Here is a 115,343-nt window from a genome sequence, read left to right on the forward strand (position 1 = left end):
AAGGCGCAATATTCTAAAGTACATAATTCCTAAGGAACCGCCGTATACCGAACGGTACGTACGGTGGTGTGAGAGGTCGGAGAAATTATTTTATTTCTCCTCCTACTCGATTTTCCGTAATTTGCGAAGTGAAATTTAGGCGAAAGTAATTAGGTTTGATGTCTATTTTATCTTTAGTACTATGATTTATGATTAAAGTTGAATTTTTTTAGGGATTGCAGGAATTTTATATTTGATTTATTACTTATTATATTATTTACCAGGCTACTCAAAATGGTGAATAATTTTAAAACCAATAGCTATAAAATGTAGAAGGTGTGAAGAAGGTGAGGGAGCAAAATAGGCTAAGAAAACAAAGGGAGAAAGAAAATTCGATATTAAGCGAATATGAGTTAAAATTTATTTGTTTTTTAGAAGAGCCCGTCAGCAGTTCTGCTGTTGCATTAATACAATAACAGCCTATTGACTCTTATAAAAAGGCAGTCATATGAATTGAAAATATAATTCACTAACTGCCTTTTTCTTATACATTACTTATTATGAATATTATTCCATTAAATTTATATAGACTAATTCTACATTAAACGAAAGCAAAATTTTCAATTTTGCGAGTACTAGCCTGTTTTAAAATATTCGATAAAATACTCATCATAAGCTTCAAGTAAATTAGAACGGATTATTCGAGTTAGCATAAGCATTGAGTACTTTACTTCAGTATTTCTAGCTTTACAGCTTAGATAAATTAACATATAAGTTATTAATGCTGAGAATATTTGAATCTTTATCGCATTTTCGTTGTATCCTATAAATTTCTTTATTCTAAGATTTTGTTTTATCCATTTAAAAAAAACTTCTATTTCCCAACGGTTCTTGTAGATTGCAATTATATCTTCTTTCGATAAATTGAAAATATTAGTTATAAATGTTACTGGCTCATCATTTTCATCAAATGTCATTATCTCCCTATAGCTATTAAACGTTAAATTTCCGCTAGATGTAGAACCCATGATAACTTCTGTATCATATACATTATTAGTGGGCTCCGCGTCGATAATCCTTTCTTCCATTACCGCTGCATTTTTTAATCCTCGAGTAACAAACTTTATACCTGCTTCATTTAGTTTATCGTACCATCTATATTTTTATGTGTCTAACAAATCTAGTATAGTCTAAAGTAAGTACTCAATTAATTTTACGAAAATTGGTTCTTATGATGAATTTATAAAGGAGAATTCATAAGTGTTAAAAATAAACCTTTAAGGTCTGTTTTTTTATAAAGTTTCCGTAGTGCGCGCAAAAACATTATCAAGCTCAATCGTAGACTCTCTCGCAAGGGTGTCAGGCAGTGCACCAAGATAGGTAGGAATAAGTTTTATTTGCAATATAGTATATTTTAAAATTAATTGACTATACTATATAACATGTAAAAAATTACAAAAAGTTCAAGTGAGTAATAATGATCAAGGAGGCAGGCAATTGGTAGAAAAACAAACAGTATGGGTACGAAATCCTGAATATACTTTGCATTATTGGGATAAGGAAACCTATTTAGGTCTTATTAGAAACAAAAATAGCGGTGAAACGATGATTTTATCACCACTGTCATTGATTATATATACATTCAGTGATGGCAAGTTTACCATCGATGATGCCTATGCACTGATTGAGTCTTATAAATCCTCGAATCCCATAATCAATAGTATGGATACAGATATCAAATGGTCTTTCAAAAACCTTATTGAGAAAGGGGCTATTTTGCCGTCAGACGAAGAGGGGAATCGGGTATCTGATAGAGTGGTCGGATCCAGGAAGAAAGTTCCTGAATTGAGCAGCATTTACCTCTATGTTACTCAGGCATGCAATCTAAGATGTGCCCACTGCTATCAAAGAACAGACTTTACCAATAAGGGTAGAAGTCATGATTTCAATCAGGATGTTTCAATGGATGACATATTTAGTGTTATTGATGAAGCTATCCCTTTGGGGCTCAGCATAGTAAAAATAACAGGTGGAGAGCCTCTTCTCCGTCCAAACATAAAGGAACTGATTACAGGTCTGGTGGCACGGAACGTGGAGGTTGCTATTGAGACGAACGGAACAATGATTGACAGCAAGATGGCAGCTTTTCTTGCAAAAAACATGGTTAATATATCTATAAGCCTTGACGGTTCGACGGCGGAGAGGCATGACAAGATAAGGAGGGTTAAAGGCGCATACGACCTAGCTATACAGGCGATAAAACACCTTGCTCCTATTACATCCACCCTAAAAGTCATTACCGCAGTATCAAAAGACAATATAGATGATATTGAGAATATAAGTCGCCTTATTGCAGGCATGGGAGTAAAAGAGCATAAGATAAACCCTGTCAATGAGCTTGGAATTACCGGAGAGCGTGAAATAAGAAAGATAATGCTCAATCCTATCGAAGTGCACGAATTGTTTAAAAACTTACAGAAAAAAGACTTTGAAAAGAAATATGGGCTTCATCTTTTCATGGAAGGACCTCCATCATTCTTTAAATTAAAGGAAATAGCACTTGGACAGTGTGGGAGCTGCCCATTCCTCAATATTCTCGGTGTGCTCAGCAATGGGGAACTGTCATTCTGTGGCATAGGCTATACGGAAGGCGAACTGAAGTTTGGCAGTGCGGGTATGTCGTCTGTAAAGAATATCTGGGAGAACAATGAAATTCTAAAAGAGGCAAGAGAATGCATGCCGAACGGTATAACGGGCGTTTGCAACAAATGTGTTTTATTGGATAGATGCCATGGGAGTTGCAGAGCGTTAGCGTATCAAGGTAAGAGGGTTTTCTCAGAGCCTCATCCGTGGTGCCAGTATTTGTATGAAAGGGGCGTATTCCCAGCGGAATACCTTGTCCAATAATAATTTTTTGTAGGTTGCAGCCTGACATAAAATACTAAATAAAAAGATTTCGGAGGTAGGAAAATGAGTGAAAACTATAAAGCTGTTGTTGAACTGAGGTCTAAGTATGAAGCTTTGTTGAAGAAGGCTGCAAAACTCGGAGCATGTAATCTGCGTATTGACAAGGATAGCAATATTATGGGCTGTGGTAGTGGCATGAAGTGCTCTACAGGCGATGAGTTTTCTGATGAAAGAAGAAAGTAAAGGAGGGTTAGAAATGGCAACAAGTAATGAAGCAAATTTAAATGAAAACTTTCTGGAGATAAGGAAGAAATATACTGTCATTCTAAAAGAAATATTGGATAAATATGATACACTTCCAGACTGGGTTTTTAGTAGCGAAGCTAGAGGAGAAGCTGGAGGATGCTCTGTTGGCGAAAAATGCTCGGTGGGAGATGTAAAGAAGTAATTTATAATCAAAAAAGGAGGAATAGTGCATGAGTACCATAAATTCTGATAAACTGATTGAAATTAGGTCGCAGTACAACAATATGGTGGAAAGGTTTGCTGAGATGGAACCGTTGATAAGGAAAAGATTGGACCTTGTTGCTACAACTTGCCATGGCGGGCAGTACTGCCACGGTGGCACAGCCAAAACACCTGATTTTGATAATCCTATTAACAAAGCTCTATGATTAAATAATTTGGTTAGAGTCAAACTGTTAAATTATGTATTCTCTATTCATATAGAAAATGATATCACTCGAGAGAGACTTTAGGATCATTTAACTGTCTATGCCAATATAATTATAATTACTATTAAGAAAATGGTGCTTTATATGATTAATAATTCTTACATAAATATATTTCATATATCCGGTGACACTATACCTTATGAGCTGCTGTTTCTAACAGGACATCTTGATTATCACGAAATCCAATATAAAATATATGAAATCAATTGGAAAGACCCCGTTTTGCCGGAGGTTCAGGGCGAAAATTTCATATCAATCATATTTGCAAGCAAGTATGATGAGAAATTTATAATATTAAATAGATTGAGGGCCTTTCTAGAAGATTTTGGAAAAGTTATAATAATAGGGTGGTTAGCTTCATACAAAAGGGATGAATTGGTTGACGGTCTTTCAGAGAACGAGATACTTATATACGGTGATTACCAAAAAACCCTTTCAGAGCTGCTGAAAACTCTAATTGCTGCTAATGGTGCAGATGGCTGGCTTGTTTTTGGTGGTAGCCCTATTCGTGGTGAATTGTGGAACCCGGATGAATATCTTATGACTGAATGTGATAGCTACATAAAGGGAAAAACCGGGTATGTCCTTTACAGCACAGGTTGCAACAGGATCTGCGCTTACTGTTCTTGCGGGGCGAATTATAAAAGCGTTTATAACGAGGCAGACCTAATAAGGAAAAGAAAAACGGTTGATGTTTTTAATGACATTGAAAGGCTTTATAAAAAGGATATAAAAAGGATCAGGCTTGTAGCCGAACAGGTGCTTCATGAGGATTTTGAAAAAAATCATGATTTTTTTCAGTTGTGCGAAATGCTGAACAGTTCAGGGCTTAGCGACATCAGGCTTGAATTCACCACATCAACGTTTGATGTGGTTCAAAACATTGGTATATTGGAGCGGGCCGCAAAAAAAGTTAACCTGGCGCTATACCTGAATATTGACTTTGTGTCGCAGGATGTACTGGACAAATTCAAGCTACCTTCAAGTCTTTCCAGCCATAGGGAGGCCCTCAAATTTTGCAGTAAGGAAAAAATACCCTTTAATATTAATTACATATTTTATCACCCATGGCTGAATGAAAAAGGGATAAATGATTTGATAGGATTCCTTAAGGAGACATCGGGTTATTTTTCACATAATCCCACGCCTTTTGGCTACTTGGTCATAACTCAGATGCTTCTTACCTCTTTCAGGCCATCTTCTTATGAACCGTCCGACCCGGTGTTGAAGGCCGAGGAACTGACTGTTACTCCTACGCCTAAGGTGTCAAATTTTTCCAATATACTGTTCAAAGTGTTGAGTGAGCATAAGGAATGGTTTGCACCGATAGTAATATCATACGAAAAAGAGGAGGTTAGCAGGTTTATAGATATACTGGAGCGACTTTTCCAAATCATTCCCTCACATCAGATGGATGAGTATGAAGAGAATGACGCTGTAAGCAGCATTTTGGGGGAGTTTGATGTATAAAAAAAGAAATCCTGGTTAGTAATCTATACTGAATTAATCCAAAATAAGCGGAAAACAGATGGCCTTCACTTCCTATTTATTTAAAAGGCTCTGTTAAAAGAAAATGTTGATATTGGTATAGTAATTATGAACTGACCCCATTTTGTTAGACATATTTATTTAAGCAACTGATAGGGATTGAATCCTGTATTCTACAGGACTCAGTCCTTTTAGTTTGCATTTAATTCTCTTATTATTATAATAATTTATATAATCTTCCAATTCCTTAACGAAATGTTCCATACTTTCAAACTTCTGTAGGTATAATAACTCTGATTTTAGATGTCCAAAGAAGTTTTCCATTACAGAATTATCTAGACAGTTTCCTTTTCTAGACATACTTTGAGTTATATTATTTTCTTTTAATAGCTGCTGATATTTCTGCATTTGATAATCGACTAAAGAAAAGGGAGTACTCCCTTTTCTTTAGTCGATTATACTAGCGAAGCATTTATAGCACAACTACTGGAGTTATTCAGGTACATCGAAGGATGGTACAACAGAGAACGAATACACAGCTCTATTGGATACCTTACACCACAAGCAAAAGAAGATTTAGCAAGAGCAGCTGATTTTTAAAAAAATAATTGTGTCCAAAATATTGACCTAGGTCCACTTCTTTTGTTTTTAACAACATAAAAATATTACAATATTTGTTTTTATCTTAAAAAAACATGAGATATGCATATATCATTAAAGCTTTATCAATATGCACGATAACTTTGCGATGGTTATCGTGCATATTTTTTATAAAATCTCTTGACTTGGAGTCCACTCCAGATGATAGCCTATTATTAGGCAGTGAATCTGTTAAGTGAAAGAGAAGTGTGTTGCAAACGAAAGAATATATCGTCAGAAATTTTTTTCAAAAAGAAACTTCTTGACTTGGAGTTAACTCTAACTGATAGGGTATTAGTATAGAAAGGTTATTAATAGTTTAAAAAGATAAAACATAATTAAGAAGATGGAGGATGATAGAGATGAATAAAAAAGTATTAGTGCTGTCCGCAAGCCCAAGAAAAGGTGGAAATTCAGAAATGTTATGTGACCAGTTCATGCTAGGAGCAAAAGAGTCAGGAAATCAGGTAGAGAAAATTTTTGTAGGAGATAAAAAGATCAACTATTGTGTGGCTTGCGATGGCTGTAAAAGAAATAACGGCAATTGTGTTTATAAAGATGACATGGCTGAAGTTTTGGAAAAAATGATTGCAGCTGACGTAATTGTTATGGCAACCCCTGTTTATTTTTATACAATGGATGGACAGATGAAAACATTAATTGACAGAACGGTTGCAAGGTATACCGAGATTAGAAATAAAGAATTTTATTTTATTGCGACTGCAGCGGATGACAGAAAGCAGGCAATGGAAAGAACGTTGGAAGGCTTCCGTGGATTTACCTGCTGCCTGAGTGGAGCAAAAGAAAAAGGTATTATTTATGGAACAGGAGCCTGGAATAAGGGAGACATTAAAGGAAGCCAGGCTATAAAACAGGCTTATGAAATGGGCAAAAATGTATAAATAGGAGGACTAAGATTGGAGCAGACATCTTTAGCAACAAAAAAGTTATTTACGAAAGAGTTATTTACTAATGGGGATTTATTTAAATTATTTCTACCAATTATCATAGAGCAGTTTTTAGAATATCTGGTGGGATTGGCAGATTCAATTATGGTAGCATACGTGGGGGAATCTGCGGTGTCTGGTGTATCTTTGGTAGATTTCGTCATGGCATTGATTATTAGTTTGTTCGCAGCACTATCTACTGGAGGTGCGGTCATTGCAGGACAGTATATGGGTAAGAAGCAGATAAAAGAAGCAAGAGAAGCAGCGAATCAACTAGTATGGTTTGCCGGTGTTAGTTCCGTGATAATCATGGTTATAATCTATCTAGTGAAACCACTTATTTTAAATGGTTTGTTCGGACAGATTACTGATGAAGTGCGTAGGCATGCGAATATCTACCTGATGATTACAGCAGTATCTATTCCGTTCCTTGCGCTATATAATGCAGGAGCTGCAATTTTCCGTACTATGGGAAATTCAAAATTGCCAATGAAAATAATGCTGGCTATGAATATAGCCCACGCAATAGGAAATGCAATACTTATTTACGGCTTCAACTTTGGAACTGCAGGTGTTGCTATACCTACATTGATATCACGTATTGCTGCTGCAGTTATTATTATCACATTAGCTTTAAACAAAAATCAAACAATATATATAAAGAGAAGTTTAAAACACAAATTTAACTGGCCAATGATTAAAAGAATCTTAAGTATTGGTGTTCCGTATGGATTAGAAAATGGCTTATTCTTTTTTGGAAGAATTATTGTATTAAGCCTAGTTGCTACCTTTGGTACTGCAGCAATTGCAGCAAATGCGGTGTCAGGCACCATTGTAATGTTTCAAGTGCTGCCAGGTATGGCAATTGGTCTTGGATTAACTGTGGTTATATCAAGATGTGTCGGTGCCGGGGATTATGAACAGGCTAAATATTATACTAAAAAGATTATGGGGATTGTGTATGCGGCTCAGGTGGTGAGCTGTATATTGGTACTTGCTTTACTGCCTTTCATAATGGATGTTTATGGATTATCTGAGATTGCAACGACCTTGACTATGCAGAATGTTTGGTGGCATGCAGGATTTATGGTTGTAATTTGGCCACTTGCTTACACCTTACCAGTAACCTTCCGTGCATCTGGAGATGCCAAATTCCCGATGATGGTTGGAATTTTGTCCATGTTTTTCTGCCGTATTGCCTTAGCCTATCTACTAAGCATTTATTTCAACATGGGAATGTTCGGCACATGGGTGGCTATGTTTATTGACTGGATTGTGAAGGCAATCATTTCTGTATACCGATATATCAGTGGAAAATGGACGAATTTCTACGCAATTTAATTGATATACTTCGTTATCAATTATTATTAGAATTATCTACTCATCAGTTGTATTGATGGTGTTTGTAAAATCAACAATGGAATTGATGTGAATATATGCGCTGATAAAAGTTAGAATAAATGGAAAAAACTATTGAGTTTGAGTTCACTCCAAGTGGTAGAGTTTAGATAGCAGGAGGAAATAATTTAAAATCAAACAAAAATAATAAATAAGTAAAAATCAAGGAGGAAATACAGAGATGGAAAAGAAAAAATTAGGTTTTGGATTCATGCGTTTACCAGTAAAGAGCCAGAATGATCTAGGAAGTATTGATATGGATACATTAAATCAAATGGTGGATACTTTTTTGGAAAGAGGCTTTACCTATTTTGATACAGCTTATATGTATCATATGGGTAAGAGTGAGATAGCTGTGAGAGAAGCTTTAGTAAAGCGTCATAAAAGAGACAGCTTCACTTTAGCAACAAAATTACCAACGATGTTTTTGAAAACAAGGGAAGATCAAGAAAGAATTTTTAACGAACAGTTAGAAAAATGTGGTGTAGATTATTTTGACTACTATCTTCTTCATAACCTGGGTGTAGCAAATTATGAGATAGCCAAAAAATTAGATAGTTTTGCATTTATTCAAGAAAAGAAAAAGGAAGGAAAAATAAGATATATTGGGTTTTCTTTCCATGATACTGCTGATTTATTGGACGAAATTCTGACAGCACATCCTGAAGTGGATTTTGTCCAATTACAAATTAATTATATGGATTGGGAAAATGAGAGCATTCAGTCAAGGAAATGCTACGAAGTAGCAAGAAAACATAATAAACCGGTTATTGTTATGGAACCTGTCAAAGGTGGTACGCTTGCGAAAGTACCTGAAAAAGTAGAAAAGTTATTTAAAAAATATCATCCTGACATGTCCATTCCGTCATGGGCTATCCGCTTCGTGGCAAGTCATGAGGGAATTATGATGGTATTAAGTGGAATGTCTGATATGGAGCAGTTACTGGATAATACAGGTTATATGCAGGAGTTTAAGCAATTTGTGCAGGAAGAATATGATATTGTTAAAAAGGCGGTGGGGATTATTAACGAATCTATTGCGATTCCGTGTACAGCCTGCCAGTACTGTGTAGAGGATTGTCCAAAAAACATAGCTATTCCAAAGTATTTTGCATTATACAATGCGGAAAAGCAATTCCTGAATTCCGGTTTTTCCTTACAAAGAGTATATTATGGTAATTATACAAAAACACATGGAAAAGCATCAGACTGTATTGGATGCAAACAGTGTGAAAGACATTGTCCACAGCATATTGAGATTACAAAATGTTTAAAAGATGTAGCTGATACCTTTGAAGTATAACTTCCTTTAGCTGAGGGTATTTTACAAACATTGATTGAAATAGGTGAAACTACAGTTGCTGAACCGGAAAGTTATGATGCACGTGCGAATCATGTTTGGTGTGCTACTCTTGCATTGAATGGGGTAGTCGGTGGGGGTGTTCCACAGGATTGGGCGACTCATATGATCGGACATGAAATTACCGCATTATTTCGTATTGATTACAAGAAAGTAGTATCATGAAAAATTTTAAAGGAGAATAAAAATGGATAAATCAAATAATTTAAGTGGAAGTGTAATCTTCCCTAAAGGTAAAAAAATTACAAATGACTATTTTATAGGGGCAACATGGCTTGAAATGCTGGTTTTTAATGACAGCACTTTTAATTGCCCGATAGGTAATGTGACTTTTGAACCAGGAGCAAGAAATAACTGGCACAAGCATCCAGGTGGCCAGATTCTGCTTGTTACCGGCGGAAAAGGATATTATCAGGAAGAAGGCAAGCCGGTACAGGTGCTTCAGGAAGGGGACGTAGTAAAAATCCATCCAGATGTGAAACATTGGCATGGTGCTACACCGGATAGCTGGTTTGCACATATCGCGATAAGTACTAATGCCCAAAAGGGAGATGCAGAATGGCTGGAACCTGTAACGGATGAAGAATATAACAATTTAAAATAACATAATTTTATCTTGGGGTGTGGCTGAAAGTTCTTGTTTTTTTAACAGGCAAGATTCAAAGCGATTTTATCGATAATACCCGTCGCAAGTTAAGGATATCTGTTTCAAAGAAAAAGCTGGATGACTCGCAGGGTGACTTGTCATTCAGCTTTTCTTTCATATAATTGTAGGAATAAATATGATTCTGATCACTTTATGTAAATATATCTATAATTATTAACTATTAAAAGGAGAGAGATTCACATGAAACTAATTGCACTTGATTTAGACGGTACTACACTAAATTCCAATAATGAAATTAGTGAAGAAAATATCCGAATGATTAAAAAAGCTCAACAACTAGGTCATATCATCATGGTATTATCTGGACGAGCTCCCGAATCCATTAATGCACAATTGGCTAAATACGGTTTAGATTGCCCTCTTGGTGCCAATAATGGAACAGCAGTGTTCGACGATGGAAATTTGTTAGAGTTAACCTCTTTGACTCTATTTCAAAATCAAAAAATTGCCTTAGAACTTGATAAGGAATTTATGCCCTATAAAATCTCTACCAACAAAGGCGTTTTTGCTCCTAGAAATTGGAGTGAACGATTAGAAAGAGTTCTATCATCAGGACGTGTACCAGACGAATACTACGAAAATGAAAACTACCCAAAGTACACTAAATCTCCTAGCGAATTGGGACAAGCGGTTTTTGATGAAATTGAGGAAGTAATCAATAATAAAGAATTAACAGTACAAAAATTTCTAATTTTGGGGTTTGATCCAGAGCAGAAAAGACGTTTGCAGCTGTATTTGGAATCTATTGAAGAAATCTATGTTACCGCTTCTACTCCTTTTAATCTTGAAGTAACGAATATTAATGGGAATAAAGGGAATGGTTTAAAAGTAATGGCTCGCCATTTTCATATTCCATTAGAAGATACGGTTGCTATTGGAGATGAACACAATGATATTTCGATGTTTAAAGTAGCTGGATTGCCCATTGCAATGGGAAATGCAAAAGAAGAAGCGAAAAAACATAGTGATATTGTTACTTTAACCAATGATGAAAATGGAGTTGCTTACGCTATTGAAAAATACATTTTAAAAGTTTAATTGGTGTGGCAGCTTAATTTTACCAAAAGAAAGGGTGTTGTTCAGCAACAATATTTGTGAGATTTAAGGAGGACTAAAAGTTGTATACACGGTTAATAAAGTAGAAAGAAGAGAAATTTTTGAATGGAAATATGTTAATCAAGCTGGTCATTGACGTTGTCATGACAGTTCTTATGCTAGTGAAAATGTCTTACGGTTTTACGGGAATATGTTACATGAACTAGTTGGACTTTCCTTATTTGTATTGTTTACTGTCCACAATATTTTAAATAGACGATGGGATCAGACAAGTTTTAGAGGAAAGATGAATGTACGTCATATTCTGAACATAACAGTCAATCTGCTTCTCCTTGTAACGATGGTAGTAGTGATGATAAGTGCTATACTCACATTGATATATGGATTAATGAAAAAGAGAGTATAGAGTAAGTTAAAAGAAAATATTAAAAAGCAGAGCCTTTGTAGAAATGGTAATTCATCTTTGCAAAGTCGTTTTTATTTGCTGCAATTTCACAAAGTGAAATTTGCTCAAATTTAGTAGGCTCGATGCCTACTAAATTTTATTTTTCCGAGGTGAGTAACTTGAAAATCCTATAAACTTACTCTTGACTTGAAATTAGCTTTCAGTGTTATAATATCGGATATTAGGAGGTGAAATTCCATGAACATTGCAGAAGTAAGTAAAAAATATGAAATTTCAGCGGATACACTTCGTTATTATGAACGTATTGGACTGATACCTGAAGTAAACCGTAATAAAAGTGGAATCAGGGACTATACGGAAGAAGACTGTAGGTGGGTTGAATTTATCAAATGTATGAGAAGTGCAGGGCTTCCCATTGAAATATTAATTGAGTATGTTACTCTATTTCAACAAGGTAATGAAACTATTGAGGCAAGAAAAGATCTATTAATTGAACAACGTAAACAGTTAATAGAAAAAATGGAAAATGTGAAAAAAACAATAGAACGCCTGGATTATAAAATAGAAAGATATGAACAATCAGTAGTTACGAAAGAAAATGAACTGAAAAGAACGGATGATTAATATTTCTGCATCCAAAATAGGAATTTATAAATTAAGTCCTCTTTACACTTGGTTTGGAATTAAAAAAGTGTAAAGAGGTTTTTTTATTTGCTGACATTTCACAAAGTGAAATTGTCTCAAATTAAATAGGCTCGATGCCTATTTAATTTTATTTATACAGAGAAAAACATCTTGACTTGGAGTTAACTCTAAGTGTTAGACTTAATTTTGAGGAGGCAGGCTTACGCTTAAGAGATTTCGCGAATAGATTAAATATTAGAGGTGATTAAAAATGAAGAAGATTAAAATAGTGATTTTTACAATTATAATAATTTTTGTAAGTGTAATGTCATCTATATATATTAGCAAACCTAGACCTATTGCTAAAACTACAGCAACAGTAAAATCAAATGCAGATCTTGCTTTTGCTGTAATAGGTGATGTTCATGAAAATATCGATAACTTTCAGGAGACTATCAATGATTTATATACAATAAACCCTAGTATGGATGCATTAGTATTAAATGGAGACACAATGGATCAAGGTTTAGATAAGCAATACGATTCAGTAAAAAATACTTTAAGCAAAAATAAGGATTTGTTACCTAAAACAACTATCAAGAATATAGGTAATCATGAATTTTTTGACTATGATATAGAGGTGAATTCTTCTGAGCAAGTTCAAGCCTTTATAAATAGATATCTTGAGTTTTCTGGAGAAGAAAAAGTGTATCATGATACATGGGTGAATAATTATCATTTTATATCATTGGGGTCTGAAGATGGTAATTCTGAGACATTAGATTCAATAACAGCTTTTATATCTGATGAACAATTAAATTGGTTTAAGGAAAAATTAGCTGAAAATTACCAAAAGGGAAAACCAATATTTGTTTTTCTTCATCAACCTTTAGATTATGGGAATAGAAATATGCCTGCTGTTAAACAAAGTAAACAAATTAGAGAAATATTATCTAAGTATCCAGAAGCAGTATTATTTTCATCTCATACTCATAGAGATTTAGCTGAAAGTAGTGTAGTGGTAGATCAACCATTCACAATGATTCATACTGGAACTATTCATTATACTCTTATACCTGATGCAAATAGCAAAGGTGGCAGAAGAAGAGAATCTTATATTAAAGGACTGTATATTGAAATAAATGGTAATAATGTTGTTGTTAAGGGTAGGAATATTAAAGAAAAACAATGGATATTTACAAAAGAAATTTCTAAAGAATGATGTGATTATATCTAATATTAAAGGATTTAGAAATATTTATATTATATTGAAGGGAAAATTATGAAGAAATTATTAGCATTAACTCTTACAATGATAATGGCTTTTACGCTAACTGCATGCGGTAATAATAACAGAAGCACCACAAACAGCGGTGAAAGCACTCAGATAGAAAAAAAAGAAACTGGTTCATCTGATATAGAAAACAAAAGCGATAATCAAACACAGTCTAATACTGCAACAAGAAAAATTTTGGTAGCATATTTTTCACATTCTGGCAATACTCAGGTAATTGCCAATCAAATTCACGAAAGGGTGGGTGGTGATATTTTCGAAATTAAGACGGTAGATCCATATCCTACCGATTATAATACATTGGTGGATCAAGCAAAGCAGGAACAGCAAGATAACTACAGACCGAAACTTACAACAAAGGTTGAGAACATGGACTCCTACGATGTGATTTTCGTTGGTTATCCCAACTGGTGGGGAACAATGCCAATGGCAGTATTTACTTTCTTGGAGCAGTATAACTTTTCAGGAAAAACAATTATTCCCTTTTGCACACACGAGGGTAGTGGTTTAGGTCGAAGCGTTACGGATATCAAAAAACTTTGCCCGCAATCAACCATTCTGGATGGTCTTGCAATCCGAGGCAGAAACGTAAAAAGTGCGAAGGAAGATGTGTCAGCGTGGCTACGTAAACTTGGAATGATAAAGTAAAAGCTGTAATAAAGCAGATATAATCGAGATAGGTGATGCAACATAGTGCACTAAAAAATTAGAGGCAAGTAATTAAAGCAGAAAGAGGAGAAACTTTTGAATCGAAATATGTTAATCAAGCTGGTCATTGACTTTGTCATGACTGTTCTTATGCTAGTGGAAATGGCTTACCGTTTTACTGGGAACATGCTACATGAACTGGTTGGAGTTTCCTTATTTGTATTGTTTATTGTCCACAATATTTTAAATAGACGATGGTATCAGACAATTTTTAGAGGAAAGATGAATGTACGTCGTATTTTGAACATAACAGTCAATCTGCTTCTCCTTGTAATGATGGTAGTACTGATGATAAGTGCTATACCGATATCTCGTACCATATTTGTATTTATACCTATACACAATGGGTTAATTGCACGGCAGATACATACGCTGGTCGCGCACTGGGGACTGATTCTTATGGCTGTACATCTGGGAATGCACTGGGGAATGATTATAGGTGGAGTAGGAAAGATGACAGGAATAACTGGTATGAACCATATCCACACAATTGTTTTGCGTGTTTTTGTGGTGCTGATTGTTGTCCATGGAGTGCAGGCTTCCTTCGACAGAAATGTGGGTTCCAAGTTAATCTTATATTATACATTTGACTATTGGAACCCTGATGAATCCGTTATAAAACTTTTTTTAGATTATCTGTCTATCATGGGAATCTATATCTGTGGAATGTACTATGTTCTGAAAATAGCCCCAAAAAAAGAAAAGACTAAGGCTGTTGAAGAGTAGAATTAAAGATCTGATACGGAAATCCTTTGCAGAAATTGCTTTATTTAACTATAAAATCTGGCGGTGCATAGGAAAAAATGCTTGACTTAGAGTTAACTCCAAGAATTATACTAACAATATAAAAAATAATGATTGACAATGAATAACAAAAAGAAAGTGAGGAACATGAAATTATGAATTTAAAAGATAAAAAATGTTTGATAGCCTATTTTTCACGTAAGGGAACTAATTATGTCAGTAGAAGGATTGTAGATTTACCAATTGGTAATACAGAAGTAGTAGCAAAAATGATTCAGGAAGTGACTGGAAGTGATATGCTTCATATAGAAGCAGTTAAATCTTATCCTAAGGATTATACAGAAACTACGGAGGTTGCACAAGATGAACTGCGTGCCAATGTCAGACCTGAACTTACGAATCATGTGGAAAACATGGATTCTTACGATGTGATATTTTTAGGATATCCAAATTGGTGGGGAACGATGCCGATGCCAGTGTTTACGTTCTTAGAAGAATATAATTTTTCTGGAAAAACAATTGTTCCGTTTTGTACTCATGAAGGAAGCGGGTTAGGTCACAGCGAAAAAGATATTGCAAAACTATGCCCGGAAGCTACCGTTTTGAAAGGGCTTGCTATCCATGGAACTAGTGCAGCCTCTGCGAAAACAAATGTATCTAATTGGTTAGATAAAATGGGTATTTCCTAATTTTGAAAAGGATTATTAAAGGAGGTTTTATTATGTTTAATTTTGATTTTTACAATCCAACACATATTATATTTGGTAAGGATAGGCTTGAGAGTATTGATAAGCATGTTCCAGCCAATGCAACAGTTCTAATAACCTATGGAGGCGGAAGTGCTAAAAGAAGTGGACTTATCGACAAAGTTAAAACTGTACTTGGAAACAGAAAAGTTTATGAATTCGGAGGTATAGAGCCAAACCCTCGTTACGAAACATTAGTAAAAGCCGTAGAAATTGTACGCAGTGAGAAAATAGATTTTTTACTTGCTGTTGGCGGTGGATCTGTTATCGACGGAACTAAATTCATAACACTTGCTTCTTCTTACAAAGGAGATTCCCGTGATCTTTTGAAGTACGGATTTACGCCTATTACTTCAGAGATAGTAGGTAACGTACTTCCAATTGGTACGGTGCTTACTTTGCCAGCAACTGGGTCTGAAATGAATAGTGGAGCGGTAATAAGTTATGAGCACGGGAAATTTGCGGTTATGAGTCCGTTAACTTTTCCTAAATTCTCAATATTAGATCCGACCATTACTTTTACACTTCCAAAGATTCAAGTTGCCAACGGAGTTATTGATGCATTTGTGCATACTACTGAGCAATATATCACATATCCTGTGGATGTAAGGGTACAAGATAGAATAGCTGAGGGTATTTTACAAACGTTGATTGAAATAGGTGAAACTACAGTTGCTGAACCTGAAAATTATGATGCACGTGCAAATCATGTTTGGAGTGCTACCCTTGCATTGAATGGAGTAGTTGGTGCGGGGGTTCCACAGGATTGGGCGGTTCATATGATTGGACATGAACTTACCGCATTATTTGGTATTGATCATGGACAGACTTTAGCCATTGTATTGCCAGCATTACTAGATGTAAGACGTGAACAAAAACGTGCTAAACTTCTGCAATACGCAGAGCGTGTATGGCATATAGAGAGCGACAGCGAAGAGGAAAAGATAGACTTGGCAATTCAGAAAACTAGAGAATTTTTTGAAAGCCTTGGTGTAAAAACTCGTCTGTCCCAATATGGCGTTGGAGCTGATAAAATACCAGTTGTTATTGAACAGTTAAAGGCTCATGGGATGACAGCGCTCTCAGAAACTCAGGATCTCACATTGGATATAAGCCAAAAGATTCTTGAAAGAGCATTATAATTTTCCACCATAACCTATGCACTGTCTGCCAGTAAGGCAATTTAAAGCTATAAGTTATGCGTTTATTGTGTGGACAATTCTAAACAGTATGTTTTCTCTTATGATTAGATCACGTATTTTAGAATTCCATAAAAAGATATAAAGCTTTACAAATATTTTATTGACTAATAAGACTATAATCAACTCTATCTCACTATGATAGTACAAATATGCACGATAACTTTGCGAATGATATCGTGCATATTTTTTATATAGTAGCATAGATTAGTGCTCCTATTTAAAAACTCTTGGCTTGGAGTTAACTCCAAATACTATAATACTAAATAAAGGAGGTGAAATCGTATGATGATTGCAGAAGTAAGTGAAAAACTTGGTATTTCACAGGATACACTTCGCTATTATGAACGTATTGGACTGATTCCTCCTGTGAATCGTAAAAAAAACGGAATTAGAGATTTTACGGAAGAAGACTGCAGGTGGGTGAACTTTATCAAATGTATGCGAAGTGCAGGTCTTCCAATTGAAGCATTGATTGAGTATGGTACACTGTTCCAACAGGGAGATGAAACTATTGAGGCAAGAAAAGAAATCTTAATCGAGCAGCGTAAGGAGCTCATAACAAAAATGGAAGATATGAAGAAAACACTAGAACGTCTGGATTATAAAATTCGGAGATATGAACAGTTAGTAGCTGAAAAAGAAAAAACACTAAGAAGACCTGAGGATTAGTAATGAAAAAATTAGGATTCTGTTTGATGCGTCTACTATTAGAGGTATCCAGGGTCTTTGATATGTAAAGACGTGGTAGATAGAATTAAACAATATAACTATTTAATGAGATTGTGAGCATTAGTTGGGCTCAGATCATCAAGTTTAGTGGTCTGGGCTATATTTATGTTTTTCTGAAGTTAATGAAAAATAAGACGATTTTAGTTGATCCAATGCTTGATGAAATAGCTTCTCTTTCATTATTGGGATTATTTGCTCATCAGTTGTATTTATACACCAATTATTTTTCTAATTATATAAATAACTAAAAAGATTAAAGAATCCTATTTGTTAAGGCTCTTTATTTTTTGACCAGGTGCTAGGTATATAGAGTTTGGAAAAACTTAAGAATTCTTAAGAAATTTCAAAAGAGAATTTTAATATTTGGTATTTATACTAGAGCCATAAGATAATTTTCAATGAGCGAACATTAGTAAATGTTCGCAATTAAGAATAAGAGGAGGTTTTAGTATGAAGCTTATGAAATTTTTAATAGAGTATTTTAAATCCCCAAGAACTGTAGGAGCTATAGCACCAAGTTCAGAAAGGCTTGCGGAGAAAATGGTTGATAATATAGATTTTAACAATGCAAAGTGCATAGTTGAATATGGGCCTGGTACAGGCGTTTTTACTGATAAACTTATTAAAAGAAAAAAACAAGATACGTTATTAATATTACTAGAATACAATAAAGAGTTTTGCAAGCAACTAGAAGATAGATATGATGGATACGACAATGTTGTAATAATAAACGATTCTGCTGAAAATGTAGATAAATATTTAGAACAGTATGATATTAAAAAGATAGACTATGTAGTTTCAGGATTACCTTTTGCAAGTTTGCCAAAGGGTATTTCCAACAAAATATTAAAGAAAACAAGAACCATATTAAAAAGGGATGGATTGTTTATAACGTTTCAGTACACTCTTATTAAAAAAGAATTTATATCCAGCTATTTTAATGAGATAAAACTAGAGAGAGTTGTACATAATATGCCACCTGCCTATGTTTTAAAATGTCAAAATTCTTAGTAGGGGGAGATTATTTATGGCAAATAGAATTTTAATAGTTGATGATGACGCTGAAATAAGAAAGGTTATGGGGATATATTTAGAGAACGAAGGGTATGAGATATTAAAAGCAGAAGATGGAAGAAACGCACTAAAACTTATATCTGAAAATGAGATCGACCTGATACTATTAGATATTATGATGCCTGGGATAAACGGTATAGAAACCTGTATGAAAATCAGGGAAACAAACATAATGCCTATAATTTTCCTATCAGCAAAATCGGAGGATCTAGATAAGATTCAAGGTCTAGCCTCTGGTGCTGATGACTATATTACAAAGCCATTTAATGCAATGGAGTTAATTGCGAGGGTTAAATCTCAGCTTAGAAGGTACACTAGATACTCCACTGTGCAAAATACACCTAAAAATATAATTGAAATTGGAAATTTAACTATAAACACTGATACAAGACAAGTGTTTATAGGAGAGAGAGAAACTAGGCTCACTCCAAAGGAATTTGATATACTAGAACTTCTTGCAAACAACAAGGGAATAGTCTTTAGTATAGAAAAGATTTATGAAAGAGTGTGGGGAGAAGACTTCTACAAATCAGATAATACAGTAATGGTTCATATAACTAAAATAAGAGAAAAAATAGAAGAAGATCCAAAGCAACCTGTTTATATCAAAACTATATGGGGAGTAGGTTATAAAATATGAAAAACCTAATTATAACAAAAAGTCTAGGTGTTAATTTATTAATTAAGATAACTCTTAGTTTTTTTATTTCAATAGGTATATATTTAACAACTAGTCATACTTTTTGTGTAATATTTATTAATAATTTAAAGAACATAAGTATTTGGGTTCTTAATTTAATATGTTTTGGGATATTTATTGCAGCTATTATAGTATTTATTATAACTTTCTTATTGTTAGTTAGGAGAGAAATAAAATATATAAATTACATAGAAAAGCAAGTGAAGTTTATTGCTAATAGAAATTTAGGAACAACTCTTGAAATAAGAGGTAGGGATGAATTGGCTGAGCTTTGCAAGAGTATAAATTATATGTCTTTAGAATTGAAAAGAAGCTTTGAAAAGGAAAGAGAGCTAGAAAATACTAAAAATGAACTAATAACTAATATATCACATGATTTAAGAACGCCTCTAACAGCTATTATTGGATATTTAGATATTTTAAAAAATGAAAAATTTAGTAACAAGGAATCGGAAAAAGAATATTTAAATTCTACATATAATCTTGCAATAAAATTAAAAAAACTTATAGATGAGTTATTTGAATATACAAGGTTATCAAATAGCGAGATAAAATTGAATCTTGAAAGTGTAGATATAAATGTTGTGTTAAACCAATTATTGGGGGAATACACTCCTGTTTTTGAGAGAAAGGGACTTAAAATTATCAAGGACTTTTCAGATAAAGAACTGATTGCAGAAGTAGATATTGAAAAAATCATTAGGGTTTTTGATAATATTTTAAGCAATGCAGAGAAGTATAGCTATAAATCATCAGATATATCAATAATAATAGAAAAGAATAATGAATATATTTTATTTTCTTTTTCTAATAAGTGTGATCCTATTTCACAGGAAAGTCTCGCTAAAATATTTGATAGATTTTATAGAGTAGATGTTTCAAGAGCAAGTAAAATACCAGGTTCAGGTCTTGGTTTGGCTATTTCAAAAAGAATAGTGGAACTACATCATGGGCAGATTTGGGTTGAATGCGATGGAGATACAATAAAAATAAATATTAGATTACCTATTAATGGGAATACGAAATGAACTAATGATTTAGAATTTAAAATTAATTTTAAAATTTTATATGGAATGTTCATAACTTACTTTATCTGCTACATCTCACATATCCTGTTGATGCTAAGGTACAGGATCGAATAGCTGAGGGTATTTTACAAACATTGATTGAAATAGGTGAAACTACAGTTGCCTTTTATAACTTATACTATGTCTACCAGTAAGGTATTTTAAAGCTATAAGTTATATGTTTATTGTACGGATCATTTTAAATTGTATGCTTTCTAATTAAGAGTAGATCACGTATTTTAGAATTCCATAAAAAATATAGAGTTTTACAAATATGCATGATAACTTTGACAGGGTTATTGTGCATATTTTTTTATATAGTTGGTAGTGATAAATAGCGGGAATTGCTAGATATATAGAGTTTTGGAAAAATTAAGAATTCTTAAGATATTTCATAAGAAAATTTTAATATTTGGTATTTATACTATATCCATAAGATAATTTTCAATGAGCAAACATTATTAAATGTCCGCAATTAGGAATAAGAGGAGGTTTTAGGAGGTAGATAAAAACTCTATAGATATACCCGTAGGATTATCTGAAGCAAAGTACAAATTAGAATTTATTTCAAGTGAATATTAAAGAAAACATTAAATTGTTGAAGTAGGGGGGGAAGTATGAAATGAAAACCAAAAGATTGATTACTATGATATTAACCACCAGTTTGTTGCTTTCTTTCGTTACAGGATGCAGCAACACTCAAAGAAGCATATCAGATAATGCTTCTGAATCATCTAAAGTGGTTAACAGTTCGAATGAGGAGTCTCCTCAAACAAAGGCTTCTTCAGACAAAGCAGCGGATGGAGTACCAAAAGTTTTTATGACAACCGATATCAGTTCTAAGGGGTTGATGGATGTTTATAAAACGCTAGGTCGTGAGGCGACTGGCAAGGTGGCCGTGAAACTCAGCACGGGCGAGGCAGGCGATACTTACTACCTTAATCCAAATCTCATAAAAGACCTTGTCCAGTCTGTGAACGGAACAATTGTCGAAAATAACACAGCTTACGGCGGCTCCCGCGCCAATACGGCAATGCATCTGCAAGTTGCTAAAGATCATGGGTTTACCGCTATTGCCGATGTAGACATTATGGACGCGGATGGTTCCATCAGCCTGCCTGTCAAAAATGGAAGCCATCTGAAGGAAGATCTAGTGGGCTCCCATTTTAAAAACTATGATTTCTTTATAATCCTCTCCCATTTCAAAGGCCACGCCATGGGCGGCTTCGGAGGGGCAATCAAGAATATGTCCATCGGTATTGGATCTTCTAACGGCAAAAGCCTGATTCACAGTGCAGGAAAATCAACCACCGGTTTTGCCATGAACACCCCGCAGAACGATTTCCTGGAGTCTATGGCAGAAGCTGCAAAAGCTGTTGAGGACAACAAAGGCAAAAATATTTTGTATATCAGCGTGATGAACAATCTCTCTGTTGATTGCGACTGCGACTCAAGCCCCGCCGCCCCTACAATGAAAGATATTGGCATTCTTGCGTCTTTAGACCCGGTGGCGCTGGACAAGGCCTGCGTGGATCTCGTTTATGCGGCATCCGACGGGAAGGATCTGGTAGAGCGCATTGAATCCAGAAACGGCACACACACGCTGGACCATGCTGAGGAGATTGGCCTTGGCAGCCAAAAATATGAGCTGGTGAAGTTGAATGATTGATATTATCAGGCGAGAACTCATATATTTCTGGTTCTATTTTAGCGTTCAATTTGACCAAATTGCATCATATTGGGCGTTTGGTATTTTCTTGGGCTCGGTGATTTCAGTATTTGGTAAGAATAAAATCCACACGCTGTTTACCGCAATGCAAAACAAACATCTTGGAGTTTTTGGAGTGGTTCCGGCAAGTCTGCTTGGGATTGCTTCTCCTCTTTGCATGTATGGAACCATACCCATCGCCGCCTCATTTTCTAGAAAGGGAATGAGAGATGATTGGCTCGCTGCGTTTATGATGAGCTCCATTTTGCTAAATCCTCAACTTATCATTTACAGCGCTGCTCTCGGTAGGACAGCGCTAGTCATACGTTTTGCTTCATGTTTTATTTGTGGTATCGTGGCAGGACTTTGTGTTCGGTTCTTTTACCAGAATAAGAACTTTTTCAATTTTTCTGGTTTTGCAGAACCAACAAATCGCGATACCGACCCTAATTTGTTGTTACGACTACTAAAAAACATTTGGAGGAATGTCAAGGCAACAGGGGGATATTTTCTGGTTGGTATTACTCTCTCGGCACTGTTTCAACGTTATGTACCTTCTGAGGCAGTTATTGGCCTTTTTGGTAGTCAACGGGGGCTTGGTGTATTAATGGCGGCAACAATAGGAGTACCCCTATATGTGTGCGGCGGGGGAACGATTCCTTTGCTACAAGGATGGTTGCAAAAGGGTATGAGCATGGGGTCTGCCGCAGCGTTTATGATTACTGGGCCTGCAACAAAAATTACAAACCTTGGAGCTGTCAAAATCGTTCTTGGTGTTAGGTGCTTTATACTCTACTTGTTATTTACTATGCTGTTTGCATTTACAACAGGGGTTATTATAGATTGTTTTTTTAAAATGATTTAGTATCTAATGATAATAAAAATAAAAATGGAGATGTATTTAAAGAAATAGTTGATTATTATGATTAGTCATTCTGCCAAATTCAATATAATTATCTAGATGAAAATCACAAAGCTGGAATAGGATGATTAAAATATGCATTTGATAATATCGAACCACTTAAAGGTGGAAAAATAGATCACGTATTTTAGAATTCCACAAAAAGATATAGAGTTTTAAAAATATGCATGATAATTTTACCAGCGTTATTGTGCATATTTTTTTATATATTGGTAGTTATGAATAGCGGAACTGCTGTTTTGCACTTTGAAAAGGCAGTCATTTTTTAATGGACGAGAAAAAGATACTAATTTAAAGTAGCATGGATTAGTGATCTTATATAAAAACTGTTGACTTGGAGTTAACTCTAAGTACTATAATATTAAAAAAGGGGGTAAAATCGTATGACAATTGCAGAAGTAAGTAAAAAATTTGACCTTTCGCAGGATACACTCCGCTATTATGAACGAATCGGGTTGATTCCCAGTGTGAAACGCAATAAAAGCGGAATCAGGGAGTATACGGAAGAAGACTGCATGTGGGTGAACTTTATCAAATGTATGAGAAGTGCAGGTCTTCCAATTGAAGTCTTGATTGAGTATGTTACGCTGGTTCAACAGGGGGATGAAACTATTGAGACTAGAAAAGAAATCTTAATCGAGCAGCGTAAGGATCTTATAGCAAGAATGGAAGATATGAAAAAAACACTAGGACGTCTGGATTATAAAATTGTAAGATATGAACAGTTAATAGTTGAAAAAGAAAAAACACTAAGAAGACCGGAGGATTAGTTTGTATAGTAAAACAGTATAGATATTATCTTCAAGTCCGAGGAAAGGTGGAAACTACGATCTGTTGTGCGACCAGTTAATGTATAGATTACGGTAAAATTATAGTTAAATATTTAGTTGTTTAGAGGCTTCTAAGGAGGAATAACTTTATGCATATACCTGATAATTATTTAAGTCCTTCAACTTGCGCTACTTTTGGAGTTGCTATGCTACCTATATGGAGAAGAGCAAGTTTAAAGGTAAAAGCTGAAATAACAAGACAGAAAATGCCTCTTCTTGGAGTGGCAGCAGCTTTTTCATTTTTAATTATGATGTTTAATATACCTCTCCCAGGAGGAACTACAGGACATGCTGTTGGTGGTGCTCTTGTCGCTATTTTGCTTGGACCTTATTCTGCTGTTTTTGCAGTTACTATAGCTCTTGCAATTCAAGCATTGTTTTTTGGAGATGGAGGAATTTTAGCATTAGGAGTAAATTGTTTTAATATGGCTTTTATAATGCCATTTACAGCATTTTATTTATTCAAACTTACAAAAAAATTATTTAGAAATGAAAAAGGAGAATATATTGGAGCATTTCTAGGAGGATATATTTCTGTTAATATGGCAGCTTTATTTACTGCAGTTGAGTTTGGTATTCAGCCATTACTTTTTAAAGATTTTTTAGGATTACCACTATATAGTCCCTATGGTTTAGCTATATCTATTCCAGCTATGATGATACCTCATTTATTAGTAGTTGGAATTTTGGAAGGAATAGTAACTATGGGGGCGTATAGCTATATAAAAAAGGCATCACCAGATGTAATATACAGAGAAAAAGTAAGCAAAATAAAATTTTTATACATTATAATAGGAATTCTCATTTTATCTACTCCTTTAGGGCTTTTAGCAAATGGAACTGCCTGGGGAGAATGGGGCTCAAAAGAAATCAAGAATCTTATAGGATTTGTACCTAAGGGAATGGAAGAAGGAGTTCAATTTAATTCTCCAATTCCAGATTATGGTTTGAAATTTTTAAATGAATATTTTGGATATATTCTATCAGCATTAATTGGCGTAATAATAATTTTAAGTACTTTTAAGGTTTTAGGGAAAATAAATTTGAAGAGAAATAAGGCACAATCAAAAAATAATAGACCAGTATGTTAGTCTATTTTGCGTCATACTGCGTCAACATAATCTGCACATAGTTCTACTATGAGCTGATTATGTTTCCTTGTCTGACACAAAATATACGTCGCATCTTTGGTCTATTATTTTTTTCATGTGCCTAAAAGGAGATTAAATGGTTCCAGAATGGCTTTCAGTAAAAGATAATTACATTCCAAAGGAAGAAAAAAACGTATACATTCAAAAAAGTATTTTTTCTTTAATTAAGATAATTTCGATAATTAGACAAAATAAAAATCAGGATAGATTAGTTTATTCAATAAATCCAATCTTAAAGGTTGCAAGCATTATAATAATGATACTGTGTGTATCTATTTCAAGAAGTTTTATATACCTATTGATAATAGATATATATGTGTTAATTAATCTTTTTCTTATGGAAACCAAATTAATGAAAAGGATACTGTTTAAAAGTTTTATGTTCCCTTTAATAACTTTAATAGCATTAATACCATCTATGCTTTATGGAAACATATATAATAGTTTATTGCTTTTTCAAAAATTAATAATAACTATACTGCTTATGAATTTGTTATCTCATAATACTAAATGGAGTGAAATTAGTAAATCATTAAAATTACTATTTATACCAGATATATTTATATGGATTATGGATATAACCATAAAATATATTGTTCTTCTAGGCGAACATTCTATTAACCTGTTATATGCATTAAAACTTAGATCAGTTGGTATAACTCCTAATAAATATAATTCTCTCACAGGAATTATGGGAAATTTATTCGTAAAGTCTTATAAAATGAGTGAAGAGATGTTCCATGCTATGGAATGTAGGGGCTTTGTAGGAGAATATACTACAAAAGTAAATTTAAAATTAAAGAAAGTGGACTATGTATATTTGGCAATAAATATATTCTTGGTTAGTTTGTTTACATACTTATAATCAAGTATATTCTAAAAAACAATATGCCTTACTAAACAAATTAAGGAGAATTATTGATGATAAAATTAGAGAATATTTCATTTACATACAAGAATAAAATAGCTCTTGATAATGTAAATGTCCGTATAGCAGAAGGAGAATCTGTAGCCATTATAGGTCCAAATGGAAGCGGAAAGTCAACCTTTTTAAAACTATTAAACGCAATTATTTTTCCAAGCAAGGGCAAGTATATATTTGATAATACTGAAATAAATGAACATACATTAAAGGATATTAAGTTCTTAAAGTTATTTCATAAAAGATTAGGATTTGTATTTCAAAATTCTGATGCCCAGCTATTTTGTTCTACTGTCTTTGAAGAACTGGCATTTGGACTTATGCAAATGGAACTACCAGAGGAAGAAGTAAATAAAAGAGTAAATGATTGCCTTAATCTTCTTAATATAGATAAGTTAAAAGATGAACATCCGTATAGTTTAAGCGGAGGAGAAAAGAAAAGAGTTGCAATTGCTAGTGTTTTAGCTATGAATCCGGAAGTAATAACTTTAGATGAACCAATGAATGGAATAGATCCAAAAGGAAAAAGATTTTTAAAAGAACTGTTAATAGATCTGAATAAAAGCGGCAAAACTATAATTTGTGCAACTCATGATTTTGAATATATAGAAGGTGTTTTTAATAGAGCTATTGTATTTTCAGAAGATCATAAAATAATAAGAGACGATAAATATAAAAATATTATAAATAATCAAGATTTTCTAAGAAAATATAACATCATATAACTTAACAGTATTAAATGTTGGACAAGATAGCATTTAAAATTCAAACGGTGAGAAGGAGTGATAAACATGAAGATTTTATACTACGATTGTTTCTGTGGAATAAGTGGTGATATGAATTTAGCGGCACTAATAGATTTAGGAGTTCCTAAAGAATATTTAATGCAAGAACTTTCAAAAATTAACTTAAATTCTGAATATGAAATAAAAATTGAAAGGTCTGGGAAGCTTGGAATAACAGGAACTAGGGTAGACGTTATATTAAAAGACAAATTAAATGATAAGACACATATTTCAGAGCAGGCTTTACATGAGCATAATCATGAATATACTCATGAGCATAACCATGAATACTCTCATCAAAATAGTAATGAAGAGAAGCATCATGCTGAAGATAATAATAGTCATAAATGTAGTCACGAAGGGCATGTTCACAACCACGAGCATCATCATAGAAACTTGAAGGATATAGAGGAAATAATAAACTCAAGTGATTTAAGTGATAAAGTTAAAAAACTTAGTTTAAATATGTTTATGAAGGTTGCAGAAGCAGAAGCAAGGGTTCATGGAAAAACCTTATATGAAGTACATTTTCACGAGGTAGGAGCTATTGATTCAATTGTAGATATGGTGGGAGCAGCTATTTGTTTAGACTATTTAAAAGTAGATAAAATTATTGCATCTCCAGTTCAAGTTGGAGGAGGATTTGTTAAATGCGCTCATGGTCTTATGCCAGTACCAGCTCCTGCAACAGCAGAAATTTTAAAGAATATTCCTATAAATGCTGGAATCGTACAATTTGAAACGACCACTCCTACTGGGGCAGCAATACTCGCGGCAAACGTTGAAGAATTTACTCAAAAGGTTGATTTCTCAATTAAGAAGATAGCATATGGAATAGGTCATAGAGATCTAGAAATTCCAAATGCCTTAAGAGTATATTTAGGTGAGAAGGAAAGTTCTGAAAAAGTAGGAGAGCAGTATATACTTGAAACTAACATAGATGATATGAATCCAGAAATTTATGGATATGTAGAAGAAAAACTTTTTGAAATAGGAGCCTTAGACGTATTTAAAACACCTATATTTATGAAAAAGGGAAGGCCAGGGATAAAATTAAGTGTGTTAACTAATGAAAAAGTTGAAAAGGATGTTTTAGAAGTTATTTTTGAAGAAACTACGTCAATAGGTGTTAGAAAGTACAAGGTTGAAAAAATAATGCTAAGTAGAGAATTTTCAAAAGTAAAAACAGAGTATGGAGATATTACAATAAAGAAATCTTATTATAAAGGGAAGCTAGTAAAATATAAACCAGAATATGAAGAATGCAAGACTATAGCAAAAGAAAAAAATATATCTATAGATAAGGTATATAAGGCTGTTTATAAACAAGATTTAAATTAATGTTATGGGTGAGGGGTGCAAAGATAAGTGATAAGCAATGAAAAGTATAATGAATTAATAAAATATCTCAAAGGTTTAGGAAAAGTAGTTTTAGCATTTTCAGGTGGAGTAGACAGTACTTTTTTACTTAGAGTAGCAAAAGAAGCTCTTGGAGATAATGTAAAAGCAGTGACAGTCTTATCACCATATATTCCAAAGTGGGAAATAGCAGAAGCAGAGGAATTAGTTAAAGAATTAGGAGTGAAGCATGAAATTATAGAAGCTCCAATTATTGAATCAATTAAATATAATCCAGAAGACAGATGTTACCTTTGTAAGACAGCAGTATTTAATATGATATTAGATTTATCTAGGAGACAAGGGTATGATTGCGTAATTGATGGAACTAACTTTGATGATATAAGTGATTATAGACCAGGTCTTAAAGCATTAAAGGAATTAGAAGTAAAAAGTCCACTTTTAGAATGCAAATTAACTAAAGCAGAGATAAGAGCTTTTTCTAAAGAATTAGGACTTAATACTTGGGACAAGCCACCATATGCTTGTCTTTTGACAAGAATACCTTATGGAAATGAATTAAAAGTAGAAGATTTTGAGAAGATTGAAAATGCAGAAAAATATATGATGAGTATAGGGTTTAGAGCTGTTAGAGTAAGATGTCATGGAGATTTAGCAAGAGTTGAAGTAAGCAGAAATGACAGAAGTAAATTGTTTGATGAAGAGCTTTTAGATACTATTGCTAAAAATATAAAAGAATGCGGATTTAAGTATGTAACATTAGACTTACAAGGATATAGAGTAGGGAGCTTCAATGAAACTATAATGAAAAATTTAGATGAGCAAAATAAATAAAAAGATTGCTAAGATTAAATTTAAAGGGTGTAATAAATAGTTAATAAGAATCTTAGGAGGATAAAGCTAGTGAATAAAGAAGAAATTAAAGTTTTATTAGAAGGTGTTAAAGATAATAAAATAAACGTACAGCAAGCTCTTGAAAGATTAGAAGATTTACCTTTTAAAGATTTAGGTTTCGCTAAAATAGATAATCATAGAGAAATTAGAGTTGGTTATCCAGAAGTAATATATTGTGAAGGAAAGACAGTAGATCAAGTTAGAGATATTATTAAATTTATGCTTACAAAAAATAATAATATATTAGGAACTAGGGCTAATGAAGAAATGTATAATGCAGTAAAGGAAATATGTGAAGAAGCAGAATATAATAAACTTGGACGAACAATAATTATTAAGAAAAAGGAACAGCCTCTTACAGAGAGTTATATAGCGATAGTTGCAGCAGGTACTTCTGATTTACCTGTTGTAGAAGAAGCATTTGAAACTGCTAAAATATTAGGAAATAGAGTTGAAAAAATAACTGATGTTGGTGTTGCTGGTATACACAGACTTTTTTCAAGATTAGATGTTATTAGAGGAGCAAAAGTTGTTATAGCGATTGCGGGAATGGAAGGAGCTTTAGCTAGTGTTATAGGCGGCCTTGTGGACAAACCTGTGATAGCAGTTCCAACAAGTGTTGGCTATGGAGCAAACTTTGGAGGAATTGCAGCTTTATTGTCAATGTTAAATAGTTGTGCAAGTGGTGTTAGTGTAGTAAATATAGATAATGGATTTGGTGCAGCGTATAATGCTAGTATAATTAATAAGCTATAAGTCAAATACGACTATAAAATTAAAGTCTACGAAAATGCAATTTTAAAAAAGAACTTATTTAACTGTGGATATGTGACTAAGTTGCTATCTTAAGTAGTTTAGTCAAGCTTCGTATATATTTAGGATTATTCTCAAGATCATTTAATGACTTGCATGTCAGAAAAAAATCTAATAAAAGAAATAATTCAAATAAGAAAAGAAAGACAAGCTTAAAATTAAAAACAACATAAAAAAAATAAATTATAAAATTTTGAGAGGTATCAATTATGGTGAAAATTAGATTATTTTGTGCAACTGGAATGTCAACAAGTATGTTAGTACCAAGAATGAAGAAAGCAGCAGAAGTAAAAGGGATAGAAGTAGATATTGAAGCATTTCCAGAACATCAAATGTTAGACCATTTAGATAAATTAGATTTAGCATTGCTTGCACCACAAGTAGGATATACTCTTCCAAATTCTAAGAAAATTTGTGGACAAGCAGAAGTACCAATAGAAGTAATACCAACTGTAGATTTCGGTATGATGAATGGAGAAAAAGTTTTAGATTTTGCTTTAAAGCTAATTGGAAACAAATAAGAGATTTTTGAATAAAGCTTTTAGGGACAAAGTTGTCAGAATGAAATTGTAGAAACTTTACTAGCTGTTTGGAATCCAAGTAAAGGTTTATTTCTGTTTGGTTGCTGTACGTCAATCGTGAGAAACTCGCAGAGCGTGTTTTGGGGGTTTACTCTTAACTTAGAGTCAACTCCAAGTATTATAATGTTGGATATAAGGAGGTGAAAGCGCATGACGATTGCAGAAGTAAGTGAAAATTTGATATTTCATCAGAGGGGCATCCCATAAAGAAAAGGGATGCCCTTTACTTAAGGATTATACAGAGGACTGGATCCTGTATTGAACAGGATCCAGTCTTTTTAACTTTTTCTTAGTTCTTTTCATTCTTTTTTAACGGGAAAACCAGTTTGATTCCATCAGATATAATATCAAAAGCCGCTTCTGTTGTCCTGAAAATTTCGCCATCAATGTTCAAAAGGAAGCTTTCCTGAGAATTTATTTTAACTTTTTTTGATTTAGAATAGGTAACCTCTTTTATTGACTCATGTGTACCTTTAATTAACTTGGGGAACAAGAAAATAATTCTGAATGGATTAGCTTTATCAATGTGGTAAATATCAAGATATCCGTCATTGAGCTCAGCTAATGGAGCAATCTTCATTCCTCCACCGTAATACTTGCCATTAGCAACAGCCAATAACAAGGTTTCCTTATGATAGTCCCCCTTGTCAGTACTTATTTTGCATTTAAAGCTTTTATATTTGAATAGAGTATAAAAAACTCCCGCCACATAAGTTGACATGCCATTAAAAAGAGGTAGCTTCTTGAATCTGTCCGAATTAAAGACAACCTCAGCATCGATTCCCGCAGATGCAACACTTAAAAAATAACGGCCATTTACTTTTCCAATATCTATGTATTTTTCTTTTCCTTTTATAGTTCTGTACAGCAGGCTTTCGTCAGAGCTGGCATCAATATTTCTGAAAAAGTCGTTTCCGGTTCCTGAAGGAATTACAGCAAGACTGCTTGAACTGTTGACTATACCATTCAAAACTTCATTTAAAGTTCCATCACCGCCAATTGAATACACCCTGTAATTATTAGTGGTCACATATTCTCTTGCTATCCTTTCGGCATCACCTGGTCCTTTTGTAAATTCTATATAATAAGGATCTTCCTTATGCCTGAAATATTCTCTTACAACTTCAGCATATTTAATTCCTTTTCCTTTACCGGCAGCTGGATTAATAATAAATAAATGGTTCATCTTTAGCCTCTTTTCAAAATTTTATAAAGTAAATAATACAGATTCTTTAATATAATAGTCTAAAAGTTTAGCAGCGGTTTTAAAGTCTACTCCGCATGATTTCATTTAAAATCTAGTCTATACACTAAAAAACTCTGACGAGGATCATTATCATATAAATAAGGTAATTTTATTTCATCCAAAAGTACAAATGAGGTATTGTTTTCTAGGAAGTATATATAATCATCTGATGGATAATATAATATAACATCTACTGTTCTTTCATATTCTTCCACAGAAATTAAAATATTTCTTATTACCTTTATAAATATTTGTATAGAAAAAGGGTTAAAGAAGTAAAATTTATTATCTGACGGATTTATATTATATTCTTCTGCAAAGCAATTTAAAAAATTAATACTATTTGTTTTCTTTTTATGTTTTTTTAAATAATCTATTTTGTTATCAACAGCTTTCTTATAGAAAAAGGTATTCATTTCTATACCTGTAACAGTGGAGTGAAAAAAGTGATTTATGTAAAAGTTAAGCCTTCCTTTGCCACACCCAAAATCAACTATACAATCTTCTGCTGTAAATATATATTTTTTAGATAATATTTCTAATGCAGAGTATGAGGTTGGTTCATATCGATTATAATGCATTGATTCATTAAAGATTTTTTGTTCCCCTGAGGTTTTTATATTAAATAATTTTTCATAATATTGTTCGTCCATTATAGTTTTCCTCTAACTTTAAATTTTACGTAAGTTTAAATAACTACCTTAAATTATATAATTATAAAAAACATAGAACAAGTAAGAAATTTAGCAAGTTTAGTCATAATACTCTTATATTACGTTTTAGTAACTTGAATAATTTTCAGCTTTTTGTGTCATCTTTTAAATAAAGGTGGTGATTATGTTGCATCATAACGATGTAAAGGGTAAAAGATTAAACTTGCTTCTTTTCAGTGGAGAATATGATAAAGCATTAGCAGTGCTAACTATTGCAAATGCTGCAAGAGAACTTGGTGTTGAGGTAACTATATTTTGTGCTTTTTGGGGGCTGTTCATTTTAAGAGACCCTGAAAAAATGACGTTAGAAGATAAGACAGCGTATGAGAAAATGTTTAGTACAATGACTCCTAAAGGACCAGAGGAACTTCCTTTATCAAAAATGAACATAGCTGGTATAGGTAAGGCAATGCTTGAGGAAATGATGGAAGATGCAGAAGCTCCAAGACTTATAGACTTTTTAAAAGGAGCAAGAAAAAAAGGAGTTAAATTCTATGGATGTAAAATGTCTGTAGAAGTTATGGGGTTTAAACAAGAAGAGTTTATCCCAGAATTTGAAGTTATAACTGCCGCAGACTATTTAGAGGATGCTTTAAATTCAGATATGCAGCTCTTTGTGTAAAGAAAACTAGAAGGATTTTACTTAGTAAAGTTCTTCTAGTTAAATTAGGAGTAAAAACGCCGTAAGGCTTGCTTTAGGAATGCCGCTTTTGATATTACCAAGATCTATTGTTATAGGTGACTTAATGCTTATGTAAATGAAAAGGCTGCTGCTAGAGAAGGAAGAATGAACAGATATACTTTCACAGGGGCAGAGTACTTTAAGAGAATGAAGGAAGTAGGTTTATATACTACTAATGTTAATGAAATAGAAATAAGAATTAGGAAGCTAAATCTTGATAGAGTTTTCAATACTAGGTTAATATGAAAGTAGAATTCAGAAGGGCATCTCATAAGAAAAAGGGATGCCTTTTACGGCTGTAGGTGTAATGGAGTAAGGATACAGTAGTAAGATATTTGTTCATTAGATTAATTATAAAAACTATTATTTAGGTAAAAATAAGACCGCAATATTCAATAGGAAATGTTGTTACATGTATCCAAAGTAAAAACAAGTCAGTATGAGGGAGTAAAGTCTTTTATGACTTATAGAATAAGGGAGTGAGTTTGTGTCGTTAATAACATTTGAGGACATAAAAAATAATAAAGAAATTAAAACTTATGTAGAAGCAGGTGATGAACATCTACGTATAAAAGGATATACTAAGCATGATTTTGATCATGTAACAAAGGTGGGAGAAACGGCAAGTGGGATATTAGAAAGCTTAGGTTTTAGTGAAAGAGAAGTTGAACTTGCTAAAATTTCAGCATATATTCATGACATTGGCAATATGGTAAATAGACAAGAACATGCACAAACTGGAGCGTGCATTTGCTTTAATATTTTAACTAGACTTGGTATGGAGCCAGAAGAAATAGCTATTATAGTATCTTCTATTGGAAATCATGATGAAGAGGTAGGACTTCCTGTAAATCCAGTTGCAGCAGCATTAATATTAGGTGATAAAACTGATGTAAGAAGATCAAGAGTAAGAAATAATGATTTTGCAACTTTTGACATACATGATAGAGTAAATTACGCTGTAGAAGAAGCAAATGTAAAGGTAGATGGAGTAAATAGAAGCATCGAGTTAGTGCTAACAATAGATACTTCTATATGTCCTTTAATGGACTATTTTGAAATATTCCTTAGTCGTATGCTACTTTGCAGAAAAGCAGCAGATTTTTTAAATAGTAAATTTAATCTAATAATTAATAGAACAAAAATGTTATAACATTGTATATATTATCGCGGGTTTTTATATCATAAAGTAAATGTAGAGTTTCTTCTGAATAAAGAAATCTTTCATTGTTAATTATATTATTGATATTTCTATTTACATATTTATCAATATCATAAATAGAGGTATCAAGTTCAAAATAATAAAGGTTACTAAACTAATGTTTTATTAAGCAGAGGTTTGAATCAAATTAACGAATACATATGAGAATATAGAGGTGCAATATCTAAAAGTTCTAAATATTCATCATAAAAATATTTAGTTTCAGGATTAAATACTCTTATTTAAAAATTTTAAGATTATTATTTATATATTAAGTTTTAAGATCAAAAATACAGACATATTATAAATTAGTTACTATGCTTAAATAAAATGTATTTTTGATGAAGGATATAAATCGATATGAAGAATATTAATGTAACAAAGCTTTTTAAAAGTGAGGCTACAGGAAATATTATTATTTTAATAGCTTCAATTGTACTAATATATTTGCTTATTTCATTATACTTTGCTAATCATTTCTTTTTTAATACAGTAATAAATGGAGTAGATGTTTCATTAAAAGCACATGATGATGTAGATGATATAATTAGAAGTTATATTAAAGATTATAAGTTACAGTTAATTGAAAGAAATGGAGAAATAGAAGAAATAATAGGACAAGATATAGGAATGCAATACAACGAAAAAAGTAATATTTCTAAAATTTATGAAATTCAAAATTCATTTAAATGGATAGGTTCATTATTAAAGGAGCAAAAATATTATGTAGATGATTTATTTGTTTATAATAAAGATAATTTAGAAAATAAAATAAATGAATTAAATTGTTTAAATAAAGGTATTATAGAACCGCAAAATGTAAGTTTTAGGTATTCAAATGGTTCATATGAAGTAATTGAAGAAGTATATGGAAATAAGATATATAAAGATAAATTAAATGAAGCTATAGAAATGAGTATATTAAAAGGAGAAACAAAATTAGATTTAAATGAAAATCTTTGTTACGAAAATCCAAAGTACACTTTAAGTTCTGGTAAGACTATTGAAACTAAGAATTTACTAAATAAGTATGTATCAACAAAAATCACTTATATATTTGGAAGTGAAAATGAAATATTAGATGAAAATATAATAAATCAATGGCTTAGTGTTGATGAAAATTTAGAAGTAGTAATAAATGAAAAAGCAGTTACGGAATATGTGCAAGGACTGAGTAAAAAATATGATACAGTTGGCATAGCAAGAAAAATTAAAACATCTACAAATAGAATAGTAGAAGTTAAGGGCGGATTTTATGGATGGAGAATTAATTGTGCTGCTGAAACAAAAGCATTATTAGAAAATATAAAACTTAGTGAAGTACTTGAAAAAGAACCTATATATACTCAAAAGGCTGTATCTAGGGGTGAAGATGATATAGGTAATACTTATGTAGAAATTAATATAACAAGGCAGCATTTATGGTTTTATAAAGATGGAAAGCTTATAACTCAAGGTGCCGTAGTAACAGGTAATCCTAATAAAGGAAATTCTACTAAGGTTGGAATCTATATGCTTAATTATAAAGAAAAAGGATCAACCTTAAGCGGACCAAATTATGAAGCTGAAGTAACATATTGGATGCCTTTTAACGGAAATATAGGAATACATGATGCAAGCTGGAGATATTCTTTTGGAGGCGATATATATAAGAGAAATGGAACCCATGGATGCGTAAATGCCCCATTATATTTAGCTAAAACAATTTTTGATAATATAGAAGATGGAACTCCTATTATTTGTTATGAAGAATAGAAATATAGTTAAAAAAGAGCGAGATAAAAGTTGAAATTGAAATGAAAGCAGGGTTAAAGGCAATTCTTTAACCCTGCTTTATTTTTCGATAATTATTTATTGAAAAACAATAAATAATTATTGAAAGTATTAAAAAGATGTAGTATGATGAAATTAGAAAATGTTAAATGGAGGAAATGATTTATGAAAGAGAACAAATATAATTCTATGTCCAGATTTTTGATAGTTGTATTAAATGTGCTTATTGCTTTTGGGGTATTAGCCTTTATAAGTTTAGTTATAAGTACATTAGCTCCTACTGATATTGGGGAGGTAAATAGAAAATATATAGTAAACTGTATATTGCTTTTTATTGGGACTTCTGCCTTGGTATTCATTCTTTACAGTCTTAGGAAGATTTTAAAGTCTGTTATAAAGGAAGGGCCCTTTAATATGGGTATTGTGAAAAGTCTTAAGAATATAGCGTTGAGCTGCTTCGTTATAACTATATGCTATTTAATAAATTTCTTTTACAATAATCAGTTTAAAAGCTTCAGTTTGATAAATATAGGTCCAACAGGCATACACACGGATACGGAATTCTTGATATTCTTCTTTGCAGGCTGCTTTGTTTTGATACTGGCTCAAATATACAAGCAGGCCGTTGAGGTAAAAGAAGAAAATGACTTCACTGTTTAGTCACTAAAGGAGGCTTATTATGGCTATAATCGTAAATCTTGATGTAATGATGGCAAAACGCAAAATCTCTCTTAATGAACTGGCTGAAAAGGTTGGAATAACCAATGCCAATTTATCCATATTAAAAACCGGAAAGGCAAAGGCTATAAGGTTTTCTACCCTGGAGGCTATATGCAGGGAGCTTAAATGTCAGCCGGGAGATATTTTAGAATTTAGAGAGGAATAAAAGGAGGGGTGAAAATGGAAATTAATGAAACTATGGAAATTAAAACTAAGGAAGGCTTATACTGTCTGTTATTTTCACTGCTGCTTGGGATTGCATTTGATAGATTATTTTTTGACAAGGCCTTTGGTATATCCTACTTCATATTCATAGGGCTGTGTATTGGATTCTTCTTATGGTCCACAAGAGACCGAATAAGCTTCGGAAAAAGCTTTGGGTGGTTTTTGCTTATTCCAATAGCTTTGCTGTCCTTTAGCTTTGCAGTTCATACAGTGGAAATATTTTATTTATTTAATATTTTAGCTGTTTCATTTCTTATGATTGCAAGCTCAATTTTAATAGTGAATCCAAGTTTTAAATGGGATAAAAGCAGCTTTATAGCAGAAATGCTAAGAAGAGGCATAGTAAATGTGCTTAATAATATTGGCAAGCCCTTTAAAATTTTAAAGGCTTCAATAAAAATAGGCATAGATGTGCAAATAGAGGAAGGAAAAAAGCAGATATTAATTGGCATACTTGTTTCCCTGCCTCTGCTAATTGTTATAATAATGCTTTTAAGCTCTGCAGATATGGTTTTTGGTCACTACCTAGCTAACCTGACAGAGATTTTTAATAATATAAATATAGAAAAGTTTGTACCCCATGTCGTACTGATTTTAGTTATAGCCTTTTACTTATTCGGCTATGTTTGGGGTTTCAAAAGTGAGGAAAAAACAATTGAGAGCAGCCTCTGCATCCCTGCTGTCAGCTGGGAGTTAGTTACAATAATAACTGTATTAATTGCTTTAAATATACTATATCTATTTTTCACAATGATTCAATTTTCTTATCTTTATGGTGGAGGTAATATGACGCTACCAGCTAATTTTACCTATGCTGAATATGCAAGAAAAGGCTTCTTTGAACTGGTCGCAGTTACCTTTATCAATTTTATAATAGTGCTTAGCTGCCTGAAATATAGAAAAAAAGATAATAAAAAGCTTTTAAAGGCGTCAAACCTTCTTTTAACTGTGCTTGTAGCATTCACCTTAAATATGCTTTTTTCAGCTAATTTCAAACTTACTTTATATGAGGGAACCTTTGGATACACATTTTTAAGGGTATCAGTGCATTTATTTATGCTGCTGCTTTTCATACTCTGCCTGGTTGTGGCTGCAGGCATTTGGTACAGAAAAATTCCTATAGTGAGAAGCATAATTGTGATAACAATAATTATGTATACAATAATAAATTATCTTAATATAGATGGATTTATAGCCAGAAAAAATATAGAACGCTATCGTGAGACTGGCAAGCTTGATGCTTACTATTTGACTTCCTTGTCCTTTGAAGCCGTTCCTTACTTGCTTGAAATGAGAGAAATCAACGACAGACATATAAAGAAGGTTATTGATGATAATTTAGAATACAGAAAAGAAGTGCTTGATAATGAAAATTCGTGGACTGAATTTAATTTTAGTAAAAACAGAGTTAGAAAATTATTGAACCGAGGGAATTAAGTGGCCCTCCTCAGGAGTCCCGAAATGATACCTGATCATGGTTAAAATTGGTAATAGAACTAGCATTATGGATTGTAACTATCTAAGGACTAAGCTCTCTGGAGTTTCTATGTTAGAAGATACATGTGTACGATTTGATAATGGCAATATTTGCAGGGTGGGCCAGCACCCTGTTTTTATTTGCTGACATTTCGCAAAGTGAAATTGTCTAAAATTAAATAGGCTCGATGCCTATTTAATTTTATTTTTGTCTTTTTAATTATAATAGCACTAATTGCTACCGATAATTCTATTTCACATTACGTTGTTATTGATAGGAATGGTATTTATTTTTCAGATTAAAGTATTTTAATTGTAGCAAAAAGTAAAGTGTACCCATACAATTCACTTTTTCTATCTTATATGATATTTTATTAATATTGAACAGTGGAAGAAAAGAGGAGGTATTACTAACTAATGAATAATAAATTTGTTTATGCGCCAGGGCCTACGAATGTAAGAGAAAATGTGAGATTGGAAAGGGCTAAGGCAACTACTAATCCAGATGTTGATGAAGAATTTATAGAGTTCTATAAAAATACTTGTGATAAGATAGGTAAAATAATAAAAACTGAAAATCCAACGTACATATTAAGTGGAGAAGGTATTTTAGGACTAGAAGCGGCATGCGCATCTCTTACTGAACCGGGTGATAGAGTACTTGTATTAGATAATGGGATTTATGGAAGAGGTTTTAAAGGCTTTGTTGAAATGTATGGAGGAGAAGGGATATATTTTTCAGACGATTACAACAAAGCTATAGATGAAAAGAAATTAAGTGAATTTTTAGAGAATGATCACAACTTTAAGTATGCAACAGTAGTTCATTGCGATACGCCAACAGGTGTTCTAAATGATTTATCTAAGATATGTCCAATATTGAATAAATATGGGATTTTAACTGTTGTTGATTCTGTTTCAGCAATGGCTGGAGAAGAGATAAAAGTTGATGAGTGGAAAATTGACATAGCTTTAGGTGGGTCACAGAAAGCATTTTCAGCTCCAACTGGATTAACTATGGTTAGCATTAGTGAAAAAGCTAAAGCAGCAATGAAGAATAGAAAAACTCCTATAGTAGGCTTTTATTGCAATTTAACTATTTGGGAAAATTATTATAAAGATAAGTGGTTTCCATATACAATGCCAATAAGTGATATTATGGGATTAAGTAAAGCAGCTGATAATATTTTAGATGAAGGTGTTCAAAATGTACTTAATAGACATGAAAAAATTGCAAGTGCAACAAGAAAAGCTATAAAGGAATATGGACTTGAGCTATTTTTAACTAATGGATATTCTAACACAGTTACTGCTGTTAAAATACCACAAAATATAGGTGCGTTAAAGCTCAAAGAGCATATGTTAAAGAAGTATAATACTTTAATAATAACATCATTAAAACCATATGATAATGAAATTTTAAGAATAGGACATATGGGAGAAAATGCGCGTGAAGATAAAATAGTTTACGCATTAAATGCAATAGATAATGGATTAAAAGATTTAGGTTTTAATAGTGACAAAGAATTAGTTGGACTATTTAATAAGTATTTAGATAAATAATATATCTTAATACAAAATTGATATTAGTAATAATTAAAAATCAATTTTATAAAAATACATAAAGGTGGGGCAGAAGAATGGAAATAAACAGAGGGAAAAGCAAATTTAAAACGAAGTACATGGTAGAAACAGCACTATTAACAGCATTAGTATTTGTAGCAACTGCATTTATTAATATTAGATTACCGTTTGTATCTAATGGTGGATTAGTTCACTTAGGAACTGTAATGTTATTTGTTACAGCAATTGTTTTTGGAAAAGAAAAAGGTGCTATAGCTGGGGCTGTAGGGATGGCAATCTTTGATTTATCTTCAGGATGGGCACTTTGGGCACCATTTACTTTTATTGTAAGAGGAATTATGGGATATATGGTTGGAGCTGTTACATGGAGTAAAAATAGAGATGGAAATAACCTTATGGTAAATATATTTGCAGTGATTTTATCTGGTGCTTGGATGATATTTGGATATTATATTACTGAAGGAATTCTTTATGGAAATTGGATAGCACCAGTAGCATCAATACCAGGAAATGTGACACAAATTGTTATCGGATTAATATTAGGGTTACCTATCGCTAAGGTTCTTAAAAGATATGTGAAATATATCTAAAGATATACCAGTTCCAAATGAAATCTAATTTTTTATTGGAACAATTCATATAAGGTAATTAACATAAATTAATGTTTAATTAGTAGAACTGGGATATCTTTTCCGCTAATATGTTTAATTATGGTGGGTTTTAAAGGTCGTGCATCGCCTCCACCAAGCATATCCTCGACAATACTTTTTTGTAAGTGTTGTCGGGGATTTTTTACGTTATGAGGTAGCCAGACATAGCATGACAATTATAACTACATTTTTTACTGTGAGTAATATTTAAAATTAGATATGGATTTCAAGGAGTATGTTAAAATAACATAATTTTAACATACTTTTTTTATATTTCCTTGACATTTGTAATTTACAATAAGATTAATCAGAGCAAGGAAAGAGGAGTGAGTGTCATGTCGATTAAAACTTTTAAGCGTTATGAGAAAAAATACCTAATAAGTATAGAACAATATAACAAACTTATTCCAAGACTATTGAAATATATGGAACTGGATAAACATTGCAAGCACAATGAAAACTACAGTATTTATAATATCTACTATGACACAGAAAATAGTGATGTTATAAGTCATTCTATTAGCCATCCTTATTATAAAGAAAAACTCAGGTTAAGGAGCTATGGAATTCCAGACAGTCCAAATGATAGGGTTTTTCTAGAATTAAAAAAGAAGATTGATGGAATAGTCAGTAAGAGAAGAGCTAAACTTACTTTAGAAGAAGCATACAAATTTCTGGAGTTTGGTGAAAAACCAGTTTCTGATGAATACCATAACAAACAGGTTCTCAGTGAGATAGAGTACTACTTAAGAAATAATCCAGTTCATCCAACAGTCTATATTGGCTATAAGAGAACTGCCTTATTTGGAAAAGAAAATAAGGATTTTAGAGTAACTCTCGATTCTAAAATCCTTACAAGAAGAAATATTTTACGTCTAGAGGAAGGATACTTTGGAGAAGACTTGTTGGAAAGAGATCAATATTTAATGGAGGTTAAGATAATAGGGGCAATGCCCATATGGTTCACAAAGCTTCTTTTAGAACTTTCAATCTACAGCACTCATTTTTCAAAGTACGGCACTGAATATAAGAGACATTTTTTAAAAATACAAAACAATGATATAAGGAGAGAGAAGATATGTTAGATAATATGCTGTCATCCATTGCTAGTGGTTCTAATATTACCATTACTACAGTTGTAGCTGTTACAGCAGCTGCCATAATACTTGGGTTAATAATAAGCCTAGTTTACATGAAGACCAATAATAAGAGCGGATACAGCTCTGGTTTTGCAACTACATTGATAATGCTACCTCTGATAATATCTATCATCATTTTACTAGTAGGCAATAATGTGGCAAGGGCCTTCAGTTTAGCAGGTGCATTTTCCATAATTCGTTTCAGAAGTGTACCAGGGGAACCAAGGGATATATCTTATGTACTATTCACTTTAGCAATTGGACTTGCCTGTGGAATGGGATTTATAGGATATGGAATTATATTTACCATAATACTATGTCTTTTAATGGTTGTATTAGAGAAAACAAAATTTGCAAGCAATAAAAACAAGAATATGCAACTTAAAATTATGGTTCCGGAAGATCTTAATTATGAAGATGCCTTTGATGAAATATTAAACAAGTATACAAGTTCATGGCGTATTGAAAACATAAGAACAAAGGAATTTGGAGCAACGTTTGAACTTACTTATATAATCAACTTATTAGAAGAGATAAATAAAAAGGATTTTATTGACGAGTTAAGATGTAGAAACGGAAACCTTAAGATTTCACTTACCCTTTCTAGTTTCGAAGAAAAAGCATTTGGTTAAAAATATCTAGAATTTAAAGGAGGAACAGTATGAACAAGAAAATTATAGCAGCCATGCTTATCGTATTAGGTTTAAGTGCAGGAGTAGTAGGCTGGCAGTTAAAAAAGACTAGCTCAGACAGTAGTACCAGCACTGAAAAATCAACTGCAAATGTACTTTCTAGTATAAATATATCTTCTGGAGAAAGTGAAACTGTGGGAGAAGTGAGCACTTTTATAGAATTAGGAGCTAATATAAACGTAAATGGATCCGGTGCTACTGCAGATAAAAACAAGGTAACTATCACCGCAGCAGGTACATACAGCATAAAAGGTACATTAGCTGATGGACAGATAATTGTAAACGCAGGAAATGAGGATAAGGTATATATTATTTTAAATGGCGTGAATATAAATTGCTCTAATAGTGCACCAGTTTATGTAATGAATTCTAAAAAAACAGTTATTTTATTGGCTGATAATACCCAGAATACTATTACATCTGCAGCAGCTGCAACCGAAACTGAACCTGACTCAGCCATATTCAGCAAAGCTGACCTTGTATTAACAGGAAAAGGAGCTTTGAGTGTAAAGGCAGATAATAATATGGGTATAGTAAGCAAAGATGATTTGAAAATAGAAAATGGTAATATCACTGTAAAGTCTGCAGGAGACGGTATCAAAGGAAAAGACAGTGTTGTAATAACCGACGGTAATATTACAGTTAATGCTGGTGAAGATGGAATAATATCAAATAATGATACCGATGAAGCAAAAGGTTATGTATTAATTGAAGGCGGAAAAATCAATATCACTGCAGGTCAAGATGGAATTCAGGGAGAAACAAATGTCCTTATAAAAACAGTAGATGTAACAATTAATAGTGGAGGAGGCAGCAAGAACAGCAGTACTAAAGCGGACTGGGGCCAATGGGGACAGCCAAAGGATAATCAGGCAGCAAATAATAATTCAGAAACAGAAGAAACACCTAGTGCTAAGGCTGTGAAAGCTGGTGTGAATATAGTAATAGAAGGGGGAACCTTTAATATAGATTCGTCAGATGATGCTGTCCACTCAGGTAATAATATTGTAATCAGCGGTGGAACCTTCAATATATCCTCAGGGGATGATGGTATGCATTCTGATTCTACTTTGACAATAAATAATGGAACCATAGATATTCTGAAAGCTTATGAAGGTATCGAAAGTCAGACTATAACTGTTAATAAAGGAGATATTAACGTTGTTGCAAGTGATGATGGATTTAATGCTGCTGGCGGAAATGACTCATCTTCAACTAACGGACGTCCTGGACAAAATGGGTTTGCTGGACCTAAAGGAAAATCTGGACAAAATGGTTCTTCTTCAGGCAGCGGGCTTATAAATTTCAATGGCGGCTATATTACTGTAGACACTACGGGAGATAGTATTGACGCAAATGGATCAATAAATATGACAGGTGGTACTGTTATAGTAAATGGACCTACAAGTAATGGAAATGGAGCTTTAGATTATGATGGAAGCTTTAAATTGACAGGCGGCTTATTAGTTGCAGCAGGAAGCTCAGGAATGGCACAGGCACCAAGCGACACATCAACTGAGAATTCTGTGAAAATAAATCTAGTTAGTCAATCAGCTGGTAACATTGTTCACATTGAAAGCAGTGATGGAAAAGAAATCATCACCTTTGCACCATCAAAACAATATTCGTCAGTGGTTGTTTCATCTCCGGAATTAAAGACTGGACAAATCTATAAAGTGTATGTTGGAGGAAGTTCTACTTCCAAACCTGTAGATGGAGTATACACTGCAGGAACCTATACTAAAGGACAGGAAGTGGGCAGCTTTACTATTTCAGGTGTTGTAACTGAAGTTACTCAGGATGGAGCAAGCACAAATAATATGAGAGGACCAGGACGTAAACCCGGCAAATAGTAGGTAAGTATGTTACGAAAGATACTTTATAGATACACAACTTCATAACTGAACTTATAATTCAGTAAAAAGCATTGCATGACGAGGCTATTATGCTGCAATTTCACAAAGTGAAATTTGCTCAAATTTAATAGACTCGATGCCTATTAAATTTTATTTAACCTGAATTAATTATAAGGATTGAAGTTGTTTATCTTTAATAAAAGCAAAGCAGTTTAAAGAACAGGTAGTAATCTCCCTGTTCTTTATTTACCCAGTGCTTTTTTAGTTTTTAGCAGTTTAAAATAACATAATATTAACATATTTTTTTTATATTTCCATGACAATTCTTATTTACAATACTAATTAGTGAACCACTCCTACTTTAGAAGTAGGAGCTTCCTGATTCAAAGACCTCGTAACCTACTATCTCCACAGGCTTAAAATCGGATTGTACCAACCCTACTCTTTTTATATTTATAGCTGAATTTATATCTCTATGGTGCTTAGTTTTGCAGTTTGGACATTCCCATGCTCTAATATTTAGATTTTTAACTTCTTCATTTTTAAACCCACAATTAGAGCAAAATTGACTTGAAGGATAGTAAGTATCTATTATTGATACAATCCTACCGTACCACTTAGCTTTATATTCTAGTAACTGCCTAAACTTAGACCAACTTACATCACTAATTAATTTTGATAGTGTACTGTTTTTCAACATATTTTTCACCTTAAGATTTTCAAGACAAATCACTTGGTTTTCGCTGATTAATCTTGAACTTAACTTATGGAGAAAATCGAGCCTACAGTTAGTTATTCTTTCATGAACCTTAGCTAGTTTAATTCTAGCTTTGTAAAAATTTTTACTTCCTTTAGTTTTACTTGATAACCTTCTCTGAGCCTTCAAAAGCTTTTTATAATACTTTTGAAGAAACTTAGGGTTATCAATTATTTCGCCATTTGAAGTAACGCAAAATGACTTAATTCCTACATCTATTCCAAGAGTAGTATTAAGTCTTTGGAGCTTTTCTATATTTGGAGTTTCACAACATAAGGATACATAATATTTCCCTGTATTAGTTTTACTTATAGTAACATTTAAAATTTTCCCTTTATGTGGTCTATGATATTTAAGCTTTATCCAACCTATTTTAGGGAGTTTAATTTTATTATTTTTAATTTGAATATTATCATTTACCATTTGAGTTCTATAACTATGAAAGTGATTATGTTTGCTTTTAAATTTGGGGAATCCATAACCCTTAAAAAAGTTCTTAAATGCTCTATCTAAATCTCTTAAAGTTTGCTGTAGTGATATACTATCTATTTCTTTAAGCCATTCAAAATTAGACTTTAAGTTAGTAAGTAACTTAGAACATTCATTATAAGAAGCTGTCTTAAAAAAGCTATCATTAGTTTACTATACAGTACTTTTTTTAAGCCAAATGATAAAGATAAGAATTTTTGGACAACAGAAAAGTGTAATGGCTGTGGCACATGTTCGAAGGTTTGTCCTGCAAACAATATTGATATGATTGATGGAAAACCACAGTGGAAGCATCAATGTGAATCTTGCGTTGCTTGTATGCAGTGGTGTCCACAAAAACCTATACAATATAAGAAAAATACCTTGAAAAGAGGACGATATCATCATCCTGAAATAAAAGCTAATGAATTATTCCAATAACGTTAAAAAAAGGTGGTATTTAAAAGGGTATCTCATAAGAAAAAGGGATGTCCTTACTTATTTTAAAAACATACCCTGACTCTTTCTTTTCACATAAGTTACATGGTAAGGAACATTTATAAATAGAGGACCATACATATATTATCAGGAAAACTAATATTAAAATAAGGAGTGATGGACTTTGTATTATCGTCCATATTCATCTTCCAGTCCACGGCAATATTATTATCCCTATTACTATCCTATATATCCCTACTCAATTCCAACAGAAACCAATGACTATGACGAACAATGTGTTCAAGAATTCCTAAGACTTGGAGGGGATACTGAAAGAGAATGTCGCTGGATATGTCAGATTCCAACAATATCCCCTTACCCTACTCAAAGGGAGGAAAATACTAGAGCAGCTAAAACCATTTCTATTTCTGGGCAGGTACAAGGATATGATCGGATACCTATTTTTAATATCAAAGTATCGGCATATCACGGTTTGCAGCGTGTGGGCTACGTGTATACTAATGAGGAGGGGAAGTACTGGCTTTCCATACCATCTGGTAAACCAATTACCGTGTGTTTTGATACGCATTGGTCGCTTACAAATGCAAAGGAATGGAATCCATCCGTAGTTGCAAACATAGACACCAAGCAAGACATAGTACTCAATCGTTTTCTTACGCGGGTTGGCACGAGCATCGATACGACAACTGATATTGATGCGCTCGCTGCTTACCAATTTAGTTCCTTGTGGCCTAATAACCGGATCTATGACGAGTACACCGCTTTTCGTCTATCACAAATGAAGCTACCTCGGTATGAGCTTGAGGAATGTCGTAGAAAGCTGGAAGAATTTTTCTTGAAAAGGTCTAAATCTTCCTGATTATGGCTCGAATTTAGACAATTGTCATGGGATAGATCTAGAGTGGAACAGCCGTGCTCTGGATGTAGGCTGGTCTTTAAAACCGAGTTCGAGGTTGTCTATTTTGGCACATAGGCTCAATCTTGGTCAATGTAAGCTATTATTTGTTATAGGAATAAGAAATGGATGTTCAATGTGCATATCAAGGTGCCCATCCTATGGACCAAGAATAAGTGTTAGTGAAAGAGCAGGAGTTCAAGATGTTCAAGAGAAAAGAAATGGAGATCAGTTAGATGCTTTTAATGAATCATGTAAGCTTGAAAAAGATACACTGTCTGAAAACATAGTAAAAGAACTTGATGAAAAAGGTGTTGTTATTTTAAAGATTCCAACTGGGAAGTTAGCTATGGTAAGTTAAGCAGAAAGGTGTGCCAACACGACTTTACAAAGAAAAACATCGTGAAAACGAAAAAATGAGTATTCTCAAATTATCTGAGAATACTCATTTTTGTTACAAAGATTTAGGTAAAATGTATGTAGTTTTAATAGGAAAACAAGCTGTATTCAATGAATTTAAGAGTTATACGGAAGCATATAGAATAGTAAAAGATTTTATAGATTTCTATAATATATAGAAGACTACATTCAAGTTTGGGATATAGGACTTCTAGTGAATTTTACTACCTTCATTCTGGAGAGTAGCTAATTAGCATTGAAGTAAGGGTGTAATTATAAGAAAAAGCAAGAATTAATTAAATATTATCGAAAATAAAGAAGTTAATCACTTGAAGTGGAGTAACAGTATTTTCCATATAGAATAAGATAAATTGTTATTAGGTTTTTATAATTATAAATAAGTAAGATTAAGATAAGGAGTGATTGACTTTGTGTTATCACCAACTTTCACCTTCGAGTCAACGGCAATACCATTATCCCTATTACTATCCTATATATTCCTACTCGAGAGCACCTTATACTTATGACCAATGTTTAATGGATTGCATAGCTGCGGGAGCGTATTATTATGAATGTGTTCCGCCATGTCAGATTTTTAAACCCAACTGGTACAATCCATACTCAATTCGAAAAGCATACTCTTCCATTCCAATAAATCGAGACTGTTCCAACAGGTGCCTTACAATTAATCTTAATACTATTAAGTGTGTCCGTGAAATAAATGAATCGTCCGCTTCTGAAGAACCGTATGTACTAGTAACTTCGGTGGATCTACGACGGAATATTGCAGGTGTTTCGCCTGTAAATTTAAATGTTGTTCGCTATGGCATATGGGAGGACTTTGACGAAGGAGAAACTAAGACTAATTCAGGGCCCCCATTTTGGGGAGTTAATCATAAGCCAGAAGATATAGCAAATATAGATGATGTAATATTTATTGTATCTCTACTGGAGAACGACAATGGAAATCCAGACCAGTATCGGACATTAGTGTTAACTGTAGCAACCATTTCATTGAATTCAACGCTTGGCGAACCGGACAGGTCTGTAAGAGCTAGAAGGCTGCTTCAAGACATTACTAATGCCCTCAATGGGGTGGATTTGCCTATCCCGTTCGCCCTTGATGATGACCACATTGGTACAGTAGAACTGAGATTAGACGGTTCTGATTTGATTTCTGCCGGGACTAAGCAAAAGAAATTGACTATACGAAGCGCTGAGGGACATTATGAATTAACCTTTCAAATTACCAGCAATCCATCTGTATCATCACCACTAAAATTAGCCTCCCTAGGGCAGGCCGACTGGCGGTATTGTGGGAAGTGTCACTCGCTGTTCTTCGACGGCTATCCCGATAAAGGAAAGTGTGCAGCAGGCGGCAGTCACGAAGCCATTGGATATAACTTCGTCCTTCCGCACAATGTCCCTCCCACTTCGAAAGCTCAAGGCGATTGGGAATTCTGTGTGAAGTGTCATGGGATGTTCTTCAACGGCTATCCCGACAAGGGCAAATGCCCAGCAGGTGGCGGTCATCAACACCATCCAAACGCGTATCGCTTCGTCCTTCCGCACAATGTCCCTCCTACCTCGAAAGCTCAAGGCGATTGGGAATTCTGTGTGAAGTGCTATGGAATGTTCTTCAACGGCTATCCCGACAAGGGCAAGTGCCCAGCAGGCGGCGGTCATCAACACCATCCAGACGCGTATCGCTTCGTCCTTCCGCACAATTAGCCATAAATGTCTGAGTTCTGGTGCAAAGATAAGTTATCCTGAATATGGACTGGTGGGAGCAATGGACGATAAGGATGCTCAGCAGATTTTGGAGTTGGTGCCTCATGCACAATATAAAAAGATACCTGCAAATCACGTTATTCACGCTTTCAAGCCAAAGCAATATATTGAGGCAGCTGAAGACTTGGCATCAAATTTGAAGAATTCCGTGAACATATAGGTAATACTCGAGGAACTTAGTGCACGAAATATAAAAGAGTGAATATTTTGGGAAGAGTGAAAAAACAGCATTAAGTTCCCGTATATTAATTACCAGTTTTTGTTTAATTCTTGCATTTTGGTATAGCGTGGAGAAGCTATTTATACAGGAAATTTAGCTGGTCACAACGCTGTAAGACTTGCTTTAGGAATGCCACTTTTGATATTGCCAAGATCTATTGCTATAGGTGATTTAATAGCTTATGCAAATGAAAATACAAATGAAAAGGCTACTACTAGAGAAGGAAGAATGGACAGATATACCTTTGCTGGAGCAGAGTACTTTAAGAGAATGAAGGAAGTAGGACTATATACTACTAATATTAATGAAGTAGAAATAAGAATAAAGAAGCTAAATCTTGATGGAGCTTTTAATAAGGATACACAACTTCAATCCTTAAACAATTAAATGTTAAATAAAATTTAGTAGACATCGAGCCCACTAAATTTGAGCAAATTTCACTTTGTAAAATTGCAGCAAATAGCCTCGACATGCAATGCTTTTTCATTAATTATATATTCATTTATGAAGTGGTGTATCTATAAGTTAATATGAAAATACAATTCAGAAGGGTGTCTCATGAGAAAAGGGATGCCCTTTAATTATTTGATCTATATCATAATGATTAAGTAATTTTTTCAAAATTTACTGTATAAATTAATTAAAAAAATATTTACATCTACTATATACTAATGTCTAAAAATAAGAAATAAGAATTAAAGAGAGTAAATTTATTGAAACTAAGGGGATCTTATGATAAAAAATATTTTTTATCAATTTAGAAATAATAATTTTATAAAATTTAGGATTGGAGCAGTAATAATTAGCGTTATTGTAACTATAGGTGTAATTATGTTCTTTCCCCATTTTTTTAGAAACACTTACATAGTAACCATTACAAATAAACGAATAATAAAACATGATAATGTTGATACGTATTTAATTTATTCACAAATGGAAGATGGTAATATAAAGATATTTGAAAATGTTAATAGTTTACCGGAATTAAAATTTAATTCTGAGGCTTTGTATTGGTCATTAACAATTAACAGAAAATACGAAGTTAAAGCATATGGTTTGAGCATACCTTCACTATCATATTATCAAAATATTGTAAAAGTTAAAGGAGTAGAAAAATGAAGCATTCAACTGTAAAATCGGTAAATTATATTTTGAAAGGTAGAGCATAAAAAATGACTCTACCTTTTTTATGGTACGCCCAGAATGGGCACTTGTATGTCGGTGAAGGTCTGAAGTCGGGTGAAGTGATAGTTCATGAAACAGTAAGATGATATTGGTACTGCAAATTATTCTGGCTTTCGATTATACGGCATTTGCCGAAATAAGGGCTATTATGCCAACCGATCTTTCTTCAAACATTCATAATTTAAAAACAATCCTATATATTTAAATAAAAGGATACGTCACACTTACTGCTTTGGAAAAAAGTGAAATTCTTTAAGTAGACATTAATATGGTCACACAAAACGTGAAAAGAAAAGGAGGTTATTTCATGGCTGACGATACCAAGTTGACAGATAAGGGCGTTGAGCTGGAGGCTTCCGTCCTTGATACAGTAGTAGCGGTGGTGGCGGCTTCTGGGCCCGAGGGAGCTGCCATCGCAGTAGGAATTAAAGCAGTAGCTTTTGTTGTGGAAGTTATAGGCTGGATGACGGAAGATACTACCGTTCCTAACGCACTGCGGGCCCTGCAAAAGCAAATCGATCACATCCAGTTCGAACTGAACGTAGTCAAAGAAAGGCTGGATAAGCTCACGGAAGATGTAGCGGCCGCAGAAAATCGGGATACGCTCATGCGTCTGTTGGACTATCTCGATGAAGTAAGGGTCCACAGTCTGGACTTGCAAAACACCCCATCTCAGGATGTGAACGCAGCAGTGCGGATTGCCAATGAAACAGGGATCACACTCGACAAGTTCCTCCGCAGCAACTATGATATCTGGCGATGGACGGATGTAGAGGCAAAGAACGTTGTCGACCCGCAAACCGGGAAAATGGTTAGAGCTACCTACCTAGAACGAATGAAATTCAAGAGCCAGCCGACACTTCCAGTTTATGTGATGGCAGTGCTCACCTGGCTGGCTGCACGCGAAAGGGTTGTGCGGATGGGTGAACGCAGGCGTCTGGATGACGATGCAGGACGGATCACACGCCACCTTGCTGCTGTCTCGGTTCGGCCCGGCTTCGACAAATACCTTAGTGGAGAGTTTGGGACGCCGCAGTCCATCACGGAAAATATCAAATGGAGGATTCGTGCCTTTCCGATTGCCAGCACCGCGCATCCAGTTAACCGCGTTTGCAAGTGGTTTTTTGATGTCCAGAACTGGATGAGCGGCGAGAGGAAGCGAGGCGACTCCTTCGACCTTTACATGGAAAGCGACAGCGCACTGTGCACGGTCAATCCTGGTAGCCTGGGAATGCCTGAGCTGGAGATCGAAGCCGAGACCAACGCCGGGGTAGACATATTGTATCAGCTGGCTCAGACGCTCCAACACGTCGCCACCACAGGAACGCTCAAGAAGCAGCTTATCGGCACGTTTCCCACTACGCCGGCATACCCTCCGAATTATCTCTATGTCATCGCACTAAACGGCGATCTTCATTGGTATCGCAACTTAGAGTCGAGTCGTCCAGGTGGTTCGACCAATTGGCTAGGTCCCATTAAGGTAGGCTACGGCTGGGACCGCTTTACCTCGGTATTCTCCGGGGGCGGCCCCGCAATCTATGGCGTAGAACAGAATGGTGATCTACTGTGGTACGGACATGACGGATGCTATGATGGTTCCCCTCGCTGGCGCGGACCTCGTAAGGTCGGATGGGGCTGGAATGGCTTCAAGTCGATCTTCTCGGGAGGTGAATTCGTTGTATATGGAATCCAGCCCAACGGTGACTTGCTCTGGTATCGCCATCACGCCGCTCTGTCTGGCGGTGACGTTAACACCTGGTCTGGCCAGATTAAAGTCGGAACGGGATGGGCAGACTTTGCCAAGGTCTTTTCCGGGGGGGATGGAATCATCTACGCCCTTCGCAAGGACGGAGTATTACTGCAATATAAGCATCTCGGTTACCTGACTGGCGCGAATACCTGGGAAAGTTACAGGATAAGCCTCTCCTCGCCCCGACGTCAGTACAGAGTGGTTGGTTCTGGCTGGAATGAGTTCCACGAGGTCGTAGCTGGACAGGACGGCGTTCTCTATGCCTTCACACGCGACGGCAGGATCCTATGGTACCGATACAGCACACCTCATTCCCATCTAGCCTTTGGTCGTTTGGAAGGACCGGTGGAAATCAAGCGTCAGCTTCCCGCTTTCCGAAAGGTGTTCGCATTGAGGGAGCAGCCGTTTCAAGGGCCACATTAAGAATAGATATAATATACAAAAGAAAGCCCTTCTGACAGAGGGGCCTTCTCATTTGCTGGAGCAGAGTACTTTAAGAGAATGAAGGAAGTAGGACTATATACTAATGTAATAGAAATAAGAACAAGGAAGCTAAATCTTGATGGAGTTTCAATATTAAGTTAATATGAAAGTGTAATTCAGAAGGGTATCTCATGAGAAAAGGAGATGCCCTTTAATTATTTGCTGTAATTAACAAAGTGAAGTTCAGGTAAAGATGAATAGGTTCAATGCCACTCACTTTTAGGAGCATCATTTTAGTATTATAAATCAGGGTTTTTCTAGAGCTCTCCCCATGAAGGTTTTTCCTAGTTTTTTCTTTTGCTTTTCAGATTTATTAGTAAAAACAAAAGAAATAAAATCTTCTAAAGTTTGCTATGATAGCCTTTCTAAATCCTAGAATTAAGGTCTCTTCCTATAAAAGTATATTGTCACTTATAGCATCAGGTACTAAGATTGTAAACACTTTATAGATATATGTAGAAAATACAAAAATGAAGCCTTTTTGAGGGACGCTTGTAGGAAAATATATAGATCACAGATTGTTCTATATGCCTTAAGACACAACTAGCAACATGACCTTATAAAGCTAAAGCAAGCCAATAGTTTTACGGGTGACTCCGACTATAATAAGGTTGATTGTGCAAATGAACAGAAAAAATGGTCAAGTAAACAATATCGTAGGGTAAATAAATGTATTATTATTAATGTACAAGGTGAGTAAACGTTAACTTCAACGTGAGATCACCTCTGTATTATAAATACACTTAAAATTGTTTAATTAAGGAGGAATTAAAACTTATGGAATCATGTGGCATCAAATCTCATTGCTGTAAACGTTTTATAGACATGTGTAGAAAGATACAAAAATGAGGTTCCTTTGGGGGACGCTTGTGGAAAGATATGTAGATAATAGATTATTCTATGTGTCTTAAGACACAACTAGCAACATGCTCTTATAGGGCTAAAGCAGGCCACCAGTTTTAGGAGTGATCTGACTATAGCAAGATGGTTGTGCAAATGAACAAAAAAAAACGTTAAGTAAACAATATCTTAGAATAAATAAATGTATTATTATTAATATGCAAGATAAGAAAACGTTAACTTTAAATCACTATTGTATTATAAGTACACGTAAAACTATTTAATTTAAGGGGGAATTAAAATGCCAGTTATTCATTGGAGTGGAGCAATACTTGGATTAGCAATTGCTATAATATTAATTTTTAGAAAGGTAAGTCCTGTATATTCTCTTTTTACTGGAGCTATTATAGGTGGACTTGTAGGAGGAGCTAATTTAGCTCAAATAACACAAATTGTTATTGACGGTACTAATAGCGTAATGGGAGCAGTAGTTCGTGTATTAGCAGCAGGTGTATTAGCAGGAATTTTAATTGAGTCTGGTGCAGCAGAAAAAATTGCAGAAACTATAGTAGAAAAATTGGGTGAACAAAAAGCACTCTTAGCAATCTCTTTAGCAACTATGGTTATCACTGCAGTAGGAGTATTCATTACAGTTGCAGTTATTATAGTTGCACCAATAGCATTATCTGTAGCGAAAAAAGTTGGACTTACTAAATCTTCAATACTTTTGGCTATGGTAGGTGGAGGTAAGGCTGGAAATTTAATTTCACCTAATCCAAATACTATTGCAGTAGCAAATGTTCTTGGACATGATAGATGTGGTGCGGTAAAGGCGGCTATTGATGGGGGCGATGTTTCACCTAATGTGGAAGCTATTGTAAGAAATATTACTCCAGCAGTTGAATATATAAAGTCTACTTCTAAGAATGCTAAAGCCGAAGAGATAGCACCAATGGTTGAAAACGAAAATATATTACGTTCGATTAATAGGCTTTTAGAGAGTTCTGTAATTAAGAAATTAGAATATAATGGTAATATTGACGTGATTCCAGCTAAATACAATATGGCTACTGGCAAGGTAACATTTCTAGGTGATTTTCAACATAATTTAAGGGGAAAAATACTAAAAGTATGATTAGGTTTTAAATAAATTAACTTATTGTGCTAAACATATGACTTTATTAAATTAACCAAAGTTAAAATATATTATATACAATTTCGTTTCGATTGAAAGGGGAATTTAACATGGAACTTATGAAACAAATTTGGGAAATGGCACAACAAGATAGAAAAAAGATTGTACTTCCTGAAGGAGATGAAGAAAGAACATTAGTAGCATCTCAAAAAATAACAGAATTAGGTTTAGCTCATGTTATTTTAGTAGGAAATGCTACTAGAATAAAAGAAAAGGCTCAAGAATTAGGGGTTAATCTTGAAGGAGTTACTATTGAAGATCCAGAAACATCAGATAAACTTCAAGGATATATCAGTGGATTCTATGAGTTAAGAAAAAGCAAGGGGACGACATTAGAGAAAGCTGATAAAATCGTTAGAGATCCTCTTTACTTTGGTACAATGATGGTTAAGATGGATGACGCTGATGGAGTGGTTTCAGGTGCGATTCATACAACTGGTGATTTATTAAGACCAGGTCTACAAATAATAAAAACTGCACCAGGAGTATCAGTAGTATCTAGCTTCTTTATCATGATGGTTCCAGGATCAAATTATGGAGAAGAAGGAATGTTACTATTCTCAGATTGTGCAGTTAATCCAAATCCAACTGCAGATCAATTAGCTGCAATAGCTATTGCAACAGCAGATACTGCAAGAAACCTTTGCAAAGTTGAGCCAAGAGTTGCAATGTTATCTTTCTCAACTATGGGATCAGCAGATCATGAATTAGTTGAAAAGGTAAGAAAAGCAACAGAAAAAGCAAAAGAACTAAGACCAGATCTTATGATAGATGGAGAAATGCAATTAGACGCAGCTATAGTTGAAAAGGTGGCTTCACAAAAAGCACCAAATAGTAAGGTGGCTGGAAAAGCAAATGTATTAATATTCCCTGATCTTCAAGCGGGAAATATAGGCTACAAACTTGTACAAAGATTTGCTAATGCTGAGGCTATCGGACCAGTTTGCCAAGGTTTTGCTAAACCAATAAACGATCTTTCAAGAGGTTGCAGCTCAGAGGATATAGTTAACGTTGTAGCATTAACTGCAGTTCAAGCACAGGCAGCAAATAATAAATAGCTCAACTATAGATATAGTAGTTAGTTTTTGTAATGGTTAGTTTTGGGGAGGAATAAAAATGAATATATTAGTTATAAATTGTGGAAGTTCATCATTAAAATATCAACTTATTAATATGTCAAATGAAGAACCTCTTGCTGTAGGGTTAGTTGAAAGAATAGGAATAGAGGGTTCAATACTTACTCAAAAGGTTGAAGGAAGAGATAAATATATAATTAAACAACTTATGACAAGTCATAAAGATGCGATAAAGTTGGTTCTTAATGTTTTAGTAGATAGCACTAACGGTGTTATTAAATCAATGGACGAAATAGCAGCTATCGGCCATAGGGTAGTACACGGTGGGGAAAAATACTCAAGCTCAGTTCTTGTAACTGATGAGGTGATGAAGGATTTAGAAGATTGTGCAAAACTAGCACCACTTCACAATCCTCCAAATATAATCGGAATAAATGCTTGCAAAGCTTTAATGCCAAACACACCAATGGTAGTTGTATTTGATACTGCATTTCATCAAACAATGCCAGAAAAAGCATTTCTATATGCTATACCATATGAATTATATAAAGAGCATAATATAAGAAAATATGGTTTCCACGGAACTTCTCATAAGTATGTTTCTGACAAAGTGGCAGAAGTTATGTGTAAAGATGTTAAAGACCTTAAAATCATTACCTGCCACTTAAGTAATGGTTCAAGTATAACTGCTGTAATGAACAGTCAGTCAGTAGACACTTCAATGGGCTTCACTCCGCTTGAAGGATTAGTAATGGGTACAAGATGTGGAGATATAGATCCAGCAGTTATTTTCTATTTGATTAACGAATTAGGCTATTCTGCAGAAGAAGTAAACACTTTATTAAACAAGAAATCAGGAGCATTAGGAGTTTCAGGTGTAAGCAGTGATTTTAGAGATATAATAAGTGCTGCAGCAGAAGGAAATACAAGAGCAAAAATAGCCCTTGATATGTTTTATTACAGAGTAAGAAAATATATAGGTTCATATGCAGCAGCAATGGGTGGTGTAGATTGCATAGTATTTACTGCTGGTGTTGGTGAAAATTCAGTAGAAATAAGAGCGGAAATATGCAAGGGATTAGAATTTTTTGGACTTGAAATAGATGATGAAAGAAATAATGTAAGAGGAAAAATAGCTGAATTAAGTACTGAAGATTCGAAGGTTAAAGCATTTGCTATACCAACTAATGAAGAACTAATGATTGCAAAAGATACTATATCACTTATAACAAAATAATATAAGAATAACTTAATGGTTTCAAAATTGGATCTGTAGGTAACTACATTTCGAATTGAGCAGTTAGATTTTATTTAATATATGCCGATGTTAAATATTAAAAATAAGTGATGAGGTTGATAATGAACGATTTGATAAAGACTATTGAAAATTTACGTGAGATATTATGTTTTCTTGTTGTAAATAAAGAACTAACTGATGTTGAAGTAGTACTTTGTAGTCAGGAATTAGACAAGCTATTAATAGAGTATATGAGAAAAAATTACAAGAACTTTATAAGTTGATTAGGGGTTCCAATTTTTTCTGCCGCACCAAAAAAACCTAGAAGTTGGATTCTAGGTTTTTTTATTTGCGTGTGCCCAGCATGGGCGACAACTTGGAGGTGAAAGTCCGCTGTGGGCTTGATAGTGGGAACCACTAGCCGAAGACAAGGGTGTCCTCCGTGAGGAGGAATCTGAAGGAAGTTGGGAGAAAATACTGTTGAGAGAGTCTAATAAGATTTTGTAAGATGTATTGAAACTAGAACAACTAAGACTGATAGATGATTTGGGCGAGAAGAAAACACAGGTTTTGCAGGAAGCTCCTACTTCTAAAGTAGGAGTGGTTCATTGGAATATACTGTAAATACCTAAGGATAGAGGACAATAAATTCAAGGAAACTATTGATAAAATTTAAAAAATATAGTCAATAACTTTTGTTATTCGACAAGTAATTCGTAATAAATGTAATATATTTCATAATATATGTAAATGACTACCAACCATTACAATTACTGATTTATGAAATCAACTCAATATAAGTAATTGTGTCATTTCAAAGGGATAATTTATTCTTATTAAGTTATAAAAAGTGACATATTTCTTTTTAATAAAGTGATATTATTTTTATAGGCTGAAGACAGTAAATTAAATGTGTTACTTTAAATAAATTAATTTAGAACTACTTAATTCCAAGTGATATTTTATAGGGGGATATTTAAATGAAAATTGTAGAAATCTTAACTAGAAACGAAATTCAAAATGAAGTTAACTATATGTATTTTTATAAATTAGTAAGGAACGAACTGAGACTTTCAATAGGTGAGGACAAAGTTAAGGTCCAAACTTACGGAATAGAAGTTGAGAGATATGATATCAGCAATGGTAATTTAATAAATACTGAAATAGAAGCCATAGCTTCAATAAGTCCACAAAGACATAAAGTACATAATTTATTAAAAATGGTATATGATAATGGAGTATCTCCAATACACTTGATAGATATATTAGGTGAGTATGTAGATACATATGTTACAGACTTTGAGATTGCTTTAGCTAGAACAGCTAATTAATAATATATAGATATCTTAATTAAAAAATGACAAAGGATTATTACCCTTTGTCATTTTTTAATTAGAATATATATTAGAAAATTCAATTTTAATTTTATCTACAATATATGTGATTGAAAAGAAAGTACTTATAGCAGATTCAGTTTTTTTATTGCCCATTGAGCCGGTTCTCTTACCTTTTCGTTACTGTCGTTGCAAGCGTAAAAAATGTATCCCCTATATTTGATCCTTATAGTCATTCACCATTGCATTAATGGCATTGGTCTTCCATCTCCAAACATTAGCTTTTTCTATATACCAAAACTTAGGTTGGATTACCTTCTCTAAAAATGTATAGTACATTTTCAATAATAATTGATCAGAGCGGTTATATTAAGTCAAAAACATACTAGGAAATAATGTTTGGCTTGGTGGAAATGTTGTTGTAAATCCTGGAGTTCACATTGGAAATAATGTTGTTATAGGTTCGGGAAGTGTCGTTACCAAAGATATTCCAGATAATGTGATAGCAGTAGGAAATCCATGCAAGGTTATTCGTGAAATTACAGAAGAAGATCGTAAATATTATTATAAAAACTACGAGTTTGATATTGATGATTACAACATTTAGTTTGTTTCTTAATTAAAAGGTTAGTACACTTTTTTCTTATAGTGCTCATTAAGGGTAGTTACTTTTAGACTTACCTTAAATAATATACAATGATCAACAATATTCTTAAATCTGCTAAATATAAAAAAAGAAAAATTAAGAATGTGATGCAGGTCTGGAAATGGTGGTTTGATTGGGGTAATCCTGAGATACCGAGCCCATTTCCTTACGAAAAGCATATATATATTTATTGAATTAAATAATAAGAAAGATGTTAAATGCATGGAGCTTTTAACATCTTTCTTAATCTCTATTTTAATTACATTACTCGTATTGTATGATATCCCTCATGTACTGCAGTAAGAATTTTTCTTGGGACTTCTTCATTACCAATAACTGTTAAATATTCCGCTTTACCATCAAGAGCATACTCTAACTGATTATTTGAACGATAGCCAGCTGCAATAATATGAAGGATATGTTCTTGTCCATCTTTTGCATAGCTAATGCCATTAGGAGTTATTTTTGTTACTTTTGCATTACCAACTACTCCAATATTTCTTTCTTTTATGATTGTTCTTAATGCTTGATCGTTGTTTAAGTAATGCTCTGAGATTGCTAAAACATCTTCTAACATCTCAACTATTATAATTTAATATTTTTAAAAGAAATTTGGGAGTTTTCAAAGAAAATACAGTATACAACAGATGAAAAACTTTGATATACTCGAGGAAATTGGAATACAAAGATTATTTGTGAACTACCATCACTTTAGAAGTGGATGGCTTCCTGTTTCCTAGAGTTCGTAACCTACTGTCTCCACAGGCTTGAAATCGGGTAGTTCCTACCCTATTGTACGCAATGTTCCGTACTTTAGCCTTGAATATTTTACGTAGGGAAGGCATAGCTTGGTTTTCGCATTTTCGTATTCTCCCTACAACCTCATATATTCAGTTTAAAAAGAACATTTAACATTTATATTTTAACTAAAAGGCTTAATATTATACAATTTAATAATGATTTTCCAAAATATATTGAATATTTTCGAAAATATGCTATCCATCTCCATCTCCATCTTAAGAAGATGGAGTATTTCGCACAAGAAAAAGATAAATAACTTAGATACGAGGAGTATTATGCCTATTAATTCATTTGAAAGTTATCCAATGAGTTGGAAACCAAAATTAGAGAAAACAAATCAACCATTATATTTATCCCTAGTGGATCAACTTGAAAAGGATATTGCTGATGGTGTTTTATTGCCGGGAACTAAACTGCCACCACAGCGAGAACTGGCTGATTTTCTTGATATTAATGTGAGTACAGTTTCAAGAGCATTTAAAGTGTGTAGGAAAAAGGGGTTACTGAGTGGTACAGTAGGAAGTGGAACTTTTGTTTCATATGACGTAAATGCCAATACCTTTCTGACGCCGGATAATGCATCACAATTAATTGAAATGGGTTCTATGCTGCCAGAAATTATATCTCAGGATGAGATTATTGCATTACTGCAAAAGATGATGACAGAGCCTGATTTTGGAAAACTGTTTCAATATGGCAGTTTAGAAGGAAGAGCGTGGCAAAGAGAGGCTGCTGTTAAGTTAATAGAAAAAGCAGGATATAAAACTACGGCTGATTTGCTCATTCCAGCAAGTGGTAGTCAGAATGCAATAGCAGCTATTTTGGCAGGACTGTTTCAACCGGGAGACAGAATAGGTACTGATCCATTAACTTATCCGGGCATGAAGAGTGCAGCTAAAACGCTGGGAATTGAGTTAGTTCCAATTAAGCATGAGAATCATGAAATTAGTGAATATGGATTACTGTATGCTTGTAAAAATGAGAACATAAAAGGCATATATATTATGCCCGATTATCAAAATCCAACAACACATATAATGTCAGAGGATTGCCGAAGAATGATTGCCCGCATCGCAAAAGAGAATCATCTGATTGTCATAGAAGATGGAATAAATAGCTTACTTATGGAAAAACCTTTGCCTGCCGTAGCATCATATGCTCCTGAACAGACAGTATATATTACAAGCTTGTCTAAAACAGTAATACCGGCACTAAGGATGGCCTATATTGTGACACCAAAGCACTACAAGAATGATTTGAAAACAGCACTTTATAGTATAAATCTTTCTCCATCAGCATTCTTAATGGAACTGGCTTCCCGTATGATTGCATCAAGAAATGTAGATAAGTTAATTGATGCAAAGCGTGAAAGGATAAAGAAACGGAACCAGCTTGTAAATGAATATTTGACAGGCTACCAGATTATGGGGAATGACGAAAGTATTTTCAGATGGCTACTACTGCCTGATGGTATGAGTGGAGAACGGTTTGAAGCAATGGCATTTGAAAAGGGAGTCAAGGTTTATGCGGCAGAAAGATTTACTGTAGGTAAGGCAAAGCCCATTGCGGCAGTACGTCTTGCTATAGGGGCAGCGGAGAGTTTGGAGCAGTTGAAACAGGGATTAAAGATTTTGAAAGAACTTTTGAAAGAAAAACAAATGTAATCAGCAACATGTTTTACTCAAAAAAATTGTATTGCACACAATTATTTTATTGTGTGCAATTTTTGTTTCTGTTATCATGAAAGAAATTCAAATTTAGGAGGGACTTGACATGAAATATTATGTTGTTGATGCATTTGCAGATAAGGTGTTTGAAGGAAATCCGGCAGGTGTATGTGTGCTTGATAAGTGGCTTTCTGATGATACGATGCAGAAAATAGCTGTGGAAAATAATTTATCTGAAACTGCATTTACGGTAAAAGAAAATGATGGATATCGACTTAGATGGTTTACTCCCGGTGGAGAAATTGATTTATGCGGACATGCTACTTTAGCAACAGGTTATATCTTAATGTGTTTTGTAGAAAAAGATGCACAGACGATTCATTTTGATACGTTGGGCGGTAAACTCACAGTAACGAAAAAGGGTGATTTGTATGAAATGGATTTTCCGAGTATTGAAACAGAGCCATATGAATTGACAGATGCCATGATTGATGCATTGGGAGTGACACCTGTTGAAGTATATAAGGGGCGTGATTTGATATTTCTTCTGGACAGCGAAGAAACGGTACATAATCTAACACCTGATTTTGAGAAAATCAAACAATTTCCAGAAGGACTTGCGGTCTTTGTGACTGCAAAAGGGAAAGAATATGATTTTGTATCCAGATCCTTCTGGCCAAAACTAAATGTCAACGAAGATCCGGTATGTGGTTCTATGCATTGTAGTCTTCTGCCTTACTGGTATAAGAAACTGAATAAGACTGAAATGGTGGCAAGACAGGTATCGAAACGAGGCGGTACGCTTTATCTGACTTATTGTGGAGAACGTATTAAGATGAGTGGCAAAGCTGCCCTTTATTCTATTGCAGAAATTTTTATTGAGGAGTACTAAAATGAGTAGAGGAAAACAGTATTTAGCAGGCGTAAGGGCAGGACTTCCGGTAGTCCTTGGCTTTATTCCAGTAGGGATTGCCTATGCTATGATGGCAGGACAGAGCGGTCTTTCTATAAGCCAGACAGTTATGATGTCAGTTTTGGTATTTGCCGGATCCAGCCAGATGATGGCTGCAGGGATGTTTGCCCAGGGGGCAGGCATATTTGCAGTAGTAATTACAACATTTATTTTAAATTTTAGGCATCTGATGATGAGTACCTGTGTGATGAACCGTTTAAAAGGAACAAAAGCAGGAATGAAATTATTACTTGCTTTTGGTATTACTGATGAATCATTTGCTATCTTTACAACTATGGATGAAGAAAAGTGCTCTTCCTTTTTCTTTTTTGGTTTGATATCTACCACCTATTCTTCATGGATTGCAGGAACGGTGATTGGATGTGTGGCATCACAGTTTCTTCCAACTGTGGTATCAGGTAGTCTTGGTATAGCGCTATATGCCATGTTTATCGGATTATTAGTTCCGAATGTTAAGAAAAGTCTGAGGCTTGGTATAGTAGTACTGATAACAGCGGTTATAAATCTTATTTTAAGCAGATTTATGCTATCTAGTTGGGCTATTATTTTTGCAACACTAATTAGTGCGGCGATTGGCGTAGTTATTGTGGAAAATGAAGAAGATGTTGCTGTTGCAGAGTAAGTATAGGGATGTGATATAAATGAGAATTTATTTATTGATTATAGGGATGATGATTGTAACTTATATACCAAGAGCAATACCAGCAGTGTTGGTTGATAGGATAAAGTGTGGGAAAAGAATGGAAGAATTTTTGAGTTTGATTCCATATACCGCAATGACCGCACTGATATTTCCGGGAGTATTATCGGTTGATACAAATCATATGAGCGTTGGTACCATAGGTGCATTGGCGGCTATACTTCTTAGTTGGGTAAGGTTACCGATTACTATGGTGGTCATTGGTGCTGTACTGGTTGATATAATTGTTTACATGGTCTTAGGCTGAGTATAAAAAGATGACAATGCTTGCTATAATATTAGCACATAAAAGAATTAGGTGATTATATGAGTAATATTTGGAATCCGTGGCATGGATGCCGCAAAGTAAGCGAGGGATGTCAAAACTGTTATATGTACTTTTTAGACTCAACTCGTAACCGACATGGTAGTGAGATATATAAAGTTAAGAATAATTTTAATTTGCCGTTGAAAAAGGATCGTCAAGGAAATTATAAAATCAAAAGTGGAGAAAGAATAAGGGTGTGTATGACCTCCGACTTTTTCCTTGAAGAGGCAGATTCTTGGAGAGATGAAGCATGGGATATGATGAGGCAGCGACCAGATGTATTATTTTTTCTCCTCACCAAAAGAGCCGAGCGTGTTGAAACGTGTCTTCCAAAAGATTGGGGTAATGGTTGGAATAATATATGCATGAATGTAACAGCAGAAAATCAACGCAGAGCTGACGAGAGGATATCAATATTATTAGACTTACCGTTTCAATATAAGGGTGTAGTGGCAGCACCACTATTGGAAGAAATCCATATTGAAAAATATCTTGAAAAGGGAAAAATTGATACCGTTACCGTAGGTGGTGAAAATTACAGTGGGGCTCGTCCTTGTGACTATGCATGGGTAAAAAGTCTTTATGAACAGTGTGTCCAGTACGATGTGAATTTTAACTTTTATGAAACGGGATCTCATTTTATTAAAGATGGAAAGCATTATCATATAACTAAGGAATTACAAGAGATTCAGGCAGCAAAATCAGGACTTTACCATCAGGGCTCACCCATCGTTTTTACTTATACCCAAGTTCAGGAATATAAGCAAATGGAACTATTTAATCCTGTTCTAAGAAAAAAGAATTGTTTAAAGTGCAGCAGCTGTCATAAAAAAAATACTTGTAGTGGTTGTTCAAATTGCGGTAGGTGTTAAGAATAATTATTTACGTGATATTATATTTGTCACAACAAAATTATGAATAATGATATGGGCGTACATCGTGCAAGGAAGACCTTCGAAGAAATGACCTGAATATATAAAACAACTATATAAATAACTCGAACTAAAATGAAACACCACATTATTATCATTTTGTGGGTAGTAGGCATATTATATAATTGTAGTTCTTTTTGGAGGAAATTAGATGCAAAATCATAACGGGTTCTATCAATGCCCATATGCGATGTGGCCATACTACTACAATTATCCTATTGCACCAACGTATAGATATCATCAACCAGTGCGTAGCGAATTTTACAGACAAATGGAAGATCAAAAAGAAGAGACTCCAATAGATAGTGACATGAATTACATTTTAAAAAATGAGACTAGACCTAAGGAAGATGTTGACAGAGTAATTGAGTTAATAGAAACAAGGTTAAGAGATGAATATGTTGAAATTACAGCAAGTGGTTTAGACGAAAAACTTCTGAGATATTTAGTGAAAACTATAGTAGAGTATATTGACGAAAATTATGATAAATATAATGAAGAAAGGTCTACAAATGGAAAAGTTGTGACCATAATCAATGATTTGAGGAATAAGCTTCCATGGATATTTGAGATTCTGAAGCTATTTGGTGTTGTATTAACAACAATAACCAATTTTATAAGTCGTGTTGTACTGATTACTTTTGAAAATATTAAATCAAAATTACCAACCCATCCAAAGCAGAGATATTATACTTAATATTGCTTAATTGTAAGAAAGACGACAAAAGATTTACTCTATATAGTAATTTTAGCTATCATAATAGCAAGAAGCTCTGGAATAATCCCGGAGCTTTTTTAATAACTTAAAATCGAACTTAGAAATAGAGTGCCAAAGAAACTTAATAAAGATGCATCTTCTAAAATATAAATTATTAGATAATTAGCTAACACCTAAGGCTTATTGTATTTAGAGCAAAGCAATAGGTATAACAAAAAATATAAAGAATATCTTTGTTATATCTTTTAATTAATTATTGAATTATATTTCTGCTAAGTTTTAAATTACTATAATTGAGTAAAAATATTTTAGTATGCTCTCTTCGAACATGAAAATTCTAGATATTTGGACACCAGTTACTTATCATCGTTATTGTAATGCTTATAAGGGATACAATCAGAGCTTTATGATTACTAAGCATAGTGCAAAGAATTCATATCTATCGGCAAACATCAAGGGAATTGATAATGTTGTTCTTGCAGGTCAATGGCTTAATCCACCTGGTGGACTACCAGGAGCAGCTATTCAGGGTAAATATTCTATTCAGAGAATCCTTAAGAAAGAGAAGCGAAGCATTAAGATATAAAAACAGATTACTAACATTTAACTACTTAACACATGAATATAGAATTATGTTACTGATATGCAGATGTAATGTTTAGATGAGCCCCCTATTAAAAGAAACACTTTACTCTAAGTTGATTAGAGTAAAGTGTTTTTATTGAATTTCAATAATAATATTTTAAATATTTACTAATCTTGATACCCTGATAATTGTTGCTGTGCAGCGTTTAGGGAATTTATTGCTTGTTGAATCTTGTTTTTGTTATCTGGTTTTTCTGCAGAATTAAGTGCTTGTTGTAATGTGTTAACAGTAGTTTGTACTGATGATATACTTTGGTCAACGTATTGTTTAGCTTTTCCTGGCATATGTTACACCTTCTTTAATAAATATTCATAAATAGTATTTGATGTAGATTTATCTAATATACATAATCATTTTTATACTAAAGTCAGTATAAAATAGAATACTAAAATATACATCCTTAATTATATTTAAAAATTACAGAAAGGTTGTTTATATTTGAAGATAGTTTGAGACAATTTGCAATCCATTTTTAAGTTCATCTAAATCCTTGGTTGAGGAAAGAGAAATCCTTAATCCAGGATTTTTTTTATCAGAAGAGGTAATAAAGCGATTAGAAGAAAATACCCTGACTCCGATAGCATTCAATTCATCCTCATATTTTGCAGCATTTATTCCAGTCTCAAGTGGAATATAACGAAAGAAACTTAAAGGATTCCCGAAAGAAGGTAAATGAGGAAAATAGGTAGAAAATATATGGTTTGCTTGTTTTGCTAATTCTATTTTTGTTTTACAGATTTCATTCGTTTTACCAGATAAAATAAGTCTGGTAATGATTTCTGCATCTAAGGACGAAGTTTTCACATTAATGTTATAAAGGGCATTCTGAATTCGCTTAGCCAAGGGTTCTCCATATACAATATAAGCTATACGTAATCCAGAACAAATCGATTTTCCAGTTCCACAAATGTATACACTCTGATCAGGAATGAGCTGATAAAGTGATCCATTATAATCGGTATTGATACCCGCTGATAAAAATGCCATGGTGTCATCTTCCAATAAAATCAGATTATGTTGCTTAATGATATTACTGATTTCTTGTTTGCGTTTATGTGACATTTCAATTGTTGTCGGATTGCTACAACAAGGCATCAGATAAATCCCCTTTATATCTGTCTTTTTACACTGATATTCTAAATCGGATGGCAACATTCCATTTTTATCCATAATAATAGGGATTAATTGAAGATGAAATAGTTTAGCTAACTCAATAAAGTTAGAATAGGTATAATAGTCGGTAGCAATACGGTCTCCTGGCTCAAATAGCGCAGATAGAGCAATTGCAATTGCATTCTGTGAACCAGAAACAAGTGAAATGTGATTTAAGTCTGCGTGTATCCCAAATTGGTTCATCCATGTTAGTCCTGCTTGCTTATGATGAACAAAACCGTCAGGGTGGTCATAGCCTAACAACCTATCCAGATTTGCCATATGCCCTACTTTTTTAATGGTGTCATTTATCATGTAATTCGTCTGTTCAAATGAATGCACCATTCCTAACTCAATGCATTGATTTTCCTCTTTGATAGCCGAAATCGTAATGAAATTAGCTGCATTTGGAGATACAAAGGTTCCACTTCCTGCAATGGTATAAATGAGTCCTTTCAATTCGCATAATTTATATGCTCTTGTAATAGTTGTAAAATTTAAATCTAGATAATCAGCAAGTTCTCTTTGAGGAGGCAATTTGGTATTCGGTGACAGATACCCATCTTTCATATCTTGTTCCAAAAGTTGTGCAATTGATTGATAGTAAGGGCGTTTAAGACGTGAACGGTCAGGTTTCCATCCCATAGGATAATTTTCAAATGAATTTACTGGCATAATAAGCATCCTCCATTTTTGAGAAAATTGTAATACATACAATTATATAGTTGATTGTATGTATTTGCGATGATAATATATTAGCTAAATGAGTTTGTTAAAGAAATGTGTATCAAAATATAACAATACAAAGGAATGAAATAAATGGAAAAGAAAATGGTTATTAAAAAAGCAGCAATTGCTGCATTCCCTCATACGGTGCCAATATTTGCAGGCTTTACTTTTTTAGGGATTGCGTATGGTATTTATATGCGTTCACTTGGCTTTTCAGCGGTTTATCCAAGTTTAATGAGCCTTACTATATTTGCAGGCTCAATGGAATTTGTAGCAGCCAATTTTTTGATTGGCGCCTTTCATCCGTTAAATGCTTTATTTTTAACGATTATGGTAAATGCAAGACATATTTTTTATGGAATCTCCATGTTGGATAAGTATAATAACACAGGAAAAAAGAAGTGGTATCTTATCTTTGGTATGTGCGATGAATCTTTTTCCATCAATTGTACAACGGATATCCCCGAAGGAATAGATAAGGGATGGTTTATGTTTTTTGTAACGCTATTTAATCATATGTATTGGTTTTTGGGGGCTACTATTGGAGGTGTCTTTGGCAATCTGATGCAATTCAGTACAGAGGGACTTGATTTTGTAATGACGGCTCTATTCATAGTTATTTTTATCAATCAGTGGCAGAAAGAAAAGATACACGATAGTACTGTATGTGGAATTGGACTTTCGGTAGCATGTCTGATGATATTTGGAGAAAGCAACTTTATTCTTGCATCCATGTTAGCAATTTTAATTATTCTTACGGTTTTAAGAAAATCTTTAGAGAAGAAGGTGGATGAAGCATGACATTGATACAACAAATTTTTATAATAGGAATGGTAGTGCTTGGAACGGTATTTACAAGAGTTATTGCATTTGCTGTTTTCCCGGCAGATAAGTCAACACCTGACTACATAAAATATTTAGGTAAAGTACTTCCTTCAGCAGTGCTTGGCATGCTAGTAATTTATTGTTATAAAGGCATAGATATTTCAGTTGGTAGCCATGGACTGCCTGAGCTTTCAGCAGGAATTGTTGTTGCTGTTTTGCAATTATGGAAAAAAAATATGTTTCTTTCAATTGCAGCAGGAACTATCTTTTATATGGTATTAGTACAGTTAATATTCTAAGATTTGAAAAGTATGTAGGAGCAGATGCATAAAGGTTCAAATGGTTCCGGCCTTTCCCGAAAAGCAATTATCAGTGAAATTGACAAAAGCCTGAAGCGCCTTGAAACAGATTATATAGATCTTTATCTGATTCATCGATGGGATTACAATACCCCGATCGAAGAAACCATGGAAGCATTGCATGATGTGGTAAAGGAAGGAAAGGCAAGATATATTGGTGCTTCTGCAATGTACGCATGGCAGTTCCAGAAGGCGTTATATGTAGCTGAAAAACATGGATGGACACGCTTTGTGCCAATGCAGGATCATTTAAACCTCTTATACCGTGAAGAGGAGAGAGATGCTGCCGCTTTGTAAGGCAGAAAAAATCGCTGTAACTCCATACAGCCCGCTTGCATCAGGAAGATTGACACGTGATTAGTCGGAAACAACGAAGCGTTATGAAACGGACCAAATTGCGAAAAGCAAATACGACGCGACTGTAGATGCTGATAAACTGGTTGTGGATCGTCTTGCCAAAATCGCGGAGAAACACTACTACCGATGTGGACATACTTCCAAATGGATGTACTGCTCCTATATGTTTGAGTAAACTTTCTTGATTATTTATACAAAATGTATGCGAAATGCAGGTCTTCCCATTGAAGTATTGATTGCTACTAATCTTTATATTTTAGTTATATAGATGTACCACTTCATAATGGAACTTATATTTGCAAATTTGCCTCTCAGAACTCATAGGCGTTTTGAAAATAGTTTTTGGATTGAAGTGGTACCTCTTTAATTCTTCTAATGGCTTATAATATTAATGTAGTTTAAATATTATCTTCAGGTGAATTATTAGCAGGTTTTCTAGCATCTTTATTCCAAATTATTTCTACTGGATCTGGATTGAAATCTTTACTTTTTAAATGATTTTTGTCAGTTGTCTTATCTACTTTATTTGATTTTTTCATGACTTAAAATACCTCCATTATTATTTTATATGGTTAAAACTTCTCCTTTTTTATTCTTTGATTATATCAATAAAGTATTCCTGTAAAATTTTTTAACCATCAGGGGTGTTATCAGGAACGGAGGACTGATTGCTACGCTAAAAAGATAAAAGAAGTATTTATCACGCCCCCCTTGAATTTAGGGGGGCGAACCTTCTAAGGTTGGCTTTTTTGTCATGTAAATAAAGCGATACCTCCAATTTTGCTAGATATCTCTATTGTTTATTTTCTTCAATTGGCACAAAAACTTGATTACACGTACTTCAAGCCCATTAGCAATAGCAAATAAAACATCTAATGAGTGTAAGCGTAAAATAAAACCAACCTTAAGGAATTAGTAGGTCTACTTTTACGCAAATCTTTACACAGCAAAATTGTAAGACGTAGTTATTTTTTTACTGTGGCTATAATAATTTTTGTTTAATTTAATATTATGGTAGTGAAAGAAGGAAAAAATAATATAGTTTAATTCATATATCTGAATTTGCTATATAAATGGAGGTGTTTCAAATGAATAATTACCTAATTATAGCCACAGCCTGTATAGTTGTTCTATTAATAATAGCAATATTAATTAAAAAGGAAACAAAAACAACTACAGCTGAAACTAACATTAAAATTAAACTTAAAACTCAAGTGAAGCCAGTGTTTAGTAGTTCATTTATACAATATTGGTTCGCTAAGAGTTGGGAGTATGATAGATGGATTAATGAGTTAACTATGCTTCAGAATATTGGAATTAGCGAAATAATACTTCAGGAAATAGCAGATACAAAAGATAAGTATGCAGTTTATCCTACAAAGATAGCAGAATATACGTATAATGATATAGATATGGTTGGAACAGTTCTAAAGGCGGCGGATTCTCTTGGAATGAAGGTTAGAATAGGATTAGGCTTTAATAAGCGTTGGTGGATAATGAATGCTTTTAGTCAGCGTTGGCTTAATTTTGAAGCACAAATTAATAAAACTATTGTAAGAGAGATAGTAGAAATGTATGGATCTCATAGCTCCTTTGAGGGATGGTATATTCCTCATGAATTTTACCAATTAACTGCGCCCACTAAAACTCAACAATCCTATTTGAATAGTTTTCTTAAGCAAATCACTTTTGAAATCAAGCAGAATAGTACCAAAGATATAATGATTGCTCCCTTTTATAAGGGAAAGTTTTCATTATTATGTTCATTATCAACCTGGTCCAAAATGGTTGAAAATATTTTAAATGGAACTGGAATAGATATTGTTGCATTACAAGATAGTATAGGTGCAGGCTTTAACAAAATGAAACTGTTAGATAGTTTATATTCATATACTAAAAAAGCGACAGATGCTTTAGGAATAAAGCTTTATGCGGATACAGAAACTTTTGTTGTTAAATCATCTAAATATATACCTGCATCACAAGATCAAATTTCGGAGCAGCTTTCTATAGAAAGTAAGTATGTGCAAGGGTTCGTAGCATTTAGTATTAATCATTATCAAAATAGAAATATTGTGGGGCAGGAAGATAATTATAATGATTATTATAATTATTATTTAGCTAATAAGTAAAACTAAGATAGGTTCTTGTAAAGTGGTTAAGCAAACCCCCTTTATTTTAGGGGAGACATCTTTACGGAAAATCAATGTTAATGCGTATCAGTATCGTTCTTCTATCAAAACATACATGAAGTGTGTCGTTAAGATAGATGTTGAATTAACTAACTTCTCATTATTCATATAATGGGAAGTTGTCAAAAGCAATAAGAGTAATTATGTTAGTGAATATAGTACTCATTAGGTGAAGTCACACCAACAATGAATCACCAATATGTTTCCACAGATATCTCATGTAGAGTGTGTTGTAAGAATTTATAAGTTGTAGGATTTCTACAACTTTTTTTAATCTTCTAAAAATTTAATTCATTTACAATTTTAAAATGCATATATAGACAAGGTTCAAACTTTATGTTAGAATTACCCTGTAATGAGTTAATTAATACTACAATTAACGCTATTTTATATCATGTACTACTATTTTATATCATGAGGAGGAACTATGGAACAATTAGTCGAACAAATTGTAAATGTACAAATGCTTAACCAGCTTTGGCTGACGCTATTATTGTTAATTCCTATCGTGTTAATTGCTCGTACTGTTGTTGCTGGAACGAGATATTCACCAATACTAATCATAGTAATTTTCGGATTAAGTATGGGATTAGCTCTTGTTAAAGGTAACGTTGCTACACCAGGTTTACGTGAGTTTCCAATTGTAGACCTAATGAGTAAAGTAACAATAACGGCATTAATTGCATCTTTCTTTGTTGGAGGACAAGAACTTAAGAAAATATTAACTAATCAAAAGTTAGAAAGTGAAGACATGATTGTACCTTCAGATGAGGAAATTATTCTTGGTACTAAGCGTACACAACTTGTATTTATTATAAGATCTTTCTTTATACTAATTGGTATCGAAGGTATTAAGAGAATAATTTTAGGTGTACCATCAGGTGATCAACTTGCTAAGTTTTATCCAATTATCGCTTATATCGGTATAGCTGGATCAATAATCCTAATTGATTATAAAGCTACAATAAATAATAAATCGAAATATATTAGAAAAGGCATATATGAAATATTTGCTATTATTCTTATATTGATTGTTTCAGCTAATATAGCATTATGGGTTAAGCCAATTATAGCATTACCACAAATTTTCTTTGCTATGATTATATCTGCTGGTTTAGGTGCTATACTATCTGATTGGAAATTTGGACCAACCCTTAGATCATTACTTTTTGCTGGAATTCCAGTTGTGTTAGCTGCAAACTTTATGGTTGGTGGTTCACAAATTCTTGAAGCATTTAAATTAACAGAAATGAAGCCAGTTTTAGCCTTTGGCCTTTTTGGTCAGGTATTCTGGATGTTCGGTGGTTTAACAGTACTTATTCTACTTGGTAAAGCTAATCATGTACGTAATCTTGCACCAGGCGTAGCAGGATCGCTTTCACACTCTGGATTAACTGGAGCATGTACTGCAGGTGATTTAGGACCAGATGCAGCGTCAAGAGCACCAATTATGATAAATATTCCTTTCTTTGGACATATATTTGTATTCTCTATACTAGCAGCTAGTGCAGCACGTGGATCCTTATTAGTTGGATGGATTTTACCGCTTGTAGCTTTTGGTATTGTACTAACAGCAATATCATTAAAAACACTTAGAAATGCAAAGGGTGAAGAGTCTGCTGAAGTTAAAGGATTAATGCAATATTCATTTGGTATGCAAGTTATTGCTGTTTTTGGAAGCTTCCTAATGTTACACTTTAGTGGTATGCCTATAAATGATGCAGCTATGGCCACTTCATCAGGAATTTCTCACTTTGGATTGTTTGCAGCAGTTCAAGGAGGTATGTTTGGAGCTCAAGCTGCGGCTATGATACCTTTTATATTTGCTATGCCGTTTTTAGTACATCCATTTGTTTTTGGTATATTTGGTAAGGCTGTTGAAAATGATGGAGTAATGCCAGCCAAAGTTGTATATACTTTAGGAGCTGTTGGTGTAATAGGTGTGTTATCTGCACTAATATTATTTTAATAGTATAGAAAAATGTAGTTATTAAATAGAAAACATTTTCCGATTTTTGGAGGTTGCTTTTGGTTTTAGGCTATGTTTAAAAATACTGTTGATATAATACCCTTTTTAAAGGAACCTCTTTTGAGGTTCTTTTTATTTTTGCCCAAGAGGAAAGTAAGAACGTAAGCGATAATCTAAAGTGAAGGGCAAGAAAGAAGTTTGAGCAAGTTATACACCTAATATAGATAAATGATAATTATAGTGGAAAGCTTATACTTTCTTCAAAATTTCAAAATAGTCCTTTGGTGAATGGATTTTGCATTCCCAGCAATAAGAATTTAAAGGATAAATACAGGTTATCTTTTTAATGATTTTTAGGGTGATTTTTTTAAAATAATATATTGACATAAAGTTAACTTTACCCTTTATGATAGGGTTATCGGTACAATTAATTATAATTAATGATCACCCAGTGAAGAAAGGGATACTTTATGAATTATAAGAGTTAGACAGGTTGCAGAGAAAATGGGAGTTACGGGTTCGACTCTGCGTTACTACGATAAAGAACAGCTTCTACCATTTGCGGATAAGAAGCCAGAAATTTTTTCTGCCATTTTGAGTATGGTATTAAATCTTTTGTTAGGGAGGTAAACAAGATGAAAAAAATATTATCGGCGGTTCTTGTATTTATAATGCTTTTCTCACTTGCAGCTTGTGGACGTAACAGTAATTCTAATGAAAGTAGTACTTCAACGGAAGCTGAAAAAGATTCGGATAGCGGAAATAAAATACCCGAAAACACAGTTTCAAAAGAAACACCTTCGACAGGTAAAGGTGATTCTGTGCAGGATGCTAAAATCAAGCTAAAGTTTGGCAATGAAGAAGTTATCGCCAAGATGTATGATAACCCTACCAGCAGGGATTTATTTGCACAACTACCGCTTACTATAACTTTTGAAGATTATGCAGGCTTAGAGAAAATCGGCTACCCTCCTAAAGCATTGACAAGAGAAGGTGCACCTTCCGGTGCTGATCCTAAGCTAGGTGATCTAGCACTATATTCGCCATGGGGAAATCTTGTCATTTATTATGGAGACAACAAGTATGCCGATGGAGTGGTTATTCTTGGACATATTGAATCTGGTTCAGAAAAGTTTGCTAAAATGGATCAAAAATTTACTCTTACGATTGAAAGAATGGATTGATTACAGAAAGAGAGGTACATTTTTATGACTAAACAAAATAATTTACTCATAGCTATATTGACTTTAGGAGTTTTTGCAATCATAAATACTGAAATGGGTGTTATTGGGATATTGCCTTTAATTGCTGATAATTTTCACATCAGTATATCTAAAGCAGGACTTCTAGTGAGTTTATTTGCACTTGCTGTTGCTATATCTGGGCCCATTATGCCACTATTATTTTCAGGTATAAATCGTAAGAAGGTAATGTTATTTGTTCTTGGTATTTTCCTTTTGGGTAACATTGTTTCAGTATTTACATCAAGCTTTACAGTTTTATTAATCGCTCGTGTGATCCCAGGATTTTTTCATCCAATTTATTGTTCATTGGCTTTTACAGCAGCCTCTGCTTCAGTAAGCGAGGAAGAAGCTCCAAAGGCTGTTGCTAAGGTAATTATGGGAGTATCTGCAGGTATGGTACTTGGTGTACCGATTACTAGTTTTATAGCCAGTGTAACTTCATTAGGAATGGCAATGTCATTTTTTGCTGTCGTAAATGCTATAGCATTCATTGTTACATTTTTATTTGTACCATCTATGCCTGTTAATGAAAGACTTTCTTACGGAGTACAATTAAGCGTATTAAAAAAATCAATTCTCTGGCTTTCTATTATCGCTGTCATTTTAATGAATGGAGCAGTATTCGGGGTTTATACTTACCTTGCGGAGTATCTTAAAATCGTAACAAATGTTCCAGAGAAAATAATTAGTGTAATGTTACTAATATACGGTGTGGCAAATATTATTGGAAACATTGTGGCAGGAAAGTTACTAAGTAAAAATGCCATAAAATTTGTAGTATCTTTTCTTTTCGCATTAGGAGTAGTTTATATCATATTATTCTTAATTGGCCAGTTCACAGTACCGATGGCTTTAATTACCTTGGTTTGGGGAATATTAGGTGGTGCAGGAGCTAATATTAATCAATATTGGATTACGTCCGCAGCTCCGGAGGCTCCTGATTTCGCTAATGGATTATTTTTAACCTCTGCTAATTTAGGAACAACAATTGGTACAAGTGTATGTGGATTATTTATATCAGGGATAGGTACACAATATATAGTATTAGGTGGATTGCTATTTTTGATATTAAGCATAGTATCGGTTTTACTAAGAGTCTACACGTTTAGTCCTACAAAATCACTTTTTAATTAAAGTATTTATAGGTATTATAGATGAAATATAGAGATAATGTACGAAAAAGAAAAGTGGAATCTAGTAGCTTTATTTTTTGAAAAATAAGGTATTGACATAAAGTTAACTTTACCCTTTATGATAGGGTTATCGGTACAATTAATTATGATTAATAATCACTCAGTGAAGAAAGGAGAGCTTTATGACTTATACGATTAGACAGGTTGCAGAGAAGATGGGGGTTACGGTTCCGACTCTGCGTTACTACGATAAAGAAGGGCTTTTGCCATTTGTGGATAAGAAGCCTGATGGAACTAGGGTTTTCAAGGATGAAGATTTTCAGGGACTGGCTATCATAACATGTATGAAAAATTCTGGAACGCCAATAAAGGACATAAAGAGGTATATGGATTTGTGTACAGAGGGTGATAGTACGCTTAAGGAACGGTTGGAAATTTTTCTTGAAAGAAAGGAAGCTGTTCAAAAGCAGATGGAGGAATTAAATAAGGTTATGGAAACCATCAACCATAAGATATGGTATTATGAGACAGCAATTGAGGCTGGGACAGAAGCAGTCCATAAGCAAAACAAAGAGCATGAGTAAGGCGATGAAGTTAGAAAGAATGTTTGCAGTAAAATAAATGAATTTTAGGAGGATGAAATATGTATTTAGAAAAAATAAATTCACCAGAAGACGTAAAAAAATTATCAGTAGATGAAATGAAAGATTTGAGTGCAGAAATCCGTCAGGTACTGCTTAAGAAATTAAGTGAGCATGGCGGACATATTGGTCCTAATCTTGGAATTGTGGAACTGACTGTTGCATTGCATTATGTATTTAACTCACCAAAGGATAAGATTGTTTATGATGTTTCTCATCAGAGCTATGTTCATAAAATTCTTACTGGAAGAAAAGAGGCATTTATCAATTCTGAAAAATATGATGAGGTTTCTGGTTATTCCAATCCAGAAGAAAGCAAGCATGACTTTTTTAACATCGGACATACTTCAACATCCATAAGTCTTGCCTGCGGTCTTGCTAAAGCAAGAGACTTAAAAGATGAGAAGGATAATGTAATTGCTATCATTGGAGATGGTTCACTAAGTGGTGGAGAAGCATATGAAGGACTGAATAATGCTGCGGAAGCAGGAACAAACATGATTGTTATTGTAAATGATAATGATATGTCTATTGCAGAAAATCATGGTGGTTTATATAAAAACCTTAAGGAACTTCGAGATACAGAAGGCAGATGCCAATGTAACTTCTTTAAGGCAATAGGATTTGATTACCATTATGTAAAAGATGGTCATGATTTTGAGCAGTTAATCAGCATATTTAACAAAGTTAAGGATACAGAACATCCAGTAGTTGTTCATATTCATACAATTAAAGGAAAAGGTTTCGAATTTGCTGAAGAGAATAAGGAACAATGGCACTGGGGGATGCCTTTTGTATTAGAGACAGGAGAATCAAAGTTCTCTATGGGTGATGCAGAGGATTATGGAGATTTGACTGGAAAATATCTGTTAGATATGATGAAACAAGATCCGAAAGTGGTTGCTATTACATCAGGAACTCCAGCAGTGCTTGGTTTTGGCCCAGAAAGAAGAAAAGAAGCTGGCAAACAGTTTGTGGATGTTGGTATTGCAGAAGAACATGCAGTTGCTTTAGCTTCAGGAATTGCAGCAAATGGTGGAAATCCAGTTTACGGAGTATACAGTACATTTCTTCAGAGAACATACGACCAGCTTTCACAAGATCTTTGCATAAATAATAATCCAGCAGTAATACTGGTATATTTAGCATCTGTTTATGGAATGAATGATGTAACACATCTTGGATTATATGATATTGGCATGATGAGTAACATTCCAAATATGGTATATCTTGCTCCAACATGTAAGGAAGAATATTTTGAGATGCTTAAGTGGGGAATGAATCAACAAGATCATCCAGTAGCTATCCGTGTTCCAGCAATGGGGGTAATCAAAAGTGGAGTTGAAGATAAGACAGATTACTCTAAATTGAATAAATATCAGGTGACAAAAGCAGGAAAAGATGTTGCAGTGATTGCACTTGGAGATTTCTATCAGCTTGGTCAGGCAGTTGTCACAAAGCTTTCAAATGAAAACGGCATTGAGGCTACTCTAATTAATCCAAAGTATATTACAGGTGTAGATGAAGAAGTACTGGAAAGCTTGAAAAAAGAACATAAGCTTGTAATTACTCTTGAAGATGGCATTTTAGATGGTGGTTTTGGTGAAAAGATTGCAAGATATTATGGTCCTTCTGACATGAAGGTGTTAAACTATGGTATCAAAAAGGAATTACTAGATCGTTATGTTCCAGAGGAACTTATGAAAAAAAATAGACTTACAGATGTTCAGATGGTAGAAGATATCATGAGTATCATCAAGTGAAACAATGGGAGGGCTGTTTACAGCGAATCCTTGTGAAATGAGTCATGAGGAATGTGTAGAGATTTTTAGAAAATCATATAAATAAGTTAGTGGAAATGGAAGGTACTAACATGAGTAAAGTGTATTTTATTAAAAATTCAGAATCTGATTATGACCAGCTTGGAAAAGATGTCTTGGAGCTATTGAAAAAAGTAGTATCAGAAACTGGACACCAGTTTGAAAAAGAAGTACCTATAAAGGTTCACTTTGGTGAAAAGGGAAACAAAACCTTTATTCCAGCAAAATGTTACGAAGAAACTATAAATTATCTGAAAGAAAAGGGAGTATCTCCATCTTATATCGAAACCAATGTACTGTATAGGGGATCAAGGACTACCACAGAGCTTCATATTCAAACAGCAAAATCTCATGGCTTCACACAGATTCCAATAATAATAGCAGACGGAGACATTGGAACAGAGTACGATGAAATAGAAATAAATAAAGAGTATATCAAGAAATGCAAAAATATAAAAAGTGAGGATGAAGTTAACTGTTGATTTTAGTTATTAATCTATACTACAATGTCTAGTACTATCTCGTTTTTCACATAATCTTCACACAAGTTTGTCATATAGTTGACATATAGATGGATTAATATATATACATAGTAAGTTTTTTTCATACATTTTTCCTATAAAAATAGCTAATAATTAATTTTGCTAGCTGTTTTTATTATGTATATGGTTAAACATCATATTGAAGGTTATAGGCTTAAGGCCGGTACCCTTAAATTGGAGATTAATTTAAATTATAAGAAAATAATTAATAGGAGGCCATTTAATGAATAAGAGAATAGGGTATTTAGACATTGCAAAAGGTATTTTAATAATAACTGTTATATTATCCCATAGTCCTTGGCCTTTTGCACAGTATATGTATTGGTTTCATATGCCTGCATTTTTCATAGTAAGTGGATTACTATATAGAGATGGAGTTGATTTTAAAAAACAATTCTTAAAATTTTATATACCATATTTCAGTTTCTCAGCAATAGATATATTATTTAACTTTATAATGTCTCCAGATACAGCTTCTGTAGGAAACTTTTTATCATCCTTTAACAATTATATTTATGGTGGAAAAGCTGTATGGGGTGTATTTTGGTTTATTCCAGTACTATTAATAAGTAAATTTTTATTTAGTAAATTAAAGAGTAACTTTAAAACACCATATGTTTTATTAATAATCGCTCTTGGATATATTGCCGTTCATGTATATTCAATAAAGGTTATACCTAATCTTATAACTGATATAAATGAGCAATATTGGTTGCCATTAGATATAGACGTAGTTCCTTTGGCATTAACGTATTATGCTATAGGCTTTTATTCAAAAAATATTTTAAGTTATTTAGTAACAAAGTCTTCGCTGATTATTAGTGGAATTACTTGTCTGTTGTTAATTTATATGAACACCTCTTATGGAATATATTTCTATATGAATATGAAGGACTCCTATTACAAGGCAATAGGCTGGGATTTAGTTTTCCCACTATGTTTCACTATATTTATACTTGCTTTAAGCAACAATTTAGTTAAAGGCTCACTTATAAGTTTTTTAAATTATTGTGGTGCAAACTCATTAATTATTATGTATCTTCATAGGCCAATAGGAAATTTACTATTAAGTATAGTTCCTTCAGTGGGATGGATAGGTTTTACATTAAGCGGACTATTAGTATCCCTAGCATTCAATTTTATAATAAGTAAATCATTCTTTACTAGAACTTTGTTTAAAGGAATACTACCAAAATACAGACTGCAGTTATCAACGAAAACTAGAGGATTTGGAGCAATTAGCATAGAGCATTTAGAGCAGAAAGGTAATAATGGATTTAAAACAAATCTTGATGCATTAGCTACTCCTGGAACTATAACTTCAGCGCAGAAAACTGCTGTAATAAATGTATTAACTACTTCTACAAATAATAATTAAAAGAATTATAGATAATTGATAATAAGCCTTTCTAAGGGCTTATTTTTTTACTCTTTAGATTGAAGCACTAAAATTATAAGAGAATGACTTTATTTAATTGTAAAAGAGAAAGAAGATACAAAGTTGATAGAGGGCAATAATGGCGTCAGCATATTATAAATACAAAAAAGAAAGTTTAAGTTTAAACCTTAATATAACCCAATAAGATTTTAGTGTATAATTAGTGTAAAAAATAATATTTCTTGAAAGGTGATTAAGATGAGTAAAAATATAGATGCAAGAGGAAAAAATTGCCCTATGCCGGTAATAATGGCAAAGAAAGAAATTGAACAAGGAGGAAAGTTCTTTACAGTTCAAGTTGATAATAAAATTGCAGTAGAAAACTTAAGGAAATTTGCTAACAGTCAAGGTTATGAGGTTAGCATAGAGCAAGCTAATGGTGATTTTAACGTAAAGTTTTCTAATGGTTGTGAAGAATGTGAAGAGATATTAGCTAAGGTAGAAAATAGAAAACCCCTTGAAAATTGGTGTGTTTTTGTAAATAAAAATACAATTGGAGTTGGAGATGAGGAACTTGGACAATCCTTGATGAAGATGTTCTTATATACAATATCAGAATCAAGTAGTTATCCAAAGTCAATTTTATTTATGAATGATGGAGTAAAGGTTCCAACATTAAATAAACAGGCTATTGAACATTTAAAGAAACTAGAAGAAATAGGAGTTGAATTATTAGTTTGTGGAGCTTGCCTTAATTTCTATGGATTACAAGAAAAGCTTTCTGTAGGGAAGGTAAGTAATATGTATGAAATTGTTGAGGTTATGAAGTCAGCTGCTAAGGTAATTACACTTTAAATTTAAGATTTAGAATTGAAAATTAAGAAAGGAGGCAGCTACATAAGAGTTACCTCCCTTACTTTATTTTATAATAATAGAAGAGTCCTTTTTATCAGTTACCTCACCTATAATTCTTGTCCATGGAGTATAGCATTCCATTCTAGATAAGTATTCATTAGCATCCTTCTCTGGCATAGATAGTAGTAGGCCGCCAGATGTTTGAGGATCAAGTAGTACATCATGCATTTCTTGAGGAACATTAGTTGAATATCTAAAAATATCCTTTAAATAATCTTGATTATTGTACATTCCTTCCGGAATAATTCCCATCTTTGCATATTCTAAAGCCTTTGGAAGTATTGGCACGTTATCACTAAAAATTTCTATAGATTTATCACTTCCACTAGCCATTTCATATCCATGGCCAATTAAGCTAAAACCTGTAATATCAGTACATGCATTTATTTTTAAGTTTGCAAAGGATTCTTTAGCATATCTGTTTAATTCAGTCATTATTTTAGTAACTTCTTTTATCTCAGCAGAGGTTAATAGCTCAGCTTTAGCCGCAGTATTTAAAATACCAATACCAAGTGGCTTAGTTAAAACAAGTACATCACCTGTTTTAGCATTACTATTAGTAAGAATTTCATTAGGATGCGCAAAGCCAGTAACACAAAGTCCATATTTAGGAGTAGGGTCTGCAATAGTATGTCCTCCAGCAATAATTGCACCAGCTTCTTGAACCTTACTATATCCTCCAGATAAGATATCATGCATTATTGATGGATCTAAGCAAGATGGAAAGCATAATAAATTCATTGCAATAGCTGGGTTTCCTCCCATAGCATATATATCACTTAAAGCATTTGTAGCAGCTATTTGTCCAAAAGTATAAGGATCATCTACCATAGGTGGGAAAAAATCAACGGTTTGTATTACTACTTTATCATCAGATACCTTGTAAACAAGAGCATCATCCTTTTTATCAAAGCCTACTAATAGGTTAGAATCCTCAAATTTAGGTAAGTTTTTAAGAACAGAATCCAAAACACTAGGTCCTATCTTAGCAGCACAACCTGAAGTTTTAGTAAGTGCAGTTAGTTTTATATTAGTATTCATTATATTATCCTCCAGTTCTGGTTAAGTATATGTAATTTAAATCTTTTATTTTAATTAATTATAAATTCAAATAATTGTCAATAATGAAGATAGTAAATTAGAACATATGTATTAATTATTATAAAGGTAAAAGGATAATTACAGTAGTATAAATACATAAAAGCTTACAAAACTTTCTGTAGTACCACGTAATAATCATTTATTTTTTTACAAAGAAAATATATAATTTGTAGTGATTAAAATAATATAAAAAAGATGAAATAGAAGGGTAATAAATGAAGAACTTAAGAATAACAAATGATTTTAAAAGTATAGTATTAAATGATACAAAGTTAATAGATGTTAGAGCTCCGATTGAATACGAAAAAGGAGCAATGTTAAACTCAATAAATTTACCTATATTATCTAATGAAGAGAGACATATTATAGGTATATGCTATAAAGAAAAAGGTAATGAGGAAGCTACAAAGCTTGGATATAAGCTTGTATCTGGAAGTGTAAAAGAAGAAAGAGTAAATTCATGGGTAAAACATTTTAGGGAAAATCCTAATACTATGATTTGTTGCTTTAGAGGGGGTTCCCGTTCAACTATAGCACAGGCTTGGATATATGAAGCAACAGGTCAAGATATAGTAAAGATAGATGGTGGATATAAGGCATTTCGTAATTATCTTATAAACTCATTAGAGCCTGAAAATATTAAATCAAGGCCTTTAGTTCTAACTGGATATACAGGTTCAGGTAAAACAAGAGTATTAAATAAACTAAAGAATTCTATAGATCTAGAGGGAATTGCACATCATAGAGGCTCTACCTTTGGTCATTTTATTACACCACAACCATCACAAACAAACTTTGAAAATAACTTAGCCTATAGCTTAATCAAGCATGAGGATAAAAATTATAAATATATGATTTTAGAAGATGAAAGTAAAAACATTGGGAAGAGCTTCATACCAAACGGTTTTTATAATCATTTTCACAGTGGGGATGCAATATTCTTAGATGCTACTGTAGAAGAAAGAGTGGAAAATATATTAGAAGAATATGTGATAAATGATCAAAGAGATCATATTGAAGCACTAAAATATAGAGATTTAGCATTAGAATCTTGGTTAAATGATATGGTAGCTAGTATAGAAAGAGTTAAAGGTAGGCTTGGTGGAGACAGGATGAAAGTAATAATAGAAGAGCTTAAACTAGCTTATAAAACTCAAACAGAAACTAATAGCATTGATAGGCACAGAAATTGGATAGAACTATTTTTAACTAATTATTATGATCCTATGTATAAGCATTCTATAGATAAATCTAATAAAAATGTAATATTTAAAGGTAATAGTAGAGAAGTATTAGAGTATATAGAAGAATTAGAAAGATAAATAAAAAAACTCACCTTTTATTACAATAGAAGTGTTCAAGCTACTATCATAATAGAAAGTTGAAATTTAAATTATTATAGATATAGTGTATATGGGAAAATCTAAACTTTTTTACTTGCGATGCGGGGAACCTTATAACAAATAACGGTGATTATCCTGAAAACTGTTGATACGTATGGTTTTAAAATAGATATTAGTATTCTAAAGCGAATTATAATCTGAGTAAATTTTAAGATGCATATTAAATTAAAATATAGTAATGTATTGAATGAAAGGTTACATTTATTCTACATGACAAAATATAAGACTTTTTATATAATAGTAAAGTACTAAAAATTTTAGAGAGAGGGTTAAAGAATACCGTGAAAAGAATAAATGAAATTTTTAGTGATTATGAAGCAAGTGGCAACATAAAAAGTGCCATTGTAGAATCAATAATCTTAATGAAAAAAAGCAAGCGTCTAGAGATAAAAATTAGCTCAGACCAATATATTGAAATAAGAGAATTTGCAGGTCTTAATAGGTTTATTAAAAAAAGATTTGCTTTAGAAGATTCTATAATTACTGTAAAGTATGCTGATGGAACAGATAAAAAGCCTATAGAAGAGGAAATTACAAATATTGTACTATTTATGGCAGATAAATCCCCTGTTTTAAAAGCAGCGATAAATAATTGTGATTATGAAGTAAATGGAAATACCATAAATTTTAATTTTAAAGCAGCGATATCAGGTTTTTTAAAAACTCTGAATTATGATAAGCAAATTCATGATGCAATAAAAACTCTCTATGGGGCTAGATATAATATCAATTTTGTTGATAACATAAGCCAAGAAGAATTAATCATTCAAGAAGAAGAACGTCAACAAGAAATTATTGATATTACAAAGGAAATTAAGGCTGTTAAAGTTTATAATGCTCCTACAGAACCATCAGTTTCTACAGATAATAAATTTGACACAAAATTAGAAGGTGATGGTAAAAAGGTTGATCCATCCTTGATATTAGGCAGAAACGCTAAGATTAAGGAACCAGTAATAAAAATTAATGATATTACACCGGATGAAGGCAGGGTAGCTTTAGAGGGTGAAATATCTAATATGGAAACAAGGGAATTAAAGAGTGGAAAAACATTAGTTTCCTTTGATTTATATGATGGTTCAAACTCCATGACCTGTAAGTCTTTCTTAAAGCCTGGTGATAGTGATGAGGTGTTACCTAGGCTGAAAAAGGTTAAAGGTGTTAAGGTTGTAGGAAATGTAGGTTTCAGCCAATTTTCCGGAGAAGTTGAGATGATTGCAAATACTATAATAGAAACTGAAGGGGTAAAGAAGGTAAAGAGACAGGATAATGCACCGGTTAAGAGAGTAGAGCTTCACATGCATACCCAAATGAGTCAGATGGATGCTATGACCAGTGCAACTGATTTAATTAAAAGAGCCATGAGCTGGGGGATGAAAGCTATCGCCATAACGGATCATGGTGTGGTTCAGTCTTTTCCTGAGGCTCATAAGCTCCTTGGAAGAGATAACCCTGATATGAAGGTTTTGTATGGAGTAGAGGCATATTTGGCACCAGACAAAAAGCCTTCTGTTACAAATCCTAAGGGTCAAAGTATCGATACCACTTACTGTGTGCTGGATTTAGAAACTACAGGTTTTTCACCAGTAACGGAGAAAATTACTGAAATAGGAATCATGAAAGTTCAGGATGGAAAGGTAATAGATAAATTCAGCTGCTTTGTGAATCCTGAAAAACCAATTCCAGCAAGGGTTATAGAGGTTACTAATATTACCGATGATATGGTAGCTGATGCAGAAACCATTGATAAGGTATTTCCTAAATTGCTAGATTTTATTGAAGGCAGTGTATTGGTTGCTCATAATGCGGGATTTGATGTGGGCTTCTTAAAACATAATGCTAAGGTTTTAGGTTATGACTTCGATTTTACTTATTTGGATACCTTATCCTTAGCACAAGAGATTTTCCCTGATTTTAAAACATATAAGCTAGGAAGAATTGCAAAACACCTTGGTATAAAGGTGGAAGTTGCACATAGAGCCTTAGATGACGTGGATACCACTGTTAAGGTTTTTAATATAATGCTGGAAAAGCTTAAGGAAAGAGGGGCAAAAACCCTTGAAGACATAGAAATATATGGTTCTGATGAGGCATCTAAAAAGGAAGAATATAAAAAGCTTAAAACTTATCATGCAATAATATTTGCAAAGAATTATGAAGGTTTAAAGAATTTATATAGGCTTGTATCTTATTCAAGTTTAGATTATTTTTATAAAAAACCTCGTATTTTAAAGAGCATGTTTAAAAAGTATTCTGAAGGTTTAATTCTCGGCAGTGCCTGCAGTGAAGGAGAGTTGTACCAGTCAATACTCTTAGGAAAATCTGATGAGGAAATTGAAGCAATTGCAGAAGAATATGATTATTTAGAAATCCAGCCTCTAGGAAATAATGATTATTTAGTAAGAAAAGAGCAGGTACCAAATAAAGAATACCTAAAAGAAATTAATAGAAAAATTGTACGCCTTGGAGAGAAACTAGGAAAGCCTGTAGTTGCCACTGGGGATGTTCATTTCATGGATCCTGAGGATGAGATATACAGACGTATACTAGAGGCAGGACAGGGATTTAAGGATGCAGATGATCAGGCTCCATTATATTTAAGAACCACTGAGGAGATGCTTAGTGAGTTTGCCTATTTAGGAAAAGAAAAAGCCTATGAGGTAGTAGTAACAAATACTAATTTAATAGCAGATATGTGTGAGCAAATCAGTCCTATTTCACCAGTTAAGGCAACACCACATATAGATGGCTGTGAGCAGACTATTAAGGATATCACATTTGGTAAAGCTCATGAGCTATATGGAGATCCACTTCCTGAACTTATTCAGGCAAGACTAGACAGAGAGCTGGATTCTATTATAAAAAATGGTTTCTCAGTAATGTATATTATTGCTCAAAAGCTGGTGTGGAAATCAAATGAGGATGGTTATTTGGTTGGTTCCAGAGGATCTGTTGGTTCCTCTGTTGTTGCCTATATGACTGGTATTACAGAAGTAAATGCTCTGCCTCCTCATTATAGGTGTCCTAAGTGCAAACACTCTGATTTTACAGAATATGGTTGCAAGCTGGGCTTTGACTTACCAGATAAAAATTGCCCTGTTTGTGGAGAACCTTTAGCTAAGGATGGAATAGATATACCTTTTGAAACCTTCCTAGGTTTTAATGGAGATAAGGAGCCAGATATAGACTTAAACTTCTCTGGAGAATATCAGGCAAAGGCTCACAGATATACAGAGGTTATCTTTGGAAAGGGCACCACTTTTAAAGCAGGAACCATTGGTACCATAGCAGAAAAAACAGCCTTTGGTTACGTGAAAAAGTATTTTGAAGAAAAAGGGATCTCAGTAAATAAGGCAGAGACCCTAAGAATTTCAAAGGGTTGTACAGGTATAAAAAGAACTTCAGGTCAGCATCCAGGTGGAATCATAGTTGTGCCTAAGGGTAGAGAAATATTTGAATTCTGTCCAGTACAGCATCCTGCTGATGACCCTGATTCAGATATTATAACAACACATTTTGACTATCACTCTATTGACCAGAACTTATTGAAGCTTGATATACTGGGTCATGACGACCCTACAGTTATAAGAATGCTTCAGGATTTAACTGGAGTGGATCCTCAAACTATACCTATGGATGATAAGGATACTATGTCTATATTTTCATCTACACAAGCATTGGGAGTAACACCACAGCAGATAAATTCTAAAGTAGGAACCTTTGGTATTCCAGAGTTTGGTACCAAGTTCGTAAGAGGAATGCTTTTAGATACAATGCCAAAAACCTTTATGGATTTAATATGTATATCTGGACTTTCTCATGGTACTGACGTATGGCTTGGAAATGCAAAGGACTTAATTGACACAGGAATTATTACCAGTATCAGTGAAGCAGTTTGTACCAGAGATGATATCATGGTTTATCTTATTAAAATGGGTCTGCCTCCAAATACAGCCTTTAAGATAATGGAAACAGTCCGTAAAGGAAAAGCATTGAAAGATGCAAAATTTCCAGAGTATGAGGAGTTAATGAGAGAACATCAGGTACCAGAGTGGTACATTGAATCCTGTAAAAAGATTAAATACATGTTCCCTAAGGCCCACGCTGCAGCTTATGTAATGATGGCCTTCAGAATAGCCTGGTTTAAGGTTCACATACCAAAAGCATATTACACAGCATACTTTTCTATCAGAGCAAAAGCCTTTGACGCAGAATTTATGATCTTCGGAAAAGAAAAAGTTAAAGCAAAGATGAAGGAAATTGAAAGCATGGGTATGCAAGCACCACCTAAAGATAAGGATTTGTACGATGACCTAGAACTAGTTTTGGAAATGTACGAAAGAGGAATCAAGTTCCTTTCTATTGATTTATATAAGTCTCATGCAACAAAATTCATTATGGAAGAGGATGGCATAAGACCACCTATAAATAGTATAGCTGGTATGGGAAATGTGGCTGCAGAAGGAATATACAATGCAATACAAGATATAGTGCAAGAAGGAAACTCTTTAGGATCTATAGAAGAGCTAAAGAAACGTGCTAAAGTAGGGAATGCCGCTATAGATTCACTTAGAAAGTTTGGATGTTTAAATGGTCTTCCTGAAAAGGATCAATTTAGCTTTTTTGATGTAATTTAATCGTTAAATGTATTATGTGAGGCGAAAGTGCCAGGTAAATATTAAATTATAGAAATTTAAATATAAATTATATAATTGAAAACTCTTACCCTAGTAATATGGGTAAGAGTTTTTTTACTCTATATGATTGAAGTCAAGAAAAACTACTGATTAGTTACTATTACCTTTTATAAACTTCTTCTTTCTTGTAATATCCACTGTCTATAATAACCTTATCTACATTAGTCTTATCTATAGCTATTGGTGTAAGAAGAATTGAAGATACATTTGTTACCCTACCATTTATATCTATCCCTGCTCCCGAAGCTAATTTTATTGCAGAATCTATAGCAGTCCTACTTAATTCTCTAGAATCTTTCAATACTGTCATCGATTGAGTTCCTTGAACTATCCTTTGAATAGCACTTAAATCTCCATCCATCCCTGTTACTACAACCTTACCTGCTAAACCTTGTGCTGCCAATGCTTGAATTGCAGCACCTGCTGTAGCGTCATTTGGTGCTAATATAGCATCAATTTTGTTTTTATTGGCAATTAAAGCATCCTTCACTATATTAAAAGCATTCTTTGGCTCCCAGTTATCCACTGCTTTATCTGCAACTATCTTTATATCCCCGGTAGCAACTAATGGTTGTATATATTCCATTGCACCTTCTTTCATAAATCTAGAATTGTCATCCTTGGGGTCTCCTGACATAATGATATAATTTCCTTTAGGAACACTACGCACAAGAAACCGTCCTTGAAGTTCTCCAATTCGTATGTTATTAAAAGCAATATATAAATCTAAATCAATAGCGTATATAGATCTATCATAAGCTATTACCTTGATTCCTGCCTTATGAGCCTTTTCAACCAGTGGTGCTGTAGCTACTGAATCTGTGGGAGCTAAAATTAATATATCTATACCTTGTGATATTAGATTTTCTACTTGTGAAGCTTGCTTGGCTACATCAGTATCGGCATTTTCTATCTTTAGGGTCACTCCTTTTTCTTTAGCGTAATTTTCCATAGTCGCCCTATCCCTAACCCATTTATATTCCCTTTGGGTGGGAAAAGATACGCCTATTACTAAGTCCTTTTCAGCATAATATACTGGTACAAAAAAAACATCTGGTACTGATATATACATACTTACCTCCTATTAACTATTCATATAATAATTAATATATTCAGGTTATTTACACTTATTTCCATTTGATTTATATTATAATATTTCTTGTTGTGTGAATAAAAATCTAGCTTTAAATAATTCATAATTTTTATGAATTGTGACACTGTACACTGACAATATTGAAATTATATATCTAGCTATGAACTTCTTATTATCCATATTATAAGAAGCATAGCTAAAAAAGAGCTTATTTAATCATAGGCTCTTTTTTTAACGTAATGTATGAGGAATTTATAGAATTTTTAAAGATTGAATGGCTGACTAAATCTAGATTTAGGAGTGTTATTGTATAGAGATGAAAAAAATCGAGAAAAATCACCCAGAAGCAAGCATATCACAGCTTTAAATTAAATTTACATCGTATTGTTTAAGTAAAGTTATTACAGCATTATTGGGTGCAGTTTCTGTAATAATACTATGAAAATCTGTTATATTTGAAAAGGTGAAGATTCCATCTAGACTGAATCTCTCATTTGGTGCCATTAGATATAATTCTTTAGATATACTCATGATTGCTTTTTTAGTACCTGCGTCCTCAGATATACCAGAACTAATACTTCCATCTCTAAGATCTATTCCACTACATCCTATAAATGACTTATTACAACGATAAAGTTTAATTTGTTCAATAGAATGAGAACCTATATTTCCACCTACAAAAGGATTGTAATCTCCGCCTATAAAAATAACATGAGTTTTTAAATCCAGGTGAAGCAGTGATGATATTTCAACCATGTTTGTTATTAAAGTGATATTTTTATTATTTTGTATAAGCAGCTTTGTAAGGAGATAGGAAATACTTGATGCATCTAAAAAGATTGTATCACCATCTTTAATTAGCTCATATGCTTTTTTTGCAATGATTTCTTTTAAATCTGTATTCTTTTCAATTCTCTTGAAGAAACGCTCAGCATTTACTATAGTACGTTTTATGTTAATAGCACCACCGTAAGTGCGTTGCAATAAGTAATTTTTCTCTAAAACCCGAAGATCTTTTCGAATCATACTTTCACTTACTTTAAATTGTGCACTTAAATCCTTTACTAATACTTTTCCGTCTCTTTCTAATAGATCTAAGATATGTTTATGTCTTTCTTCGATAAACATAGTTTCCTCCAATTTATTCTCATTTAATTCTATTTTAGTAATTATAATACTAAAATTCAATTAAATCAATTGACGATTAGGAATAAATGGAATAAAATGATATTAAATAGTAATAAATTACATTAAATGAGAATAAATTGTTAGGAGGGGGAGAGAGGAATTTATGAAAAAGGCAGTATTTTTTGATATAGATGGAACTTTAATAGACTGTTTAAATGGAATAACAGATATTACTCCTAGAGTAAAAAAGGCTATACGTGCATTGCAAGCAAAGGGGAATTATGTTTTTATTGCAACCGGCAGACCGTATGCTTTTCTAAATGAAGCTATACGTAATTTTGGGTTTGATGGTTTTGTACTTACCAACGGAGCATATGTAAAAGTCAAAGACGAATGTATATATAAAGAGTCTATTAAGAAAGATTCTATAAAAGAGTTGGTATATAATTTTGAACAGCGTAAAATTCAATATATATTACAGGGTGAAACATACTCCTATATTAAAGATGAATATAAAGAATTACATTTATTCTATGATTCTTATAGTATACCTAAAAAATATTTAGAAGGTAATTATAATCTTGAAGAAGTAGACATATATAAAATCGAAATGCTATGTAATGATAAAAAAGGAATAGATTATTGTTTATCCTTAGGAAATGGTGATTATGATTATCTTCATAATATAGAAAAAGGTTCTTTTGAATTATATTCAAAAACAAATACAAAAGCTTCAGGAATATTAAAAGTACTGGATTGTTTAAATATTCCCTTAGAAAATAGTTATGCTTTTGGTGATGGGAAAAATGATATAGAGATGTTATCTTCAGTAGGATGTGGAATAGCTATGGGAAATGCTGATGATTATGTCAAAAGTTATGCTAAAAAAGTTACAGATACAGTACAAAATGATGGAGTAGCTTTAGAAATAGAAAAGTTTATTTTGTAAATTTAACAAATATCATGTGACAGTTTTAAATATTACTATGTTTAGAATTTAATAGAATATAAATAATGAGCCAATATGCAAATAAATAGTAAATTTGATATGCTCCCCTTAAGGTAGACAGATAAAGAATAAAAGTTTGTTTATCGGAAGGAGGAGCGTTTTTATGTCTAAAAGAACCAGATATACGTCAGAAGAAAAGTTTGAAATAGTAGAGGCGGATGAATTACAGAATAGTATAAAACAATTTACTGGAGGAAAGAAAAATGTTAAAACAGAATTTACACTTCTGAGTTTTGGTTATAACATATTATTTTCTATTTTTCTGTGGAAAAAATAGAAATAGGGCTATGCCTCAAAAATAATTTTGAGACAGGCCCATTTATAGAGTAAATAGTTGGTGGCTTTAATTAACGTTTAACAATGTTTTGGAATGAACCTGTACCATTCCATACATTTACACCAAATCTAGTGCCTTTGTATGTTCCATTATTAACATCAATTACTGGTGTACTACCATTGTTAAAGTATACTTTTATATTATCTCCAGAAGTTACCACTTTTAAGTGATATACTGTATTTGGAGTAATTGATACAGTAGCTGTTCTATCTGGAAGTCCTGGTCCCCATAATTTTACAACGCCAGTAGCATCAATATTTGCACAATAGAACTTAGTAGCATTAGCATCTGATCTGAATACAAGTCCTGCTGCTGCAGTTGATGAACTTACCTTTAAGTCACCTTCATATGTGAAGTCACTTCCTTGAGTAGTTGACATTAAGAAACCGTTAGTATTTGCAGCTACAGTTCCTTGTTTTCCACCAGCAACATCAGACCAAGTACCAGATGGTCTATAGAAACCTTTTAAGTTTGTGTTAAATGTACTAACTTTTATATCATTGAATATAGATGCACCGTTAAATACATTGCAACCAAATTGTCCACTTGCATAGCTAGAATCATTAACATTAATTACTGGATCTGCACTATTGTTTAAGTAAACTTTTATGTTGCTTCCACTAGCTACAACTTTTAATTTGTAAGTTGTATTATCACTAATTGGTGTATTAAATGTTCCTAAAACTGTTCCGCCAGCTTTCCATAACTTTATCATTCCACCTCTATCTACGTTTGCAACGTAGAATTGTGTAGCTGTTGAATTTGCTCTAAATACAAGCCCTGCTGCAGCTCCACCTACAGGTTTAACATCACCTTCTAATACGAAGTCTGTAGCTGTTTGACCATTAAGGTAGAATGAATCTCCGCCTGCGTTAGTTCCCATCTTACCGCCTGTTACATTGCTCCAAGTACCACTTAATGAAGTCCAAGTTCCTGTAAGGTTACTTTCAAATCTACCAACATTAATATCATCTACGTTTATATGACCCCATGATCCGGTAGAATTATCTACAACCTTTATATAACATTCAGTACCAAGGAACGCAGAAGCATCCCAGCTTACTGTTCTTAATGTATCACTATCTGTACCTGTTGCTTTATATAATATAGCATTATCAGAAGCTCTGCAAAGCGCTACATATTCATTAAGTATATCGTTTCCACCACTTACTTTAAGATCTATTTTTCCATTTCCAGTAAGTACAAAGTTTTGAGATCTTATTGCTCCAGTAAGTGTATCCTGCCCTTCTTTGAAACCGCTTAAGAAGTAATTATTATTTTGATTGTGAGTTCCACCCCACCAATCTGTTTTTAGTGTTACATTACTAGATTTAAATGCATTTCCGCTAATTGTTTTCCAGCCAGTTAAATCTCCAGTTTCAAAATCATGGTTAGCTATACCTGAAACAGCTTTTATTGGAACATTAATATCATCTACGTTGATATGTCCAAAACCGCCTGTAGCATTATCAGTAACCTTTATATAAACTTCTGTACCAACATATGGAGCTAAACTAGCACTGCTCCAGGTTGTTCTTGTATAAGTTTCACTGTTTGCCGCTGTCGCTTTAGCTATTTCATAACCATCTGATGCTCTAATTAGTGACACCTTAAGATTATTTAAATCGTTTCCACCTGAAACCAAAAAGTCAATATTACCACTATCAAGTATAAAGTTTTCTGATTTTATTGATCCTGTTTCAGCATCTCCACCATTCTTAAAGCTCCATAAGTGATAGGTTCCATTTTTATTAAATGTTTCTCCACTTCCACCTTGTGCTGTAGCTAAGTTTGTAACATCTGCATCAGTAAATGCGTTACCACTTAATACAGTCCAACCGCTTAAATCACCTGTTTCGAAATCATGATTCTTTAATTCCTTAGCACCTTGAACATATGTCGGAGCTTGCTTTGGAGTAGCTGAATTTAAAGGTGTATAGCTAAGTGAGTTTACTGTAACATTACCACCTACAGTATATAGTGAAGCTCCTCTGCTGGCATCATCTGGGAAGATAACATCAGTCATAGAAACTTGTCCGTCATTTCCAAATAATTCAACAGAACTTGCATCAATTAATACTTTCATCTTTATGGTGTTATTAATTGGTGTAGCTGATGCATTATGAATAATATCAAAATCAGCACCATTATTTGAAGGTCGTGCACCTGAATTTGATCTATCAATTTTTAACTGAGAATTAGTCTTATCGTAATATACCTTAGTATATTGTGAACCGCCCGTACGAACTTTGAAACCAAATTCAGTAGCAGTTGTGTTATCAGTTCTAAATTCTACATTAAGCTCGTATTGCTTACTATTTACTCCTGAAAGCAAGTTAGCTCCTCCTGGAACTATTGTTTGATTTGTCCAATTTTGAGCTGTTCCTTTAATACTATCTAATTGTGTTACAGGATTATCAATTAATCTTACTTTTCCATTAATTGTTTTAAGCTGTAATTCTCTTGGAACTGTCATAGCACTTCTCCAAGTTCCAGCTGGGTCTGTTGGAGTAGAAGTCCCATATCTCCAGTTACTCATCCAGCCTATAAACGTTTTCTTGTTTTGTGAATTAGGTACGTTTGACCAAGTAACACCTGCATAGTTATCTGAACCTGAGTCAAGGTATTGAAAATCCTTTCCATCCTCGAAAATTTGTTTATTTGTGAAGTGTTGTCCATCGAAGTTACCAATTAAATATACTGTACCTGATCCATATTTAGCGCCTGGGTTAATACTTACAATCATTACCCATTTTGTTGTAGCACCACCATCTACCTGAAGTGGGAATAATTCTGGACATTCCCAATCGCCATTAGGGTCAGTTATATCTAAATTAGTTGCACTTTTTACTGAATCAGTTTGTGTCCATTGTTTAAGGTTAGGTGAAGTAAATATTCTAGCTTCGTCATGTTGAACAAGAGTCATAACCCAATGTCCTGCTCCGCCTCCTTCATCATACCAGAATACCTTTGGATCACGGAAATCTGCTGCTTCTCCTGGTGCTGTTGGATATGGTATTACAGGATTACCTTCATACTTCTTCCAAGTTCTACCTTTATCATTACTATATGCAATACTTTGTTCCTGATAATCAACGCCATTTATATTTCTAGCGCTAGTATACATAGCTATAATAGGTGGCTGTCCATTAATTCCTAGCCCGCTTGTATTATTGTAATCTACTACTGCACTACCTGAAAAAGCCCAATTCAACTCATCTGGATACAATGCTATAGGTAATTCAGTCCAATGAATTAAATCTGTACTTACAGCGTGGCCCCAGTGCATTGGCCCCCATTCAATACCACTTGGATAATATTGATAGAATAAATGATATTCTCCATCTAAGTAGAACATACCATTTGGATCATTCATCCATTTTTCACCTGGTGTATAGTGAAATTGCGGTCTATATAACTCAGTATATGTTGGCGCTGCTAACACCGGTACAGCAGGTATTAATGTTGATCCGAGAATGTAACATGCTGACAAAACACCCGATAAAGTTGATTTTAATTTCATAATGTCTCCCCCCTTTTTTTCTTTATAAACGTTTACAGTGTTTATAGTAATCTTTTGGTTATTCAATATGATAAAGCAATTAACATGCCAATTTTTGTGTATCAACACCAAATAATATCAAGTTTTACTGAATTTTTTGTATTTTAGATTTAAATAATCACTAATTACCAATATTTGGATAGGTTTTATTTAAATGTTGGTAATAAAGATTTCTTTTTTGCTATTATATTCTCTTTAAATTACACATAAACATTTACTTGGGTTGTTAATACAGTTCTTTGTAAAAGTAATACAGTTCTTTGTAAAAATAATACAGTTTACCGTAGAAATAATACTATTTTCTCCTCTTTAATCACATTTCTATTGCTATTAAAAATTCAAATTAAATTAAGATTACCTATACAATGAGATTCTTATTAAATAACAAAACCGTATTGAGAAACTCAATACAGTCAGATTGTTCTATTATGCCTCCTTATAGATGTATTTTAAAAGTGCATTCATAAGAAGATATAATCTAGAGAGGTAGATTAATAGAGATGTAGTGTATAATTAAAGTAGGTAAATCGTCTATTGCAGTATAAAATAAATAAGTTTATTGATATTCCAATATATGAGGGGAGAAAACTTGAACTATAAGGTTAGTACATATTCTTCTTATCAAGACGGAATTTTAATAATAAAATTTGGAGGTTACAATGAGTACAACAATTTATTTTTTTAGTGGAACAGGCAATTCGTTAAAGGTTGCAAAAGATTTAAATGAGCAATTAGAAGACTCAAAACTTGTGCAAATTTCTAAGAAAAATCTATCCATTACTAATGACACTTCATCAGATAAGATAGGTTTTGTATACCCTGTATACTTTGGCGGAATACCTGATATGGTAAAAAAGTTTATAGAAAATCTGCAAGTAAATGAAGACACGTATATTTTTGCAGTTGCAACTTTTGGCGGTGGTGCAGGAATATCTTTTGATCAAATTGATGACATATTAAATAAAAAAGGAGCTTCTCTTTCTGCAAGCTTTAAAGTAGCCATGCCAGGAAATTATCAAGTTATGTATTCACCATTTCCGGAGGAAAAACAGGCCGAGTGTTTTAAAGACGCAAATGAACAAATATTAAAAATAGCATCTAGTGTAGAAAGAAATGAGACTAATAAATCAAATAAAGCTGGCGGAATAAAAAAAGCTATCATTGGTTTACTATACAGTACTTTCTTTAAGCCAAATGATAAAGATAAGAATTTTTGGACAACAGAAAAATGTAATGGCTGTGGAACATGTTCGAAGGTTTGTCCTGCAAACAATATTGATATGATTGATGGAAAGCCACAGTGGAAGCATCAATGTGAAACTTGCGTTGCTTGTATGCAGTGGTGTCCACAAAAATCTATACAATATAAGAAAAATACCTTGAAAAGAGGACGATATCACCATCCTGAAATAAAAGCTAATGAATTATTTCAATAAATTTAAAAGAAATGGAAAAACTAAACTACTTGATATTATGTTTACAGCAGAATTGGCACGTAAACTTTCCAATATAGGAGTTACTGTTAATGCACTTAATCCGGGTTTTAATGTTACGGGTCTTGGGCGTGAACTTTGGTTTGCTGCTGCACTTGAGCGTATATTAAAGTTTTTCAATATTGGAGATCCACGCAAAGGTGCAGATATTATTGTTCGTTTAGCTGTAGAAGAGCAATATAAGGGTGTGACTGGTGGATATTTTAATGTTGGAAGTGGTAAGCCTATTATTCCTGTGTATCCTGGAGGAGACAGCAATATGCAAAATAAACTGTGGAATGATACTAAAGAATTGTTACAAGAAAAGGGTTTTTTTGAATAAAGTGATGAAATGATACGCAATATTTTAATCATCAAAATTTTAGATTTTTTATATCTTATGTTAATCAATATTATTGATGTATAGTTAATAGAGTAGGGCTTACCATATTAAGGTAAGTCCTTATTATGATTTTATATTTTAGATTGATAAAAAAGAAACTTCTAGTGGATTTCTATCAACTAACCTTGGATAATTGTATTTTGGATATCCTACCATAACTGCTCCTGTTATTTTTTTACCTTTAGGAATATTGAATAATTCAAGCATTGGGGAATTATCTTCGAGTGCAATTTTTTCAAAGACTCCAGCCCAACAAGAACCTAATCCGAGGGAGGGAGCATATAATTCCAGATATGCTAATGAAAAAATAGAATTTTCTCTTCCTCGTGTAAAATTTGTATCAGCAGTTGCTAAAATAAGACAAGGTGCTCCGCGAAAAACAGTGTCAATTCTTTTGTTATTATAAGACTCAATATAGTGATGGAATCTTTCGTTTAATAATTCATCTCTGCTTAGTCTTTCAATAGTAAGTTTAATAGCTTTGTTAAGTATGCTTTTATCATCTACAATTATATAAGATATTCCTTGTAGATTACTTCCAGTAGGAGCGAAGTGAGCAATATTAACAAGCTCAATTAATTTTTCTTTCGGAACAGATGTTTCTTTATAAGATCTGATTGAACGTCTTGAACGAAGAAAGTTTTTAGTTTCTTCAGAACTTAATTTTGGAAAGTCTTTTGTGCTAATTTGATTACTTAGTGGAGTTTTTTTATTATCAATAGCTTCTCTTGGACAAATAGCTACACAATGACCACAGGCAATACAGTTTTCAGGAAAAATTTCTTTAGGACCATTTTTTCCTAAAAGCAATACATTTTCTGGACATTCATTTACACAAAGACCGCATTTTATACATTTGTCTGGGTATATAGTTATTAAATTCATAATTTATTCTCCTTCATTATAAAATTTAAATTGATAAAAACATATTTTTATGATTTTTTTCCAAACTTGTGTAGAATAATTGCTATGATTTGAGTTGCCATTCCAAAAGTGCAAACTCCATACCATCCAAAGTGAGAATAGCTATAGGAACCTAAAAATGAACCTAATGCTCCTCCAAGAAAAAAACTGACCATATAAATAGTATTAAGTCTATTACGTGTTTTTTCGTTTAAAGAATGTACTCTTGCCTGGTTAGAAACATTGCAAGATTGTACTCCTAAATCTAGAAGAATGATTCCTAAAATAAGTCCCCAAATTTTAAAACCAAATAGAAAGAAGAATAAATAAGCAATTATAACTACGATTATACATATACCTATAGCAAATCTTGAACCTCTTTTATCTGCTACCTTTCCAACTATCGGAGCAGCAAGAGCACCGCTAATACCAACTAATCCAAATAAACCTGCCGCTTCAGCTCCCATATTGTAATGAGAACTTTCAAGTAAAAATATAAGGGATGTCCAAAAAGCACTAAAAGCTGAGAACATTAATGCACCATTAATAGAGGTTTCTCTTAAACTTGGTTCAGTTTTTATTAGGTGTATCATTGATTTTAACAGTTGAGTATATTTAATGTCAGAAATAGGTTGGCATAAGGGTATCAATTTTCTTAGAATAAGCATGAGAGCAAGCATCATAATTGCTGCAATAAGATAAACTGTTCTCCAGCCGAAGTAGCCGCCTAAGATGCCGCTGACTGTACGAGAAAGTAATATTCCAATTAACAAACCGCTCATTATTGTACCAATAGTTTGCCCTCTTTGCTGTGGATTTGATAGTTGTGCTGCTAAAGGAATAATAAGTTGAGGAATAATAGAAGTAAATCCAACAGCAAAGGAAGAAATTATGAGAATATATATATTTGAAGAGAAGAACATACTCATAAGTGAGATTATTGAGCATAAAAGCATTATTTCTATTAAGTTTCTCTTTTCTTTTATATCTCCCAAAGGCAATATAAATATCATTCCAATTGCATAACCTATTTGCGTAAGCATAGCTGCAAAACCTATGATTAATTGGTTAACATGAAAGGTTTTTGCTATATCAGCTAAGAGAGGCTGGATATAATATAAGTTTGCTACAGTAAGTCCACAAGCTATGGACATGACTAAAATTAATAAATTAGTCAATATGGGTTTAGTTTCAAGATTATTTATTAATGAATTTGTTGTTATTACAGTATTATTTGATTGATACATTTATAAATCACTTCCTTAGATTTTAATAATACATTTGATTGAATAAATGTTTGAAATTATAAGTGATAAAAATCTATTCTAAAGTAGTAAAAATTATCGAATGAATAGGGCAAATAATAATTTATCGAATAAAATTAGTAAAAATCTTTTCTTCTCTTTCTGGTTTCTTTATAATTCCTTGCCCATTTTCAATAAGTTTCATAAGCCAAGCCATATTTTTACCTAATATCCTCATTATTTGTATTCCTTCTTCGTCCTGCATTGCTTCACCTGGTAGTCGTCCATTAATAATATTCCAATAGTTAGAAGTAGGGATGAGCATTTCAGAATGATTAATGTAATTATTTAACTGATCAAAGGTTGGAATTCCACCTGTACGTCTTACTGCTACTACGGCAGCTCCAACTTTATGCCTTAACATACTATCATTGGCTTCTGCCACACGAAAAGCTCTATCTAAAAATGACTTCATTGTTCCAGCAATTGCTGAATAGTGCACTGGTGATCCTAAGATTATTCCGTCGGCATCCTTCATCTTTTCAATCCAATCGTTAACTGGATCTGTAGCAATAGCACATTTTCCATTTTTATTTTTTGTACAATATCCACAAGCAATACAGCCTCTAATAGATTTATTGCCTACGTGAATAATTTCTGTCTTTATTCCTTCTTTTTCGATTTCATCAACAACTATTTTTATTCCATGATAAGTATTACCTTCTTTATTAGGACTTCCGTTAAAAACTACAACTTTCATTGATTTTTCCTCCTAATATAATTAATAACATTTGAACACTTTATCAATTAGTAGGTATTTAATTTGATTGAGTCTAGTTATTGTACCTGTTAGGTGTCTTACAATTTAACTTTTTCGTTAAAATGATAAAGTTAATCAATATAAAACTGAACGTTTAGTTTATAAATATATAATATACTAAACGTTCAGTATTGTAAATAGTTTTTTTATCTTTAAAACAAAAAAATATATAGTATAATATACGTATAGTTTATTAAGTATATTATTATAAATTAAATACAATGGAGGTAATTATAATGGAGAATAAATTAGGACGTCCTCGTTGCGAAAAAACTAAGACTGCTATTCTTTCCGCTGCATATGACTTATTGCTTGAAAATGGTTTTGGAGCTGTTACAATTGAAAAGATTGCTGAAAGAGCTGGGGTTAGCAAAGCTACTATTTACAAGTGGTGGCCAAACAAAGCTGCTGTTGTTGTGGATGGTTTCTTAAATGCTACTAATACGAAGCTTCCAATACCTGATACAGGGTCAACTATTAAGGATATGTTAATCCAAGTCAATAATTTTGTAAAATTTCTAATGAGTAGGGAAGGAAATGTAATTACTGAAATAATAGCAGAAGGACAGTCTGATCCAAAGTTAGCTGAGACATATCGTACAATATATTTTAAGCCTCGCCGAAATATTTCAAAACAAATTTTAGAACGTGGAATTTCAAGAGGAGAATTGAGAAAAGATCTGAATATAGAGGTAAGTATTGATTTAATTTGGGGACCTGTATTCTATAGATTATTGATAACTGGAGAAGTAATTGATAGTACCTTTGTAGAAAACTTGGTAAATTATGTACTTGAAGGAATTAAGTCTAGTTTATAGAAATGTTTGTTTCTAAATAGGTATTGATGATGAATTCTGTAAATATAAAAATTTGTGTGTAATAAAGGAAATTAATTAAGAACATCAGCGTTTATATATTAATTGAAGAAGAAAACAATAAAAAGTGTTAGCACTTACAACTGATACGCTGAACCGTACCTCAAATAAAACCATTATAAAAGATATAACTTCCCATATTGGTAGAAATTTTAATTACTCAGATACTAAGAAGTGTCATCAATTTTATAAATTATGACGTAAATCATGTATGAGTAATAGGGCTAAGAAAGTCTATTAAGTACTTTCCATTATTCATACTCATTAGGCTAATAATGAGAAGTTAAAAGTTTATAAATAGTTCAATTTAAGAAGTGTCGCCAATGTAATAGATTGTGACATAACTTTATACGGAATTAGATACTCTGAGCCATACCATAAATAAAGGGGGAAAATAGAGTTAAGAATTTGTTAAAGAGAATTTTGAAAAAACACCTTCCATTTTATATTGATATGGAAGGTGTTTTTATTCAAACATTGACTCTTTTCAATAAACTTTGCTCTCTACATTATTATAGAGTTTTTCTGCCATTTCCTTTATTAAATCAGCTAATTCTAACTTATCAATCCATTGTTTGGGAATAGATTCTAAGCCTAATTTTACTCCCAATATATTTCCGCAAATAGCACCAGTACTATCACTATCTCCACTATGGTTTACTGAAAGCTTCAATGCTTTTTCAAAATCTTCTGGATAAGAAAGAACACTGTATATAGCTATTGATAGTGCTTCTTCAGCAATCCAACCATCTCCCAGATGTGAAAGCTTTTCTGGACTTGGATTACCATCCTTAGCTAAGGAAACTGCCTTTTTTAATGCATTTATTGTTTCTTCGTTACTTTCCATATCTTCTAGTATTTTGATGGCATTTTTTACTGCATCTTCAATTGATAAGAAAGCACATAAATCTGAAATTATGCTTGCAAAAGCGCCCGCAGATAGATACCCTGTAGGGTGACCATGAGTAATTGCAGCCAATTCGCATCCAAGATTGAATGCATCCTTATTTCTATTCATAAAATATAAGCCAGCTGGAGCCGCCCTCATTACTCCACCACAGCCTTTACTTTTATTGATATGTTTTTTAATAGTACCGAATTTATTGTTTTTAGCACGTACTAAAGCTGTAATACAACTATTTCCGGGGGCTTTTTGTGAAAATAATTCTTCATATTTAAAAAGTGGGGAACTCACATCTTCAAGAAGATACTCATATTCCTTTGAGATAGGATATCCTTGAGTATGCAGCCATCTTTCATAAGAATAAAATATACATTTAGAAATGCTGATGTTTTCTCCATTTTTTCTTTTATTTTCAAAATTTAATATGCCTTCAACAGTAAATAATGTCATTTGTGTATCATCAGAAATAAGAGCATTACCAGAAAACATATTTACCTTCAAATCTTCTATGCCATTTGTACCGTACTTATCATATATTTCATTAAGTTTCAAAAATTCTATTGGATATCCAAGAGCATCTCCAATAGAACCACCTAGTAAACATCCAATGAATTTTTCTCTTGTTTTTTTCATAAAAATCACCTTTTTAAATATATTATACCACTATTTATGAAATTAGTAACATTAAAACAAATAATAAGTCAAAGTATTTTTGTAAAATATAGTAAAATAACATATTGTAAATTTTCGCTATATTTATTTTATTTTTTTAGTAAATTTGTCAGATTGACAGTTAAATGGGCATATTATATAATTATGTAAACGAATACATTATTTATTTCCATAATACATTTGTTCATTAATAAATCTACAAAAGATTCTGTGATTCTAATTATACAAAAACTATTTGAATGTAAAAATTAAATTTAAAAGTATATATATATCTTAGATTTAGATAAGGAGTTGATTATGTATGTGTACTTCTAAGGAAAAACTAATTTATGATACCTATGTAGAAGGTGATTTGATAACTAATGATTTAATTGAATTAGTTCAAAAACAATCAAAAATATTAAATTGTGAAATCTATAGAGGTATTTTTGCTCCTAATATTGTATTAAAGATAGGAAAGGATATTAACAAATATTGCCATAATAAAGTTATATCTTTTTCAAAAAATTATAATATAGCAAAAGAATTTTCAAACAAGTTATTTATAGATGAGAATGTTTTAAATTCCTTAAAGAAGGATGGATATAATGTAGATTATATATATAAATCAGGTGATAATTCTTTTTTTTCTAAAGTAATTATTAGAATGAAAAATCAAAAATCCTTTGATTTATATGATAATTATAAAAATAAAACATATGAACGTGAAAAAGAGGTATTAGTCCTTACAGAACCTCTTTATATAAAGTCAATTACTACAGAAGATGATACAATTATAGTTGATTGTATTGATGAGGATGAAATTTCTGAAAGGTACATGGTTTATATGTAAAAATCAATTTTGCTATTAAAAGCCGCACGTTAAGTTTCAAAGTAAGTTTCATAATTAAAAATTTTCTCTTTGGGTAATACAATAGAATCAGTAACCCAAGAAGATATTTCATGGGTGAGGACGTTCAAATATAAGAGATAATATAGTAAGTATTAATTTTAAGGACAAGCTCTCAAATTTTAGAGGGTATTTATCAATAATTGTATGGATATGTAACATTGAATAGATTAACAGTTTTATAGTTTTAGACTATACTGGGTATCTTGCGGTACCCTCTTTCATTTGTGATGTAATTTGGGTTAGGGAAACAATTATCTTTTAGATACTTTAAATAATATTGATGGTGTTATCGGAACAGCTTTATTTACAAAAGAGGTTACCAAGATAATTATTGCAGGTGAAAACGGAGTTAGAGTGGTTTCGAAAGTATAATCATATATTAAAAATGCAGAAGGTAAAAAATATGAAATTATGTATTGTAGGATCAGGAATGATTGTATGGGATTTCTTGACAATAACTCCGTACTTAAATAAAATAGAACTAATAGCTATTTATTACACAAAAAGAAGTGAAGCGGTAAGCAAAGATCTTGCGAGTAAATATAATATTAAAAATATGTTCAGCAACTATTCTCAGTATTCCAGCAGATATTGAAATGATATAAATATATTTTAGGGAGGCTGCTATGCTTACAATTGGTTATATCGGAAACGGTAAAAGTACTAACAGATATCATCTACCATTCGTACTACAAAGAGAAAATATAAAGGTAAAAACAATCTTTCAAAGAAACCCTGAGCATGAAAGCTGGAAAAGAATTTCAGGAGTCAATTATACTTCGGATTTGAATGAATTATTAAATGACGAGGACATCCAACTCATCGTGGTTTGTACAAGACATGATAGTCATTATGAATATGCAAAACTAGTATTGGAACATAATAAGAACTGTTTGGTTGAAAAACCTTTTATGGAAACCTCGGAACAGGCAAAAGAAATATTTGCGTTGGCAAAAGAAAAAGGATTGATTGTTCAGGCATATCAAAACAGACGTTTTGACAGTGACTTTTTAACAGTCCAAAAGGTCATTGAGGATGGAAAACTAGGAGACTTACTGGAAGTGGAAATGCATTTTGATTATTACCGTCCAGAAGTACCGGAATCTGTTCATAATTTTAATCCTATGTGGTCATATTTATATGGACATGGCTGTCACACATTGGACCAGGTCATTAGCTATTTTGGCAAGCCGGATCATATACACTATGATGTTAGGCAATTATTGGGCCAAGGAAGAATGAATGATTATTTTGACTTGGATTTGTATTACGGCAATTTAAAAGTATCTGTAAAATCCAGTTATTTTAGAATTAAAGAAAGACCAAGCTTCGTCGTATACGGCAAAAAGGGATGCTTTGTGAAAGAAACCAAGGATCGTCAGGAAGAGCATTTAAAGCTGTTTTATATGCCTGATAATAAAGATTTTGGAGTAGATACAATACAGCATTATGGCGTACTAACCTATATTGATAAGGAAGGTACAATCCACGAAGAAAAAGTTAAATCCGTAAATGGTGATTATGGAAGAGTATATGATGATTTATATGAAGCCATCATAAATGACAAAGATAAAACCATTACGGATGAGCAGACACTGCTGCAAATGGAAATATTAGAAACCGGAGTTAAAAGCCTAAAATAAAATTAAAGACTGATTAAACATAAAGAAAAAGGGTTCAGTTCACATTTTAATGAAACTGATCCCTTTTTTATAACTAAAACACTATAGATCTCTACTGAACATCAAACTTAGTAGTTTGTCTTTGTGTTAATTGAGCACTATACTTAGAGATTAAAGTTCCACCCTTAGTTAAGAATATATCTTTGGCTATGATGATATTCATTAAAGAGGATACTTCAGCTTGAGGTATATCATTCTTAACGCCAGTAGTACACACCCCTTTTCCATGTATCTGCTTCTACGTAAGAAAGGGTATTCCCCCCTAAAGATTGTACGTACAGTTATATCAGCAATGATAGATGCTCTTCTTTTTTATTTTTCAGTTCTAAAAGTGTCGAAGGTTTGGAAAAAGTTAAATATTATGTTGTAATTTGTAAAAGCGTGTAATATAATTTAAGTATAATCATAAAGTAGCATAAGGAAAAGAGCTGAGAGAAGAAAGCCTAAGAGCAGAATAAAGAGGGGAAGGGGGGTAACTAGCAATGAAGATAAACATAGTGAACCTAGATGCAGAAAAGTTAGTTGAAGAGCTAGATAGTAAGCGTAAAAAAATTGATAAGTTTAATGATATAATTAATAAGTGCTTGGAGGAAATAAAGTTCCAAGAAGAAGTGCTAAGTTTATTAAGAAAGAAGAAAGAAAAACTGCTATCCGACGTTTATCTATTAACGCTATTAAAGAAAGAGGGACAGATGATAGATAGAGTGTTACGCTATGCAGATATAAGGAATGAATAATATTTTAATATGGATAGTCTATAAACATTGACATAAATACCTCCATTAATTTTGGAATATGAATAGGCATATAGCTTACTTAATGTTCTGAATGTTCTAGATGGTTTAAATAACACTTAGTAACGGATTAGTAATACCTTCAATATTTCTTCGCTAATTGAAAGGTGTCATTTAAAGTGGAGGTTTAATTTTAGTGTAACTAGGAAGGTAAATTTCTCAGATGTAATAAATAGTATAACTCAATGAGCCTTTACGATGGGGCTTATTTTTTTATATATTGTATAGCTATTAATACAAATGGTTAAGGCGTGTAAATAGATGACACAATCGATTACTGCATATAGTAAATGTCATCAACACAATATACTAAGAAGTTCTGGATTACCTAGGGCTTTTTATTTTTATAAAACTTTTCCCTTCATATTTTTATGTCAATTAATATATTTCCATTTAAAGGAATTTGATGATGATTGTAGAATACATAAATAATCACAATTTAGGAGGTCACTTATGAAAGTAGATTTCAATTATGAAGAAGTTCTAATATTACTAAGAACTCTAAGAAGTGAGTATGGACATTTAAAAGCTTTCTATGCAGAAAATCCTGGTATAGAAGCCATGATCACCCCAGAGGAAGTTAGAAGGGTACACAATAAGATTCTAAGTGAAGCTCATAAAGCAGGGGATTACACATTCATAAATCCTATAGTAACTAATTGAGCTCTGAAATAATTCGGAGTTTTTTATTATGGAGTATGCTTCAACCATTAAGTATAATCATTTTAAATTATGTCATTATTATCTACACTTTTCAGATGTTCCTTTAATATATCGCCAAACAGTAAAAAATTATATGAAAATACGTATAAGCAAATTTAAGTTTTACATACATATAAAATCATTGTATGATTAAATCCAAAAAATATAGTGGATCTGCTTGAAACTGATTTAAAATTCACCTTCAAGCAGACCTCTTATTTAATTATAAATTCATTACAAATTTGTCTAGAAGGTTGCAGAATGATAATTTTTAGGAGCGCTTAGTATTCATCATTCCATGTTTTATAGATATATTTTTTAAATTATTACCCTTGTACCATCAAATTTTGTGAAGGAAAAACCATGAAATTCTTCATTGTAGGTATTTCTATAGTCCTGGAGTAATCCTATTGCCACAGCTTCTCCAAGTTTCATGCCCTCTAAACTGTCTGAACGCCAGTGAACACCTGCAAAATCTCGTCCAAGGGCAATATTGGCAGCAAGCTTATTTAATTCTCCCCCTACTTTTAGATCACCCTCAAGATATGGTTGTAACTCAAGCCCGTCGGCACTGGCTACTACTGGATTGGGAATAATATAATCCTCATTGAAAAATGCTTTTAGAATAGTTACCCCTGCTCCAATGTGAGCTGCATGACCTGCAGGGTATGCTGGATGAGTCGGGCATCCTTCAGGATAGGCCATAGGTAGAAGGTAGGTTCCGTATTTTTTGAATACTATCTCTAACACTTTTGAATCTAATAATTCTGGATTAATCGGATACCTTGCGGCACCTGTCATAAGATTTTGTACGCGTCCCCCAAACTCTTCGGGTCTTAATCTTCGATGCACCAAAAACTTTTGGAACCAGGCTGCTTCAAGGGCCATCCTGGCTGCACGAGTCACAAAATCCAAAACATGTGCAGTACCAAAGGTAGCAAACCCCTCCTGGGTTTTTGAGAATAAATAGGGATTATTCAAAGACAGAGCTTCCTGCCCAAAGCCCATTAGTATTAAGCAAGCCGTTAGTGCCGCCTGAATGCTGGTGTCTTTATGGACGTATTCGCCGAGGGCTCTGCCATTATTAATATATCGATGTACTGGGTCAAGTTTTAATGCTGAAGATGGGGCCTGTCCATTCTGTATATTAAGCCATTCATTATATGAAGTCATATAATCGATTTTTTCCACAGGTACAATATAATTTTGTTTTATAGTTTTTGCCCCAAAGGGAATATCCTTCAAGAGGAACTGTGAAACATATGGTCCTTCCAAAGCGCCAGGTACATTACTACGGAATAGTGTTTCCGTGGTGACTTTACATTTGCACTTAGGACCATCAAAAACCGAAAACTTTGATAAATCCTCAGCTGCAGCCTCAGTTTCAGGGTTGGTGTCATAATCTACAAAAGGGACATCACGAATTAAAGCCATCCAATAATCCTCAGCCATTTCACTTGCTTCCATGGCGCTAGAAAAGCTCGGAGCTGGTAATATAGTAAGATGATGACAATCAGGTCCCACCATCTCATACGCATACGAGGCCTGAGGGTCAACGAATTTTCTAGTCCCTCCTAGTGGTATCAACTCAATTTTTTCCGGATTTCCAGTGGTTAATGCACTTATCCAAATATTGTAGGCCTCTAAATTTACTTCTCCTAACAAATTATGAGGTAAAGCCTTTGTATAATTTCCAATCTTATTTACATATAAAATTTCATCATCATTGCATCTTTGACCTTGAAGAATCAAATTCTTCTGAAATAAAGCGGACTGGTTTCGTTTTAAAAAGGCATCAATGCGCCTCTGTTCAGACGTCAAAGGTCCAATCTCGCACTGATCTATTATTGTATTATATTTAGGACATACGGACTTAATATCATAAACTTTATCTTGCTTTTCTTCCACCTTAATCACTCCTACTATTTAGTTAGAACTTTACTATATTGGAAGTTAAATATACTATTTATATCAATTCTTCAGTACATTATATGATATGCGCCGAGTGATTAAATCTCTATTCTCAATCTCAAATGTTATATAATTTAATTACGCTAATTTTTTTTAAATGGTTCGACTTTTGATTTACAACAATAGTTCCAGAAACTATATTGTATCTATATCTTTCAAGTTTATAAATATATATTTTATTTGCAAATAATATTTTGAATACTGTAGTTCTAAAAAGAAATTTTGATAATACATTAGCTGAAAAATATTTATCGTATCTCCTGTTTTTTTATTATTGCGGTAATAATGTTTTATATAATGCTAAGCCCCTATAAGACTATAGGAAAATCCCCTAAAATATTCTCTATTATTTTGAAAATTAAGTTAAAGTTTCAAATGCTCTAGCAAAATAAATACTAACTACATTTTCCTGTATGCTAGATTTTATGCATATTGTAATTTAATTTAATACGAGCATAAATTACTATAAGTAACTATCATATGATTATATAAGTGATAATATACTATATATGGTTAGAAATATTTTAGGATAAAGTTCAAATGCTCTATGGAGGTGAAGTGTTTGAGTAACACAAAACTAATAGTATTAGGTGCATTTTTAATATGCTTATCAGTTTTATTTCAATTGTTGCCAGTGGTCTTTTCAGAGGCTTTTGTATTAGCTACAATTTTTAGTGGAGTTCCAATTTACATTATTGCAAAGTTAAAGGTTAAGTTAGGAGTAACAGCATATTTAGTTTCAGCAATAATAATTATGCTGGTTAGCTTACATGAAGGAATATTTTTCCTATTAACAAATGGAGCAATAGGACTTTCTCTAGGAATTTGTCATAATCGCACTAATAAAAAGCTTATTATCTATTCTATCTCAGCTATAGTGTTAGCTTCTGCTTTATGTATAATAAATTTTATAATAGGTATACCTGTCTTTGGCTTTAAACTTCCGTTATCCAATTTTATTGAAATTGGCTTTTTTTTAATGTTCTCATTTTTGTATAGCATATTTTATTTTTTTATAATAAGTTTATCAGTAAAACTCCTAAATAAACGATGTAAGTTTAAGGCATAGACTTCTGTCCTTAAAGGTATTGACGCAGATATATTAGATAAGCACTTACAGCAATAGGAAAACCAATATTAGCTATTAAATTTACAAAATCATTTATTCCCACCATAATCACCTCCATTCATACATTATGTATGCAGAAAAGTATAGATGGAAAATAAGTTGATTCATGCTATTCTTATATTCAGTACCGTTAAAATTCACTCAATAAAATAGGGCTTACTGTTAAAAAGTAAGCCCTTGATATATCTGTTATTATTAGGTTAAATAAACATAGAATTTTAACTATGCATATACATTGCCACAAAATAACAAAATATATTAATCTTAAAGTGAAATAATAAAGAATTCTACCTCTTTTTCTTAATTAATATTACTTAAATCAAATCATCCAAGCCATTAACTGTAGCCTGCTCGTCCTCATCAATAGGAATAATTATGCATTTTTGACCATCAATTATTTGAGCTTTGATTTTAGGTATTTTTTCAGGCTTTACTTGAAGTATAACATCATAGTGAGGAGTAAGGTTATTATCCTCTGAATTAGTAGTCGGAGCTTCTTCTAAATCAGTTTCTGAAGCTTCTTCTAAAACCATATTATCATCATTAACTTCTGTAGACAGGTGAGTTTCATTATCTACAACAGCCTCTTGTTTAACTTGCTCAAGTCTAGCTTGAAGTATTTCTACTTGCTTTGCAAGCTGTTCTTCCTTTTTCCTTTGAGCATTTGCCTTAAGTACTTTTGGGTCAATTAAATTCTCTGCTAAAGGCAGGTCTTCACCAAAGTTTTCTACATAAGATTTTTCAATTTTAGTAGTAGCTTCTTCAGGAACTCCGCTTTCTATTAAAAGATTTTGTATATCCTTTTGTGTTAAGGTTATAGGTTCACCATCTGTATCATCATATATTGCGTTGTATTCATCTATCATAGTATTTAGGTTTTCTTGTACTTCCATAAAAATTTTCTCAGCTTTTTTTTCATCAGTGCTAATAGAATCTTTAATAATTGCTTGGAAGGTTTCTTTTTGTATAGTGGCAGTTTGTCTTGAAGAACAACCTAAAGCCTTTTCCATTAATTCAGGATGCGGGTCCTTTGCATTTTTAGTGTAGTACATAATAGAGTTAACATCTGAACCACGATTAATAAAAGCCGGGAACACAAAGCCAAGAGTTGGAGCATCCACCACCCAATCTCTAATACGTGCCTTTATTTTCTTTTCTTCTTCAAAGTATCTAAGTCCAGGATCTGAAAGTGAAACAGGACATATTGCACATAGAATATACTCATATACTTCTTCAGATTCGTCTATTTTAGCATTATCAGTAGTTTTAGTAATGACATCATAAGCATCATGAAAGACTAGTAATAAAAAATTACCAGTATAATCATAGCTATCTATAATGGATTTATAAAAATCTTGAAGCAGTGCATCATCCTTTAGTTGGCTTTTTTTTAGCTGCATAAGAGAAATTTGTTTTTCATTTTCAAGATTTTCATTAGGTGGAAAGTTAAGTTCTAAAATATTATTACCAATAGTTCCAGATAGGACTTTTTTAGCAATTTCTAAGTACTTAAAGTACTCATCCTCCTCTAAATTTAAAAAGGTTTCTCTAAAATTTAAAATAATATTTTTTTCACCATTAACATAGCAACCACACATTTTAGTGAAGGTACAATGATCTTTCTTTAAACGTTTTTTTAACTCAAGTATATCTTTTTTTCTCATATATAAACCCCTCAATCAAATTAAAAATAATAAAATTAAAGCAAAAGTAATTTAGAGTTAGATAAGCTAATTACTATAAATTATGCTTACTATTATATTAGTAATTTCTGAAGTATTGTTAGAAAGCATAAATTCATGAGTATAGCTTGAATTTACACAGTTAATTAAAATTAAATCATTTTTAACAGTTTCAAAAACTTTATCATTAATAGTAGAATTAAATCCACCATTAACAGTGTAAAAACAAATTGCTGCTAAATCTTTATTTGATGGAGTTTTATATTCGAACTTAAGCTGTTTGCTAGGACTAATATTAAGATGAAGTAATTCACCATTATAATTTTCCCTTGTCATTAAATTAAAAACAGAAGCTTTACCATAAGTTTTAGTTTTCCAATCGCCCATAAAGTCGTCTTGCTCAAAGGAGTTAAGTAGTTTCTTGTACTTATTTTCATGGTCGAGAGTTATTTTTCCTTCTATAACCATGAATTTACGTGAAACTTTTGGTAGACTACTAAAAGTAGATTCTGGTATATCAATTTTAGCAACTCCCAACCTCCATAAAAAGTTTTTACTGGCATAATCAGAATTTAGCGGATATGTTGTCAGTTCTGTAGCCATGCCTCCAGACCAAAATGTTGGCTTATAATTTTCTTGCCTTAGTAATTCTACATTATATTTCATATATTAATTGCACCTCTTCTTATTATATCTTTTATGTTCATTATATTGAAAGATATATATATAATCAATTAAGTTAACGTGAGTTCAAAATATTAATTGATTTATGGTTAAAGTTACTAGATATGCTACTAACAGCAGTAAAGTTATTTTAAAAGAAGCATATATAGATGTAAAGATAAGCCACATTATTTGTATCTTATATCGCAAACGTAGTATAAAATGATTTAAATTAAACATAAAGAAAGGGTTCAGCCACATTTAAATAAAGCTGAACCCTTTTTTTTATAAATTAAAACACTATAGATCTCTACTGAACATTAAACTTAGTAGTTTGTCTTTGAGTTAATTGAGCACCATACTTAGAGATTAAAGTTCCACCCTTAGTTAAGAATATATCTTTGGCTATGATGGTATCCATTAAAGAGGATACTTCAGCTTGAGATATATCATTCTTAACGCCAGTGATAGTTAACGAAGCCTTGTCCCCACTAGTGGTAACAAAGGTCATTGCTAATGAATACTCCATTCTTTTCACCTACTTTCCATAATGTAATAAGGACATTAAAAAAATAATTAAGAATTAACCAACTTTGAAGTTTCATTTAAGTAATAATCTCTAGTGCTATTACTTAAAACTCCTTTAATAGCTTCAGCAACATCAAAGACATTTTGAGGTGCAGCATCAATTTTTACACCAGAAAAATTCTTTTTTCTGTAAACTGTAGCGCCAGTCTTGTCAGTTCCATTTTCAACTTCTATGCTAAGATAAGCAGAATTTAAAACCTTGCTAACAGCCATAGTTAAGACCTCCTTTTTAAATGTATTTTAATACTAGATATGCGGTTTTGGGGGAGTTTACAGAATTTTTTGGTTATGAGTATAAGGGGATATTATGAGACACCATTATCATTACTATTACCTATAACAACCCCTGGTTTAGTGGAAATTATTGTATTGAGCTTGTTAATAGATGAAGTTAGTTCAATGAGCTGCTTTTCGAGCCTAACTAGAAGATAGGCACTTACAGCAATAGGAAACCCCACATTGGCTATTAAATTTACAAAATCATTTATTCCCACCATAATCACCTCCATTCATACATTATGTATGCTGAAAAGGTGACTTTTTTATTTTTGGAATCTATTTTCTAGAAAAATATATTTGTAGTAGTGATTGATTGCGTCATCTAGGATTGTGTTTAAATATACATTTATATCAGGATGAGCTGCTTTAAGCTCATTTAGTTTTCTAACGGTGGATTCTCTTAACTGATAGGTACGCCTTATATCAAAAGCTTCTCCGTCAATTGGAGGGGTAATGCCATTAGGCACAGTTTTAGCTTTACGATGGTCAATTAGTTCGTTTGGAGTTTTAACTTCAAGCTGAACCGATTGACCTTGTTTTATTATAGGTTCGTGAGAAGGGATGCTACTTTCATTAAAATTAAAATTTGCTAAGGGAGTACCATTAACCATTTCATCAAAGCCATTTTCGTCAAACTCATCTTCATAAGAAAGGTCATTTATATCAATATCTTTAGTAGGAGATATAGCCTTTTTTCTACCCATCTTAGTTCTCCTTTGAATTTATTATTTCTATATAAATATATGGATTAAGAAAAGATTTTTTATTAAAGTTTAGCATTATAAAAGTATAAACCTATCTGCCCCCGCATTTTTCCTATATGTTTTTATGTTTTTTTATTTTTATATGGTTATATTCTTTTGCTTTTAAGAACAAAAAAATATAACCATATTTGTTTTTATCTTTAAAAAAACATGAGATGTGCATATATGATTATTAGCAGACCACTGTATTGAGTTTGTGGATGAGAATAAGGAATGGGGTGTTATAAATGATTAACGACAGAATTACAGTATCATCTGATACAAGTCAAACCTTTGATAAAATGCAAATAGCTTTAGCTATTAGGAATTCTACCTATGAAGATAGTTTAAGCTGTTCTTTGCTGGAGAATGGTGTGCTTAAAAATTGTGAAGGCTGTACATTAAACTATTTTTGCAAAAGAATAGATGAAGCTGCTGAGGATTATCTGGACCAGACCACCACTGTTTTAAATACATTTAGTTTTTAGTAAAGAGAGTATAGATTCTGTGAGATAGGCACTACTATAGCAAGCAATAACTTCCAGGTATTGCTACAACTTCGGAGTTGTAACAAGAACTGGAAGTTTATATTTTATAAGAAGGTTACTCAAAGATATGGATGATATAAATAATAATCTAAATTTGAAGGAGGTGGGTTAATTATGCTAGATAGACCAGGACTAGAAGATGATAGAGAGGAAGCCTTACCAATAGGAGAGTGTGAATGCTGCAACTCTGGTATTATGCCCTGGGAAGATTACTATGATATTGAAGGAATCTTAATACATGATGATTGCGGCGTTGATTACCTACAGCAATTTAAGAAATATGCTTAATTTAGGCATTCAAAATGAATAAATAGAATATTAAAATCCTCAAGCGTACATCAGAAAATGTAATGCTATGGGGATTATGTCTTTATGAAGAGGATTGAAAAATTACAATGAAAGGTAGTGTGAGGTGGTAATATGGTAGAAATAAAATGGATTAAGATAACTACAAATATGTTTGATGATGAAAAGGTCAAACTTATAGATGCTATGCCAGAGCGCGACACAATTCATTATATCTGGATAAGACTATTAGTACAGGCAGGTAAAACTAATGCAAACGGATATATCTTTTTAAATGAGCATGTACCTTATACAGAGGAAATGCTGTCCACTATTTTCAATAGACCGTTAAATTCCATAAGGCTTGCTTTAAACACTTTGTCTAGCTTTGGGATGATAAAAATAGGTAAGGAAAATCTTCTTAAAATATCAAACTGGGAAAAGCATCAAAATGTAGAAGGGATGGAGAAGGTGAGGGAACAGAATAGATTAAGAAAACAAAAGCAAAGAGAAAGGGAAAAACTTTGTCTTCCTATAGCTTCTACAGACTCAAATGTGTCACGTGACAGTACCATGACTATCACGGAACAGAATAAGAGTGAGAGTAAGAATATAGATAAAGATATAGATAAAGAA

At 33.0% G+C, this 115,343-nt stretch carries 111 protein-coding genes and 7 pseudogenes (1 of these 118 running past the window's edge); 92 read left to right on the top strand and 26 right to left on the bottom strand.

What is annotated here, in order from left to right; translation table 11 throughout:
- Positions 1–614 precede the first annotated feature (614 nt).
- Positions 615–1,127 (bottom strand): annotated as a pseudogene (locus CPJCM30710_RS04850) (transposase); the annotation flags it as partial.
- Positions 1,128–1,476: 349 nt separating this feature from the next.
- Between CPJCM30710_RS04850 and CPJCM30710_RS04855 the strand changes: the two are divergent.
- The 5 genes from CPJCM30710_RS04855 (at position 1,477) to CPJCM30710_RS04875 (ending at position 5,090) form a co-directional block, all read left to right on the top strand.
- On the top strand, positions 1,477–2,886 hold the full coding sequence (locus CPJCM30710_RS04855; RefSeq protein ID WP_212903058.1) for a radical SAM protein: 1,410 nt from the start codon (positions 1,477–1,479) through the stop codon (positions 2,884–2,886).
- A 63-nt stretch (positions 2,887–2,949) separates the two neighbouring features.
- Positions 2,950–3,129, top strand: a complete 180-nt coding sequence (locus CPJCM30710_RS04860) for a hypothetical protein (RefSeq protein WP_212903059.1) — start codon at positions 2,950–2,952, stop codon at positions 3,127–3,129.
- A gap of 13 nt (positions 3,130–3,142) precedes the next feature.
- Entirely contained in the window at positions 3,143–3,334 is a 192-nt protein-coding gene (locus tag CPJCM30710_RS04865; RefSeq protein ID WP_212903060.1) for a hypothetical protein, read from the top strand.
- A gap of 28 nt (positions 3,335–3,362) precedes the next feature.
- Positions 3,363–3,560: a hypothetical protein gene (locus CPJCM30710_RS04870; RefSeq protein WP_212903061.1), complete on the top strand. Its 198-nt coding sequence runs from the start codon at positions 3,363–3,365 to the stop codon at positions 3,558–3,560.
- 144 nt (positions 3,561–3,704) lie between these two features.
- Entirely contained in the window at positions 3,705–5,090 is a 1,386-nt protein-coding gene (locus CPJCM30710_RS04875; RefSeq protein ID WP_212903062.1) for a radical SAM protein, read from the top strand.
- A gap of 159 nt (positions 5,091–5,249) precedes the next feature.
- Here the strand turns inward: CPJCM30710_RS04875 and CPJCM30710_RS04880 are convergent.
- Positions 5,250–5,522 (bottom strand): annotated as a pseudogene (locus CPJCM30710_RS04880) (transposase); the annotation flags it as partial.
- A gap of 587 nt (positions 5,523–6,109) precedes the next feature.
- On the opposite strand from CPJCM30710_RS04880, the gene CPJCM30710_RS04885 reads away from it, so the two are divergent.
- From CPJCM30710_RS04885 to CPJCM30710_RS05015, 25 genes are all read left to right on the top strand, one after another.
- Complete coding sequence (locus CPJCM30710_RS04885) at positions 6,110–6,649, top strand: flavodoxin family protein (protein ID WP_212903063.1); 540 nt, start codon at positions 6,110–6,112, stop codon at positions 6,647–6,649.
- 15 nt (positions 6,650–6,664) lie between these two features.
- Positions 6,665–8,035 carry an MATE family efflux transporter gene (locus tag CPJCM30710_RS04890; RefSeq protein WP_212903064.1) on the top strand — a complete coding sequence of 457 codons (1,371 nt, stop codon included), beginning with the start codon at positions 6,665–6,667 and terminating at the stop codon, positions 8,033–8,035.
- A gap of 238 nt (positions 8,036–8,273) precedes the next feature.
- Complete coding sequence (locus CPJCM30710_RS04895; RefSeq protein ID WP_212903065.1) at positions 8,274–9,395, top strand: aldo/keto reductase; 1,122 nt, start codon at positions 8,274–8,276, stop codon at positions 9,393–9,395.
- Positions 9,396–9,639: 244 nt separating this feature from the next.
- Entirely contained in the window at positions 9,640–10,056 is a 417-nt protein-coding gene (locus CPJCM30710_RS04905; protein WP_212903066.1) for a (R)-mandelonitrile lyase, read from the top strand.
- 243 nt (positions 10,057–10,299) lie between these two features.
- Positions 10,300–11,157 carry a Cof-type HAD-IIB family hydrolase gene (locus tag CPJCM30710_RS04910; protein WP_212903067.1) on the top strand — a complete coding sequence of 286 codons (858 nt, stop codon included), beginning with the start codon at positions 10,300–10,302 and terminating at the stop codon, positions 11,155–11,157.
- Positions 11,158–11,818: 661 nt separating this feature from the next.
- Positions 11,819–12,205: a MerR family transcriptional regulator gene (locus tag CPJCM30710_RS04915; protein WP_212903068.1), complete on the top strand. Its 387-nt coding sequence runs from the start codon at positions 11,819–11,821 to the stop codon at positions 12,203–12,205.
- Positions 12,206–12,476: 271 nt separating this feature from the next.
- Positions 12,477–13,427, top strand: coding sequence for a metallophosphoesterase family protein (locus CPJCM30710_RS04920; protein ID WP_212903069.1), 951 nt, complete (start codon positions 12,477–12,479; stop codon positions 13,425–13,427).
- Between the two features lie 60 nt (positions 13,428–13,487).
- Entirely contained in the window at positions 13,488–14,147 is a 660-nt protein-coding gene (locus tag CPJCM30710_RS04925; RefSeq protein WP_212903070.1) for a flavodoxin, read from the top strand.
- A gap of 96 nt (positions 14,148–14,243) precedes the next feature.
- A complete protein-coding gene (locus CPJCM30710_RS04930; protein WP_212903071.1) occupies positions 14,244–14,933 on the top strand; it encodes a DUF4405 domain-containing protein in 690 nt (229 codons plus the stop codon).
- A gap of 173 nt (positions 14,934–15,106) precedes the next feature.
- The gene (locus CPJCM30710_RS04935; protein WP_212903072.1) at positions 15,107–15,640 is read left to right on the top strand and encodes a flavodoxin; all 534 of its coding nucleotides are present in this window, start codon (positions 15,107–15,109) and stop codon (positions 15,638–15,640) included.
- Positions 15,641–15,672: 32 nt separating this feature from the next.
- Positions 15,673–16,839, top strand: coding sequence for an iron-containing alcohol dehydrogenase (locus CPJCM30710_RS04940; RefSeq protein WP_212903073.1), 1,167 nt, complete (start codon positions 15,673–15,675; stop codon positions 16,837–16,839).
- Positions 16,840–17,181: 342 nt separating this feature from the next.
- Complete coding sequence (locus CPJCM30710_RS04945; protein WP_212903074.1) at positions 17,182–17,568, top strand: MerR family transcriptional regulator; 387 nt, start codon at positions 17,182–17,184, stop codon at positions 17,566–17,568.
- A 510-nt stretch (positions 17,569–18,078) separates the two neighbouring features.
- Positions 18,079–18,639 (top strand): class I SAM-dependent methyltransferase, encoded by a 561-nt coding sequence (locus CPJCM30710_RS04950; RefSeq protein WP_212903075.1) that lies wholly within the window; start codon positions 18,079–18,081, stop codon positions 18,637–18,639.
- Between the two features lie 16 nt (positions 18,640–18,655).
- The gene (locus tag CPJCM30710_RS04955; RefSeq protein ID WP_212903076.1) at positions 18,656–19,342 is read left to right on the top strand and encodes a response regulator transcription factor; all 687 of its coding nucleotides are present in this window, start codon (positions 18,656–18,658) and stop codon (positions 19,340–19,342) included.
- Complete coding sequence (locus CPJCM30710_RS04960) at positions 19,339–20,430, top strand: sensor histidine kinase (protein WP_212903077.1); 1,092 nt, start codon at positions 19,339–19,341, stop codon at positions 20,428–20,430. Before CPJCM30710_RS04955 ends, CPJCM30710_RS04960 begins: the two co-directional genes overlap by 4 nt.
- Before the next feature lie 661 nt (positions 20,431–21,091).
- Entirely contained in the window at positions 21,092–22,138 is a 1,047-nt protein-coding gene (locus tag CPJCM30710_RS04965) for a DUF362 domain-containing protein (RefSeq protein WP_212903078.1), read from the top strand.
- Positions 22,131–23,042 (top strand): permease, encoded by a 912-nt coding sequence (locus CPJCM30710_RS04970; protein ID WP_212903079.1) that lies wholly within the window; start codon positions 22,131–22,133, stop codon positions 23,040–23,042. Before CPJCM30710_RS04965 ends, CPJCM30710_RS04970 begins: the two co-directional genes overlap by 8 nt.
- 440 nt (positions 23,043–23,482) lie before the next feature.
- Entirely contained in the window at positions 23,483–23,869 is a 387-nt protein-coding gene (locus tag CPJCM30710_RS04975; protein WP_212903080.1) for a MerR family transcriptional regulator, read from the top strand.
- Between the two features lie 149 nt (positions 23,870–24,018).
- Positions 24,019–25,020, top strand: a complete 1,002-nt coding sequence (gene cbiM / locus CPJCM30710_RS04980) for a cobalt transporter CbiM (RefSeq protein ID WP_212903081.1) — start codon at positions 24,019–24,021, stop codon at positions 25,018–25,020.
- A 136-nt stretch (positions 25,021–25,156) separates the two neighbouring features.
- Positions 25,157–25,945, top strand: a complete 789-nt coding sequence (locus CPJCM30710_RS04985; RefSeq protein ID WP_212903082.1) for an energy-coupling factor transporter transmembrane component T family protein — start codon at positions 25,157–25,159, stop codon at positions 25,943–25,945.
- A gap of 56 nt (positions 25,946–26,001) precedes the next feature.
- Positions 26,002–26,727 carry an energy-coupling factor ABC transporter ATP-binding protein gene (locus CPJCM30710_RS04990; RefSeq protein ID WP_212903083.1) on the top strand — a complete coding sequence of 242 codons (726 nt, stop codon included), beginning with the start codon at positions 26,002–26,004 and terminating at the stop codon, positions 26,725–26,727.
- A 66-nt stretch (positions 26,728–26,793) separates the two neighbouring features.
- Entirely contained in the window at positions 26,794–28,128 is a 1,335-nt protein-coding gene (gene larC / locus CPJCM30710_RS04995; protein ID WP_212903084.1) for a nickel pincer cofactor biosynthesis protein LarC, read from the top strand.
- 27 nt (positions 28,129–28,155) lie between these two features.
- Positions 28,156–28,980, top strand: a complete 825-nt coding sequence (gene larE / locus CPJCM30710_RS05000) for an ATP-dependent sacrificial sulfur transferase LarE (RefSeq protein ID WP_212903085.1) — start codon at positions 28,156–28,158, stop codon at positions 28,978–28,980.
- A 69-nt stretch (positions 28,981–29,049) separates the two neighbouring features.
- Positions 29,050–29,796 (top strand): nickel pincer cofactor biosynthesis protein LarB, encoded by a 747-nt coding sequence (larB, locus tag CPJCM30710_RS05005; protein WP_212903086.1) that lies wholly within the window; start codon positions 29,050–29,052, stop codon positions 29,794–29,796.
- A 266-nt stretch (positions 29,797–30,062) separates the two neighbouring features.
- A complete protein-coding gene (locus tag CPJCM30710_RS05015) occupies positions 30,063–30,374 on the top strand; it encodes a PTS sugar transporter subunit IIB (protein WP_212903087.1) in 312 nt (103 codons plus the stop codon).
- 349 nt (positions 30,375–30,723) lie between these two features.
- On the opposite strand, the gene CPJCM30710_RS05020 is transcribed toward CPJCM30710_RS05015, so the two are convergent.
- Positions 30,724–31,620: a diacylglycerol/lipid kinase family protein gene (locus CPJCM30710_RS05020; protein WP_212903088.1), complete on the bottom strand. Its 897-nt coding sequence runs from the start codon at positions 31,618–31,620 to the stop codon at positions 30,724–30,726.
- A 101-nt stretch (positions 31,621–31,721) separates the two neighbouring features.
- Positions 31,722–32,333: a class I SAM-dependent methyltransferase gene (locus CPJCM30710_RS05025; protein WP_212903089.1), complete on the bottom strand. Its 612-nt coding sequence runs from the start codon at positions 32,331–32,333 to the stop codon at positions 31,722–31,724.
- 184 nt (positions 32,334–32,517) lie between these two features.
- Here CPJCM30710_RS05025 and CPJCM30710_RS05030 point away from each other — a divergent pair, with 184 nt between their 5' ends.
- From CPJCM30710_RS05030 to CPJCM30710_RS05085, 12 genes and pseudogenes are all read left to right on the top strand, one after another.
- On the top strand, positions 32,518–33,015 hold the full coding sequence (locus CPJCM30710_RS05030) for a DsrE/DsrF/DrsH-like family protein (protein WP_212903090.1): 498 nt from the start codon (positions 32,518–32,520) through the stop codon (positions 33,013–33,015).
- A 55-nt stretch (positions 33,016–33,070) separates the two neighbouring features.
- Positions 33,071–33,321: pseudogene (locus tag CPJCM30710_RS17765) on the top strand (FAD-dependent oxidoreductase); the annotation flags it as partial.
- 241 nt (positions 33,322–33,562) lie between these two features.
- Positions 33,563–34,228: an HD domain-containing protein gene (locus CPJCM30710_RS05040; RefSeq protein WP_212903092.1), complete on the top strand. Its 666-nt coding sequence runs from the start codon at positions 33,563–33,565 to the stop codon at positions 34,226–34,228.
- 408 nt (positions 34,229–34,636) lie between these two features.
- Positions 34,637–36,031, top strand: coding sequence for a L,D-transpeptidase family protein (locus CPJCM30710_RS05045; protein ID WP_212903093.1), 1,395 nt, complete (start codon positions 34,637–34,639; stop codon positions 36,029–36,031).
- Between the two features lie 183 nt (positions 36,032–36,214).
- Positions 36,215–36,709, top strand: a complete 495-nt coding sequence (locus tag CPJCM30710_RS05050) for a DUF2975 domain-containing protein (protein ID WP_212903094.1) — start codon at positions 36,215–36,217, stop codon at positions 36,707–36,709.
- 19 nt (positions 36,710–36,728) lie between these two features.
- Positions 36,729–36,935, top strand: coding sequence for a helix-turn-helix domain-containing protein (locus CPJCM30710_RS05055; RefSeq protein ID WP_212903095.1), 207 nt, complete (start codon positions 36,729–36,731; stop codon positions 36,933–36,935).
- A gap of 14 nt (positions 36,936–36,949) precedes the next feature.
- Positions 36,950–38,431 carry a DUF4153 domain-containing protein gene (locus CPJCM30710_RS05060; RefSeq protein WP_212903096.1) on the top strand — a complete coding sequence of 494 codons (1,482 nt, stop codon included), beginning with the start codon at positions 36,950–36,952 and terminating at the stop codon, positions 38,429–38,431.
- Between the two features lie 456 nt (positions 38,432–38,887).
- Positions 38,888–40,033 (top strand): pyridoxal-phosphate-dependent aminotransferase family protein, encoded by a 1,146-nt coding sequence (locus tag CPJCM30710_RS05065; protein WP_212903097.1) that lies wholly within the window; start codon positions 38,888–38,890, stop codon positions 40,031–40,033.
- A 77-nt stretch (positions 40,034–40,110) separates the two neighbouring features.
- The gene (locus CPJCM30710_RS05070; RefSeq protein ID WP_212903098.1) at positions 40,111–40,644 is read left to right on the top strand and encodes an ECF transporter S component; all 534 of its coding nucleotides are present in this window, start codon (positions 40,111–40,113) and stop codon (positions 40,642–40,644) included.
- 395 nt (positions 40,645–41,039) lie between these two features.
- On the top strand, positions 41,040–41,789 hold the full coding sequence (locus tag CPJCM30710_RS05075; RefSeq protein WP_212903099.1) for a polyphosphate polymerase domain-containing protein: 750 nt from the start codon (positions 41,040–41,042) through the stop codon (positions 41,787–41,789).
- Positions 41,783–42,475 carry a DUF4956 domain-containing protein gene (locus CPJCM30710_RS05080; RefSeq protein ID WP_212903100.1) on the top strand — a complete coding sequence of 231 codons (693 nt, stop codon included), beginning with the start codon at positions 41,783–41,785 and terminating at the stop codon, positions 42,473–42,475. The genes CPJCM30710_RS05075 and CPJCM30710_RS05080 overlap by 7 nt, the downstream gene beginning before the upstream one ends.
- Before the next feature lie 29 nt (positions 42,476–42,504).
- Entirely contained in the window at positions 42,505–44,388 is a 1,884-nt protein-coding gene (locus CPJCM30710_RS05085; RefSeq protein ID WP_212903101.1) for a carbohydrate-binding domain-containing protein, read from the top strand.
- A 364-nt stretch (positions 44,389–44,752) separates the two neighbouring features.
- Here the strand turns inward: CPJCM30710_RS05085 and tnpB are convergent.
- Positions 44,753–45,709: pseudogene (tnpB, locus tag CPJCM30710_RS05090) on the bottom strand (IS200/IS605 family element RNA-guided endonuclease TnpB); the annotation flags it as partial.
- Positions 45,710–45,781: 72 nt separating this feature from the next.
- Here tnpB and CPJCM30710_RS05095 point away from each other — a divergent pair.
- From CPJCM30710_RS05095 to CPJCM30710_RS05165, 15 genes and pseudogenes are all read left to right on the top strand, one after another.
- On the top strand, positions 45,782–46,057 hold the full coding sequence (locus CPJCM30710_RS05095) for an EFR1 family ferrodoxin (RefSeq protein ID WP_246503473.1): 276 nt from the start codon (positions 45,782–45,784) through the stop codon (positions 46,055–46,057).
- Positions 46,058–46,238: 181 nt separating this feature from the next.
- Positions 46,239–46,934: a hypothetical protein gene (locus CPJCM30710_RS05100; RefSeq protein ID WP_212903102.1), complete on the top strand. Its 696-nt coding sequence runs from the start codon at positions 46,239–46,241 to the stop codon at positions 46,932–46,934.
- A 160-nt stretch (positions 46,935–47,094) separates the two neighbouring features.
- Positions 47,095–47,348 (top strand): annotated as a pseudogene (locus CPJCM30710_RS05105) (FAD-dependent oxidoreductase); the annotation flags it as partial.
- Positions 47,342–47,548 carry a hypothetical protein gene (locus tag CPJCM30710_RS05110; protein WP_212903104.1) on the top strand — a complete coding sequence of 69 codons (207 nt, stop codon included), beginning with the start codon at positions 47,342–47,344 and terminating at the stop codon, positions 47,546–47,548. The pseudogene CPJCM30710_RS05105 and the gene CPJCM30710_RS05110, both read left to right, overlap by 7 nt.
- A 358-nt stretch (positions 47,549–47,906) precedes the next feature.
- Positions 47,907–49,100, top strand: coding sequence for a hypothetical protein (locus tag CPJCM30710_RS05115; RefSeq protein WP_212903105.1), 1,194 nt, complete (start codon positions 47,907–47,909; stop codon positions 49,098–49,100).
- 61 nt (positions 49,101–49,161) lie between these two features.
- Complete coding sequence (locus CPJCM30710_RS05120) at positions 49,162–49,320, top strand: hypothetical protein (RefSeq protein ID WP_212903106.1); 159 nt, start codon at positions 49,162–49,164, stop codon at positions 49,318–49,320.
- A 132-nt stretch (positions 49,321–49,452) separates the two neighbouring features.
- A pseudogene (locus CPJCM30710_RS05125) lies at positions 49,453–49,767 on the top strand (hypothetical protein); the annotation flags it as partial.
- Positions 49,768–50,112: 345 nt separating this feature from the next.
- Positions 50,113–50,499: a DUF1523 domain-containing protein gene (locus CPJCM30710_RS05130; RefSeq protein ID WP_212903107.1), complete on the top strand. Its 387-nt coding sequence runs from the start codon at positions 50,113–50,115 to the stop codon at positions 50,497–50,499.
- 373 nt (positions 50,500–50,872) lie between these two features.
- Positions 50,873–52,738, top strand: a complete 1,866-nt coding sequence (locus CPJCM30710_RS05135) for a tachylectin-related carbohydrate-binding protein (protein ID WP_212903108.1) — start codon at positions 50,873–50,875, stop codon at positions 52,736–52,738.
- 1,201 nt (positions 52,739–53,939) lie between these two features.
- On the top strand, positions 53,940–54,773 hold the full coding sequence (locus tag CPJCM30710_RS18210) for a GntT/GntP/DsdX family permease (protein ID WP_212903109.1): 834 nt from the start codon (positions 53,940–53,942) through the stop codon (positions 54,771–54,773).
- 110 nt (positions 54,774–54,883) lie between these two features.
- The gene (pta, locus tag CPJCM30710_RS05145) at positions 54,884–55,891 is read left to right on the top strand and encodes a phosphate acetyltransferase (protein WP_212903110.1); all 1,008 of its coding nucleotides are present in this window, start codon (positions 54,884–54,886) and stop codon (positions 55,889–55,891) included.
- Positions 55,892–55,949: 58 nt separating this feature from the next.
- Positions 55,950–57,146 (top strand): acetate/propionate family kinase, encoded by a 1,197-nt coding sequence (locus tag CPJCM30710_RS05150; protein WP_212903111.1) that lies wholly within the window; start codon positions 55,950–55,952, stop codon positions 57,144–57,146.
- A 122-nt stretch (positions 57,147–57,268) separates the two neighbouring features.
- On the top strand, positions 57,269–57,430 hold the full coding sequence (locus CPJCM30710_RS05155; protein WP_212903112.1) for an aspartyl-phosphate phosphatase Spo0E family protein: 162 nt from the start codon (positions 57,269–57,271) through the stop codon (positions 57,428–57,430).
- Between the two features lie 696 nt (positions 57,431–58,126).
- On the top strand, positions 58,127–58,477 hold the full coding sequence (locus tag CPJCM30710_RS05160; RefSeq protein WP_212903113.1) for a DUF6514 family protein: 351 nt from the start codon (positions 58,127–58,129) through the stop codon (positions 58,475–58,477).
- A 388-nt stretch (positions 58,478–58,865) separates the two neighbouring features.
- A pseudogene (locus CPJCM30710_RS05165) lies at positions 58,866–59,087 on the top strand (DapH/DapD/GlmU-related protein); the annotation flags it as partial.
- Between the two features lie 298 nt (positions 59,088–59,385).
- Here the strand turns inward: CPJCM30710_RS05165 and CPJCM30710_RS05170 are convergent.
- Entirely contained in the window at positions 59,386–59,703 is a 318-nt protein-coding gene (locus CPJCM30710_RS05170) for a hypothetical protein (RefSeq protein WP_212903114.1), read from the bottom strand.
- 499 nt (positions 59,704–60,202) lie between these two features.
- On the opposite strand from CPJCM30710_RS05170, the gene CPJCM30710_RS05175 reads away from it, so the two are divergent.
- The 7 genes from CPJCM30710_RS05175 (at position 60,203) to CPJCM30710_RS05205 (ending at position 65,810) form a co-directional block, all read left to right on the top strand.
- Positions 60,203–61,591, top strand: coding sequence for an aminotransferase-like domain-containing protein (locus CPJCM30710_RS05175; RefSeq protein ID WP_212903115.1), 1,389 nt, complete (start codon positions 60,203–60,205; stop codon positions 61,589–61,591).
- Between the two features lie 109 nt (positions 61,592–61,700).
- Positions 61,701–62,486, top strand: coding sequence for a PhzF family phenazine biosynthesis protein (locus CPJCM30710_RS05180; RefSeq protein WP_212903116.1), 786 nt, complete (start codon positions 61,701–61,703; stop codon positions 62,484–62,486).
- Positions 62,473–63,189: an AzlC family ABC transporter permease gene (locus tag CPJCM30710_RS05185; RefSeq protein ID WP_246503458.1), complete on the top strand. Its 717-nt coding sequence runs from the start codon at positions 62,473–62,475 to the stop codon at positions 63,187–63,189. The genes CPJCM30710_RS05180 and CPJCM30710_RS05185 overlap by 14 nt, the downstream gene beginning before the upstream one ends.
- A 19-nt stretch (positions 63,190–63,208) precedes the next feature.
- The gene (locus CPJCM30710_RS05190; protein WP_246503459.1) at positions 63,209–63,514 is read left to right on the top strand and encodes an AzlD domain-containing protein; all 306 of its coding nucleotides are present in this window, start codon (positions 63,209–63,211) and stop codon (positions 63,512–63,514) included.
- A 59-nt stretch (positions 63,515–63,573) separates the two neighbouring features.
- Positions 63,574–64,446, top strand: coding sequence for a DUF5131 family protein (locus tag CPJCM30710_RS05195; protein WP_212903117.1), 873 nt, complete (start codon positions 63,574–63,576; stop codon positions 64,444–64,446).
- A 211-nt stretch (positions 64,447–64,657) separates the two neighbouring features.
- The gene (locus CPJCM30710_RS05200) at positions 64,658–65,203 is read left to right on the top strand and encodes a hypothetical protein (RefSeq protein WP_212903118.1); all 546 of its coding nucleotides are present in this window, start codon (positions 64,658–64,660) and stop codon (positions 65,201–65,203) included.
- 349 nt (positions 65,204–65,552) lie between these two features.
- Positions 65,553–65,810, top strand: coding sequence for a hypothetical protein (locus tag CPJCM30710_RS05205; RefSeq protein WP_212903119.1), 258 nt, complete (start codon positions 65,553–65,555; stop codon positions 65,808–65,810).
- A gap of 167 nt (positions 65,811–65,977) precedes the next feature.
- On the opposite strand, the gene CPJCM30710_RS05210 is transcribed toward CPJCM30710_RS05205, so the two are convergent.
- Together CPJCM30710_RS05210 and CPJCM30710_RS05215 are read right to left on the bottom strand one after the other, a co-directional pair.
- The gene (locus CPJCM30710_RS05210; protein ID WP_212903120.1) at positions 65,978–66,154 is read right to left on the bottom strand and encodes a hypothetical protein; all 177 of its coding nucleotides are present in this window, start codon (positions 66,152–66,154) and stop codon (positions 65,978–65,980) included.
- A 148-nt stretch (positions 66,155–66,302) separates the two neighbouring features.
- On the bottom strand, positions 66,303–67,697 hold the full coding sequence (locus CPJCM30710_RS05215) for an aminotransferase-like domain-containing protein (RefSeq protein WP_212903121.1): 1,395 nt from the start codon (positions 67,695–67,697) through the stop codon (positions 66,303–66,305).
- A gap of 144 nt (positions 67,698–67,841) precedes the next feature.
- Here CPJCM30710_RS05215 and azlC point away from each other — a divergent pair, with 144 nt between their 5' ends.
- The 3 genes from azlC to CPJCM30710_RS17780 are packed head-to-tail and all read left to right on the top strand — an operon-like array spanning position 67,842 to position 69,232.
- A complete protein-coding gene (gene azlC / locus CPJCM30710_RS05220; protein WP_212903122.1) occupies positions 67,842–68,552 on the top strand; it encodes an azaleucine resistance protein AzlC in 711 nt (236 codons plus the stop codon).
- On the top strand, positions 68,549–68,875 hold the full coding sequence (locus tag CPJCM30710_RS05225) for a branched-chain amino acid transporter permease (RefSeq protein ID WP_212903123.1): 327 nt from the start codon (positions 68,549–68,551) through the stop codon (positions 68,873–68,875). The genes azlC and CPJCM30710_RS05225 overlap by 4 nt, the downstream gene beginning before the upstream one ends.
- A gap of 24 nt (positions 68,876–68,899) precedes the next feature.
- Positions 68,900–69,232: an aldo/keto reductase gene (locus tag CPJCM30710_RS17780; protein ID WP_246503460.1), complete on the top strand. Its 333-nt coding sequence runs from the start codon at positions 68,900–68,902 to the stop codon at positions 69,230–69,232.
- 458 nt (positions 69,233–69,690) lie between these two features.
- On the opposite strand, the gene CPJCM30710_RS05235 is transcribed toward CPJCM30710_RS17780, so the two are convergent.
- Entirely contained in the window at positions 69,691–69,831 is a 141-nt protein-coding gene (locus CPJCM30710_RS05235) for a hypothetical protein (RefSeq protein WP_212903124.1), read from the bottom strand.
- 549 nt (positions 69,832–70,380) lie between these two features.
- Here CPJCM30710_RS05235 and CPJCM30710_RS05240 point away from each other — a divergent pair.
- The 10 genes from CPJCM30710_RS05240 to yedF all read left to right on the top strand — a co-directional run bounded on the left by CPJCM30710_RS05240 (position 70,381) and on the right by yedF (position 81,066).
- Positions 70,381–71,424: a DUF4434 domain-containing protein gene (locus tag CPJCM30710_RS05240; RefSeq protein WP_212903125.1), complete on the top strand. Its 1,044-nt coding sequence runs from the start codon at positions 70,381–70,383 to the stop codon at positions 71,422–71,424.
- Between the two features lie 487 nt (positions 71,425–71,911).
- The gene (locus CPJCM30710_RS05245) at positions 71,912–73,453 is read left to right on the top strand and encodes a hypothetical protein (RefSeq protein WP_212903126.1); all 1,542 of its coding nucleotides are present in this window, start codon (positions 71,912–71,914) and stop codon (positions 73,451–73,453) included.
- A 477-nt stretch (positions 73,454–73,930) separates the two neighbouring features.
- Positions 73,931–74,083, top strand: coding sequence for a MerR family DNA-binding transcriptional regulator (locus CPJCM30710_RS05250; RefSeq protein ID WP_281413957.1), 153 nt, complete (start codon positions 73,931–73,933; stop codon positions 74,081–74,083).
- 5 nt (positions 74,084–74,088) lie between these two features.
- Positions 74,089–74,637, top strand: coding sequence for a cyclophilin-like fold protein (locus CPJCM30710_RS05255; protein WP_246503461.1), 549 nt, complete (start codon positions 74,089–74,091; stop codon positions 74,635–74,637).
- A 24-nt stretch (positions 74,638–74,661) separates the two neighbouring features.
- Complete coding sequence (locus CPJCM30710_RS05260) at positions 74,662–75,831, top strand: MFS transporter (RefSeq protein ID WP_212903128.1); 1,170 nt, start codon at positions 74,662–74,664, stop codon at positions 75,829–75,831.
- Positions 75,832–76,012: 181 nt separating this feature from the next.
- The gene (locus CPJCM30710_RS05265; RefSeq protein WP_212903129.1) at positions 76,013–76,414 is read left to right on the top strand and encodes a MerR family transcriptional regulator; all 402 of its coding nucleotides are present in this window, start codon (positions 76,013–76,015) and stop codon (positions 76,412–76,414) included.
- Positions 76,415–76,473: 59 nt separating this feature from the next.
- Complete coding sequence (locus tag CPJCM30710_RS05270; RefSeq protein ID WP_212903130.1) at positions 76,474–78,234, top strand: 1-deoxy-D-xylulose-5-phosphate synthase; 1,761 nt, start codon at positions 76,474–76,476, stop codon at positions 78,232–78,234.
- Positions 78,235–78,344: 110 nt separating this feature from the next.
- Entirely contained in the window at positions 78,345–78,773 is a 429-nt protein-coding gene (locus CPJCM30710_RS05275; protein ID WP_246503462.1) for a DUF362 domain-containing protein, read from the top strand.
- A gap of 283 nt (positions 78,774–79,056) precedes the next feature.
- Positions 79,057–80,211, top strand: coding sequence for an acyltransferase family protein (locus tag CPJCM30710_RS05280; RefSeq protein ID WP_212903131.1), 1,155 nt, complete (start codon positions 79,057–79,059; stop codon positions 80,209–80,211).
- 258 nt (positions 80,212–80,469) lie between these two features.
- The gene (gene yedF, locus CPJCM30710_RS05285) at positions 80,470–81,066 is read left to right on the top strand and encodes a sulfurtransferase-like selenium metabolism protein YedF (RefSeq protein WP_212903132.1); all 597 of its coding nucleotides are present in this window, start codon (positions 80,470–80,472) and stop codon (positions 81,064–81,066) included.
- A gap of 63 nt (positions 81,067–81,129) precedes the next feature.
- Here yedF and selD read toward each other — a convergent pair whose 3' ends face one another.
- The gene (gene selD / locus CPJCM30710_RS05290) at positions 81,130–82,167 is read right to left on the bottom strand and encodes a selenide, water dikinase SelD (protein WP_212903133.1); all 1,038 of its coding nucleotides are present in this window, start codon (positions 82,165–82,167) and stop codon (positions 81,130–81,132) included.
- Between the two features lie 275 nt (positions 82,168–82,442).
- Here selD and mnmH point away from each other — a divergent pair, with 275 nt between their 5' ends.
- Together mnmH and polC are read left to right on the top strand one after the other, a co-directional pair.
- A complete protein-coding gene (gene mnmH / locus CPJCM30710_RS05295; RefSeq protein WP_212903134.1) occupies positions 82,443–83,549 on the top strand; it encodes a tRNA 2-selenouridine(34) synthase MnmH in 1,107 nt (368 codons plus the stop codon).
- A gap of 362 nt (positions 83,550–83,911) precedes the next feature.
- Entirely contained in the window at positions 83,912–88,267 is a 4,356-nt protein-coding gene (gene polC, locus CPJCM30710_RS05300; RefSeq protein ID WP_212903135.1) for a DNA polymerase III subunit alpha, read from the top strand.
- Positions 88,268–88,427: 160 nt separating this feature from the next.
- Here the strand turns inward: polC and CPJCM30710_RS05305 are convergent, their stop codons facing one another.
- Together CPJCM30710_RS05305 and CPJCM30710_RS05310 are read right to left on the bottom strand one after the other, a co-directional pair.
- The gene (locus tag CPJCM30710_RS05305) at positions 88,428–89,399 is read right to left on the bottom strand and encodes a sugar ABC transporter substrate-binding protein (RefSeq protein WP_212903136.1); all 972 of its coding nucleotides are present in this window, start codon (positions 89,397–89,399) and stop codon (positions 88,428–88,430) included.
- Between the two features lie 384 nt (positions 89,400–89,783).
- Positions 89,784–90,548 carry a DeoR/GlpR family DNA-binding transcription regulator gene (locus CPJCM30710_RS05310; protein ID WP_212903137.1) on the bottom strand — a complete coding sequence of 255 codons (765 nt, stop codon included), beginning with the start codon at positions 90,546–90,548 and terminating at the stop codon, positions 89,784–89,786.
- 163 nt (positions 90,549–90,711) lie between these two features.
- Between CPJCM30710_RS05310 and CPJCM30710_RS05315 the strand changes: the two genes are divergently transcribed.
- Both CPJCM30710_RS05315 and CPJCM30710_RS05320 read left to right on the top strand, forming a co-directional pair.
- On the top strand, positions 90,712–91,497 hold the full coding sequence (locus CPJCM30710_RS05315; RefSeq protein WP_212903138.1) for an HAD family hydrolase: 786 nt from the start codon (positions 90,712–90,714) through the stop codon (positions 91,495–91,497).
- A 163-nt stretch (positions 91,498–91,660) separates the two neighbouring features.
- Positions 91,661–91,834, top strand: a complete 174-nt coding sequence (locus CPJCM30710_RS05320) for a hypothetical protein (protein ID WP_212903139.1) — start codon at positions 91,661–91,663, stop codon at positions 91,832–91,834.
- 70 nt (positions 91,835–91,904) lie between these two features.
- Here CPJCM30710_RS05320 and CPJCM30710_RS05325 read toward each other — a convergent pair whose 3' ends face one another.
- Positions 91,905–95,417, bottom strand: a complete 3,513-nt coding sequence (locus tag CPJCM30710_RS05325; protein ID WP_212903140.1) for a glycoside hydrolase family 32 protein — start codon at positions 95,415–95,417, stop codon at positions 91,905–91,907.
- Between the two features lie 698 nt (positions 95,418–96,115).
- Between CPJCM30710_RS05325 and CPJCM30710_RS05330 the strand changes: the two genes are divergently transcribed.
- Both CPJCM30710_RS05330 and CPJCM30710_RS05335 read left to right on the top strand, forming a co-directional pair.
- Positions 96,116–96,892: an EFR1 family ferrodoxin gene (locus CPJCM30710_RS05330; RefSeq protein ID WP_212903141.1), complete on the top strand. Its 777-nt coding sequence runs from the start codon at positions 96,116–96,118 to the stop codon at positions 96,890–96,892.
- Positions 96,876–97,271 carry a Rossmann-fold NAD(P)-binding domain-containing protein gene (locus CPJCM30710_RS05335; RefSeq protein WP_246503463.1) on the top strand — a complete coding sequence of 132 codons (396 nt, stop codon included), beginning with the start codon at positions 96,876–96,878 and terminating at the stop codon, positions 97,269–97,271. The genes CPJCM30710_RS05330 and CPJCM30710_RS05335 overlap by 17 nt, the downstream gene beginning before the upstream one ends.
- Before the next feature lie 138 nt (positions 97,272–97,409).
- Here the strand turns inward: CPJCM30710_RS05335 and CPJCM30710_RS05340 are convergent, their stop codons facing one another.
- The 3 genes from CPJCM30710_RS05340 to CPJCM30710_RS05350 form a co-directional block, all read right to left on the bottom strand.
- The gene (locus CPJCM30710_RS05340; RefSeq protein WP_212903142.1) at positions 97,410–98,216 is read right to left on the bottom strand and encodes a nitroreductase family protein; all 807 of its coding nucleotides are present in this window, start codon (positions 98,214–98,216) and stop codon (positions 97,410–97,412) included.
- 47 nt (positions 98,217–98,263) lie between these two features.
- A complete protein-coding gene (locus CPJCM30710_RS05345) occupies positions 98,264–99,481 on the bottom strand; it encodes an MFS transporter (RefSeq protein WP_212903143.1) in 1,218 nt (405 codons plus the stop codon).
- Positions 99,482–99,602: 121 nt separating this feature from the next.
- Positions 99,603–100,238, bottom strand: a complete 636-nt coding sequence (locus tag CPJCM30710_RS05350) for a flavodoxin family protein (protein ID WP_212903144.1) — start codon at positions 100,236–100,238, stop codon at positions 99,603–99,605.
- A gap of 296 nt (positions 100,239–100,534) precedes the next feature.
- Between CPJCM30710_RS05350 and CPJCM30710_RS05355 the strand changes: the two genes are divergently transcribed.
- The gene (locus tag CPJCM30710_RS05355) at positions 100,535–101,116 is read left to right on the top strand and encodes a TetR/AcrR family transcriptional regulator (RefSeq protein WP_212903145.1); all 582 of its coding nucleotides are present in this window, start codon (positions 100,535–100,537) and stop codon (positions 101,114–101,116) included.
- Positions 101,117–101,660: 544 nt separating this feature from the next.
- On the opposite strand, the gene CPJCM30710_RS05360 is transcribed toward CPJCM30710_RS05355, so the two are convergent.
- Positions 101,661–102,710: an ADP-ribosylglycohydrolase family protein gene (locus tag CPJCM30710_RS05360; RefSeq protein ID WP_212903146.1), complete on the bottom strand. Its 1,050-nt coding sequence runs from the start codon at positions 102,708–102,710 to the stop codon at positions 101,661–101,663.
- Between the two features lie 340 nt (positions 102,711–103,050).
- On the opposite strand from CPJCM30710_RS05360, the gene CPJCM30710_RS05365 reads away from it, so the two are divergent.
- On the top strand, positions 103,051–103,581 hold the full coding sequence (locus tag CPJCM30710_RS05365) for a hypothetical protein (protein WP_212903147.1): 531 nt from the start codon (positions 103,051–103,053) through the stop codon (positions 103,579–103,581).
- 686 nt (positions 103,582–104,267) lie between these two features.
- Entirely contained in the window at positions 104,268–105,284 is a 1,017-nt protein-coding gene (locus CPJCM30710_RS05370; protein ID WP_212903148.1) for an oxidoreductase, read from the top strand.
- A gap of 91 nt (positions 105,285–105,375) precedes the next feature.
- Here the strand turns inward: CPJCM30710_RS05370 and CPJCM30710_RS05375 are convergent, their stop codons facing one another.
- Positions 105,376–105,540: a DUF2922 domain-containing protein gene (locus CPJCM30710_RS05375; RefSeq protein ID WP_246503464.1), complete on the bottom strand. Its 165-nt coding sequence runs from the start codon at positions 105,538–105,540 to the stop codon at positions 105,376–105,378.
- Between the two features lie 265 nt (positions 105,541–105,805).
- Between CPJCM30710_RS05375 and CPJCM30710_RS05380 the strand changes: the two genes are divergently transcribed.
- Both CPJCM30710_RS05380 and CPJCM30710_RS05385 read left to right on the top strand, forming a co-directional pair.
- Positions 105,806–106,060, top strand: coding sequence for a hypothetical protein (locus CPJCM30710_RS05380; protein WP_212903149.1), 255 nt, complete (start codon positions 105,806–105,808; stop codon positions 106,058–106,060).
- A gap of 510 nt (positions 106,061–106,570) precedes the next feature.
- Positions 106,571–106,780, top strand: a complete 210-nt coding sequence (locus CPJCM30710_RS05385; protein WP_212903150.1) for a hypothetical protein — start codon at positions 106,571–106,573, stop codon at positions 106,778–106,780.
- 357 nt (positions 106,781–107,137) lie between these two features.
- On the opposite strand, the gene CPJCM30710_RS05390 is transcribed toward CPJCM30710_RS05385, so the two are convergent.
- Positions 107,138–108,727: a vanadium-dependent haloperoxidase gene (locus CPJCM30710_RS05390; protein ID WP_246503465.1), complete on the bottom strand. Its 1,590-nt coding sequence runs from the start codon at positions 108,725–108,727 to the stop codon at positions 107,138–107,140.
- Positions 108,728–109,352: 625 nt separating this feature from the next.
- On the opposite strand from CPJCM30710_RS05390, the gene CPJCM30710_RS05395 reads away from it, so the two are divergent.
- Positions 109,353–109,859 carry a hypothetical protein gene (locus tag CPJCM30710_RS05395; RefSeq protein WP_212903151.1) on the top strand — a complete coding sequence of 169 codons (507 nt, stop codon included), beginning with the start codon at positions 109,353–109,355 and terminating at the stop codon, positions 109,857–109,859.
- A gap of 10 nt (positions 109,860–109,869) precedes the next feature.
- On the opposite strand, the gene CPJCM30710_RS17785 is transcribed toward CPJCM30710_RS05395, so the two are convergent.
- The 7 genes from CPJCM30710_RS17785 to CPJCM30710_RS05425 form a co-directional block, all read right to left on the bottom strand.
- Positions 109,870–109,965 carry a YvrJ family protein gene (locus CPJCM30710_RS17785; protein ID WP_246503466.1) on the bottom strand — a complete coding sequence of 32 codons (96 nt, stop codon included), beginning with the start codon at positions 109,963–109,965 and terminating at the stop codon, positions 109,870–109,872.
- A 268-nt stretch (positions 109,966–110,233) separates the two neighbouring features.
- Complete coding sequence (locus CPJCM30710_RS05400; protein ID WP_212903152.1) at positions 110,234–111,583, bottom strand: DUF4317 domain-containing protein; 1,350 nt, start codon at positions 111,581–111,583, stop codon at positions 110,234–110,236.
- A gap of 66 nt (positions 111,584–111,649) precedes the next feature.
- On the bottom strand, positions 111,650–112,267 hold the full coding sequence (locus CPJCM30710_RS05405; protein ID WP_212903153.1) for a HutD family protein: 618 nt from the start codon (positions 112,265–112,267) through the stop codon (positions 111,650–111,652).
- A gap of 307 nt (positions 112,268–112,574) precedes the next feature.
- Complete coding sequence (locus CPJCM30710_RS05410; protein ID WP_212903154.1) at positions 112,575–112,793, bottom strand: DUF2922 domain-containing protein; 219 nt, start codon at positions 112,791–112,793, stop codon at positions 112,575–112,577.
- 47 nt (positions 112,794–112,840) lie between these two features.
- Entirely contained in the window at positions 112,841–113,065 is a 225-nt protein-coding gene (locus CPJCM30710_RS05415) for a DUF1659 domain-containing protein (RefSeq protein ID WP_212903155.1), read from the bottom strand.
- A 92-nt stretch (positions 113,066–113,157) separates the two neighbouring features.
- On the bottom strand, positions 113,158–113,346 hold the full coding sequence (locus tag CPJCM30710_RS05420) for a YvrJ family protein (RefSeq protein ID WP_212903192.1): 189 nt from the start codon (positions 113,344–113,346) through the stop codon (positions 113,158–113,160).
- 48 nt (positions 113,347–113,394) lie between these two features.
- Positions 113,395–113,835: a hypothetical protein gene (locus tag CPJCM30710_RS05425; protein WP_212903156.1), complete on the bottom strand. Its 441-nt coding sequence runs from the start codon at positions 113,833–113,835 to the stop codon at positions 113,395–113,397.
- A 287-nt stretch (positions 113,836–114,122) separates the two neighbouring features.
- Here CPJCM30710_RS05425 and CPJCM30710_RS05430 point away from each other — a divergent pair, with 287 nt between their 5' ends.
- From CPJCM30710_RS05430 to CPJCM30710_RS05440, 3 genes are all read left to right on the top strand, one after another.
- The gene (locus CPJCM30710_RS05430) at positions 114,123–114,362 is read left to right on the top strand and encodes a hypothetical protein (RefSeq protein WP_212903157.1); all 240 of its coding nucleotides are present in this window, start codon (positions 114,123–114,125) and stop codon (positions 114,360–114,362) included.
- Positions 114,363–114,536: 174 nt separating this feature from the next.
- Positions 114,537–114,710, top strand: coding sequence for a hypothetical protein (locus CPJCM30710_RS05435; RefSeq protein ID WP_212903158.1), 174 nt, complete (start codon positions 114,537–114,539; stop codon positions 114,708–114,710).
- A gap of 132 nt (positions 114,711–114,842) precedes the next feature.
- Positions 114,843–115,343: the 5' portion of a phage replisome organizer N-terminal domain-containing protein gene (locus CPJCM30710_RS05440; protein WP_212903159.1), read on the top strand. 411 nt of this gene lie beyond the right edge of the window; 501 of the gene's 912 nt are visible here — the first part of the coding sequence; it begins with the start codon at positions 114,843–114,845; its stop codon lies off the right edge, out of view.

This window comes from Clostridium polyendosporum, assembly GCF_018332455.1.
Classification (GTDB): Bacteria; Bacillota; Clostridia; order Clostridiales; family Clostridiaceae; genus Clostridium_AY; species Clostridium_AY polyendosporum.

Excerpts from the sequence above, each read along its gene's own strand:
- CPJCM30710_RS05085 (WP_212903101.1), top strand. The coding sequence starts at position 42,505 with ATGAACAAGAAAATTATAGCAGCCATGCTTATCGTATTAGGTTTAAGT.
- cbiM (WP_212903081.1), top strand. The coding sequence starts at position 24,019 with ATGCATATACCTGATAATTATTTAAGTCCTTCAACTTGCGCTACTTTT.
- CPJCM30710_RS05335 (WP_246503463.1), top strand. The coding sequence starts at position 96,876 with ATGAATTATTTCAATAAATTTAAAAGAAATGGAAAAACTAAACTACTT.
- CPJCM30710_RS05415 (WP_212903155.1), bottom strand. The coding sequence starts at position 113,065 with ATGGCTGTTAGCAAGGTTTTAAATTCTGCTTATCTTAGCATAGAAGTT.
- CPJCM30710_RS05130 (WP_212903107.1), top strand. The coding sequence starts at position 50,113 with ATGATAAAAAATATTTTTTATCAATTTAGAAATAATAATTTTATAAAA.
- CPJCM30710_RS05080 (WP_212903100.1), top strand. The coding sequence starts at position 41,783 with ATGTTAGATAATATGCTGTCATCCATTGCTAGTGGTTCTAATATTACC.
- CPJCM30710_RS05065 (WP_212903097.1), top strand. The coding sequence starts at position 38,888 with ATGAATAATAAATTTGTTTATGCGCCAGGGCCTACGAATGTAAGAGAA.
- CPJCM30710_RS05160 (WP_212903113.1), top strand. The coding sequence starts at position 58,127 with ATGAAAATTGTAGAAATCTTAACTAGAAACGAAATTCAAAATGAAGTT.
- CPJCM30710_RS05025 (WP_212903089.1), bottom strand. The coding sequence starts at position 32,333 with ATGGACGAACAATATTATGAAAAATTATTTAATATAAAAACCTCAGGG.
- CPJCM30710_RS05245 (WP_212903126.1), top strand. The coding sequence starts at position 71,912 with ATGGAACAATTAGTCGAACAAATTGTAAATGTACAAATGCTTAACCAG.
- CPJCM30710_RS04895 (WP_212903065.1), top strand. The coding sequence starts at position 8,274 with ATGGAAAAGAAAAAATTAGGTTTTGGATTCATGCGTTTACCAGTAAAG.
- CPJCM30710_RS04935 (WP_212903072.1), top strand. The coding sequence starts at position 15,107 with ATGAATTTAAAAGATAAAAAATGTTTGATAGCCTATTTTTCACGTAAG.
- CPJCM30710_RS05410 (WP_212903154.1), bottom strand. The coding sequence starts at position 112,793 with ATGGAGTATTCATTAGCAATGACCTTTGTTACCACTAGTGGGGACAAG.
- CPJCM30710_RS04860 (WP_212903059.1), top strand. The coding sequence starts at position 2,950 with ATGAGTGAAAACTATAAAGCTGTTGTTGAACTGAGGTCTAAGTATGAA.
- CPJCM30710_RS04960 (WP_212903077.1), top strand. The coding sequence starts at position 19,339 with ATGAAAAACCTAATTATAACAAAAAGTCTAGGTGTTAATTTATTAATT.
- CPJCM30710_RS05225 (WP_212903123.1), top strand. The coding sequence starts at position 68,549 with ATGACATTGATACAACAAATTTTTATAATAGGAATGGTAGTGCTTGGA.
- CPJCM30710_RS04915 (WP_212903068.1), top strand. The coding sequence starts at position 11,819 with ATGAACATTGCAGAAGTAAGTAAAAAATATGAAATTTCAGCGGATACA.
- CPJCM30710_RS04865 (WP_212903060.1), top strand. The coding sequence starts at position 3,143 with ATGGCAACAAGTAATGAAGCAAATTTAAATGAAAACTTTCTGGAGATA.
- CPJCM30710_RS05340 (WP_212903142.1), bottom strand. The coding sequence starts at position 98,216 with ATGAATTTAATAACTATATACCCAGACAAATGTATAAAATGCGGTCTT.
- CPJCM30710_RS05200 (WP_212903118.1), top strand. The coding sequence starts at position 64,658 with ATGCAAAATCATAACGGGTTCTATCAATGCCCATATGCGATGTGGCCA.
- CPJCM30710_RS04965 (WP_212903078.1), top strand. The coding sequence starts at position 21,092 with ATGAAAACCAAAAGATTGATTACTATGATATTAACCACCAGTTTGTTG.
- CPJCM30710_RS05120 (WP_212903106.1), top strand. The coding sequence starts at position 49,162 with ATGGACGATAAGGATGCTCAGCAGATTTTGGAGTTGGTGCCTCATGCA.
- CPJCM30710_RS05265 (WP_212903129.1), top strand. The coding sequence starts at position 76,013 with ATGACTTATACGATTAGACAGGTTGCAGAGAAGATGGGGGTTACGGTT.
- CPJCM30710_RS04870 (WP_212903061.1), top strand. The coding sequence starts at position 3,363 with ATGAGTACCATAAATTCTGATAAACTGATTGAAATTAGGTCGCAGTAC.
- CPJCM30710_RS05045 (WP_212903093.1), top strand. The coding sequence starts at position 34,637 with ATGAAGAATATTAATGTAACAAAGCTTTTTAAAAGTGAGGCTACAGGA.
- CPJCM30710_RS05175 (WP_212903115.1), top strand. The coding sequence starts at position 60,203 with ATGCCTATTAATTCATTTGAAAGTTATCCAATGAGTTGGAAACCAAAA.
- CPJCM30710_RS05325 (WP_212903140.1), bottom strand. The coding sequence starts at position 95,417 with ATGAAATTAAAATCAACTTTATCGGGTGTTTTGTCAGCATGTTACATT.
- CPJCM30710_RS05055 (WP_212903095.1), top strand. The coding sequence starts at position 36,729 with ATGGCTATAATCGTAAATCTTGATGTAATGATGGCAAAACGCAAAATC.
- CPJCM30710_RS05355 (WP_212903145.1), top strand. The coding sequence starts at position 100,535 with ATGGAGAATAAATTAGGACGTCCTCGTTGCGAAAAAACTAAGACTGCT.
- CPJCM30710_RS04945 (WP_212903074.1), top strand. The coding sequence starts at position 17,182 with ATGATGATTGCAGAAGTAAGTGAAAAACTTGGTATTTCACAGGATACA.
- CPJCM30710_RS05385 (WP_212903150.1), top strand. The coding sequence starts at position 106,571 with ATGAAAGTAGATTTCAATTATGAAGAAGTTCTAATATTACTAAGAACT.
- CPJCM30710_RS05115 (WP_212903105.1), top strand. The coding sequence starts at position 47,907 with ATGGATTGCATAGCTGCGGGAGCGTATTATTATGAATGTGTTCCGCCA.
- CPJCM30710_RS04975 (WP_212903080.1), top strand. The coding sequence starts at position 23,483 with ATGACAATTGCAGAAGTAAGTAAAAAATTTGACCTTTCGCAGGATACA.
- CPJCM30710_RS17785 (WP_246503466.1), bottom strand. The coding sequence starts at position 109,965 with ATGGTGGGAATAAATGATTTTGTAAATTTAATAGCTAATATTGGTTTT.
- CPJCM30710_RS05330 (WP_212903141.1), top strand. The coding sequence starts at position 96,116 with ATGAGTACAACAATTTATTTTTTTAGTGGAACAGGCAATTCGTTAAAG.
- CPJCM30710_RS17780 (WP_246503460.1), top strand. The coding sequence starts at position 68,900 with ATGCATAAAGGTTCAAATGGTTCCGGCCTTTCCCGAAAAGCAATTATC.
- CPJCM30710_RS05020 (WP_212903088.1), bottom strand. The coding sequence starts at position 31,620 with ATGAACCATTTATTTATTATTAATCCAGCTGCCGGTAAAGGAAAAGGA.
- CPJCM30710_RS05430 (WP_212903157.1), top strand. The coding sequence starts at position 114,123 with ATGATTAACGACAGAATTACAGTATCATCTGATACAAGTCAAACCTTT.
- CPJCM30710_RS04885 (WP_212903063.1), top strand. The coding sequence starts at position 6,110 with ATGAATAAAAAAGTATTAGTGCTGTCCGCAAGCCCAAGAAAAGGTGGA.
- CPJCM30710_RS05215 (WP_212903121.1), bottom strand. The coding sequence starts at position 67,697 with ATGCCAGTAAATTCATTTGAAAATTATCCTATGGGATGGAAACCTGAC.
- CPJCM30710_RS05190 (WP_246503459.1), top strand. The coding sequence starts at position 63,209 with ATGAGAATTTATTTATTGATTATAGGGATGATGATTGTAACTTATATA.
- CPJCM30710_RS05305 (WP_212903136.1), bottom strand. The coding sequence starts at position 89,399 with ATGTATATATCAGTACCAGATGTTTTTTTTGTACCAGTATATTATGCT.
- CPJCM30710_RS05015 (WP_212903087.1), top strand. The coding sequence starts at position 30,063 with ATGGTGAAAATTAGATTATTTTGTGCAACTGGAATGTCAACAAGTATG.
- CPJCM30710_RS04925 (WP_212903070.1), top strand. The coding sequence starts at position 13,488 with ATGAAGAAATTATTAGCATTAACTCTTACAATGATAATGGCTTTTACG.
- CPJCM30710_RS05425 (WP_212903156.1), bottom strand. The coding sequence starts at position 113,835 with ATGGGTAGAAAAAAGGCTATATCTCCTACTAAAGATATTGATATAAAT.
- CPJCM30710_RS05370 (WP_212903148.1), top strand. The coding sequence starts at position 104,268 with ATGCTTACAATTGGTTATATCGGAAACGGTAAAAGTACTAACAGATAT.
- CPJCM30710_RS05195 (WP_212903117.1), top strand. The coding sequence starts at position 63,574 with ATGAGTAATATTTGGAATCCGTGGCATGGATGCCGCAAAGTAAGCGAG.
- CPJCM30710_RS05050 (WP_212903094.1), top strand. The coding sequence starts at position 36,215 with ATGAAAGAGAACAAATATAATTCTATGTCCAGATTTTTGATAGTTGTA.
- CPJCM30710_RS05260 (WP_212903128.1), top strand. The coding sequence starts at position 74,662 with ATGACTAAACAAAATAATTTACTCATAGCTATATTGACTTTAGGAGTT.
- CPJCM30710_RS05135 (WP_212903108.1), top strand. The coding sequence starts at position 50,873 with ATGGCTGACGATACCAAGTTGACAGATAAGGGCGTTGAGCTGGAGGCT.
- CPJCM30710_RS04950 (WP_212903075.1), top strand. The coding sequence starts at position 18,079 with ATGAAGCTTATGAAATTTTTAATAGAGTATTTTAAATCCCCAAGAACT.
- CPJCM30710_RS04940 (WP_212903073.1), top strand. The coding sequence starts at position 15,673 with ATGTTTAATTTTGATTTTTACAATCCAACACATATTATATTTGGTAAG.
- CPJCM30710_RS05155 (WP_212903112.1), top strand. The coding sequence starts at position 57,269 with ATGAACGATTTGATAAAGACTATTGAAAATTTACGTGAGATATTATGT.
- CPJCM30710_RS05235 (WP_212903124.1), bottom strand. The coding sequence starts at position 69,831 with ATGAAAAAATCAAATAAAGTAGATAAGACAACTGACAAAAATCATTTA.
- CPJCM30710_RS05280 (WP_212903131.1), top strand. The coding sequence starts at position 79,057 with ATGAATAAGAGAATAGGGTATTTAGACATTGCAAAAGGTATTTTAATA.
- CPJCM30710_RS05405 (WP_212903153.1), bottom strand. The coding sequence starts at position 112,267 with ATGAAATATAATGTAGAATTACTAAGGCAAGAAAATTATAAGCCAACA.
- CPJCM30710_RS05240 (WP_212903125.1), top strand. The coding sequence starts at position 70,381 with ATGAATAATTACCTAATTATAGCCACAGCCTGTATAGTTGTTCTATTA.
- CPJCM30710_RS05210 (WP_212903120.1), bottom strand. The coding sequence starts at position 66,154 with ATGCCAGGAAAAGCTAAACAATACGTTGACCAAAGTATATCATCAGTA.
- CPJCM30710_RS05275 (WP_246503462.1), top strand. The coding sequence starts at position 78,345 with ATGAGTAAAGTGTATTTTATTAAAAATTCAGAATCTGATTATGACCAG.
- CPJCM30710_RS04875 (WP_212903062.1), top strand. The coding sequence starts at position 3,705 with ATGATTAATAATTCTTACATAAATATATTTCATATATCCGGTGACACT.
- CPJCM30710_RS04955 (WP_212903076.1), top strand. The coding sequence starts at position 18,656 with ATGGCAAATAGAATTTTAATAGTTGATGATGACGCTGAAATAAGAAAG.
- CPJCM30710_RS05350 (WP_212903144.1), bottom strand. The coding sequence starts at position 100,238 with ATGAAAGTTGTAGTTTTTAACGGAAGTCCTAATAAAGAAGGTAATACT.
- CPJCM30710_RS05070 (WP_212903098.1), top strand. The coding sequence starts at position 40,111 with ATGGAAATAAACAGAGGGAAAAGCAAATTTAAAACGAAGTACATGGTA.
- CPJCM30710_RS04985 (WP_212903082.1), top strand. The coding sequence starts at position 25,157 with ATGGTTCCAGAATGGCTTTCAGTAAAAGATAATTACATTCCAAAGGAA.
- CPJCM30710_RS04990 (WP_212903083.1), top strand. The coding sequence starts at position 26,002 with ATGATAAAATTAGAGAATATTTCATTTACATACAAGAATAAAATAGCT.
- CPJCM30710_RS04910 (WP_212903067.1), top strand. The coding sequence starts at position 10,300 with ATGAAACTAATTGCACTTGATTTAGACGGTACTACACTAAATTCCAAT.
- CPJCM30710_RS05435 (WP_212903158.1), top strand. The coding sequence starts at position 114,537 with ATGCTAGATAGACCAGGACTAGAAGATGATAGAGAGGAAGCCTTACCA.
- CPJCM30710_RS18210 (WP_212903109.1), top strand. The coding sequence starts at position 53,940 with ATGCCAGTTATTCATTGGAGTGGAGCAATACTTGGATTAGCAATTGCT.
- CPJCM30710_RS05320 (WP_212903139.1), top strand. The coding sequence starts at position 91,661 with ATGTCTAAAAGAACCAGATATACGTCAGAAGAAAAGTTTGAAATAGTA.
- CPJCM30710_RS05030 (WP_212903090.1), top strand. The coding sequence starts at position 32,518 with ATGTTGCATCATAACGATGTAAAGGGTAAAAGATTAAACTTGCTTCTT.
- CPJCM30710_RS05205 (WP_212903119.1), top strand. The coding sequence starts at position 65,553 with ATGAAAATTCTAGATATTTGGACACCAGTTACTTATCATCGTTATTGT.
- CPJCM30710_RS05150 (WP_212903111.1), top strand. The coding sequence starts at position 55,950 with ATGAATATATTAGTTATAAATTGTGGAAGTTCATCATTAAAATATCAA.
- CPJCM30710_RS05180 (WP_212903116.1), top strand. The coding sequence starts at position 61,701 with ATGAAATATTATGTTGTTGATGCATTTGCAGATAAGGTGTTTGAAGGA.
- CPJCM30710_RS05075 (WP_212903099.1), top strand. The coding sequence starts at position 41,040 with ATGTCGATTAAAACTTTTAAGCGTTATGAGAAAAAATACCTAATAAGT.
- CPJCM30710_RS05345 (WP_212903143.1), bottom strand. The coding sequence starts at position 99,481 with ATGTATCAATCAAATAATACTGTAATAACAACAAATTCATTAATAAAT.
- selD (WP_212903133.1), bottom strand. The coding sequence starts at position 82,167 with ATGAATACTAATATAAAACTAACTGCACTTACTAAAACTTCAGGTTGT.
- CPJCM30710_RS05365 (WP_212903147.1), top strand. The coding sequence starts at position 103,051 with ATGTGTACTTCTAAGGAAAAACTAATTTATGATACCTATGTAGAAGGT.
- CPJCM30710_RS04920 (WP_212903069.1), top strand. The coding sequence starts at position 12,477 with ATGAAGAAGATTAAAATAGTGATTTTTACAATTATAATAATTTTTGTA.
- CPJCM30710_RS05060 (WP_212903096.1), top strand. The coding sequence starts at position 36,950 with ATGGAAATTAATGAAACTATGGAAATTAAAACTAAGGAAGGCTTATAC.
- CPJCM30710_RS05170 (WP_212903114.1), bottom strand. The coding sequence starts at position 59,703 with ATGTTAGAAGATGTTTTAGCAATCTCAGAGCATTACTTAAACAACGAT.
- CPJCM30710_RS05360 (WP_212903146.1), bottom strand. The coding sequence starts at position 102,710 with ATGAAAAAAACAAGAGAAAAATTCATTGGATGTTTACTAGGTGGTTCT.
- mnmH (WP_212903134.1), top strand. The coding sequence starts at position 82,443 with ATGAAGAACTTAAGAATAACAAATGATTTTAAAAGTATAGTATTAAAT.
- CPJCM30710_RS04970 (WP_212903079.1), top strand. The coding sequence starts at position 22,131 with ATGATTGATATTATCAGGCGAGAACTCATATATTTCTGGTTCTATTTT.
- azlC (WP_212903122.1), top strand. The coding sequence starts at position 67,842 with ATGGAAAAGAAAATGGTTATTAAAAAAGCAGCAATTGCTGCATTCCCT.
- yedF (WP_212903132.1), top strand. The coding sequence starts at position 80,470 with ATGAGTAAAAATATAGATGCAAGAGGAAAAAATTGCCCTATGCCGGTA.
- CPJCM30710_RS04905 (WP_212903066.1), top strand. The coding sequence starts at position 9,640 with ATGGATAAATCAAATAATTTAAGTGGAAGTGTAATCTTCCCTAAAGGT.
- CPJCM30710_RS05315 (WP_212903138.1), top strand. The coding sequence starts at position 90,712 with ATGAAAAAGGCAGTATTTTTTGATATAGATGGAACTTTAATAGACTGT.
- CPJCM30710_RS05400 (WP_212903152.1), bottom strand. The coding sequence starts at position 111,583 with ATGAGAAAAAAAGATATACTTGAGTTAAAAAAACGTTTAAAGAAAGAT.
- CPJCM30710_RS05270 (WP_212903130.1), top strand. The coding sequence starts at position 76,474 with ATGTATTTAGAAAAAATAAATTCACCAGAAGACGTAAAAAAATTATCA.
- larC (WP_212903084.1), top strand. The coding sequence starts at position 26,794 with ATGAAGATTTTATACTACGATTGTTTCTGTGGAATAAGTGGTGATATG.
- pta (WP_212903110.1), top strand. The coding sequence starts at position 54,884 with ATGGAACTTATGAAACAAATTTGGGAAATGGCACAACAAGATAGAAAA.
- CPJCM30710_RS05255 (WP_246503461.1), top strand. The coding sequence starts at position 74,089 with ATGAAAAAAATATTATCGGCGGTTCTTGTATTTATAATGCTTTTCTCA.
- CPJCM30710_RS05380 (WP_212903149.1), top strand. The coding sequence starts at position 105,806 with ATGAAGATAAACATAGTGAACCTAGATGCAGAAAAGTTAGTTGAAGAG.
- CPJCM30710_RS05310 (WP_212903137.1), bottom strand. The coding sequence starts at position 90,548 with ATGTTTATCGAAGAAAGACATAAACATATCTTAGATCTATTAGAAAGA.